This window comes from Lysinibacillus sp. NPDC098008, from assembly GCF_044760715.1.
GTDB lineage: Bacteria > Bacillota > Bacilli > Bacillales_A > Planococcaceae > Lysinibacillus.
The window spans coordinates 287,540-402,882 of the sequence record NZ_JBIWBA010000001.1; the positions used below are offsets into that span (position 1 = coordinate 287,540).

Consider the following 115,343-nt stretch of genomic DNA (forward strand, 5'->3'; position numbering starts at 1 on the left):
GAAAGTGCTCTGTACAAAAGCCAAAGGCAATCGCCAAGTACAATGGAATCCTATTTTTGAAGAAATGAAAGCAAAGGCAAAAGCAGCCCTTGAATGTGAAGAAAAATCACGAATCTATGCGCAACGCAAAATCGACGTAGAAAGTGTTTTTGGTCACATCAAGGGCAATCGGTCGTTCCGCAGATTTTTACTACGAGGCATCGATAAGATTTACACAGAGTTTGGGATAGTGGCATTAGCTCACAATCTCTTGAAAGTAGCAGGCATCCGCCAGCTTCTTTCAAAAGAACTAGATAAAAACACAAAAACAGGTGTAGAAAAGCGACTCGTTTTTCTACACCTGTTTATTTTAGGGACTTATTAGACAGCCCCCTTAGATGGCTAAAGTAATTGATTGTTGTGCCAAGTAAAGGTTGTATGATCGGCGGTTAATAGTGTTTGTGGGAAAACATGCTGGGCTTGTGCTAAAAACTGAGGTAAATCTTGTGGAAGAAAGCGAGCGCTCAAATGATTTAATAGTAAATAGCTTGCTCCTGCTTGCTGTGCAACTTTGGCTGCCTCTGTATTTGTTGCATGCCCATATTTTGTTGCGAGGTCTGTCATTGTGCCATCAAAGGTTGCTTCATGTACAACAATATCAGCATTCATTGCTAATTGCACAGCTTCTTGACAATATTTTGTATCTCCTAAAATTGTTAGCGTAAAGCCCTTTTTAGGGGGAGCAGTTACATCCTTCGCTTGAATAACAGTGCCATTGTCCAGCACAATATGCTGCCCTTTCTTCAACTGCCCAAGCAGTGGACCTTTCGGAATACCGAGAGCCTGCGCTTTTTCTATTAATAATTCACCTGGTAAATCCTTTTGCTCAATACGATAGCCATAGCATGGAACAACATGGCGCAGCTCCTTAGCGTAAATCGTAAAATAATCATCCTCAAAAATAATGCCCTCCTGCACCTCTACAAAATGCACAGCATATGTTAAATGAGTGTTGGATAACGCCAATGTTTGCTCAATCCATTGCTGTAAGCCTGCTGGACCAAAAATTGTTAAAGACTCATCTCCTCCTTGAAAGGAGCGCGAGCTTAAAAAGCCAGGTAAGCCTAAAATATGATCACCATGTAAATGCGTAATAAAAACTTTCGTTACCTTCCGTGGTTTTAACGAGGTATGTAAAATTTGATGCTGTGTTGCCTCGCCACAGTCAAATAGCCACATTTCCCCTATTTCATCTAATAGCTTCACCATTAAAGCACTTGTATTACGATCTTTTGAAGGCATGCCTGCACCTGTTCCTAAAAAATGTAGCTGCACATCTGCCACCTCGTTTCTTATTCTATCCCTTTATTGTACCCTATTCATATCAAGAAGAAAAACCTTTGACAAAATAGCTTTCCCAAAGGTTTATGTATTATTTAGGCTGCCATGATACAAGTGCTGCATGAAAATCATGACGATAATAATAACGCCCATTTCTTTCTTCGATAAAAGGTGCCAGTGATTCCTCCACATGTGCTTGCTGGAAGTTGGCACTTAATATTTTTTTACTTTGTGTTGCTATTAGCTGCTCATAGCTATTATATTCATAGACACGCTCTAACGGAATGATTTGACAGTCTGCGTAAATATCCATTTCATATAATAAGTTTAAAAATTCAATATAATCTCTACGTGGAAATTTAATCGCATAGCCATATTTTTCATATAAATATTCATAATGTGGTTGAATTGGCCCTGTTGTCATGCCAATAATCGCTCGCTTTTTTGCAAGACGATTCATATGATACAAGGCTTTTTTAATTTCATACATACGATAAAAACAATTAATGCCTAACACAATATCATGTGGCTCGATATCATCAGCAGCTAAATGCTCCCACTTTGCATGCACATAGGAAACATGCTGCTCATTAGGCATGCATTGTTGTAAATAATGCAAAATACTTTCAGAGCTATCTACACATGTTAGCTTGTCCACCTGTTGTGCTAATGGGAATGTATAATTCCCCCAGCCAGGACCAATTTCTAATACGGAATGCTGCGGTTCAATGCTTTTTTGCAGCTCTTGAAAAATTTTTGCAGCATAAGGGTCTGTCTGGCCTAATTTTTTTCGTGCGACAGACTGTGTCCAAAATTGCTCCTCTAGCTGATCATTGACCATACGCTCAGGCATATGACCATGCCAATCCTTCATACCCTCCTGCCATAATGCTTCATAATTAATGGCTAACGGCCCTTTTCTTGTCATACAGATACCTCTAACGATAACATTTCATATATTTTTTTCATATCAAGATTAGCACGTACATGGCTAGCAAGCATATTGTAGGCATCCTCTCGTTGTTGCGCATCGCTTTTTACATCACTTGGTAAAGCGACTAAGCCCTTTTTTAATCGTATTTCATTGACAAGCTGGCGAGTAAATGGCCGATTATGGAATAGACCATGGAAATACGTGCCAATTATCTGTTCATCATGACTAATAGCGCCGTCTACACGCCCATCCTCAAGCTGTAGAAATGGTGATACTTCATCACGTAAAATTTTGGTACGCCCTAGATGGATTTCATAGCCTGTCAATATATCCTGCCCTCTTGTGCCTGTCATTTGCACAGTCTTTTTATCCCCAACAAAAATCGTTTCCATTGGCAATAGTCCAAGACCTTCAGCCGATTCACCATTTCCTTCCACTGCATCTGGGTCTAGTAATGTTTCACCAAGCATTTGGAAGCCGCCACAAATGCCGATAATTTTTGTGCCGCGCTGATGTAAATGGGCAATCGCCTTATCAAAGCCCTGTGCCTTTAACCATGCTAAGTCATCCATGGTGCTTTTTGTTCCTGGCAGTATTAGTAAATCCGGTGTCCCAAGCTCCTGCACATTGCCAACTAAACGAACACCTACCTCAGGCTCATCAAAGAATGGATCAATATCTGTAAAGTTTGAAATACGTGGCAAGCGAATCATCGCTACATCTACGACAAATTCGCCAGGCTTTGGCTTTTTAAAGCGCAGGGACGATAAGGCGAGAGAATCTTCTGCTTCGATCTTGACATCCAAATAAGGAATAACACCAAGCACTGGAATGCCTGTTTCACGCTCGACCCATTCCAGACCATCATCCAGTAATTCTCGCATACCTCTAAACTTATTAATAACTAGCCCTTTGACACGTGCTCGCTCCGCCTCATCCAGCAGTGCCAGTGTCCCAATAATCGAGGCAAAAACGCCGCCACGATCAATATCAGCCACAAGCACGACCGCAGCATCTGCTAAATGCGCCATTCGCATATTGGCAATATCGCGATCCTTTAAATTAATTTCTGCTGGGCTTCCTGCACCCTCTAGCACAATCACATCATATGTATGCTGTAATGTACGCACCGATTTTTCAACAATCGGCATCGCTTCCTGCACAAAGTTATTGCGATAGCTTTTAGCATCCATATTTAAAAAATGTTTGCCATGCACAATAACTTCAGACATCATATCTTGCTTCGGCTTGAGCAAAATAGGATTCATATCCGTTGTTGCGACAACGCGGGCTGCCTCTGCCTGTACACCCTGTGCACGGCCAATTTCTCCGCCATCTTTTGTTACAAATGAATTAAGTGCCATATTTTGCGATTTAAACGGCACTACTTGAAAACCATCATCTGAAAAGATACGACATAATGCCGTACAAATCATACTTTTTCCAACATCAGAGGCTGTTCCTTGAATCATAATAGATTTAGCTGGCATCGTTCTTTTTCCTCCGTTGTAATTGATGTAGCGCGGGTATTTATTTTGGTTCCGCGGCTATTTGCTTCTTTTCCGCATGTATTTGCCTTGGCTCCGCGGCTATTCACCCAGCCCTTGGTTAGTTAAAATTCAAGCCCTTTCACCGCTGGGATGCCTTCATCATAATAATGCTTTGTCGCATCAATGGTTGATACTAAATCAGCTAGCTCCAGTAGGGCTGGATGAGCGCTTCTGCCTGTCACAACAAGATGCATCGTTGATGGGCGTTGCTTAATAGCCTCTAGCACCTCTGCCAATGGGAGCACATCAGCAATTGGAAACCTTGTAATGGCAAGTGCATTGTTTAATTCATCTAACACTAATAAATCAATGCTGTCATCCTGCAAGGCTTCCTTTGTTTTTTGCCATGCCTTTGCTAAAGCAGTGCGGTGCTCTTCAGGTGTCTTTGTCCATGTAAAGCCAATGCCCATTTGCTCCATGTCCACGCCAAGCTTACGCAGGGCAATTTGTTCGCCATATGTACGCTCTGGTGATTTAATAAATTGCATATAGCGCACATGTAAGCCACGGCCAACCGCGCGTAATGTTACGCCAAGGGATGCCGTTGTTTTGCCCTTTCCTTCGCCTGTATAAACTAACAACAAGCCTTTTTTAGCCATGTGTTTAGCCTCCTTACAGCCAAGTTGTTTTTTCTTCAAAGGATGTGCGTTTCTTATCGCCAAGCTCTTGCTCTTCAGGATAGCCGATAAAAATTGTTCCGACTACTTTTTGGGTATCGCTTGCACCAATAAATGTATGCATACGGGGATCATGGACAAGTCCAACACCACGTGTACGCCAGACAAAGCCAAGTCCTAGCTCCTCTGCTGCTAGCCACATGGACATAATCGCACTACAGACAGCAAAAATATTATCCTCTGTTGCATCTGTGTCGCCTTCTACCATATCTGCTGTTACTACAATAGCAACAGGTGTTGTTTGTACAACCTTTAAAGAACTCTCCACTAAATGAGGCTTTGTTGGGAAACGCTCCTGTAAATAGCTAGTCGCCATGTCCTCATAACGCTGCATTGCTTCACCTTGAATGACATAAAAATGCCAAGGCTCTCGCATACGGTCGTTTGGCGCATAGGTTGCGGCTTGTAAAATTTGCTCGATCTTTTCTTTTTCAACTGGCGCGGCTGTATAGTTACGAATTGCGCGACGCTTTTTTAACGCTTCTATCACAGTTGTCATTATGCTTCCTCCTTCTGCTTTACGAAAAAGCAAGTCCTTGCTCTTCAAACCATTGTATTTTTTCACGTATATTAACGACATCACCAACAACAATCATGGAAGGATTATGATACCCTTCACGTTCAATAATGCTGGCAATTTCATCTAATCTCCCTGTAATTGTACGCTGTTGTGCAGTCGTTCCCCACTCAATAACAGCGACAGGTGTTGCTGTATTACGTCCATGTTCGATTAATTTTCGAGCGATATAGGCAATATTGCCAACGCTCATATAAAAGGCGACCGTATCAATTCCTGTTGCCAGCGCTGGCCAATTTAAAAAATCTTGTCCTTTTTCCTCACGACCATGTCCTGTGACAATTGCAAAGCTTGTCGCAAAATCCCGATGTGTCACAGGAATGCCCGCATAAGCTGGCGCTGCAATACCTGCTGTAATGCCAGGCACGATTTCATAGGCAATGCCATGATTTTTCAGCACCTCTGCTTCCTCGGCACCGCGTCCAAACACAAATGGATCACCACCTTTCAGACGTGTTACAACCTTGCCCTGCTGTGCCTTTTCAACAAGCAATGCATGAATTTCCTCTTGGATCAGGTGATGTTTGCCAGGTAATTTACCACAATAGACAAGCTCCGCTCCCTTTTTAGCATGTTCGAGCAATGCAGGGTTGACCAGTCGATCATAGGCAATGACATCAGCCTTTTGAATGCATTCTAGGCCGTATACAGTAATAAGCTTTGGGTCCCCAGGGCCTGCCCCGACGATATATACGATTCCATCCTTCATTGCTGTTCTCCCATCAGTAGTTGTTGTAAATAGGCTTCACGCTTTTGCGTTTCCCCATTTCTTGTCCATTCAAGGATGCTTGGCTCTAATAATGCCTTTAATGCGACACGCCTTTGTGAGCCTTTCTCATACTTTGCGGCAATCATTAAGCGTGCCTGCTGTAAAAAGTCCACATAATCATCATATGCTTCGTCAAATTGCTCCTCTAAATCTGCCTTTACTTTGCGCGCTAATCCTGGGCTTGCGCCTGATGTCGAAACCGTTAGCACAAAAGAGCCACGGCGCACAATAGCAGGTGTAATAAAATCGCTCTCACTCTGTGCATCTGTTCGATTCACAAGCTGCCAATGCTGGGCTGCCTCCTGTACTGCTTCATTCACAGCCGTCACATTCGTTGCGGCGATAATAAGGATGGCATCGTCCAAATCACTTGGTCCAAATTCTTTTTGCTGCCATGTAATTTGCCCTGATGTAACAAGTGGCTGTAAAGAGTCGTTCAACGTTGGACTCACAATCACAATATTTGCCTTTGTTGGTAATAGGGATGCTACCTTTTGTGTTGCAACGTGACCACCACCAACAATGACAACTGTTTTATAATCAAGATTGATATGAATTGGAAAATAATTAGTCATGCTTCTTCACCTTCTTACAAGCTGTTAACCAATTGTCAACAAGCTTTGGGTTTGATACAAAATGAAAATGTGTATAGCCTGCCACTAAATTGCCTACCTGATAGCCTTCTTGCTTTTTGCCAAAGCGCCCGATTGTTTCATAGGCTGGCGTATTGTGCGTGCCACTATATTGTGAATAGTGGAATTCATGGCCCTTTGCTTGCTCCGCTGCACCAATTAAAAAATTATCCGCTGTACCGAAAATTTCGCGATAGCCAAGTGCTGCTAGCTTTGTTTGCATCACTACCTCACCAGGGATTACGCCTACCATGCTATAACGCTCACCTTCACTATTGGTAATCGCCTCTGTTAAATACATAAAGCCACCGCATTCCGCTAATGTTGGCACTCCTTTGGCAATCGCTTGACGTAGTGAATCTTTTGCCACTGTATTGTTCGCCAATGTTGCGGCAAACTCCTCTGGGAAGCCACCGCCAATATATAAGCCATCTGCCTCTGCTGGTACAGGTTCATTGGCAAGCGGGGAGAAAAATTGCAATGTTGCACCCTTTGCACGTAATAAAGCCAAATTTTCCTCATAATAAAAATTAAAAGCAGCATCTCTTGCCACAGCAATCACAATATTTTGAGGCGGCTCTGCTGCAAATAGCTGACCTGATTCTTGTAAAATAGGGGCCTTCGTTAAATCAAGCAATTGATCCAAATCAATCGTTTCTGCCATTAGCTCACCAAGCTTGTCAAAAAATGAAGCAAGCTCTCCGCGTTCAATCGCTGGCACTAAGCCTAAATGACGACTTGGGATATCAATGCCCTCCTCACGCTTTAAATAGCCAATAACAGGAATACCGCATTCTTGCTCAATTGCTGCCTTTGCAATTTCATAATGCCCAACACTGCCAACCTGGTTGGCAATCACCCCAACGATATTCGGCTTATCAGATAGTAATTGGAAGCCTTTTACAACTGCGGCAACACTGCGTGCCATGCTTGCACAATTGACAATTAAAATAACAGGGCTCTCTGTGACAACGCTAATCTCTGCAGCAGAGCCAGCATCAGATAACGGACTTTTCCCATCATAAAAGCCCATAACCCCTTCTATAATGGCTACATCCGCATCCTTGCTTGCGCGTGCTACAATATCGCGTACAGCTTCATGTGAAAACATCCAGCTATCAATATTGCGTGATATCCTTCCTGTGACAGCCGTATGATAGGTAGGGTCGATATAATCAGGACCACATTTAAAGCCTTGAACAATTTTACCTTTATTTTGTAGCGCCTTCATCAGCCCAATTGTAAAGGTTGTTTTCCCTACACCACTGCCTGTACCAGCTAGCACAAAACGATTTGTTTGCATAGGCGTCCTCCTTAAAATTGCAATCTAGCAACAGAAATCGTAGCATTGCCTGATTTTTTCTTTTCTAATAGCAGTGAATCAACCTTCGCATAGCGCATAGCTGCGGGTTCACTTACACCATAGGCACCTGTATATTGAAAGACCGTTTCAGAAGGTGATGGGAAGTCGATTTCATTTAATTCAGCGGGTGTATATGTGATAAATTCCCAATCATATTTCTTCGTAATCTCTAAAAAGCATTGCTCATCCTTCTTTAGATCAATGGTACATAATGCCTTTACGCTTTTTTTCGAAAGCTTAAGCTCCGCTAATGTTTCATCAATGACTTGTTCAATTTCTTCGACAGCTGTTCCACGATTACAGCCCATTCCTAAGACAATTGATTTAGGTCGATAAATTACGCCATTTTCTAATAGCACTTCTTCCGCTGGCTCAATAATTCGGTCTGTAATGAGTAACGTGGCATGTGGCTTCGCCTCTATCGCTGCCTGTGTCGATGGATAAATTTTAATTTGCTCAGGCATTGGTGTATCACGCATCCACCAATCACGTTCGCCTGTTTCCTGTACAATGGCTACATGCTCCTCATTTACAACAGATGCACTAACTGGTGTCAATTTATCCGCACTATCCCATACCCAGCCAAAGCGGGCTCCAAATAAATCAACTGGAATCGTCTTTTGTACATCAGAAGCCGTTGTAATAATCGGATTTGCACCAAGTGCAGCTGCTACCTCGTGTGTTAGCTCATTGGCACCACCTAAATGCCCTGATAATACGCTAATAACATTTTCCCCTCGATCATCAATCACCACAACACCAGGGTCTGTCTTTTTATCCTTTAAAATCGGCGCAATCATTCGTACAACTGCCCCTAGTGAAATAATTAAAATTAACCCTTTATATTGCTTAAAAAGTGTTGGCAATAGCAGGCGCACTGTTCCTGTAAATAGTTGAATATGCTTTTCTTCTTCATCGCCTTGTTCAAATTTACTCATATAATATAAATCACTTGCTGCAAAGGTTTGCTGCAGACGACGTCCTATTTGGACACCATGCTTCGTAATGGCTACAACGGCATAAGGATTACGTTGATCAACCTCTGGTAACACACCCTCTTGTAACTCAATCACTTGTCTTCACACCTTTTCTAAAGCCGTGTGTAAAGCTTGCATCATATAACTTCGAACGATATTGATCTTTATCATGAATGTTCGGGTCTAATGCCCAGCCCGCTAAAATCATCGCATGCTTACGAATACCATTCACACGCATCGCTTCATCTAATTCGATTAAAGTTGTTCGTACGATTTTTTGATCGGGCCATGAAGCTCGTTGAATAACTGCTACAGGCGTGTCATCAGCCCAACCAGCACTTTGTAGCTCTTTGACAATTTTTTTCGTCAGCGTTGCACTAAGGAATAAGGCAATTGTACAATGATGGCTCGCTAAATCACGCAGCTTTTCAAATTCTGGTACAGGTGTGCGCCCCTCTGCACGTGTTAGAATAAGGGTTTGTGTTAGATCAGGAATTGTTAGCTCAGCTCCGATTGCAGCGGCTGATGCAAATACAGAGCTAACTCCTGGAATGACTTCATACCCAATGCCTTCCTTTTTTAATAGCGCAACCTGCTCCATAATTGCCCCGTACATAGCAGGGTCACCGGTATGCATACGTGCGACTGTTTTTCCTGCATTCACACGGTCTACCATTACCGCAACCATTTCCTCTAAATGCATACCAGCCGTACGAATTACTTCTGCATCTGGTCTTGCTTTGGCAATTAGCTCTTCACTCACTAATGAATCTGTATACATGACAACGTCTGCTGTTTGTAGCATATGTAAGCCTTTGACTGTAATTAAATCGGGATCACCAGGACCAGCACCGACAATATAGATTTTCTTCATTATTTACGCACCACCATTAATGTTAAATATTCTAAATCGACACCATCTAGCTCACGTACATCCCAAATGACTTCCTCATCAGATGTTACCTTTGTCACCACGGATGCTTTATCCAATAAATCTAAATCACGTAGCACCTCAAGCATTAAGTCAATCACTTTTGCTACTTTAATAAAAACCACTGCATCATGGCTTTCAATCGCTTCACGCATTGCCTCGTAATCGTCATAGGCAGGGATAATCGCTACACGATCATCGCCATCTGCCAATGCAATGCCTAAGCGTGAGGCGGAGCCATTGAATGAAGAAATTCCTGGCACCGTACGAATTTCTACCTCTGGATACTTGTCCTGCATCAGTTTCATCATATGGATAAACGTACTATATAATAGTGGATCGCCCTCTGTTACAAAGGCAACATCCTTGCCCTGTTGTAATTTTTCATAAACAAGCTCCACCGATTTTGTCCATTCACGCTCAAGGATAGCCTCATCCTTTGTCATAGGAAAGACAAGCCCAAGCATATCTTTTTCCTCTGGATTAATATAAACATCGACAATACGATGGGCATAGCTTTTACTACCTCTTAGCTTTTTTGGATAGGCAATAACAGGCGATTCTTGAATCACGCGAAATGCCTTTACTGTAATTAATTCTGGATCGCCGGGACCAACGCCCAAGCCATATAAAACACCTAGATTAGTCATGATTTTCTTCCTTTCGATAAGCGGAAATAATGTATATTGGATTTAATGGAACAAAGCGTGTCATATTTAAAATCGGTTTACTACGTGCAAGCTGTGCCTGTAAAATTTCGACGGCAAAGCCACAAGCCTTAAACGCCTCCACAGCCTTATATAAATTTTCAATGGTCGCTGCATTTAATACAATGCGCCCATTTTGCTTTAAACGCTGACAGCATAATTGCAATAACTCAACCATTTCACCACCAGTGCCACCGATAAAAATAGCATCAGGGTCTGGAAAGTTGTCTAAACCCTCTGGTGCTTTGCTATGAATAGCCGTTATATCGACTCGAAACTTTTGTTGATTTTGGAGACAGTTTTCTAAATCGGGTGCGTTTTTTTCTACTGCAAATACTTGTCCTTCAGGTGCAAGCTTACCTGCCTCAATCGCCATAGAACCCGTACATGTGCCAATATCCCAAATAATGCTATTCTGTTGAAGCTGCATGGCTTGCAAACTTAAAACTCGAATTTCTTTCTTCGTAATAAGTCCTTTATCTGGCTTGCGTTGTGAAAACTCTTCATCATCAATCCCAAGTGTGTAGCGTTTCGGTGCTATTGTTTGTTTTAAAATCACGACATTTAAAGGCGAAAAATGAGTAACTTCCATTTCGTCGAGCGAGTACCAGCCACTTTTTTCGTTTTCACCCTGTAAATTTTCCGCCACAAACGCGCGGTATTCCAACATACCAAAATGCTTTAAATAGCGAGCAAGGGCATTTGGGCTATTATCGGCATCTGTTAACAGTGCAACTTTCTTTTTGCCATCGATGCGCTGTGCCAAGCCCTTCATAGAGCGTCCATGAATGCTTGCTACATAAGCATCCTGCCAGCTTTCACCCATCTTTGCAAAGGCAAGCTGGACAGAGCTTATATACGGATACACCTCTATCTCAAGCTTTTTCGCTAAATAGCCACCAAGCCCATAAAATAACGGATCTCCTGATGCTAAAATAACTGTTTTTTTTGTTTCATTTGCTAAGCGTTCAACAAGTGTTGAAAGACCGCCTTTAATAACAATCTTTTCACCTGTATAAGCTGGGAAAAAATCGAGAACACGTTCACCACCAACAAGCACCTCGCTATCCTCAATCCATTGAAGATATTGTGGTAGTAAGCTTGCTAATCCGTTATCCCCGATCCCAATTAACTTCATCGATCGATGCAATATTATCAGCCCTTCCTAGTAATTGTCCCTGCATCGAATAGATCGATGTGGAAAGCGTTAGACCGCCCTTTATATGATGGAGTGAGGAGTAGCAGCAAGCCTCACATAAATGATGAAAGAATGCATTATAGCCCTTTGCCATCATAATTTCTCCGACTTGTGACGCTGTGTTGGCATCTCGTACTTCGGCAATCGTTGCTTCATCTGCCCCACTATCTGCTGCTAGCTGTGCTAAAAAAGAAAAATCAATCGGTGCACTTTTGGAATGCACCATCATTACCCCTTGCGCAACCTTCGAAAACTTGCCCATCATGCCAACAAGTGATACTTGTTTCATGCCAAGGCGTTTACAATGCTTTAAGGTAAAGCCAACAAAATCGCCCATTTCAATAAAGGCTTCCTCTGGTAAGTGTGGATATTGCTGCATCGCAAATTTTTCACTACGGCCACCAGTGGTAACAACTAAATGGTCACAGCCAGCCTCTTTTGCCACACTAATTGCCTGCACAATACTTGCCATATAGGCAGAACTTGAAAAAGGCACAACAGTTCCCCTAGTGCCTAAAATCGAGATGCCTCCAAGTATACCAAGCCGTCCATTTAATGTTTTTTTCGCAATTTCCTCACCCTTTGGTACAGAAATTACCACATTCACGCCTCTTGTAATGTGAAATTCATCCAACACACCTTGTACAGTGCTAAAAATCATTTTACGTGGTACAGGATTAATAGCAGCCTGTCCAACAGGCACTGGCAAGCCGGGCTTTGTCACTCGCCCGACACCAATCCCCCCGTCTAAATGAATGCCTGGTGTATCTGCCCAGCTCACTGTACTTACAATGAGTGCCTGATGTGTGGCATCAGGATCATCACCTGCATCTTTAATCGTTTCACAGCTAACTCCATGTTGCTCAAATATACATTTTTCAATGGTAAAGGTTGCATCTCGCCCAATTGGTAAATGAATGGTGCTTGTTTCCTGCTCTTCATTGGTAATTAAAGCGAGCAATGCGGCCTTTGTTACCGCAGTTGCACAGGCTCCCGTTGTGTAACCGTGACGCATGTCCTTGGGGTCCTTTTTTGGCTTGCGCTCCATTATTTTTTCGCCTGTTCGTCCGCTAAAAGTGAGATGGCATTTAATGCGGCTACCGTCACTGTACTGCCGCCTTTACGGCCAACATTCGTAATATATGGAATGCCTTCAAGTTTCAGCAGCTCTTCCTTTGATTCAGCCGCTGATACAAAGCCAACAGGCATACCAATAATTAAATCAGGCTTTGCTAGACCCTCTTTTACTAAACGAATCAATTCCAGCAATGCTGTTGGGGCATTACCAATTGCATAAATACCGCCTTCATGGAGCTTTGCTGCCTTTTGCATCGAAATAATGGCACGCGTTGTATTTTGTTTTTTTGCTTCAATCGCAACATCCTCATCTGCAATATAGCAATGTAAATCTCCGCCATGCTTTTGGAAGCGCTTCTTACCAGAGCCACTTTCAATCATTTGCACATCTGCAATCACATGACGTCCCGCAAGAATAGACTTGATGCCTGCTTCAATAGCGCCCGGTGTAATAATAACACTACGACCTAGCTCAAAATCTGCTGATGCATGGATAATACGTCGCACAACCTTCCATTCATCCTCTGAAAAATCATGCTCACCCATTTCCTCCGCAATAATAGAAAAGCTATAATCGTAAATTTTATCTGGGTCTACTGTTAATGGTTTGAAATCTGTTTTAAAATCCATGAAAAATGCCTCCTAAAGTGTTTGTTGTACAGCCTGTAAAACATCTTCAAATGTTGAATATTGCTGGCCGTATTGAATATTTGGTCTGGCAATTAAAATCGTTTCAATATTACAAGCAAGCGCCGCCTCTAGCTTCTCATCCACTGAGCCAACCTTGCCGCTTTCCTTCGTAATCATTAATGTTACGCCATATTGACGAAATAGCGCTTCATTTAACTCCTTTGAAAATGGACCTTGAATGGCCACAATATCTCGCTGTGCCACGCCGAGCGCCTCACATTTTTCCATATTGTCCAGTCGTGGCAGCATACGCGCAATCACTCTTGTATTGTCTAAGCCGTGAAGCACCTTTGTAAAGGTTGCGAGTGTCTTACTTCCTGTTGTTAGCATAATGACACCGCGTTTTTCTGCAGCTAGCTGAGCTGCCTCCTCATAATCCTTTACAACAGTAATTAATGGATGAGCATAATGCTCATGAGCTCGCTCATAGCGAATATATGGAATCTGTGCCTGCTCTGCCGCTGCCATCGCATTTTTAGATGCCTCCTCCGCAAAGGGATGTGAGGCATCTACTACTAATTGATAGTTCTGCTCTGTAATAATCGCTGCCATTTCGTCAGCCGTGAGCCGACCGATTAAATGCGGCAAGCCAGCATCAGCAAGGCTAGTGGCTGCTGATTCGGTAACGACCGTAGCTGTGACAGGATACCCTGCCTGCTGCAATTCAAGGGCTAGGTTTCTTGCATCACTCGTCCCTGCTAACATGAAAATCATTTGACAGGCTCCTCTGCATGATGATGGTCATGGTCGTGATGGTGATCGTGTCCATGCTCGTGGTCATGATGATGGTGATGATGTGCATGTCCATGTACTGCCGCATAGGCACGGTAATTCTCTAAATCTTGCATGCCTGTTGATGTCCCATTAACCGCCTGCTCAATACGCTCTAATAACACATTTTGCAGACGTTCATGGTAGCCAAAATAATCGGCAATTTGAATCTCACACTCAGGATATTGCGCATTAAAGCTTTCACACATTCCCTTCATACGCTCCATTAAAATGCCTGTGAATAAGAAGTATGGCAGCATCGTAATCTTTTTAGCACCTAGTTTGACACAACGCTCCATGCCTTCCTCAACACGCGGGTCTGTTACTCCCATAAAAGCGCTTTCCACATATTTGACAGGAAGCTTTTCCCATAGTAGTCGTGTGATTTTATAAAAATCACCATTTGCCTCTGGATCACTACCGCCTCGTGCAATTAATAAAATGGCTGTATCCTGCTGCTCCTCTTCCGTACTAAAACCAATGTCTGCTAGGCGATCTTGTAAAATCGCAAATATTTCTTCATGAATACCAATTGTTTGACCATATGTGAACGTAACGTTTGGATAATGTTCGCGTGCATGCTCAATTTCTGCTGGGATATGGAGCTTAGAATGACCTGCATGGAGTAAAATAATCGGAATGACATGAACCTCTGTTGCCCCTTTTTTCACACAGTTTGTAATTCCTTCTTCAATATTCGGTGAGGCAAATTCAAGAAAGCACGTTTCCACTAAAAATTGTGGATCAATACGCGGTGTCATTTGCTCGATAAATGTACGTACCTCATCATTTCCTGCTGCTAAACGGCTACCATGGCCGACAAATAAAATTGCTTTCATCTCTATTACTCCTCACTAGTCGCCGCATGGAGCTGGCTCTACTTTTATTTTGGAAGACATATCCTGATACGTAAAATGTAGTATCTTTTTCACACGTTTAAAATATTTAAACAAGCGCTCATTTGGATGAGCATTTGCTTTATATTCTTCAATAATCTCTGTAATAAGCGGTATCAGTTGTTCTGGCTCCAAGCCTTCTACAACAGGCTGTGCCGCATGTGCTGTACGACCCACTGGCTTTGCCCCAATAAAAACATCAAACTTACTTTTGCGGTATACAATGCCAATATCGTCAAACACAGCACGATAGCAAGCCATACCACAGCCATTAAAGCCAATATTTAATGTTTTCGGCAAGGACATGCCACCTAGCTTTTCCTGAATTTCTTCTGCATATGGAATTGAATCTGCCTTTTCACCATAGCAAAAATCACAAGCCTTCAATGTCACAACATCACCAATAGGCGCTAGTAAAAAGCCTACTGCCTGTAGCTTTTCGGTAATGCGATCAGGCTCAGTTGTTGGAATTTTTAAATGGATTTGATGCTCTGGTGTATATTCCATCGTGCCATTTTCACCAACGACCTCTGCCAATGTTGTCATTTGCTGTGGTGTAAAAAATTTATTAGCCACACCCGGGCTTACAGCTAATTCAAAAATGGATTCAATGTTTTGCTGGACAAGCTTTGGCGTTGCCTGTATTGCACTTGTTCCTTTCACCATTGCAAGTGCCGCTGTAGCCATTTCCAATGCTGTTTTTTTCGGTTTTGGCGCAGCGGCTACACTGGGTTTAATAAAGCGTCCTGCATTAGGGTCAGCAGCAAAATCATTTCGTGCAGCTCCTGTTTCTTGGTTCATTGCCCAAGGTTCATTTTCTTCACGCAAACGTTGATGTGGACGCAATGGCTGCTTCTCTGCACCAAGTGTATATTTGCGCTGATAGCCACGCGGTGTAATCATTTTATTATCATAGAAAAATGTCGAAGAATTCCCGATAATGACAGTTGTTAGCATACCAATATCATGCTCTAGCATTTCTGCTAATGTTGTCATCGTAATTTCTTGACGCTCACGATAGGCACTTTTCACAAGCCCAACAGGTGTATCAGGTGAACGGTATTCTAACAGAATGCGCTGTGCCTCCACAATTTGTCTTGTACGACGTCCACTTTTTGGATTGTAGAGTGCAATGACAAAGTCTGCCATCGCTGCCGCCTCTACACGCTTTGCAATTAAATTCCAAGGTGTTAAATGGTCGCTTAAGCTGATTGTGCAAGCATCATGCATAATGGGTGCTCCTAGTAAACTAGCACATGAATTAATCGCTGAAATCCCTGGAACAATTTCGACTTCAATGCCTGTTGCCTCTGTCCAGCCCAGCTCAATTAACACTTCATACACCAAACCAGCCATCCCGTAAACGCCGGCATCTCCACTGGAAATCACCGAAACAATACTACCAGCCTCTGCTTGACGCACAGCCTCCTGTGCACGTGAAACCTCCTCTGTCATACCTGTACTAATAATTGACTTGGCATTGACTAAATCTTGAATAAGCTCTACATAGGTTTTATAGCCGATAATCATATCACTTTGTTGCAATGCCTCTACAGCACGTGTCGTAATATGCTTAAAATCTCCAGGTCCAAAGCCCACTACGAAAATTTTCCCTTTTTGTGCCATCCTGTTACCTCTCTTTCACCTTTTCAATCCCTTTAATGGCCGTTGTCTGTGCTGTGCGCTGTAATGTCCCCTCACGCAATGAAAAGACATGCTCCTTGTATAAAGCTTCATGATGCAAATCTTGTACAAGTGCTCTCGCATGCTCTGTTGATGGCACACGATACCAATTGCCTTGTGGATAGGCAATAACAACACAAGCATCCTTACATCGTCCATTACAGCGTGTTCTTGTCGTATGTATTTCTTTATCAAGTGCTTGTCGCTGTATTTCATCTCGAATGGCTTGTGTAATATCCTCCCCATCCTTTTTCATACAGCTACTACCGTTGCAAATAAAGAGATGTGTTTGCATCCCCTCTAAATTCCATGTTGTCATCTAATTGCTCCCTTCATTTGCTTTTTTGGAAAAGAAAAAACCTTTACTCTTCATGGAGAGTAAAGGTTTTATAGAAGCTTGATAAAAACGAATAAAATACTGGTACCCGCTCTTGCTTCAACTTCTCCCTCCGAAAAGTTTGCATGCACAATCAACTAAGCAGGTCTCCTGACTTAAGCTTCATTTTACTTTCACGCCTTCCCAGTTTGCACGAGTGGCTTTGTGATTTCATCAGCTATTACAGTAGCGGGGGCTGTATTGGATTCTCACCAATTTCCCTATTATCTCGAATATTCGAGCACTTATTGATGTTTATATGAAATTATTAACGTTATCCATTGAATAGAAAACTGTCTTTATCATAGCTTATTATTTTAAAATTTCAATATTTCTTTAATAATTTGTGATAAATTTATCAGTTTCGCTTATCAGAATTTTCAACATTGCGCCTTCATTCAAAATTTTTTATAAAAAGTATAGCATATTTATGGAAATTCATGTTATACTTTGTCGTGAAATCTCACAATTTTATATTTTTTTCGGTGTAAAATACTTGTTATTTTACTTAAAAGGGAAGTCGGTGTAAATCCGACGCGGTCCCGCCACTGTAATAGGGAGTTTTATAGAAAACGCCACTGTCCAACGGATGGGAAGGTCTATAAAGCAGTGAACTAGAGCCAGGAGACCTGCCGAAAAATACGTGACCGTTTCAGCCTACGAGGATAGGTGTGCGACTTAGCAGATAAATAGATTATTTGCCTTTTTTAGCATGCACTTTTCCTGTAGCGGAGAAGTGCTTTTTGTATGGGCTCAGTCAAATGTCCTGTTTAGCGAGCAACAGGATGCTTATGGGATCATGCAAAAGTCTAAATACGCATCAAAGAATTTCTTCGCACGCACTATTCTTGCAATCTATTTCATCGTGAGGAGGAAAAATGTTGAAGTTTTCTTGGTGGAAATGTAGTTATTTTTTATTGGCATACTTAATAGTGCCAAAGCAAGCTTTTGCTATGCATATTATGGAAGGCTTTTTACCCATTGAATGGGCTATTTTTTGGTGGATTATCTCTATCCCTTTTATTGTCTTAGGATTGCGTTCCATTCGAAAAACCATTGATGCCAACCCTGAAACAAAAATGATGTTAGGGCTTTCAGGAGCCTTTGCGTTTGTATTATCCGCCTTAAAAATCCCTTCAGTGACAGGAAGCTGCTCGCATCCTACAGGTGTTGGACTTGGGACCATTTTGTTTGGCCCGCTTGCCATGAGTGTTATTGGCACAATTGTGCTATTATTCCAATCTCTGCTGTTAGCACATGGCGGTCTGACAACATTAGGGGCAAACGCCTTTTCAATGGCGATTGTAGGACCTTTTATCGCTTACTTTACTTTTAAAGGAGCACAAAAAATAGGATTATCCTTTTCTCTAGCAGTTTTCTGCGCTGCGATGCTCGGTGACTTAGGCACATATGTTATCACTTCGGTACAGCTAGCCCTTGCCTTCCCTTCAGAGGTTGGTGGCTTCGCCGCATCCTTTACAAAGTTCGCAAGTATTTTTGCATTAACACAAGTTCCATTAGCCATTAGTGAAGGGATTTTAACCGTCATTGTGATGAATTTCTTGAAAAAATATAATCTTAGCGAATTAAAAGCCTTACGTGTTTTCTCAGTAAAGGAGGCGCACTAGACATGAAACGTAACTTACTGCTAGTAGCTATTGTTGTTCTGTTAGCGATTATTCCCCTCTTTATTCAAAAGGGCGCAGAGTTTGGTGGTGCTGATGGTGAAGCTGAAGCAGCGATTGGTGACATTAACAAAGACTATGAGCCTTGGTTTGAAAGTTTATGGGAGCCACCTAGTGGTGAAATTGAAAGCTTATTATTTGTTCTACAAGCAGCGATTGGTGCAGGCTTTATTGGCTATTTTATCGGCTATATGCGCGGCAAGCATAAAGAGGGCTAACGACTATGCTATTCATTGATAAGTATGCTTATCTGAATAAGCTAGCGCTTGTTCATCCGCTAGAAAAAATGACCTTTTCATTAGGGCTATTGTTATTATCCCTTCTTTTCAAAGATGAACAGCTTTCACTCATTACATTTTTTGTAATGAGTGCTTTTATCATTGTTGGCGCAAAAATCCCATTAAGCTATTATGGAAAGCTGTTACTTTTACCATGCTTGTTCTTATTCACTAGCCTTATAGCCATTTTAATCTCCATGACACCATCCACCCATGTCTTACCTGCTCATATTTGGTCTGTTACCTTCAGCCATTGGACCATTTTTATTGGGCAAGCAAGTATGACATCAGCACAGCAATTATTTTTTAGTGTGCTTGGTAGTATAAGCTGCTTATATTTTTTAGTTTTAACAACATCGGTTAACGGTATTTGTTATGTTTTACGACAATGGCGATTGCCTGTGTTATTGGTCGAATTAGTAGAGCTAACCTACCGTTTTATTTTTCTTTTTTTAGCGAGCATGCAAAATATTTATGTTGCCCAACAAGCACGTCTTGGCTATCATTCCCCAATGCAATGGCTACGTTCTATCTCCATGCTTATTGCAGCATTATTTGTAGAGATGTTTCAACGTAGCCGAGAGCTGAACAATGCCATGCAGTCACGTGGTGGCGAGGCTGTTTATTGGCAGGAAGCGGGCGCTTATCGCAAGAAAAATTGGTTAGGCATGGCAGCTATTTTTCTATTCTTCATCATATATGGAGGTTTTGTTAGATGACAGCAAATTATTTTGAGCTTGAGCATCTGTCCCATGTTTATGCGGATGGCACAAAGGCTCTAATAGATATTTCATTGCACATTCCAAAAGGAAAAAAAATCGCTATACTCGGGCAAAATGGCGCAGGAAAGTCAACATTATTTCAGCATCTTAATGGCATCCTAAAGCCCACTTCAGGAACGATTTCCTTTTGTGGGAGGAAGCTTCAATATAGTAGAAAAGCTTTAAAGGCTCTTCGTCAGCAGGTTGGTATTGTTTTTCAACATGCTGACCATCAGCTTTTTTCAGGCACAGTCAAGCAAGATATAGCGTATGGTCCGCTTAATCTTGGCTGGTCAAGCGAAAAAATTGAAGAAAGGATTGCTTGGGCTGTTGCACAAACAGAGGTAGAGGATTTATTGGAGAAGCCGATTCATTTTTTAAGTGTTGGACAGAAAAAGCGTGTAGCAATGGCTGGTGTTTTAGCAATGGAGCCATCTGTTCTGTTATTAGATGAACCAACAGCAGGGTTAGATCATTATTATGCTACACAAGTTTTACAATACCTCGCTACATTAGAAAATGGCGACAGAACAATTTTACTCGCAACACATGATATCCAGCTCGCCTATGAATGGGCGGAGCATATTATTGTGATGGAGGCAGGGTCAATTATTTATAATGGGGACCCTATTACGCTGTTCTATAACGAAGAGCTACTAAAGCGTGCACATCTCGAACGCCCATGGGTTTTTACGATGGCACTGTTACTACAAGAAAAACATATTATCCAAAGCCATCAGGCAATTCCTCGCTCCAAAGCTGATTTGCACAAATTAATTCAGCAGCTTTAAAGGATGGAGTTTAAATATGGGTGAAAATTTTTCCTCATTTACGAAACTTTTCTATTGTTGAGCCGTATAAATAATAGTCAAAGCTTAATTTACGATCTGAAGGAGAGAAAATTATTGAAAAATTGGTTAAAAAAATCCGTCACGGTTGTCGCATCTGCTGCACTAATGATTCCTGCTGTTTCCGCCTTTGCTGAAACATCACAGCCTACAAATAACAAGCTAGAGCAACTTATGCTTGCAAGTAATCAAGCAGCAGCAGGGAAAAATTCAAAAAATGAGGAAAAATGGATTAGCAAAAATACCATTATTATTAAGCATTCAGGACTTGCTAATAACGTACATAAAAAAATTGGCTCCAAGGTGATCCGCTCCATTCCTTCATTAGGTTATGATGTTATTCAATTAAACAAAGATGTATCGCTTGAAAAAGCCATTTCCTATTATTTGCAGCAAGATGGTATTACAAGCGTAGCTCCTAGCTATATGTACCATACCTTTACACAAGCATCTGATCCTAAAAAAGAAGAAATGTATCATTTAAGTCTGCTACAAATAGACAAGGCATTGGAGCTAGCAGGCAATCATGAGGTCACAGTAGCGGTGATTGATTCAGGTGTAGACTTTAAGCACCCTGACCTAAAAGCACAGGTACTGCCACCTTACAATGCGGCTGCACCAGCTAATACCACATATCCAGGCGACCATGGTACACATGTGGCAGGCATTATTGCGGCTGCACAAAATAATGATGTAGGTGGACATGGCATTAATCCAAAAGCTAAGCTACTGCCAATCGATGTATTCAATGGCAAGGATGGGGCAAATGATTTTATTATCGCACAAGGTATTCTTTATGCGATTGAACAAGGCGCTGATATTATTAATATGAGTCTTGGCGGTTATGGTGAATCTCCGCTTATGCAAGAAGCCGTTCAAAAAGCGATTGATAGCGGCATTACTATTATCGCTGCTGCAGGTAATGAATCGACAGATGATTATTCCTTCCCCGCTTCATTTGAAGGTGTCATTAGTGTTGGTTCAACAAACGAGCATAATAAGCTATCTAGCTATTCCAACTATGGACCATCCGTTGATATTGTTGCGCCTGGCGAAGAAATATATAGCACCGTTTATGATGCGAAAAAGGGCTCATCTTTTATTAAATTTAGCGGTACATCTATGGCATCCCCTGTTGTTGCGGGAATCGCATCGTTGCTTAAATCCAAATATCCACAGTTAAAGCCATATGAAATAGAAGCCATTCTTGAAATGACTGCACAAGATTTAGGGGATAAAGGCTATGATTTAACATATGGACATGGTCTTGTTGACCCTATCAAAGCCTTGCAATTTGATCTTCAGAAGCTACCTAAGCATTATTCTGAAACAGCTGCAGAACGCCTCCAAAATGCCAAGGTGCTTACTAAAAATACATTGAATACAGAGCAAGGGGTATTGAAGCAACCCGATGAAAAGCAATGGTATAAAGTTGATTTAGAGGCTGATGAATATGCACAGCTGACATTAAAAGGGGCAGATAAATATGATTATGCCTTTGATTTATACTTTTACCCAACAAGTCATTATGGTGAAGTTGAGCCCATCCATATCAATGATGTACGCATAGGCAAAAAAGAAGGCTATCTTTTTAAAGCAGCCCAAGAGGGTACGCTATTAATTGGGGTGAAGGATCATAATGGCAGCTATAGCTCAAAAGGCAAATCAACATATGTCTTTACAGCTCAAACAGTTAAAAACTTGCCCGTAGATGCAGTAGATCAAACAAATATGGAAGAAATCAAGAAGTTCCCATATAGTACGGCTGGAAAAGACTATACGCTGCTATCAAAGGATCAGCAAAAGGATGAAGATTATTTTACATTTTCCGTAAAAACACCAACAACACTGCAATTTGATTTATCAGGCATTCCAGGTGTAACAGCATCTATGGAACTATATTTAAAAGAAGACTTAATGTCACTTCCAGAGGAAACAGCACAGGATGAGGAAATGGAAGCTTATCCAATGCAAGCAGCTTATGGTACTGCAAAAGGTGAAGGTGTTAGCCTAATCGTTGATGCTATGCCTGAGCAAGAATATGTTTTACGCGTATCAAATGAAAATAGTAGCGATTTTTCAATGGAAATGTTCTTTAGTGGTGGCATTGAAAAAGAAGAAACAATTAGTGAGTCCATTCTTCCTTACACATTAAAAGGAAAGGCTGTAACACTTCCAAAAGATGAGGATGGTCTACCAGCAGCGGAAGAAGCATTCGAAGAAGCCGCTTTGGAAGAGGCATTACCAACCACACCAAGCAATAGCAAAAAGCAAGATGAGGTAGATAGCTTACTAACGATGCTTATGAATCCTTCAGACTCAGAGAAGCTGGAAAATGTTGAACCAATTATGGACAAGGCGATTCGTTTAACGATTGGTGAAGACCAAAAAGCATATTTCCAATCAGATTATGATGAAGATTACTTTGTATTACAATCACCTGAAGACGCTCTTTATAACTTTAAATTTGTAAAAGGCGCAGGTCAAATACCGACTGGCACAGTATTTGAATATGATGAGGAAGCAAAGGAGCTAATACCTACCTCCTCCCTTACAAATGAACTAAACATCCTTGCATTATTAACAGGTGCAGTAAACCTTGAAAATGATACAAAGATTGTGCCGCTGAAAAAAGATAAAACCTATGTCATTGCTGTAATGAATGCTGGTGAACGCTCTGTTGAACCATATACATTGAAAACAAGTAAAGCTGGCGATATTCCAGCGGACTATAATCCAAATAACAATGAAGCAGCAAAAGCCCAATCATTGCAACTTGGTACAACCTATAAAGATCATCTCATTTATCAGAACGATATTGATTATTACTATTATAAGCAACAGGGTAATGATGAAGTAATGAGCTTACTGCTTTCAACGGTTCCTTTTACAAATGATCAGTTCAAGCAATTACCAAAGGAGCTTCATCAAGACTTGAAATTTGCAGGTTCCATTATTGAAGATACAAATGGCAATATGAAAATTGATGCCAAGGAATTAGCAACGGAAGTTCCATTCGGTCTAGGTGATAATATCCTAGAAATGCAGCTCGGTGTGATGGGAACAGCAGATGTCAATACATCGTTCCAAGCGAAGAAGGATCGAGGCTATTTTATTCTTGTCAGCAGCATGAACTTTGGTCAAGTATCTATTCAGCCCTATACATTAACATTGTTTGACCATCACCGAGTGGATGAAGATGCGGATTCTACGTTGGTCAATGGTGTGCCAACACAGCCACTTGCCCTTACGAAGAAGGATGATAAATGGGTAGCCTCTCACTATTTCAATACAGGCATTCCATTTGGTGATAAGGATTACTTTGCATTTACCATTGACCAAAAACGTGAAGTGTCCTTCTCTCTTCAAACTGAAAAGGCATTGGACGGCGTTATTCGTATTATTCAGGCAAATGGTAAAACAGTTACAACCTTAGATTTATATGGTGCAGAGGATGCGGAGGTCGGCACCGTTGAGCTAGATGCCGGCAACTACTATATCGAGGTTAGCGAAGCTTACGGCAAGGCAAGTACACAACCTTATACACTTGAAATTCAATAAAACCCAAAAAACGCCCCTAGGCTCTCTCTATGCCTAGGGGCATTTTTAGCAATACTAACGCTTATTTAAAATATTTCACATAATTACAAAATTCATCTTGTTGCATATGTAGTTTTTCATATAATCTTCGTGCATTAATATTATCCGTTGCTGTTTGCAATGTTACATAGCGTGCGTATTGCTGCTCGCAATATTGGAATGCCTTCTCCATCAATGCCGTGCCCACCCCTAAGCCTCTCGCATCATCCGTTACATAAATATCATTTAAAATATAAGCACGCTGTAAGGCAAGTGAAGAAAACGTTGGATATAATTGGGTAAAGCCAACAGCCCTGCCTTCCTTCATTGCTAGAAAAATTACTGACTCCTTTAAGGCTAAGCGTAATTGTAAAAATGCTTTCGCACTGCTGATATCTGACTCAATCCCATAAAACTGGCGATATTCATCAAAGAGCACTGTTAACTCCTCTAGTTCATTCATTGTTGCTTGAAATATCTTCATTCTTTTCTCCCCTTATGTCTTCCCATGATTGTTAGTGCTAGTATTGATTATATAGAAAATAAGCGGATAAAGAAAAGAAAACTCTCTAAAACAAGCCATTATTTACACTAAATAACGAGTAATCTTTGTAACAAGATCACGCCAATTTAAGGTTTGACGTGCAAAGGCTTGTAGCTGCACACAGGTAGTAGCTAGCAATGCCTCCTGCTGTGTTACATGCTGTAAGGTCTTGCTGATGCTTTGCCAATCATGTGTTGGATGAATTGTTCCAAAGCGCTGCTGCTGAGTAATATCCATAGCACCATCCACATCCGTTGTCACAATATAACAGCCATTTTTAGCAGCCTCTGCAAATACATGGGCATAGCATTCAACGAAGGACGTTAAGCAAAAAATTTTAGCCTTTCGATATTCTTCCTCTAATTGCACCTTATCCTGAATTGACCCTACGATGATCACCTGGGCAGAAAATGGATGACCATCCAGTAATGCCATGAGCTCCTGATAAAATGGCTCAGACATTGGTCCGACTAAACGCAGCTCCCAATCGCTAAGCTGTGCTGCTAGAAATGCCTTGACCGCCAATAATGTTTGCTTCTCTGGTGCATCTAAGCGCCCTACCATTAAAATGCGATTTTCTTTCTCACTAAACAATACAGGGGCTGTTGGAAAATGCTCATAAAAGCCATTTGGGAGATGCTGAATCGTTAATTGTGAAAATTCTTGAATAGCCGTCTGAATGGCTACACATTCAGAGGATAGAAGATCACAGAGTTGCAACAGCTCTAAAAAATAAGGATAGGTTTTTAAACGATTAAGCCAATAACGATTCACATCTAGCTTCATATAAATTTTCCCGTGAGGATTGTAGTGCTTATAGGCTTTTAAAATGGGTAAATAGGATGGATAGGGTCCTATAGCAAAGACAATATCAATATCCTTTGCATGCCCTGCTAAATAAGCGTTCATATTGGCAATATAGTCATCTTCAAAGGGTATCCGCTCAAACTTTACAGCAGGAAAGGTTTGTTGAAGAAGTGCTTCATTCATTTCCGTTGTGAGAATGCTCACGTCATACCCTAAATGCTCTCCTAATAAAATCGGTACAAGACAAAGGTCTTTAAAAATATGGGCATCAGAAAGCTTATAAGACTCCACGCTACAAATAAAGGCAATCCTTTTTGACATTGTTTCCCTCTTTCTAAAAGGCGTTCTACTAGTATATGGTCACAGCTTCCAAATGTGCCTAACTTAGCATTTTTCATCCCTCTACATCTATTTTCTCTCGTAAATATCTCTTTTAAAAACTTCTGTAAACAAGCAATTGCCTACAAGCGTACATCATGTATGCATATTGTAATAAAGAATCTACTCTGCCAACGTGAGCGAGAAAAATGCTAAGAATCTAGTAAGAATGGAGGGAGCATATGAAGATTAGTTTTTTATCACCTGCGTTTAATAGCGAGCAATGGATTGTCACCATGCTAGACAGTATTCCGAAAGAATATGCCTATGAAATCATAGTGGTGGATGATGGCTCTACAGATAATACATTAGCCCTTTTACAAGACTATCAAAAAAACTGTGCAGCCTTAAAAATCATTGTCCATCCAACAAATTTAGGCGCGAGTGTTGCTTATAATCGCTGCATTGCAGAGGCAACAGGTGATTATATAGCGATTATTGATAGCGATGACCATTATTTACCTGCTATTCGCAATGTATTAGCACAAGTCGATGGTACGTTTGATATTTACTACTATAATATGCTTATTAAAAACGGCTACGCATTTATTAAAGATGAATCCAACCGCTACTCATTGCCTGGACAATTTAAAATTATTCGCAGAAGCTTTATCGGTGATGCTGCATTTACAATACGTAAGGATATTGCTGGGGATTGGGACTTTAATCGTGCTCTGATGGATAAAAATCCAATATGTAAATATACAAATGAACTCGCTTATTGGTACAACTATCCACGGGAAAACTCAGAATGCGATTTACATCAAAGAGGGTTGAAATAGCATGTGGGAGGTGTCATCCAGCATACGATGTTTACAAATAAAATTTTACTGATTACTGGCGGTACTGGCTCTTTCGGTAATGCGGTCTTACAGCGTTTTTTAAATACCAATATAAAGGAAATTCGTATTTTCTCTAGAGATGAAAAAAAGCAGGATGATATGCGAAAGCTTTACCAGCATTCTAAAATAAAGTTTTATATTGGGGATGTGCGCGATATTGAAAGCATTCATCATGCCATGTATCAGGTTGATTTTGTCTTCCATGCGGCAGCCCTAAAGCAAGTTCCCTCCTGTGAATTTTTCCCTTTAGAGGCTGTTAAAACAAATATTTTAGGAACAGAAAATGTCCTAACAGCTGCGATTCAGGCTGGCGTTCAAAAAATTATTTGTCTCTCTACTGATAAGGCTGCCTATCCTGTAAATGCGATGGGCATCTCCAAAGCAATGATGGAGAAAACATTTATTGCAAAATCAAGAATGGTAGACCCTAAGCAAACCTTAATTTGTGGCACAAGGTACGGCAATGTGATGGCTTCTCGCGGCTCTGTTATTCCGTTATTTATCGAACAAATTAAAGCTGGTCAGCCTTTAACCATTACAGAACCTCAAATGACACGCTTTATCATGAGCCTTGATGAGGCAGTCGAATTAGTGTTATATGCCTTCGCTCATGCCCAGCACGGCGATATTATGGTACAAAAATCGCCTGCCGCTACAGTGCAAGATTTAGCACAAGCTTTACTGGAGATATTCCAGGCAAATAATGCGATTCAAATTATTGGCACACGGCACGGTGAAAAAATGTATGAAGTATTATGTACAAAGGAAGAAGCTGCAAAAGCGAGAGATGTAGGTAATTTTTATCGCATTCCCGCAGATAATCGAGATTTACATTATGGCAAATACCTCGATGAAGGCTCCCCTAAAATATCATTAACGGATGAATATAATTCCAATAATACACAACTATTAAGTATCGCTGAGCTCAAAGAAAAATTAATCAAGCTGCCACTTATTCAACAGGAGCTTCTTCACTGGATGGGAGGAAAACCATGAAATTTTTAGTGCTTGGTGCTACAGGCATGGCTGGTCATATGATTGCTATATATTTATGTGAGCAAGGGCATCATGTTACCACCTACTCCAGAACAGCCTTTCCCTATGGCAACAATATTGTCGGCGATATTACAGATCGTCAATTTTTACAAGCGCTCTTAGCAACTACCGATGCTGATATTGTTGTTAATTGTATTGGTATGTTAAACAATGCCTGTGAACAATATCCTGCTAAAAGTATTTTTTTAAATAGCTATTTACCCCATGCCATTGCCGCTCACCTAAAAGATCGCGAAACAAGGCTAATTCAGCTTAGTACCGATTGCGTTTTTTCGGGAAAAGCTGCCCCCTATTATGAACAAAGCACACGGGATGGAGAAACCTTTTATGATCGTACAAAGGGCTTAGGGGAAATTGATAACAACAAGCATTTAACATTCCGCAACTCTATTATTGGCCCTGATCTACAAAAGGATGGCATCGGGCTGTTTAATTGGTTTATGCAGCAGCATGGCTCCATTAACGGCTATACAGGTGCGCTTTGGACGGGCGTTACCACACTGACCTTGGCAAAAGCGATTGAACAGGCTGCCAAAGAAGGTTTAACAGGACTCTATCATTTAGTCCATGCAACGAATATTTCAAAATATGATCTTTTACAATTATTGAATCAATATTTTAGAAACAATACCATCAATATTCTTCCTGACCCACTTATCAATGTCGATAAAACATTAATCAATACAAGACATGACTTCTCCTTTGTTGTTCCTAGCTATCAAGCTATGATTGTAGAGATGAAGGACTGGATGCTACAGCATAAAAATTTATATCCTCATTATCATAAACGCCATGATATATATTAATCGTGGCGTTTTATTGATTCCATCACCGTGCCCTTAGGCAATTGCCCATCCTTTAGCCAATGTTCAACAAAATCATTGAAAAAGGCAGGCTTCGCTAACGACACACCGTGACCAATATTTCCCAATATTACCCCATGACAAGTAGGATGATGCTGAAGCAATGCTTTGGCGGATTTTTTCATTATGCTTTTTTCTTGAGCGCCCACTGTAATTAAAATTCCTCCCTGTGCTTTATGGAAATTGGATGGAATAGAAAACGACATATTCTCTTGCAGGATTTGCAGCAATACCTCCACATGCATAGTGGAGCTCTCATGATAATAGCGTTCAAAATAACGGTCATCAATATATAAGGCTTTCGCTTGTAGCTTAGCAAATGCTTTATTTTTAACAAGTGGAAATGTTAGTTGAATCACTGGCTGCATAAGCCTTGTCATAGTAGGTGAAGGGATCACAAGTGCGCTATTAATCATCGTAAAATCGCTGACATTCGGCTTTATACTAAGCATTTGAATAGCAATTTGCGCACCTAAGGAAAAGCCAATCACAATAACTGTTTTGCCATTTGCCTTTTCTTCAATTAACTGTACAAGCTTGTTGGCACAATGCTCAATGGAAAATGGAGCTACTGATAAAAGCTCTGGTACAATACAGTGATAGTTGGAAAAATGCTGCACTTGTTTATCCCACATCCATCCCCCTACGCCACCTCCATGAATAAACATCATCAATGGCTTGTTGCTATTGCCATATTCCTTATAATTCATGATCTTGCCATCCCCTTTTAGTGATGATCGTCTAAAAAATCTTTACTAAAGCTTGTTTGAGATTGATAGGACGAACGCTTGCCAAGATCGACACCCCGCTGAATCATGCCCTTACCAAAGCGTTCCTCTATTTCATCCACAATTTTTAAAATCGGTTCATCCTTTACATGCTCCTGAAAATTAAAAATGGATAACTGCTGTGAATAATCTTTGCGGTCAACAACATTGGAAATAGTAACACCAAGTAATCTAACAGGTGTTTCATCCCAATGCCTATCAAATAATGCACATGCAACAGGAAAAATATCCTCAAAACGGTAAAGGACATTGGTCATTGTTTTTGAGCGTGTATGATTTTGCCAATGAGCATCCCTGATTTGAATGCTCACAGTGGAGCCTGCTAAACGCTTCGCATCTAGCCGCTCTGCTACTTTTTTACATAGCCCTTCAATCGTTTTATGCAATGCGCGAATATCTGATACATCTTCAGGCAATGTTGTAGAATTGCCTACACTTTTTGTATCAAAAATAGCCTCTGGGTCTACTGCACGGTCATCAATGCCATTCGCCCTTGCACGAAGGCGCACACCATTTTTTCCCAACATTTGCTTGATAGTATACTCATCCGTTTGCGCTAAATCACCAATGGTAAATATGCCATGTGCATTTAATTTTTTCGCTGTGCTTACACCAATACCATGCATTTTTACTACCTCATCTGGCCACAGCAGTTGTTCCAGGTCACGTATTCGCAAAATGGTAATGCCCATTGGCTTTCTACGATCAGAAGCCGTTTTCGCTAAAAATTTATTTGGAGCAATGCCTATGGAGCAAGGTAAATCAAGCTCTGTTAAAATACGCTGCTGTATTTCCTGGGCAATACTAAGGGCATGTCTTTCCTTGCTTAATGCCGTCACATCCATATAGCCCTCATCAATCGAAACAGGCTCCACTAAATCTGTATAGCTACGAAGAATGGTAAATATTTCTTTTGAGGCTGCACGATACTTTGGAAAATCAGGTGGCAGTAGCAATAGCTCAGGACATTTACGTTGTGCCTCATAAACCGTCATAGTCGTATAAATGCCAAGTGCCCTCGCTTCATAGGAGCAGGTCACTAAAATACCACGCCGCTCCTTTGGATTACCAGCTATGGCAAGGGGCTTGCCCTTTAAGTCAGGATGATGTGCCTGCTCCACAGAGGCATAAAAGCTATTCATATCCACATGAAAAATAACGCGCCCTTTATGAGCCATTTGCTTCACCTCTTTTCTGCTATACATTTATTATACGTCAGCCTTCCGTTAATCAACAAACGCATAATCCCCATTGCTCTCAAGTATATCCTTTAAGATGATTAATGCTTGCTCAAGCTGATGCTCAGGTGCTGTAATCGCTAAACGAACAGCATTGACAGGCTTGGCATTACCTACAGCAAAGCGCTCTGCTGCATATACCTGTACCCCTGCCTTGGCAGCCAGCAATTCAAATTGCACACCTGTAAATTGCTCAGGCAATAGCAGCCATCTAAAAATACATTCCTCATCACCTAAAATATGATAATCACCTAAATAATGATTGACCAGTGCATTTTGCTGCTTTGTGTAGGTGCGATGTTTCTCTAAAATTGTTTGTGCTACTCCCTCATGAATTAATCTTACTGCAAGCTCTAGCATAAGTGGTGAAACCGAAATATTAATATTATAAAGGGTTTCCATAATTTTTTTACGATAGGCTGGCGGTGTCACAATAAAGGACAAACGCAAGCCTGGTGAAATCGTTTTTGATAGACTGGCAATATAAATGACCTTTTCTGGTGCATAGGAAGCAATTGGAGCGATCGCCTGCTCCTTTAAAAAGCTATAAATCGCATCCTCAATCACAATTAAATCCTTCTGCCTTGCCACCTCTGCAATCATTTGTCTTGTTGCCACAGACATTGTATGGGTTGTTGGATTATGAAAGTCAGGAATCACATAGATGCCCTTAATATGTTCATTTTTACAGGCATACAATAGCCCCTCCCTTGTCATCTCACCATTTTCTTGCTGAATGGCGACAAGCTGAATACCAAGCATATTGGCAGCCGTTTTAATGCCCGCATAGGTCATAGGGTCTGTGCCAATGCGGTCACCTGCCTGAAATAATGCCGCCAGCGTCCCAACAATCGCATTTTGCCCTCCTGACCCAAGCAAAATAGGCTGATTAGGTTGGAAATGAATCCATTCAAAAAGCTTCATCACTGCCTCCTGCTGCCAAGCATTGCCCTCAGGACGTCCATATTGAAACAGCTTGCTCACACTAGGCTCATTTAACATTTTCTTCATAAAGCGTGTAATATCCTCATTGGCAAAATTATCAGGTAGCACAGAGCCCATTTCAATCATAGGTGTTGTATGATTTGCTGGTAATAATATTTTATTGCTTGCTGCATCCGTTGACACAAATGTACCACTACCAATCGAGGCATAAATAAGCCCTTTTTGTCCACATAGCTTAAAGGCTCGTGTAATTGTGCTTAGATTGACATCTAAAAAATCAGCCAATTCACGTTGTGGAGGCAGCTTTGTCCCAGGTAGTAGCTTGCCATCCTTAATATCTTGCTCAAGCTGTTGTGCGATGGCTATATATAATGGTGCTGAACTATTGCGAATATCAGGCTTCCAGCTCATTGGGTATTCATCAAATGAATTAATTGGCATGCGTTAAGCTCCTTTTTTTAATTTGCATACAATCTTTAATTGTCTTGCATACAATGATAATATTGTATGCACACGATGACAATGATATAATTTTTAAAAAATCAGAAAAAAAGGACCGATAATTATGCAATATTCAGAAAGAATCTTAAAGACACCATCCTCATTTATTCGAAATATTTTAAAAGTAACTGATGCAGAGGATGTTATTTCCTTTGCAGGGGGACTTCCAAACCCTATCTCGTTTCCAGTAGATGCACTAAAAGCATCTGTAGATCATGCGATTACAGCAAATGGTAGCCGTGTATTCCAATATGCTTCTACACAGGGCTATGCGCCATTACGTGAGTATATTGCTACTAAATATCAGCAATTACACGGCTTAGATGTACATGCTGATGATGTATTAATTACAACAGGCTCACAGCAAGCACTAGAATTGATTAGCAAGGTGCTAATTAATAAAGGCGATGGCATTGTCATTGAGGAGCCTGGCTACTTAGGGGCTATCCAAGCTTTTACATTATGTGAGCCAACTTTCCATGGTGTTACACTTGAACATGATGGTCTTAATTTAGAGGAGCTAGAACAAGCACTGCAACAGCCAAATGTGAAAATTTTGTATACTGTGCCAAATTTCCAAAATCCAACAGGGCTTACATACTCAAAGGAAAAACGTCAGCAAATTTGTGAAATCGTCGCAAAATATGATGTTGCTTTAATTGAGGATGATCCATATGGAGAATTGCGCTTCCATGGCGAAACACTGCCATATATCGGTGCTGGAAAATTAGAAAATAGTATTTTACTAGGTTCTTTCTCAAAAACAGTTACGCCTGGTATGCGACTTGGCTTTATTATTACGAAAAATAAAGAGCTATTGCAGCATATTGAAACAGCGAAGCAAGCCTCTGATTTGCATACAAATATTTTCTCACAGTATGTTATCTATGATTATTTAGCGAATAATGAGTATATGGAGCATGTACAAAAAATTATTGCTTTATATAAAAATCAGGCACAGGCGATGCTGGATGCAATGGAAGAATTTTTCCCTGCACATGTAGAATATACACGACCTGATGGGGGCATGTTTATTTGGGCAACAATGAAAGATGGCACACCAGCCCTTGACGTTTTCTATAAAGCAATGGAGCAAAAGGTTGCCTTTGTGCCAGGCGATCCATTCTACACATCTAAAACAAACGTGAATACAATGCGTTTAAACTATACAAATGCTACACCTGAAGTTATCCGTGAAGGCATTCAACGTTTAGCAACTATTTTATAAAAAACAAAGCCGTATAAACGCTTTTTACAGCGCTTATACGGCTTTTGCTTGTAAGCTATCCGTCAGTTCTCAAGTTCTATCCGTCACATTTAACTTTCTATCCGTCACTTTCCGCCCCGCTACTCAATCTCCTAGCAAAACACCTCCTCTTGCTTCTCCGTTAATTCAATTTCAAAGCCCAAGTCCTCTAACATACGATAATCACTATTTTCCTCCTGTCCCGCTGTTGTTAAGTAATCTCCTACAAAAATACTGTTAGCAGCGTAAAGGCCGAGTGGCTGTAGGGAGCCGAGATTAATTTCACGTCCACCAGCGATACGGATTTCCTTTGTAGGATTGATATAACGGAACAGCGCTAATACTTTTAAGCAATAGCGTGGATTTAAGTCCTTTGTTCCCTCTAGCTTTGTGCCATCAATGGCATTTAAAAAATTCACGGGAATCGAATCTGCATCTAATTGATAAAGCGCGCGAGCAATATTAACAACATCCTCCTTTGTTTCCTTCATCCCAATAATCGCACCTGAGCAAGGTGAAATGCCATGCTTTTTCACAATTTCCACCGTGTTGACACGATCCTCATATGTATGGGAGGTTGTAATAAAGGAGTGATGGCGCTCCGATGTATTTAAGTTATGATTGTAGCGATCCACACCCGCTTCCTTTAATTGCTGTGCTTGCTCCTCTTTTAATAAACCAAGGCAGGCACAAACCTTTAAGCCATACTTCGCCTTAATTTCAGCAACAGCCTCGCTTACGACATGAACATCCTTACGTGTTGGCCCACGCCCACTTGCTACAATGCAATAGGTTCCAATTTTATTGTCAAATGCCTGCTTTGCCCCTGCTAAAATTTCCTCCTTTGTAATAAAAGGATATTTTTCAATCGGTGCAGTTGAGCGAGAAGACTGGGAGCAATAGCCGCAATCCTCAGGACAGTAGCCACTCTTCGCATTCATAATCATATTGAGCTTGACCTTTTTGCCAAAATAATGGCGACGAATGGCAAAAGCACCATCCATAAGCTGTAACAGCTTATCATCCTCACTATTTAAAATCGCAAGTGCCTCCTCATTGCTAATCACCTTCCCAGCGATGACCTCTTGTGCTAATTGTAAATAATTCATATCATGTTCTCCCTTTCCATCTGTGAAATTTTCAGCGTTCTTGCTGATTGGAATACTTTATACAATCGTTCAGCTAATAACGCGGATGTAACAGCTAAGCAAAAATCAGCGACAATACTGCCTAAAAAGCCGACAGCGAACACATGTGACCAGCTTGTTTTCATATCTAACCAAAAATTCAAGGCTATATATAAATACGGCACAGCTACCGCATAAATAATGATAAGCCCTACAATGGTTGCCCCAATAAAATGCTTTTTCGTAGGTGTCTGCACTCTTTCAATGAGCCAGCCAATACAATAGGCAGCAAGCGCAAAGCCAATCAAATAGCCGAATGTTGGCTGTAACACATAGGTGATGCCACCCCCTTGCGTAAATACAGGCAGTCCCACTAAGCCAACACCTATATAAACAAGTTGACTAGATAAAGCATTACGGCTTCCTAGCAAGCAGCCCGCTAAAAATACAAACACAATTTGTAATGTAAATGGAACGACAGGTAATGGAATTTTAATAAATGCGCCAATAGCCGTTAAAGCGGCAAACATCGCAATCATCACAAGTGCCAATGTAGATTGTCGTTTAACCAAAATACTCCCCCCGCTCCTGGAAAAATTGTTCGATGGCTTCTTTTGCAGTAGCAATCATCATATGCATGTCCTCTTCTGAAATAATATAAGGTGGCATAAAATACAAAACATTGCCAAGTGGACGTAATAATAACCCCTTTGCTAAGGCATGCTGATAAATTTGATAGCCTATGCGCTCCCTGCTTGCAAATGGCTCCTTTGTAGCGCGATTCGCCACAAGCTCAATCGCCCCGACTAAGCCCAGTTGTCGATATTCACCCACATAAGGCATCTCACTAAATGCCGCCATTGCTAGCTCTCGCATCCATTGCCCTTTTTCTTGAATCATCGCGATTACATGCTCTTCTTCAAATATCGTCAATACTTCAAGGGCAACACGACATGCTAGTGTATTGCCTGAATAACTATGAGAATGTAAAAATGCTTTCATTGTGCCATAGTCATCGTAAAAAGCGTGATAAATTTCATTTGTTGTTACTACCACAGATAATGGTAAATAGCCACCTGTCAAGCCCTTTGATAAACACATAAAATCAGGTGTAATATCCGCCTGCTCACAGGCAAATAATGTACCTGTACGTCCAAAGCCAACCGCAATTTCATCTGCAATCAGATGTACACCATACTGTGTACACAATGCTCGTAAACGCTTTAAGTAAACAGGTGGATACATTTTCATGCCCGCCGCTGCTTGAATCAGTGGCTCAATAATAACAGCCGTAATGTCCTGATGATGCACTTTTAGCTGCTCCTCTACAAACTGACTGCACGGGGCATGACAGCTTGCTGGCTCCTCTTGGAATGGACAACGGAAGCAATCTGGTCCTTTAGCGCGTACCGTATCTAACAGCAATGGCTGGTATATATCATTGTAAAGTCCAACGCCTCCTACAGATAAAGCACCAATCGTTTCGCCATGATAAGCATCTGTTAACGCCAGAAAACGCTTCTTTGCCGATTTCCCTGTTTGCCTATGATATTGGAAGCTCATTTTTAAAGCTACTTCAATTGCGGATGAGCCATTATCTGCAAAAAATACTTTCTGTAGCCCTCTCGGTGTTAAAGCGACTAATTTTTCAGCTAAGCGAATAGCAGGCTCATGTGTAAAATTAGCAAAAATCGTATGCTCCAATGTAAAGGCCTGCTCACTCAATGCCTGACTAATGCGCGGATTGGCATGTCCAAAAAGATTGACCCACCAAGATGATACAGCATCTAAATAACGTTGCCCTTGCTCATCATAAAGCCATACACCTTGCCCTTTTGTAATAACAATCGGTGGAAATGTTTCATAATCCTTCATTTGTGAGCATGGATGCCAAACATACTGCAAATCTCTTGTCTGTAAATCAGTGAATAGTTGATTCATATGCATAAAGCCTTTCAAATAATGATGTTGTTTTAATCGCATATGCTACTAATTGTGCACTGTCCTGTAGTGATGGAATAATAGCATATGGGACAGGGTGATAGGTCAAAATGGTGTTGATATTATCCTGCTCTAGCACGCTACCTGTATAGCCATTAAAGACAATACCAAGCACCTCAATTTGCCGAGCTTGCAATGCCTCCATCGTTAATAATGTATGATTAATTGTGCCAAGAGCTGTTCTTGTCACAAGCACAACGGGTAGCTGACTACGGACAATTACATCGAGAAAAGTTGTTCTCTTCTCACTATCTAAAGGTACAAAAAGTCCACCAGCTCCCTCGCATATGACAACCTCATAGGATTGTTGTAGTTCTTCGATATGCTGTAACAGCTTATCTACTTCAATTTGCTGCCCCTCCAGCTGTGCAGCAAAATGTGGTGATGCTGCCTCCCTCAAGGAATAGCTATTTAGGTGCTCCTCCTTTAATGTTTGTAAAGAATACTTTTGATACATAGCGGTATCCTCATAATAGCCATGTCCATTTACACAAACCTCACCTGTTTGCACTGGCTTGTATGGTATAACCTGTAAATACTCCTGCTGCAGTTGACGCATTAACAATGTCGTAACAACCGTTTTACCGACATCCGTATCGGTTCCTACAACCCAAAAATGCATGGTTAACCTCCCCCTCTTTTCAAGTTAACTTATTACAACAATTAAGTTAACACATATATTTTTATTTTGTAAATGGCTATTCTGCATTTTGTTGGCTAAGCATGAACTGATTTCTATGAAAATAGCCGTGATTTAAAGGATTTTTCATTATTTTTGTAGTATTACAATGACATGGGGGTGGTTTAGATGTTTGGTATTTTTAAAGAAACAGAGAAAACCATAGATAGCTATGAGCAAATGCATACTATTTTAAAATCTTTTCTTACCTATGAATTAAGAGCATTGCCTAATCGCTATGAATTTTGGTATCGTGTAGCTATTCGTCAGGAGGAATTGCGAACATTACAAGCAGCACATCGAGCAAAAATTTCAATGACCTCTGCGGTTGGGCGCTTTCATCAAGCCCAATATGAAAGCATCACACAACAATTAGCCAAATTAGAGCGTTTGGCAGATGTCTATAAAATGTTTTGTATAGAGGAAGAGCGTGGAACACTGAACCATCGGCTACATTTTCACAAAGAAGCTATCGCTGCCTTATATGAGCATACGCAGCAAAAGGAGCTTTATACGTATTGTGATGCCGTCCAGCAGCAATTTTGGGAGGCTGTCCGCGAAGACCTTCTCGATGCTGTTGCCTATCTCGACTGACAGACATAGAATGAAAATGACAAGCTTCTAAACGACTGGACGTCACCCTAAGTATGTGCTGAATATTTTCTATGCTTTTAGCTATCTATGGATTATTTTACTAGAGAATGAGAGGAACCTATTATGATACCTTGGATTATAGCGGCGGAAATTGCCTTTTGGATTGTGATTATTCTAGGGCTAATTAGCCGCTATGTACTGAAAATGCCAAAGTTAAGCATTTTCTTCTTTGCCTTAACACCTGTTATTGATTTAGTCCTAATTATCTTGACAACCATTGATCTAAAAAGAGGGACACCTGCCTCGGCTTCTCATGGCATTGCGGCAATTTATATCGGCGTGTCCATTGCATATGGGAAAACAATGATTGCATGGGCAGATGAAAAATTCCAACAATGGTTTTTCAAAAAGCCAAAAAAGACACCACTCACTGGCAAGGCGAAAGGCCTTCACGAAGTCAAGATGCTTGTGCGCCATATTGGTGCATTTGCCATTGGTGCTGGCTGCTTATACGGAATGACTCAATTTGCTGGTACTGCTACCGATACATCTCCCTTGCTGCAAATAATGAAAACCTGGGGCATTGTTTTAGTGATTGATGCCATTATTAGCTTGTCATATGTGATTTTTCCGAGTCGAAAATAGTATCCTTCTTTTCTATATCATCATTTGTTTAAATCGAATGAAAGGAGCTTTACCGATATGAGGAACGAAAAAATTTTAATCGTTGAAGATGATATCGATATTATGGAAGTGCTCTCTCTTACGATTGCCAAGGCTCATTATACAGTACTGAAGGCAATATCCATTGCACAAGGCTGGCATATGGCGATGACTGAGCAGCCTGATTTAATTTTATTGGATGTTAATTTACCAGATGGCACAGGCTTTGAGCTGGCGAAAAAAATTCGTGCCCAATCAGATGTTATTATTATTTTTGTGACGGTGAATCATTTTATTGATCAAAAGCTTGAAGGCTTTGAGGTTGGTGCAGATGACTATATTACAAAACCATTTATCCCAAAGGAATTACTAGCACGTGTGCAGGCAAATTTAAAGCGAAAAGCAGGACCAAAGAAAAGCAATATTATACATATTGATAATTTAGCCATTCATTATGATGAAAAAAATGTTTATAAAGATGGGGTATTGTTAAATTTATTTACAAAGGAAAAGCTACTGCTGTTCTATTTGATTGAGCATGCCAACCAAGTGATTAGCGTGGATCAATTAATCGACCATGTTTGGGGGCGGGATGGGGTAGCAGATTCAAAAACAGTATCTGTTCATATTAGTACACTACGCCGTAAAATTGAGGATACACCTGCTAAACCTAAATGGATTCAAACGATGCGAGGGTTTGGCTATCAATTTGTCCATAAAAAAAAGAGTGATGGCTCGTAAAGCACCATCACTCTTGCTAAGTAACTCCTGTCACAAGCGGTAATGTAAAGCTAAAAATTGTGCCTTGCTGTTTAGGACTTTCAACTGTTATTTCTCCATTGTGCTGTGTAATAATTTGCTTACAGATGGCTAAGCCAATACCATGTGACTCCAAATGCTGACTAGGAGATGCTCGATAATAGCTATCGAAAACAAAGGGCAAATCACTGTCAGCTATACCAATGCCACTATCGGCTACTAAACAGCGTAGCTGCATCTTCTCTACATGTATCATCAATTGAATATGTCCATCAGTTGTATATTTCATCGCATTATTCATTAAATTTTCCATCACTTGTGCTATGCGTGCCTCATCTATTAAGAGCCGCGCCTCTGGATGCCCTTCAAAGTGTGCGCTATAGTCTAAACCTAATCGTTTGACATCATCCTCATAACGGTACGCAAAGCGCTGGAATAATTCCTGTGCGGTTATTTCTGTAAAGGTGAATTCTGCTCTCCCCGCTTCCAAGTTCGCTAAATCAAATAAATCTTGAATCAGTCGATTTAACGATAATAGCCTTTCCTTACTTCTAATTAAATATTTCTCGATGGCTGCTTTATCCTCGATGACACCCTCAAGCATTAATTCAATATAGCCTAACGTAGAGGTTAATGGTGAGCGTAATTCATGAGAAATACTATGCAAAAGCTTTTTACGCTCTAATTCATTTTTTTCTAAGCGCTCATTCATGGCTGTTAAATGTCTATTTGTTTCATCTAATTCCCTTGTACGCATATGCACGCGCTGCTCTAATTCACCATATATTTTAGCATTTTCAATGGATACGGCAATTTGTGCAGCGATTACTTGCAATAAATGAACATGCGATGGATGAAAGGCATTCGTCATTAATGTATTTTCAAAATACAACACTGCAATAATATGATTTTGATGAACAATCGGCAGACATAATATGGACTTAGCAGATGCATATAAGGATAGTTGATGATGTCCTTGTCCATTTTGAATAATAAGATGCTCTTTGCTTTTTAAGACATAGCGTACGATGGATTGCATCGTTGCGCTTAAATCCTCCACTGTTTGCTGGTCATACATTGTAAAGGTTGTTGCCTGTGCTTCTGCCTTTGCTAGCACCATTAATTGTTGCTGTTGGTTATGGATAAAGTAGCCGACATCTGCCCCTATATGCTTTAATAGGGAAAACAATATTTTATGCAATAAATCCTCCATTCGTATAGCCGTTGCAAAGGATTGTGTTGTTTCAAAAACTGTCATCATATCAAAGGTAAGTGCTTGTTTACGCTGATTTTCTGGTATGCGCTGCACCTGATAAATGAGTTCCCACCTTCTAGCAATTGTGTCAGCTCCCCATGCTTGCACCTTTTGAATAGCATGGACGATATAATGCCTTGCCATTTTATGCTGTTGCTTTGCTCGATAATAATTGGCTGCACGTTCATATGCCAATCCCGCATCCTGTATAAAAGCATGTAAATTTGCCAATCGAATTGCTCGATCATAATAAAGCTCAGCATCCTTATCTTGCTTTTTCAAACGATAATACTCAGCTACTAATAAAGCATAGAGATGCTCATAATTTTCCGTAGCATAGTGTGACCATTTTTTAAATTTTTTTATGCTTTGCTGAATATCGGCAAGATAGCGCCTTTTTTCCTGTCTGCTACATTGCTGAGAATGCAGCCAATCAATTTGCCACAGCGCACGATAAAAATAATAAACAGTTGTAACTGGTAATGTATATGTTTCTTTGTTGAGTTCCTTTAATGCCTGTAAAATCGCCTTCCCTTGCTGTTTATCACCTAATAAAAAAGACATTTGCAGGCGCACAGCATAATGCATAATTTTAATAGCGGGCTGATCCTGTATCGTAAAAGGATAGGCCCAATGGACGGGATGATTGGGATAACGAAGTATATTGATCCATCTGTCCATTTCAGCTAAAAAGTCTATCGATAAAGTGGTCGCCTGATTGAAAAACTCCTCCTGCTGATGTCTAATTTCTTGCTGTAAATCTTGAATTGTTGTGCCTTGAATAAATCTGATCGCAACAATAAAGCAGGAGGCAGAGGACACTAAATGATGTAAGCCAATCTCCTGATTTTTTTGCTGGGAGATACTAATATATTGAATACTAGCTTCATATGGCGCTGTCCAGTGATTAATAAATACACCGTACACATAATACGTATGCCCTTTAATATATAGATTCTCCTGCTTATCAGCAACTGTAAGCGCAAGCTTGCCAAAGCGAGTAGCTTCTTGAATATTGTCGAAACCTGCATTTAATAGTAGAGCATAGTTAATCAAGACCATGCCATTTTTCGAAGTAGTTCCATGCTGCAATTGCAAACGTAATCCCTTCATTAACAAAATACCTGTTAAATTTGGATTTAGTAAAAAAGCGCTTGCTGTCATACTAATAATTAAATGAATCAATACATCAATTTCCTCGCTATCTGTTGGCGGATGCTGCAATAAATCCTCATCAGACATATGACGTAAAGCCCATTTTAACAATAAAAACTCCTTTAAAAGCTGTGATTTTTTAGGATGTTCTGTAATATTGATACGCGCAACCTGTAAGCCTGCTAGCCCCGCCTTCAAGCCAATTGTAGGGCTATCAGATTCAATGTATAGCACCGTTTTCAAACTATTTACCAGCAGCTTTTCCAACACCGTTTCTGCATGCTCTAACGCTTCTGTTAAATGGATTTCTGATTGTGCATAGTGCCCTATTATATATTCACACTCACCTAAGTTGGCATATAGTTTGACAGATTGCTCTCTCAACATGACCCAGTGATTGGCAGGTAATAGCTCTTTACTCGTTGTAAAATAATAAAGTGCATTATCAAAAAGACCCATACACTTCGCCTCTAGCCCTAGCTGATAATTCCATAGCACTAATTGCTGCCTTTCCTCTTGCGTTAATAATACTTGCGCATAATTATAATGCTTCACAATCTCATTTAAACGATAATAATCCCCCATATTAGCTTCGTTCTCTGTTAATAGCTTACCAATTTGATAATGAAGCCTCCTACGCTCTTGCAATGGTAAATCATGATAAGCTACCTGCTGAATACGATCATGGACAAATTGAAACCTCATCGGCATTGTATGCAAAATACCTTCATGTGCAAACTTACTCGCCCATTTAAAATGAGCATCCAATGGTACAATAAAGCCGTCTTCAATTAATCTATTGATAAACGTTAGCAAATCCTGTGCTGATAGATCAACAAGCTTTAATACGGCACTCAGCTCAAACTGGCGGCCAAAACAAGCGATAATGCGCAATACGTCATGTACATCTATTGCTAATGTAGCCATTCTATTTTCAATAAAGGTTAATAGCTCCTTCTTTAAAAATAATTGCTGAAATTTTTGCAGGCTAAACTGCCATTCCTTTTGCTCAGCTTGAAAATAGATTGTGTTATTTTGCTGTAGTGAACGCACAGCCTCTTTCACAAATAATGAATTACCCTTTGTCACATGAAATAATTGCTGGGCAAGCATTTGTATGGTTTCTGGCTGTGCATGGAAGGATGCTTCTAGCCAATGCTGCACGGCTTGCTCTGTCAAAGGAGGTACATGAATCATAGTATCATAAGAAACAATTGGTGCTCCCTGCGACTCGCTTTCTTCATTAGGACGAAATGCGCTAATAATCATAAAATAGCCCGCTCGATGTTGCTCATAAATTTGTGCCATAATATCCATGGTACTGCTTGTAGCCCAATGGACATCGTCGACAAACCATACAACGGGCTTTTTTTGTAGCGCGAATGTCATTAATATTTTTTGAATCGACAGCAATATATGAGATTGGAGCTGTTTTGTATTTTCACGAACTTCCTTTGGAATCTCTGTTTCCTTCTGAATAAACCATTTCAGCTCAGGCAATAAACGAACAAGCTCCTCTGTAATGACAAGCTTGACATCCTGAAATAATTTTTGCCATAGCTGAACAGATTTTTCTCCTTCCATATAAACTAATTTCAATAAAGTTCGTAATGGGTGAGCATCGATTGTATAATCGTTATCTAGCTGTAGCTGCTCATACTTTGTTGTAATAAAATACCCTTTGGCAGCCGCAATTTCTCCCTTTAGCTCCTCAACAAGCCTTGATTTACCACATCCAGCCTCTCCTACAATCGTTACAAGCTTTTTATCACCTCTTGCTACTTGCTGAAAGATGGAGGAAAGCTCCGCAAATTGCTGTTCTCTGCCATAAAGCTTCGTCGATAACCCTGTGCTTATACGCATATCCTGTTCGCCTAATGGAAAATCGTCAAGCGACTCATTTGCTAGCAGCTTGTGCTGAATGGAAAGCAAATCCCCCCTTAATCCAATGGCACTTTGATAGCGTGCATCTGGATTTTTTGCCAATAGCTTGTCAATAATGTGCCAAAGAATCGGAGGCAAACTATTTTGAGCGCTTATTAAGGCTGCTGGCTTTTTCGTCACAATTTCATAAATAAGATCAACAGCGTCCTCCGCCTGAAAAGGTAATTGACCGCCCACTATCTCATAAAAAATCACACCGAGCGCATATAAATCAGAGCGGTAATCCACGGCTGCATTAAGCCTTCCTGTTTGCTCTGGCGCATAGTAAGGCAATTGCTCTATTTGCTCATATGGATTGTCAATAACAACGGGTGACTCCGCATCATACTTAGCGCTATACGTTGAGCTTAATAGCTTTATTTTTAATGAGTTCGGATTAATTAAAATTTGCTGTGGATTAAGGTGCAAATAAAGCAGTTCACTTTGCTGCATTTTTATACAAATATTTGTTAGCTCAATAGCTATTTGTAAAAATTGATGTAAAGAAATATGATGATAGGTCAAGCGCTTTAAGGCCACTCCGTTAAAATTTTCATAAATAATTGCATATTGGCCATCAATATAATCAATAGCAATTGGCTGTAATAGCCAAGGATTTTGCTCGTGGGCAAACAATGAAAATTCATATTGCAGCTTTGCTCTTTTTTCAGCAGAGTTATGATGAATGCTTTTCACAAGGACCAAGCGATTATATTTTTGCATATACATTCTTTGCAGATGCCAATGCTGTGTTGATTGTAAAAGAATACAATCATTCATAGGCAGTTCCTCCTTTCGTTATAGGGCTTAGTTGAATGGTTTGGTTATGCTTGTTTTTATCAGCTAAATCATCCATTGCACCATTCTTAAACTAGACACCTCTCCATCTTTATGTATTTACTACTATAAAAAGCGAAGGTTAAAAATTGGTTAAATTATTGAAGCTTTTTTCTCCTACTGTAAAAATTTTTTGCGATAGATATGCGGTGAGTAGCCTGTATATTTTTTGAATTTTTCAATATAGTAGCTAACTGTACTAAAGCCTGTTAGCACTGCAATCGTTGTAATGGATTGCTCATGATTTTGCAATAGCTTCAGACTTTTACGAAGCTGATAATATAGCAAATATGTAAAAGGCGTCATTCCAACAACTTTTTTAAAAAAGCGACTGCATTCTGCTGGGCTGATATAAATATGTGCTGCTAAATCTGCCAATGTAATTTTCTGATGATAATGGCTATGTAAAAAATCAAGCATAGCCTTTACTCGTTCATGTTGGACAATTGTGAGGGTATCCATAATTTCCGTTGTTAGCATGGATTGTGTAAGCATTGTTTCCTATATGGTTAACAGCTCCCTTCAAACCTGTAGCTCAAAAAATGGCACTTACGTCTGCAATAAATGAGCAATGTCGTTCACCCTGCCAGCTAACGCTACTGTAAGCTTGACATAGGATAATCAATTATTCGTTATATAAGGCTCAATATAGTTCGTCATAATAACACTGTCTGCATATCCTCCTATTAAAAAAGGGTCTATATTAATACAGTATGTTCCATTTGGTAAGGCTTTGCTTCATGTAGCCTTGCTGTATTAATAAACAATCCTTCCCCTGCTTCAAGAACTACTGTTTCCGTTTCTATTCGATACTGTACATACCCACTTTTAATATAAAAAAATTGAATTTCCTTATGCCAATACAAAGGTAAAACATCCATGCTTGCTAGGCGCAATATTGTTTCATACAAAGCAAGTGGAAATGCCTTTGAGCCGTGCAATGTAAGCTCCTGTAAATCCTTCGCTATTTTAATATGGGGTTTGACCACCTCAATATTTTTAGCTGTATAATTCGATATTTATTCAGTTGGAAATCTTTTATAATCATCCTATATTGATAGTTTAGGAGATGTGATGATGTGAATCAAATTATCAAGAAAAAACGTACACTCGGCTTGCTACTTGTTATTTTAGGAGCAAGCTTTTGGGGAATTGGTGGAACGGTAGCACAACGGCTGTTTCAGCAGGACAATATCCCTGTAGAATGGCTTGTATCTAGCCGTTTGCTATTAGCGGGTGTCTTGCTGCTCGCCCTCTATAAAATAACCCACCGCCAAGCATCCATATTTGTTATATGGCGCACAAAGCAAACAGCCTTGCGACAAATTTTATTTAGTTTACTTGGCATGCTAGCTGTTCAATATACATATATGATGTCGATTGCGATTGGGAATTCAGCAGTAGCAACATTGCTACAATATTTAGCACCGCTATTTATTATCGCATACTACTTGCTTACAAGGCAGAGCACCTTAACAAAACAAGATGGTATAGCCGTTACACTTACACTTGTCGGGACTTTTTTATTACTAACAAACGGCTCTTTTTCTACCTTGTCAGTTCCATTTACGGCTGTGTTCTGGGGTATACTCTCTGGACTTTCGCTCGCCTTTTATACAATCTATGCTGGACCACTATTACAGCAATTTCATTCATTGCTTGTTGTTGGCTGGTCCATGCTTATTGGGGGAGCCGTGATGAGCCTTTTCCATCAGCCATGGGTCATTGAATTATCCACTTGGACATTTTCCACAGTGGCTTATTACTTTTTTATTATTATTTTTGGAACCATGCTTGCCTTTTGGTTTTTTATTGCAAGCCTACGTTATTTATCGCCAAAGGAGGCAAGCTTATTAGGCAGCCTTGAGCCACTAACAGCCGTCATCACCAGCGTATTGTGGCTAAAAATTTCCTTTGGCAGCTTTCAATTTATTGGCACATTGCTAATTTTGCTAATGATTTTATATCTCACCGTCTTTCAGAAAAAGCAATAAAGCCTATTACAACAGTGAATACCTCCTAAAAATATGTAGAAAAATATAAATTTATACATAAAATTTACATATTTTATATATCTTTTTTCCTTATTTCGCTATTATACTAAATATAATAATGGATAAAGGGAGGTATTTTTATGGGTAAAAAGGTTATTTTCTTTGAGGTTGAAGGTGGCACAGATAAAGGACCTGATGGCTATCGTCCTGATACGATGCCAATGGTGGATGCACTACAGCAGCGCGGACAAGAAGCAGAGGTTATTTTCTTTAATGTAACGAAAACACAGCAAATATTTGACTATGTGAAGGAACATGGTATTGCCTATGTATCACGTATTAATCCTGGTAACTTACAGCATGAAGAGGCGTATTTTGCTATGCTACGCGAGCTATGCCAAGCTGGTGTGATGGGAATGCCACATCCAGATGCGATGATTAGCTATGGCTCAAAGGATGCTTTATCAAAACTTACAACTACTAATTTAGTGCCTGATGATACATTTGCCTACTACACAGTTGACGCCTTTAAGGCACAGTTCCCTATCTCCTTAGCTTTAACAGAGCGTGTGCTCAAGCAAAATCGCGGCTCAACAGGTGAGGGCATTTGGCGCGTTCATGTAGTCGAACCATTAGCTGAAGGCATGACAACCGTCCCGCTTGACGCAAAAATTAAATGCACAGAAGCAAAAGATAATCATGTAGAATACTGGCAGCTTGGCGATTTTATGACGTTTTGTGAGCAATATATCACAGGACCAAACGGTATGCTAATTGATATGCGCTTCCTTCCGCGCATTACAGAAGGCGAAATTCGTTTATTAATGTTACGTCACCACCCTGTCCACGTTGTCCATAAAAAGCCTGCAGACACGGCAGATGCCTTTAGTGCCACACTATTTTCTGGAGCTCATTACCGTTATGATGCTCCCGAAGATTGGGCAGCACTTGTCCAAAATTTTTTAGCGCAGCTTCCTCAAATAACAAGCCTATTAGGTAATTATGACTTACCACTTATTTGGACAGCTGATTTTATGCTAGACACGAATGAAGCTGGCGAAGATTGCTATATTTTAGGCGAAATAAATTGCTCCTGTGTCGGCTTTACTTCAGAGCTATCCTTCGCTCATCGTGTAGCAGAAGAAATTTTAGCCTCTATCCATGAAAATACCCCCATCGCTGCTTTAAACAAATAAAAATCCACTAGTACGTGGATTTTTATTTGCGCTTATTTATATATATACCTTAACAGCTTGTATAAATTCGTAAATAAAGTAGCCTGCAAAGCCTATTAATAAAAGGCCTGCTATAACCGTTAATATTTGAATCATTTTACGATTCATTGCCTTCCGTGTAACCGATACAATTGCTAGCAAGCCAATATCATGGAGTAAAATTCCACTGAGAACACCCGCAGCAATGATTAAAAAGCTTGTTGGCTGCCCCTGTCCATACGATTTCGCTAACACAACACCGAATACATTCACTCAAAACACCAGATTCCCCGGCGAAACAGCGACCAATAAGCCATTAAAATACGAGGCAAAAAATGATTTCGTTACCTTTTCTCCTGCCAATGTAATATCATGATCGGCATTTTTAATCGAATCATAGCCTAAAAACAGTAAAAACCCCGCTCCAATAAGCCACATAGGAATTTGAATAATTGGCATTGCTAAAATAGAGGCTAGCCCCATATAAAGAGCAAACACCAATACAACATCAATGGTCATACCACCAAGCCCTACAGCCCAGCCATGCATAAAACCATTTTTCAGTCCTTGCTTTGTCATTTCCACTGTAATTGCACCTACAGGCATGGCAATCGCAAGCCCTACCAATACATATGCTACATATAAACTCAAACAAACAACTTCTTTCATCTTATCGATAAGCTTCATACGTCCGTTTATTCGCTTAATATAGCATAAATATACTTAAAACGAAATAATTATTAGTATATTCATAAAAAAAGCATCCCTTATACAAAAGGGACGCCTCTAGTCATATTCTTTATTATAGCATCTGCTTTTTCCATTGCGCTAACAGATCCTCAGATTTTGCAATATCGATTTTTAATACGACCTGCTTTGTGGTGCAGCGTTTTTTTGCTTTGCTCCATGCTTCCTCTAAAGCTGGTAAATAGCTTAAATTTTTGCTAGCTGCTACTAGCTGAAAAAAAATATTACCTTGAATATAGTGCCAGCGAGGGTTCATGCCATCTAATTGAATGGCTTCTTCAATTAGACGTAGTGCTAAATATGGACTGCCCTCAGTACGGTTTAAAAATTGAGCGAATGCTCCCCAATAGAGTGCTTTATTTGGTTGCAGCTTAATCGCCTCTGCAAATTGCACCATCGCCTTATCATGCTCTGTTGCAAGGACATAATATTCTGCCATTGTATAATAGGCATTTGCCTGTGCGCCAACCTCACCTGCTAATAATTCATCCACTACTTTTCCAAATAGTTCATGGTCTTGGCTCCCTAAATAGGCAGCAAGTACATCTCGTTCAGGATATGAGCCATCTGCTCGCTCCACGCTTTGCTTAACTCTATCGTTCGTCGGAATTGGCATATTGGCATAGCCATTTGCCTCTAGCAATGCAATATGCTGTTGCAATGTTTGATATTGTTCCTTCTCCATTGCTGTATCGTTGCTGACAATAATCTTTGCTAATTGATAGCTTTCCTTTACTTGTCCACTCACAAATAAGTCATTGACTTGCTGAACTTGCTCATCCAATTGTTTTACCACGCTTACAATCCTCACCTTCGCCAAACGAAAAATCTCATTGCTAGTGTACCATCTTTCAAGGAGCAGCAAAAGGGAGCCTTCCTACAATTCTTTTAATCGAAAGGCTTTAACATGCTGCTCTAATGTATGTGCCATCTGCGTTGTTTCATTAGAGCCTTGTGCTACTTCATCAATGCTTGCTGTTGTTTGCTGTGCAGCTACTGTAATCATATGCATTGTTTCTTCAATATCTCGTATTGACTCGGTTAATTGTTGAATCATCTGTACAATTCGATCTGATTTTTCATTTTCAGCCGTTAACGCATTGGAAATGGCAATCATTTCTTCCACTGTTGTCGCCACAGCAGTAGAAATATTGCTTAAAGATTGTGCTGTTAAAAGAACAGTTTCTGTGCCTTTTTCAATATATTGCGTATTATCATTTGTTGATGTCATTACTTGCTGCACATGCTTCATAATATCTTGAATAAGCTGTTCAACCTGTAGCACCTCTTCATTTGACTGCTCCGCAAGCTTACGTACCTCTTCGGCAACAACCGCAAAGCCCTTGCCATGCTCTCCTGCTCTAGCTGCCTCAATGGAAGCATTCAAAGCTAGTAAATTCGTTTGTGAAGCAATGTTCGCAATAGATGTTGTAATTGCTTGAATTTTAGTTGCAGATGTTACTAAGTTTTCTACTGTGTGTTTAACTTCATCCGAGCCTTTATGAATTAATGCCATATCATGACTAATATCCTTTGCCAGTCGCTCACCCTCTGTTGCAAGCTTCATTGTTTCTCGCGCATTATCGGCACTATTATTAGCATTGCTTTGAATTTCTTGTAAATCCTCTGCCAATGAAGTAAGCACATCTGTCGCATTTTCAGCATGGTGCATCCCTGCTGTTACGGCACTGGATGCTTCCTCAATATTATTAGCCACGCCTTGTATGGTATTTGTCATATCGTTTAAAGTTGAAGCGGTTTCATCTGCATTCGTTACTAATGTTACAGAAGTTGAACGCATCGTCATAAGCATATTTTGTAAATTAGCGGTCATACGATTCAGCGTATTTGCTAAATCCTCCACCTCATCTTTGCTACGAATCTTTGTTTCTTCGACTGCTAAATTGCCATTTGCAATCTCTTTTGCCTGCTGAATTAAAATACTAATCGGTCTTACTTTACGACGGATTAAGAAGCCAGTAATAATAGACGCAATGAGCATTGGGAAAATACTAATTAAAATACCGCTTCTTACAACATCCCATGTGCGTTCCTTGACAATATTCGCATCAAAATCAATAACACTGATGGCAATAATCTCTTTGTTTGAGTCATGGTCTTGATAAATTGGTGCATAGCCTGATAAACGCTCCATCCCAGCAAAATCGTAAGGCTCTGAATAAGTTGGGTGTTTATGTGTCAGCATCATATCAATGGCCTCTTGATCTAAGTAAAATGCGTCACCAGGTGCATAGCCCTTCTCTATTAAATGGTCATTAAGCGCCAGCAATGTACCATCGAGCGCTAAAATATACTGCGTTTGAAAAATATCTTTATGATCAGTTGTCCAATTTAAATCCTGTCCAATCTGTGCCTGTGCAGCTTTATCGCCAGCTATCGCCTTCGTAAGTTCTTCAGGATTAATCAAGCCTGTTGTAATATTGGCACAGCCATAAGCCTCCACACCAGCAGCGTCATACAATTTATTGTATGCAGTTATGTATGTTGCGAACGATGTAATCCCTAGCATCACCACTAAAATACCAGCAATAATCGTTCCAAGCTGAAAAGTTAATGAATTGCGTAAATTCACGATTCACCCTCTCCCCTTTCTTGTCATACTTGTATAAGCATTCCTCGTTATTTCTCATCATACTATAAAAAGATGTATTAAAAAAGCATCTTTAATGATTCTAGCAAACTAAAAACATTGGATAAATGTTCTGAATTATGCGATAATTGAAATGGTATATTTTTTCTTTGAGCACTGATGACCATTACATCTTAGGAGGGCTTGCTATGAATAGACGTTTTCACTTGATATCACTTATTATAGGGAATTTATTAATAATAGGCGCTATTTTTATTTACGCTGTGCAAAGTCAAGTACAAGTGGCCATCAGTACATATGCTCTTGTAATAAGTTTTTTAAGCACATTGCTTATTATCTTTTTCTATGTATGGGGAGATGACAAGCAACAAATATCCAGTTAAATTCCCTTTACAAATGGCATTCTCCTCCAAATACATCAAGGGATTGTAGAAAAATAAATTTTTTTGGAGAAAATTTTAAAACAATGATTGAGTAGTATAACAATTTTCTGTATAATCGGCTTGTTTGACAATACTTTTTATGAACTTGGGGGTAGACAATTGGGTAAAGCATTGATTATCGGAGCTGGCGGAGTTGCCAGTGTTGTGGTACACAAGTGTGTTCAAAATTCGGACGTATTTGAGGAAATTTGTATCGCAAGTAGAACTGTTTCAAAATGTGACGCTCTAAAAGAAAAACTTGATGGCGGAAAAACAAAGATTCAAACTGCACAGGTAGACGCAGATAATACTGAAGAGGTTATTGAGCTTATTAAAGCTTTCGGACCAGATGTAGTCATTAACGTTGCATTACCTTATCAGGACTTAACGATTATGGATGCTTGCTTAGCGACAGGTGTACACTATGTGGATACTGCAAACTATGAGCCACCTGAAACGGCAAAATTTGAATATAAATGGCAATGGGCCTATAAAGAAAAGTTTGAAAAAGCTGGCTTAACTGCACTGCTTGGTAGCGGTTTTGACCCAGGTGTAACAGGCGTCTTTACAGCTTATGCACAAAAACATGAGTTTGATGAAATCCACTATATTGATATTGTGGATGCAAATGCTGGTGATCATGGTTATCCTTTCGCAACAAACTTCAACCCAGAAATCAATATTCGTGAAATCACAGCGAATGGTCGTTACTGGAAAGAAGGCGAGTGGATTGAAACAGCACCACTTGAGAAAAAAGAAGTGTATAACCTACCAGAAATCGGACCAAAAGATATTTACCTTCTATACCATGAAGAGCTTGAATCCCTTGCAAAAAATATCAAAGGTTTAAAACAAATCCGCTTCTGGATGACGTTCTCTGAAAAATACTTAACACACTTAAAAGTGTTAGAAAACGTAGGTATGACATCAATTGAGCCAATCGAATTCGAAGGGCAAATGATTCAACCAATCCACTTCCTTAAAGCGGTATTACCAGATCCAGCTTCACTTGGACCACGTACAAAAGGTAAAACAAATATCGGCTGTATCATTCGCGGTCTAAAAGATGGTAAAGAAAAAACATACTATGTATACAATGTATGTGATCATGAGGAATGCTATAACGAGGTTGGCTCACAAGCGATCTCTTACACAACTGGCGTACCAGCTATGATTGGTGCAATGCTTGTAATGAATGGCGAATGGCGTAAACCAGGCGTTTGGAATGTAGAAGAATTCGATCCAGATCCATTTATGGATGCACTAAATAAATGGGGTCTACCATGGCAAGAAAGCCATAATCCAGAATTGCTTGACCTTGATTTAGATGCAAAGGAAGTAAACCGATGAAACCAATTGATTTTTCAAAAGTTCCATCCCCTTCCTATGTAGTGGATGAGCGATTATTAACAAAAAATCTTGAGCTTTTAAAATCAATCCAAGAGCGTACAGGCTGTCGCATTTTACTAGCCCTTAAAGGCTTTTCCATGCATTCAACCTTCCCTTTAGTTGGGAAATATTTAGCAGGTATTACAGCTAGCTCATTGCATGAAGCGCGACTTGGCTATGAAAAAATGGGCAAGGAAGTGCATGTTTATGCGCCTGCTTATATTGAGCATGAAATGGACGAGCTACTAGGCTATGTAGATCACATTGTTTTTAACTCATTTAATCAATGGGCACAATACAAAGATAAAGTAAAATCGGCTGGTAAAACAATCGAATGTGGTATTCGCGTAAACCCTGAATACTCTGAGATTGAAACAGCTCTTTACGATCCTTGCTATACAAATTCTCGTCTTGGCACAACGTTAGCTAATTTTGATAAATCACAGCTTGATGGTATTGATGGCTTACACTTCCATGCAATGTGTGAGCAAAATTCAGATACTTTAGAGCGTATTATTGAAGTTGTTGAAGAAAAATTTGGGGATGTTTTGCACCAAATGAAATGGTTAAATTTCGGCGGTGGTCACCATATTACGCGTGAAGATTACGATGTAGAAAAGCTTGTAAATATCATTAACTACATCCAAGAAAAGTATAACTTACTTGTTTATCTTGAGCCAGGTGAAGCCGTAGCGCTCAATACAGGCTATCTAGTCGCAACAGTGCTGGATATTCAGCAAAATGGTATGGACCTTGCTATTTTAGATACATCTGCAACATGTCATATGCCTGATGTACTTGAGATGCCATACCGTCCAATGATTATCGGCTCTGGACAAGCCAATGAATTCGCACACACATATCGCTTAGGCGGGCTAACATGTCTTGCTGGCGATGTCATTGGTGACTATTCCTTTGAAGAACCATTAAAACCCGGTGATCGTCTTGTCTTTACAGATATGGCTCACTATTCAATGGTGAAAAATCATATGTTTAATGGTGTCAACTTACCTGCTATCGTTTCTTATAATGATGAAGAAGGTATCAAGGTCATTCGCGAATTTACATTTGAAGACTATAGCGGCAGGCTATCCTAAGCCACTTCTAAAAGCCCCTCCAGCACTGGAGGGGCTTTTAGCTTTTGCTGCGCATCGCTATCCTACATTTCGTGCGCTCTATCCGTCATTTCGAGCATTCTATCCGCTTTATGCTTCTTCCCTTTCATTTTCCAGCATTTTATGTAAATAAGCGATAATCTCGCGAATGCCATCTAATGAATTGACGAGTATTTTTGGGTCAACATACGTAATCATGCGGTTTTCAAGATTGGCTACGGCTGTAAAATAACGCGTTTTTGCATAATTAACAAGACCTAATTGCTGCAATACCGTATCATCGAAATCAAGAATCTCGCGCGCTTCTGTTACAAGTAAGCCATAATTAACAACATCGGTATTTAACACGATCACGCGAGCTGTTTCTGTATTGGATGAACGATTGTACAAAATTCGTTCAAAATCAAGCACAGGCACAAGCTCACCTCGAATTCTTGTAAAGCCTAGAAGATAGTTTGGTAAATGAGGAATAGGTGTTACCTGCTCTAATTTTTCAATAGAAATCGTTTGCTCCACAGGTACTGCATATTCCTCTGTACCACAAGCAAAAACAACTGCTTTTACACTCTCCATGCGTTCACATCCTTCTATTCAACGATTATTTCTTCGCAGACTCTTTCACAATTTCAACAAGTAAATCTGCTAATTTTTCTAATTCTTCTACAGGTATTTTTTCATTTGTTGTATGAATATCCTCATAGCCAACAGATAAATTTACCGTTGGAATACCAAAGCCTGCAATGACATTCGCATCAGACCCTCCACCTGAAACACCTAAGACAGGTGTACGGTCAATATTGCGTGCCGCTGCCATTGCCACTTGGACAACTTTATCTGATTCTGTTACACGGAAACCTGGATACATTAGCTTTACTTCTACTTCAGCACGTGCCCCTAAAGAAGCAGATACTTGTTCAAAGGTTTCTTGCATATGCTTTGTTTGTGCATTTAGCTTTGCTTGGTCGATTGAGCGTGCTTCCGCTAAAATTGTCACTTCATCGCAAACAATATTTGTCGCTTGCCCACCCTCAAAGCGCCCAATATTCGCTGTTGTTTCTTCATCTAAGCGGCCTAGCTTCATTTGAGCAATACACTTAGAAGCCACTGTAATGGCTGAAATGCCTTTTTCAGGTGCAACTCCTGCATGTGCAGTTTTTCCAATAATTTTGGCAAAAATTTTCGCTTGGAATGGAGCTGCTGTGACAATACCGCCTACTTTGCCATCGCTATCCACAGCAAAGCCATATTTTGCTGTAATGCTAGAAGGGTCTAACTCCTTCGCTCCAGCAAGACCACTTTCCTCACCTGCTGTAATAATAAGCTCGATATCCCCGTGTTCAACTTGCTGTTCTTTTAAGCGCTTCACCAGCTCCAGCAATGCCGCAATTCCTGCTTTATCATCCGCGCCTAAAATCGTTGTACCGTCTGATACAATATAACCGTCTTCACGTAAAGATGGTTGAATACCTTTACCTGGCACAACTGTATCCATATGAGCAGTAAAGTAGATTGGCTCTACATCCAATGTACCTTTTAATGTTGCAATAATATTGCCAGCTCCATGCCCATTGCGCGTATGTGCATCATCTTGAATAACTGTCAATCCCAGTGCCGTTAATTTCTCTACTAAAATTGGTGCAATTACTTGTTCATGCTTTGTTTCTGAATCAATTTGAACAAGCTCAAAAAACTCTTCTACTAAACGACTTGTCATGTTGTAAAACTCCTTAGTTTACGTGTTTTTCCACGTAATAGTATACTCATTATTTTAGCACAACGTTCATGGAGTTGACATCATTCAACATAGCCTTAAAAAAAGCCTAGGAAAAGATTTCCCAGACTTGCTTTAACCATTTAAAATAGCTTCCTTTTCCTGCTGTAATGTTTGTAAGTAGTGAACAGCCTTTGTACGTTTATCTTGTAAGCGTAAAATTGTATTATGTACATCATCCTGTATACGAGAAACCTGCTCTCTTGCCGTTGAAATTTTCGAGTGCACAGACCAAGCAGAAAAAATATCATCGAAAAAGTAGTCAGCAAATTTTACAAAACCATCTGTTTCTACATGCAGTGATTTGGTAGACATTTCATGAATATCTAATAATTCATTGTGAAAGCGTTGCAAGGCAATTTGTGCATTATGTAAATAGCTTTCTGATTGATCAAGTGCATCATGCTTCAAATGTGTAGCGATAAGCCCACCGCCAAAGAATGTATCCCATGTAGAGTAGCCACTTGCCGAATGTAATGAAGCTGCTGCTTGCCCTAGCTTTGTCAGTGCTACTTCACCCGCCTCCTCAGCCTCTTGAATTTCAAGCATTAATTGCTTTGTTAGCATCTCTTCCTCTGCTAACTGTTCAAGCCTTTGTGCCTGTGCTGGATCATGAATTTGTAAGTAGCCTTGCTTTTTCGCATGAATATGTCGCAGTGTTTGCTGTAATGCTTGCTCATCTATTTGTGCTAATTTTTGTGTTACTTGGGCTTGATCTGCTGTTAAGTCTGCTTGCATTTTTTTAGCTTCGTTGATTTTTAATTCTAGCACTGCTGCTTTATCAATTTTTTCTGCTCGCAGCTCATCTTGCTGTCCTGTCCATGTACGAATCATATTCATAAATGAGAAACCATCTAATTTATCAAGTTTTGTGCGAAGTTGCTGAAGTGCTGTAGAATATTTTGTTATTTCCTCTTGTGCATGTTCAATCTGCTTATCAATTAATAGACTTTGCTCATTTAACCTTGTCTTAGTTCTTAACTGTGTATAAATCCGTTCCTGCTCTTCTTGTAATTGCTTCCATTCCATTCGACTCAACTCCTCTTACTATAAAGTACGAATGAAAATGAAAAATGTTTCAAATATTTGTTAATAATTTTCATTGATTTTTAGTAAAAATAAGGCCTAGCAACTATATAGCTGCTAGGCTTATCTTATGTTAAAGTGGAATATTTCCGTGTTTTTTCTCTGGACGTGTTTCGTGTTTGTTTGCTAGCATATCAAGCCCTTGAATTAGCTTAATACGAGTATCGCGTGGGTCAATAACATCGTCTACCATACCGCGTGAAGCTGCCACATATGGATTTGCAAATTTTTCTTTATATTCTTCAATTTTTGCTGCACGTGTTGCTTCTGGATCACTGGATTGAGCAATTTCACGCGCAAAAATAATATTGGCAGCACCCGCAGCTCCCATTACGGCAATTTCAGCATTTGGCCATGCAAAGACAAGGTCAGCACCGATTGATTTAGAGTTTAAGGCAACGTAAGCGCCTCCATAAGCTTTACGAAGAATCACTGTAATTTTTGGTACAGTCGCTTCTGAGTAAGCATAAAGAATTTTTGCACCATGACGAATAATACCACCATGCTCTTGCTTAACGCCTGGGAAGAAGCCAGAAACGTCTTCAAATGTGATGATTGGGATATTGTAAGCATCACAAGTACGGATAAAGCGAGCTGCTTTATCGGAAGAATCAATATCTAATCCACCTGCTAATACTTTTGGTTGGTTACAAACAAGCCCAACGGACTCACCAGCAATACGCGCAAAACCAACGACTACATTTTTGGCAAACTCTGCATGCACTTCCATAAAGGAACCTTCATCCACTACTTGCTCAACAACTTTACGCACATCATATGGACGTGTTGTTTCAATTGGCACTGTATCCACGATTTCTGGGCGATAGTCATCTCCCTCAGGTCGTGCTTGTCGAGGTGCCTTTTCCTTATTATTTTGTGGTAAATAGCTTAATAGTTTTTTAATTTGATTGATTGCCTCTTCTTCAGATGGTGCACGGAAATGGGCATTACCACTTACAGCATTGTTTACTTTAGAGCCACCTAGATTTTCAGCAGAGATTTTTTCACCTGTTACTGTTTCAATTACTTTTGGACCTGTAATAAACATTTGAGATGTTTTATCAACCATTAAAATAAAGTCTGTAATAGCAGGCGAATATACTGCACCACCAGCACATGGCCCCATAATAACAGAGATTTGTGGAATAACACCTGAATAAATAGCATTACGGTAGAAAATATGACCATACCCATCTAGCGATAGTACACCCTCTTGGATACGCGCACCACCTGAATCATTAATGCCGATAAATGGTGTACCATTTTTCGCAGCTAAATCCATCACTGTCGCCATTTTTTTAGCATGCATTTCACCAAGAGCTCCACCAAATACTGTGAAATCTTGTGAGAATAAGTAGACTGGACGACCATTGATTTTACCAAAACCAGTTACAACCCCATCTCCTGGTCCCTCTAGCTTGTCCATACCAAAGTCTACTGTACGGTGCGTAATAAATGGATTAATTTCAAAAAATGTACCTTCATCTAGCAACAATTCAATACGTTCACGAGCTGTTAATTTCCCCTTTTCGTGCTGCTTGTCGATACGCTCATAGCCACCCCCAAGCTCAATTACTGTCTTACGGTCATACAAGTCATTGATTTTGTCGAACATATCCATAATAATCACTTATCCCCTTTTCCACTTTTATCACATAATTCATATAACACCCCGAAGGAAGATTTAGGATGCATAAAGGCAACCTCTGCACCTCCAGCACCTGGTCCTGGCTCTTCAGATAGCAAACGTACACCTTTTTCACGAAGCTCTGCCATACGTTCACGAATACCTGTTACACCGAAAGCAACATGGTGAATCCCCTCGCCACGCTTTTCAATAAACCCATAAATTGCACTTTTCTCACTCATTGGCTCCAATAATTCAATTTTCACATTACCTGCGTCAATGAATGCAACACGAACTTGCTGTGATTCTACTTCTTCCACTTTCATCAACTTTAAGCCTAAAGTTTCAGTATAATATGTAATGCGTTCATCTAGATCGCGCACCGCAATCCCGATATGGTCTACTTTCTCCATGGGCACATCTCCTTCTGTTATGGTACATAACCTATTTTACAGAGTTTTTCGTCAAAACTCTACCACTTGAGAAATTTTTCAGATTTGCTAAACTATTTATAAGAAAAGAAGGAGCGAACGAGCATATGAGTAATAAAAAATTTCAAAAAATCGTTGTCTATACAATGGTAGTAATTATGCTAATTTCATCTTTGGCATTTGGCTTGTCTATGTTTCTTTAAGACAAAGCAGAGGCGTCCATCTAGTTATGGGCGCTCTTTTTTGACCTTTAAGCCTTTAAATGACTGCTTTATTTCTAAATACCTGTCCATTTCCTCAATAAGCTGATAGAGAGCTGCCTGCGCAATAAATTGCTGATGATTTTGTGGCAGCGGTAGCTGAGAAAAATCCTGCTTCACCCGCTCCAACTTCTCTCGGTAATGCCCTGCTGTATTTCCTGAATGCACATGTTCGCCAAGGTCTTGTAAAAAATCTGCCACAAGTTCTGCCTCTTGTACTATAACAGGTAATGTGGTCACTTTTGGCAGCACTCGTTCAATAATTTCTAACTGCTGCTCACGCATATCAAAATAAATATAGTAATCATTTTTACGCCGCATAAAATGGTTTTCAACATCTTTAAATGCCAATGATTTAGCATTTTCTAATGTGCTAACCGCTTCAATAATTTCTCGTCCATCCCACAGTGTATCTCCTTGACGTAAATAGTTTGCAACTTCAAAAAAAATCTTGCTATATAGCTCCTCAATTTTAACTCGATAGTAATTTAATTCCTTTTGAATATCTGGCATATACATATTAACGGCTAATCCTGTTCCATAGCCAATAGCCATTAATGCTAGTTCATTATAAACAAGTGGTAATGAAAAACTACCTGCTGCATAAATATGCATCATAATAACGGCACTAGAAATAAATCCATCCGTAATCTTTAATGATACAATTGTTGGAATAAACACAAGCAGCATACCTGCTAATGTTAATGGATGATAAGAAAAAAGCTCAAAGCTACCAAATGCGAAAACCATCCCAATCATACTGGCTGCCAAGCGTGTATAGGCTGCATGGATAGACCTCTTTTTCGTTGGCTGTATACATAATATGGTTAAAATACCAGCAGACGCGTATGAGGCTAAATCAAAATACTGGGCAATGGCGATCGCAATTGCCGCTCCAATTGCTGTTTTTAATGTACGATAGCCGATTGAAAACTTTTTCAAGCCGACTGCCTCCTGTCCTTTCATGCTCTCTTCTTATTATTTAGCCAATATTACGAAAATTCTACATGTGTATCATGAAAATTGGCAAGCTATCTATTACATGATGATAAGTAGCAAGCCTCTATAGATAGCATCTATCTATGAGGCTGTTACTTATGCAATTTTTTATGCAAGCATTATCTTACAGTTCATCACAATATTCTTCAAAGTTTGCTTGTAGATTTGTGACAACAGACATTGGGTCATGTCCTTCAATTTCATAGCGACCAACCTCTGCTACTACTTGTCCATCTTTTAAAAGGACAAAGGATGGCGAGGAAGGTAAATGATCTTCACCAAAATGGTAACGTGCAGCCGCAGTAGCTTCTTTATCTTGTCCTGCAAACACTGTGACAAGATGGTCTGGGCGTTTATCATAATGTACGCATTGTGCTGCTGCTGGACGCGCGATACCACCTGCACAACCACAGACAGAGTTCACCATGACCAATGTTGTTCCGGGACGTGCAAACGCCTCTTCAACAGCTTCTGGCGTTGTTAGCTGTTCATAACCAGCTGCCTCAATCTCAGCACGTGCCGTTTTTAAAATTTCCTGCATAAATAAATCGTAATCCATATTCATCTAACGATAGCTCCTTTCAAGTTCGCGCCAGTTTCGCATATTTTATAGTAGAGATATGACGCTTATACATCTCTTATCATAGCAGTTTGCGACAAATTTGTGCACCTACTTGCTCATATCATCGCTATCGATGGTTACTTTTTTAGTTGTTCATCGTTAAATAAACGATCAACACCTTGTGTAACAGTTAACTGTCCATTTAAAATTTGGCGTTCTAACAGCTGCACTTGCGCCTTACGCTGTGGATTGCCATAAAACATATCAATTAAATGATCTGTAATCATTGATTGGAACCATTCTTTTGTTTGGTTTTGGCGTCGAGTCGCCCAATAATTATTGCTTTCCACAGTTTGCTTAAATTCCTCAATTGTATGCCAAACCTTATCAAGCCCTTGCTTTTGTAATGAGCTCACAGGCATCGCAGTGGACATCCAGCCAGGTGTAGCAGGCTGTAGGAAATGCAAAATTTGCTTATATTCCGACACCGTTTTTTTCGCCAATCGTACATTATCACCATCTGCTTTATGCACAACGATAGCATCAGCTAATTCCATAATGCCCTTTTTCATACCTTGTAGCTCATCACCAGCACCTGTTAACACAAGCAGTAGGAAGAAATCAACCATGCCACGGACATATGTTTCACTTTGACCAACCCCAACGGTTTCAATTAAAAGCACATCATAGCCCGCTGCTTCACAAACAAGCATTGTTTCACGTGTTTTTTTATGAACCCCTCCTAGAGTACCTGCGGATGGAGAGGGTCGCACAAATGCAGTTGGCTTTTTCACTAACTCCTCCATGCGGGTTTTATCCCCTAAAATACTGCCGCCTGATAATGATGAGCTTGGATCGATCGCCAGCACAGCTACTCGCTTCCCCATCTCACAAAGCATTGTGCCAAAAGCTTCAATAAATGAGCTTTTTCCTGCGCCAGGCACACCTGTAATGCCAATGCGAATGCTATTTCCTGTGTATGGCAGTAGCTCCTGCAAAAGCTCCTGTGCTTGCACCTTGTGTGTGGCATTGGAGCTTTCAATTAAGGTAATCGCCTTTGACAAATGTGTGCGAGAGCCTGCTCGCACCTTTTGTGCCAGCTCTGGAATATTGAGTTGCTCTACCTTTTTCTTACGGAATTTTTTCGGTGTACCATAGTGCATCCCATCATGTGTTGCCTCAATGCCGTCCATGACAAATAGTGCGCTGTCCTCTACCTCTTTATTTTTGTCCATTATTCAGACACTTCCTCATAGCCTAAACGTCTGTAAATTTCTTCAATAATCTTTTGTGCCGATACTGGAATCACTGTACCTGGTCCAAAAATAGCTACTGCACCTGCCTTATAAAGGAAGTCATAATCTTGTGCAGGTATAACACCGCCAACAATAATAATAATATCCTCGCGCCCTAATTTTTCTAGCTCCTTCACTAATTCAGGCACTAATGTTTTATGACCCGCAGCTAGGGAGGACACACCAATAACATGTACATCGTTTTCTACAGCCATTTGCGCTGCCTCAGCAGGCGTCATAAATAATGGTGAAATATCGACATCAAAGCCTAAATCTGCATAGCCTGTTGCCACAACCTTAGCACCGCGATCATGTCCATCTTGACCCATTTTAGCGACTAAAATACGTGGACGACGCCCTTCATTTTCTAGGAATTCCTCCGTCATTTGTTTCACTTCAGCAATTTGCTCCTCATCCGAGAAGTTGGCAGAGTAAACACCAGAGATGGAACGGATGACAGCCTTATGACGACCAGATACCGCCTCAATCGCATCTGAAATTTCACCTAAAGATGCACGAGCACGCGCTGCATCCACTGCTACAGCAAGTAAATTTTCTGTGCCATCTTGTGCTGCTTTTGTTAAACGAGCTAAATGCTTTTGCACCTCTGCCTCATCACGCGCAGCCTTCATTGCCTCTAAGCGCTCAATTTGCTTTTGTCGAACAATGGTATTATCAATATCTAAAATATCAATTGGCTCTTCTTTCTCTAGGCGATATTTATTGACGCCAACAATCGTTTCTGTTTTCGAGTCAATTTTTGCCTGACGCTTGGCTGCCGCTTCCTCAACCTTCATTTTTGGTAATCCTGTTTCAATTGCTTTCGCCATTCCTCCAAGTGACTCAATCTCTTCAATCAACGCCCAAGCGGATTTTGTAATTTCTTCTGTTAATTTCTCCACGTAGTATGAACCGCCCCATGGATCAATGACTTTTGTCATTGCTGTTTCTTCCTGTAAAAATAGCTGGGTATTTCGTGCAATACGTGCAGAGAAATCTGTTGGTAAAGCAATCGCTTCATCCAGCGCATTTGTATGAAGTGATTGTGTATGCCCCATTGCAGATGCATTCGCTTCAATTAATGTACGTGCCACATTGTTAAATGGATCTTGCTCTGTTAAAGACCAGCCAGATGTTTGTGAATGCGTACGTAATGCTAATGTTTTTGGATTTTTCGGATTAAATGTTGACATCATTTGTGCCCAAATACGACGTGCTGCACGCATTTTAGCAACTTCCATATAATAGTTCATACCAATTGCCCAGAAGAATGACAGACGTGGTGCAAATGCATCAATATCGATACCCGCTTTTAGCCCTGTGCGTACATACTCCAAGCCATCCGCTAATGTGTAGGCAAGCTCGATATCATTTGTTGCACCAGCTTCTTGAATATGGTAACCAGAAATCGAAATCGAGTTAAATTTTGGCATATATTTTGCTGTATATTCGAAAATATCCGCAATAATTTTCATGGACATTGCAGGTGGGTAAATATATGTATTACGCACCATATATTCTTTTAAAATATCATTTTGAATCGTGCCTGCTAATTTTTCTGGTGTTACCCCTTGCTCCTCTGCTGCCACAATATAAAAAGCAAGCACTGGCAAAACAGCTCCATTCATTGTCATGGAAACAGACATTTGATCCAATGGAATTTGATCAAACAGAATTTTCATATCCTCCACAGAGTCAATAGCAACCCCTGCTTTCCCTACATCCCCTGTTACACGTGGGTGGTCTGAGTCATAGCCACGGTGAGTAGCTAAATCAAATGCCACAGAAAGCCCTTTTTGCCCCATTGCTAGATTGCGTTTATAAAAGGCATTGGATTCTTCTGCTGTGGAGAAACCTGCATATTGACGAACTGTCCAAGGACGAGCTACATACATGGTAGGGTATGGACCACGCGTATTAGGTGCAATACCTGCCACATCGTTTAAATGCTTGACATCTTGAATATCATCTTTTGTATAAATATCTTTAATTTCAATGCCTTCATTCGTTAGAAACTTATCGTCTGACGCTTGAGGTGCTTTGGTTGTTAACACTTTGTCGATTTCGACTGCACTAAAATTTGGCTTGCTCATCGTTGGACCTCCTTCATGCTTGTGAACACGGACTGTAATTTTTCAATAATGTTCTGTCCTGCAAAAATAAAGCCGTTTAAGCCATTTGCTAACCAAGCTTGCTCTTCATCTTTAAATTTACCTGCCACATCCACAATAATATGCGCTGGTTTTTCGGCTAAAATAGCTGTCACAAATGCCTTTGTATCATCATCATTACCCGCAATGACCACATACTTAGCCTCCGTTGCCTTTAGCCAAGCAACTGCCTCTTCCACAGTTCCGACTGGTTCACTTTTTTCCGGAACAAGACCAACTGTATTTAAGAAACCAGTGACAAAATCTGCGCGTGGCTTAGAGCTTTTCAATGTACCTAATGCTACAATGCCTGTTTTCACATCAGCCGCTGACATTTCTGCACGAAGCTGTTCAAATGGAGCTGCAACACGTTTAATATGTGCAAACAATGGGTTTGTTGCCTCTTCAAGCACGTCCGCTGGGTTTGCATAAATATTCGTACCAATTAATGATTGCTTACGTGTTTGTACTGCTTTAATGCGAGATTGATAGGATGTTTCGATTTCCTCTGCAAGCTTACCAGAAGCTGTATATTCATCAATACCGCCTGCTGCCTCAATAGCTAAAAATAAAGCCCATGCCTCTTTCACAAAATCTGCTGTTAGCGACTCAATAAAGTAAGAGCCACCTGCTGGGTCTATCACCTTTAGTACATTTGTTTCTTCTTTTAAAATTAATGATACATTACGAGCAATACGAATAGACTGCTCTGTAGGCTTTGTTAATACATCATGTGGATGCACCGTAAAGACATCTGCACCGCCAATTAATCCTGAAAGCGCTTCATTTGAAGAGCGTAATAAATTCACGTAAACATCTAATTTAGAAAAGCTTCTTAACGATGTTTCAGCAACAGTAGGTACTTTTAAATTTTCTGTGACGCCATATGCCGCTAAAAATGCCTTCCACAGCACCTTAAATGCACGAAGCTTTGCAATCTCTGTAAAAAATTGCGTATCAATCGCAAAGGTTACAAAAAATTGCTTTGAAAATGCTTCAAAGCTTTCCTCTTGCCCTGCCAGCTTTGCAGCTAATGCCAATGCATAAGCTAGCTCTTGTACAGCATTTGCACCTTGATAATGATAAATCGTTGTATCTGCATTGACTGAGCGCACGTTCGGAAATGCAGGTAAAGAAATAGTATCTTGTGAAACAATAAAACCTCGCACTGCTTGTTGTTGATCGGCAGCGATGTGATGAAACACAGCTAACAATGGGTCCTGTGCATTTTCAACAGTGATTTTAAACGAATATTCAGAGAAATATGGTGCCAGCTTTGCTAATACCTCTTCTGTCCACTCAAAATGTACACGGCTATCAATGGTGATCACTTCATTGCCTCGCGCTAAGCTATCATCTAGCTGTGTAAAAAAGGCTTCACTTGTATCAGCATGAACTTGCTGCGCTACTTGAAATACTGGACTACTTTGTAGGGAACGAATAGTCGCAACTTGTCGATCAAGCTCATCGCCAAGCTTTGTTATTAAACTTTCTTGCGTGTAAAGTGGCTGTAATGTGATACCTTCACTTGTTGTTGTGAAAAGAGATTCAAATGGTTTCCCCTTTAAAGCTTTGATTGCTGCATCTTGCCAGTCAGTATAAGCTGGCTTCTCAAATTCAATATTTTTCATGTTATTTGACATGCGGACGCTTAATCAGCTTCCCCCCTTAGTGTTTTCTAATTGTTATTCTACATGACAAATTGTCGCTCGAAAAGTATAAAAAAATTCGGAAGCCCTTATATAACGGGCTTCCGACAAGTCATCAGTAGACTGACGTTGAAGATTTACTTGTATTTTCGAGTATTTCTTTTACTCTATTTAGGAATTTACCACATACAAGTCCATCCAGCACACGATGATCTAAAGATAAACATAAATTCACAATATCGCGTGCAGCAAATACACCGCCAGGTAAAACAACAGGCTTTTTGACAATGCTTTCCACTTGAAGGATCGCTGCTTGTGGATAATTAATAATGCCCATTGATTGCACAGAGCCGAACGCTCCTGTGTTATTGACAGTGAATGTACCACCTTTAATATCATCCATTGTTAATTTTCCTGCTCGAACCTTAACGGCAAGCTCATGAATTTCTTTTGCAATGCCTTTAATAGACTTTTCATCCGCATGCTTGATAACAGGCACAAAGAGAGCATCATCTGTTGCTACAGCAATCGAGATATTAATATCATGCTTTTGAATAATTTTATCTTCAGCCCATGTAGCATTCATCATTGGGAACTCTTTTAAGGCCTGTGCTACCGCTTTGACAAAGAATGCGAAATAAGTAAGATTAAAGCCCTCTTTTTGTTTAAATTCATGTTTCAAGCTATCACGATAAGCAACTAAATCCGTTACATCCACTTCCATCATCATCCAAGCATGTGGCACTTCATGTACACTTCTTACCATATTATTGGCAATTGCGCGACGTACCTTCGTCACAGGAATTTCAATATCACCTGCTTGTACAGGCTGTGCTGGTGCAGCTGGTTGTTGCTCCTTTGCTTCAGGTGATGATACTGGCTCAGCGGCTGGCGACGGGGCTACCGGTGCTGATGCAACCTCTTTAGTAGTAGGCACATTACCACTGTCAATTAGCTTTAATAAGTCTTTTCTTGTAATACGTCCACCTTCACCCGTTCCTGTAACATGCTCTAATGCAATATCATGCTCCTGTGCAAGTCGTAAAACGGCTGGTGAATAGCGCACTTTATTCTTACGTGCTTCTTTTGCTCCAGCAGGTGGTGTTGACGCAGATGGCTGCACCTCCTGTTTTCGTTGGATGCCTGCATTTAAAATAGCTGAGCTAACGGCAGATTTTTTTTCTGGAGGTGGCGATGGTAAATCATTATTTCCTGCGATTTCAATGGAGCAGACAACAGCACCTACCGGTAATGTTTGTCCTTCCTGTGCAATAAGCTCCGTAATCACCCCTTCAAATGACGATGGAATTTCTGCATTTACTTTATCTGTCACAACCTCTGCAAGCGGATCATATTTTTTGACTGTATCGCCAGGTTTGACAAGCCATTTTTCAATTGTACCTTCTGTGACACTTTCACCAAGCTGTGGCATTGTAATATTTTGAACTGCCATCCTTTATTCCTCCCATCAATTAAACCTAAGCGTCATCGCATCTGATGCAATAGGCACTTCAGCAGATATTGGCTTTCTTGCACGTAAGCCAATATCTGCTTGCTATTTGATTATGTTAAAATGCTGCTAGTTCTCGCATTGCACGTTCAACTTTTTCAGGATTGATCATAAAATATTTTTCCATTGTTGGCGCATATGGCATCGCTGGCACATCAGGCCCTGCTAGGCGTTGAATTGGCGCATCAAGCTCAAATAAACAATGTTCTGCAATAATCGCTGCAACTTCACTCATAATACTGCCTTCTTTATTATCCTCTGTGACAAGCAAGACTTTTCCTGTTTTGCTTGCTGCCTCAATAATGGCTTCTTTATCGAGCGGGTAGACTGTACGCAAATCAAGGATATGAGCGGAAATACCATCTGCTGCAAGACGCTCTGCCGCTTGGAGGGCAAAATGCACAGCTAAACCATACGTAATAACCGTGACATCATCCCCTTCACGCTTCACATCTGCTTTACCAATTGGCAATGTATAGTCATCTAGTGGCACTTCACCTTTAATTAAGCGATAGGCACGTTTATGTTCAAAGAATAGAACAGGGTCCTCATCACGAATAGCTGCTTTTAATAAGCCTTTTGCATCATATGGTGTTGAAGGGATAACAATTTTCAAACCCGGTGTCCCTGCGAAAAGTGCTTCAACGGATTGCGAATGATAGAGTGCTCCATGAATACCTCCACCGAATGGCGCACGAATGACCATTGGGCAAGACCAGTCATTATTAGAACGATAACGGATTTTAGCTGCCTCGGAAACAATTTGATTCACTGCAGGCATAATAAAATCAGCGAATTGCATTTCAGCAATTGGACGCATACCATACATCGCAGCACCAATACCTACCCCTGCTATCGCACTTTCTGCCAGCGGTGTATCAAGCACGCGATATTCGCCAAATTGATCGTATAGACCTGTAGTAGCTTTAAATACGCCACCCTTACGACCAACGTCCTCTCCTAAAATAAAAACGCGCTCATCGCGTTCCATCTCTTCTTTCATCGCTAATGTAATCGCATCAATATAAGACATTACTGCCATTACGCGTCACCTCCGTCCACTGGTGCATAGACATATTTCAGTGCATGCTCTGGCTGTGCATATGGAGCAGCCTCCGCATAATCTGTTGCTTCGTTCACTTCTGCCATCACACGCTCTTCAATTTCAGCACGTACTTCTTCTGATAGTACACCTGCATCCATTAAATATTTTTCAAATAATAAAATCGGGTCCTTTGCCTTACCTTCTGCAATATCTTCAGCTGTACGATATTGGCGGTCATCATCATCTGAGGAATGGGCAGTTAAACGGTATGTCACTGTTTCAATCAAGCTTGGACCTTCTCCACGTCTTGCACGGTCCGCTGCCTCTTTGACAACCTTATAAACTTCAAGTGGATTTTTACCATCAACCGTTACGCCCGGCATGCCATAGCCAATACCACGATCAGATACTTTCGCACAGCCTAACTGGCGTTCCACTGGTACTGAAATCGCATATTGATTGTTTTCTACCATAATAATTACTGGTAGCTTATGGACACCTGCAAAGTTTGCGCCCTCGTGGAAGTCACCTTGGTTAGATGAGCCTTCGCCAAGTGTCACAAATGTAATAAAATCCTGCTGTTGGATTTTCCCTGCTAATGCTACACCAACTGCATGGGGAACTTGCGTTGTTACAGGAGAGGAACCTGTTAAAATACGATTTTTCTTTTGACCAAAGTGCCCCGGCATTTGACGTCCACCAGAGTTTGGGTCTTCCGCTTTGGCAAAGGCTGATAGCATCAACTCTCTTGGTGTCATACCAAAATGTAAAACAACGCCCATATCACGATAATAAGGTGCGATATAGTCCTTATTTTTATCAAGCGCAAAGGCTGCTCCAACCTGTGCTGCCTCTTGCCCCTGACAAGAGATGACAAATGGAATTTTACCAGAACGGTTTAATAACCACATACGCTCATCTAATCTTCTTGCCATTAACATTGTTTCAAACATTGCCAGTACATCCTCATTTGATAACCCTAAATCTTCATGTTTAATTTGAACATCTTGCATATGAGCACCCCTTTCATTCTATAGACCTCTACAATCGACTAAAAATGGATAGCACGATCATCCACGGCTAAGGCTGATTCTGCCAAAACTTCATTTAATGATGGGTGTGGATGAATGGCCTGACTCACTTCCCATGGTGTTGCATCTAGCACTTTTGCCAATGATGCCTCGCCAATTAAATCTGTTACATGTGGTCCTACCATATGAACACCTAAAATATCGTCTGTTTCTTGATCAGCAATAATTTTCACAAAGCCCTCTGTTTCACCATTTACTAATGCTTTACCAATTGCCTTAAATGGGAACTTACCAACCTTCAATGACAAGCCTTGCTCTTTGGCAGCACTTTCTGTTAAGCCTATACTAGCAACCTCCGGATAAGAATAAACACATTTTGGCACTTTTAAAGCATCTAATGCTACTGTTTTCCCCGTAGCAATATGCTCAATAGCTGCCAGCCCTTCATGAGAAGCAACATGTGCTAATTGCAAGCCACCAATCACATCCCCTATGGCATACATATGTGCTTCTTTCGTTTGATAACAATCATTCACTTGAATAAAGCCATTTTCCACATGAATTTCTGTATTTTCCAAGCCAATCCCTTGTGTATTTGCTTCACGCCCTACACATAATAATAGTTTTTCTGCTTTAAAAACTTCTTCCTGCTCATTCACCTTCGCAGAAATGAAAACGTTATCATTTTCAATTTTGAACGTAGTTGTATCGAGTCGCGCATTTGTTACAATACGAACACCTCGTTTTTCCAATTGCTTTGTTACTTCTTTGACAATATCCGCATCCTCTGCTGGCAAAATAGTTGGTCCATATTCTACAACTGTGACATCCACCCCAAAATCACATAACATCGATGCCCATTCAATGCCGATCACGCCACCACCAACAATTAATAATGATGTTGGTAACTGCTCTAGCTCCAAGGCATGATCTGAGTTCAATACATATTGACCATCAACTGTTAAGCCTGCCATTCCTCTTGGCTTCGAGCCTGTTGCAATAACAACATTTGTGGGCACAAGCATTTCATTTTCTGTACCATTTGCCATTTCAACAGAAATTGTTCCTGGCATCGGTGAAAAAATAGATGGTCCTAAAATTCGGCCTGTGCCATGGTAAACATCTATTTTGCCTTTTTTCATTAGTGCATTTACACCTTGACTTAGTTGCTCAACAATGGCCTGCTTACGAGCCTGTACTTTGTCAAATTGCAATGTCACACCTTCAATCGTAACACCATATTCACTAGCTGTTTTATTTGCCATTCGATATACTTCTGCACTTCGAAGTAGGGCTTTACTTGGAATACAGCCTTTATGCAAGCACGTACCACCTAGACGCTCACGTTCCACAATCGCTGTTTTCAAGCCTAGCTGTGCAGCACGAATCGCTGCCACATAACCGCCTGTACCTCCACCTAAAATGACAACATCATAATTTTGAGCCATATGGATTCCCCCTTTTGAGAAAAGTGCTAAAGTATCAATCTATTTATCTATGCTTTAGCTTCACTGTGCGGTGCTGTTAAAAATGAAGAGCTTCTATCAAAAGCTCTTCATAAAAATTTCATTATACATATTAAAAATTCGCTTTAGCGACCGTGTAAAATATTTTTTTCATTTTTTAAAAATTGGCTACGAGATTTGGCTACACGAGCAATACGCTCCTCTGCTAAACGATTCGCTGCCACATATGTTGGAATACCATCGCGCTTTGAAATTGCAAAGATTTTTTCAATGCTATCATAAATTCCATCAACGCGTTTCATTGCACGCTCACGATTATAGCCATATAATTCATCCGCAACATTAATCACCCCACCAGCGTTAATAACATAGTCTGGCGCATAGACAATCCCTAACTCATGCAGTACATCTCCATGACGTGAATCTTTTAGCTGGTTATTTGCGGAGCCAGCAATTACCTTTGCCTTTAGTTGCGGAATTGTTTCATCATTTAAAATTGCTCCTAATGCACAAGGGGAAAAAATATCAACTTCTTGCGCATAGATTTCATCAGGCGCCACAGCAATTGCGCCAAAGTCAGTAACAACTCGATCAATTGCAGCCTGATTAATATCCGTAACGACAAGTTTTGCCCCTTCATTATGTAAATACTCGCAAAGTTTGTAGGCTACATTGCCTAAACCTTGCACAGAAACTTTTAACCCTTCTAATGAATCCGAGCCAAACGCTTCTTTTGCAGCCGCTTTCATACCACGATAAACGCCATAAGCTGTTACTGGAGATGGGTTACCTGATGAACCAAATGCAGGAGAAATACCTGTTACATAGTTTGTTTCCTCATGAATTAAATCCATATCCGTTACTGTTGTCCCTACATCCTCTGCCGTAATATAGCGGCCATTTAATCCCTGAATAAAGCGGCCTAATGCTCGAAACATCTCTTCATTTTTATCTTTAAATGGATCACCAATAATAACCGTTTTTCCGCCGCCAAGGTTTAAACCAGCTGCAGCATTTTTGTAAGTCATTCCTCGTGCTAAACGTAATGCATCTTCAATAGCATTTTCCTCTGATGCATATGTCCACATACGTGCTCCACCAAGTGCTGGTCCAAGTGTTGTATCATGGATAGCGATAACCGCCTTTAACCCTGATGCTTCATCTTGGCAAAATACCAATTGTTCATAATCATACTTTTCCATATACTTGAAGATTTCCATGAAACTCGCCCCTTTGCTTTGGAAGGTACATCCCCAAAATGCCCATCCTAATCAAGTTTAATTGTACAATTTACTTCTTCTTGTCATTATGCTCACAGCCTCTAAAATCAGCAGGCTGATCTCCCCTTTTTTAGCAGGTATTTAGACCCCAATAGTGGAAGAAAAAATTGTTTAGTAATGGATAATATTGCTCCACTTATTTTTACAATACTGACAAATTCACAATTTCGCAACTATTATTACATATTCTTGTTTAAGTAATAATTTTCTAAATATTCACTCAATATAAAATGATTTTAAAATAATGATATTTCAACATGGATTGTGCACTCTCATCCATTCTTTTTGAGGACAGTAAATCATGTCGATTTTTGCTACACTTCAATCAACCTCTCTACTAACTTTAGTTTGAAAATTTCAGCTATATTTATAAGTGTGCTTCAACCTTCCTTGACATTCCATCACCCACAAGTACAATTAAGGTAGAAATAAGGAGGAGTATCTATGGCCCGTTTAGCTGCATTTATTGTCATGCTGATTCCAGGTCTTATGGCTGCAGGTGGCATTAAATTTATGCGTGATACATTGTTTGGTAAGCTTATCTCACCTTTCCCATTTTTATGGCTGCAATTTGTAGTAGGAGTTATTCTCTTTGTTATAGGCTTTGGCTTTTTCGCAGGATTTTTACTTCATCGTGATAGAAAAAAGGGAAAAGTAGCGCCTCGCTTCCAAAAAAAATAAAAATAGCTATCCAGTAAGTCTTCGATGACTTATTTGGATAGCTATTTTTATAGACGTTGCTGCGCTGCTAAAACTTTATCAGGATAATCTGTAATCCAACCAATTACAGCAGGATGTGGATTCGTTAAAAATGATTCTGTACCATCAATCGCATAAAATCGACAGGCTTTGTTACTACCTACGCAAGCCTCTAAATATCGAGGCTTATAGTACCTTTTATGCATATGCACAGTATCTGCGGCTCGATAATCCGACAATAAATCCCATTTTATTTTTTTCGTGGCAATCAATGCTGTTTCATATTCAGGACGCTGTTTTTTGACAATTTCCAGCAATTCATAGTGAAATGATGAAAAATGGCTGCCTGCTGGCACTTTTAAGCCATCCAACATATGAATAAGCGCATTTTTTTGGTCAAGAATCGTGGACTTTAGCTCAATATTCAAAGGTATCTGATGCAGCATTGCCCATGCTAAAACGGCATCAAAAGACGGCATTTTATAAGATGAAAAAAACCGTTTCCATGGCTTGCCTAATTTAAAGCCTAGCAACTCCTCAAGCGTACAATCGCTCACTAGCTTATTGCTACCGACCAGCCTCGATAACTGTGGATCATGGTATACAACGGGCAATCCTTCTTTTGAAAATTGAATATCTAATTCAATCCCATCAGCTCCTAGCTCCATCGCCTTATCAAAAGCTTGCAACGTATTTTCCAGCGCATAAGCAGAGGCTCCGCGATGCGCAAACACAGGAATGGTTGATGGATTAGACATTGAGCTCACCAAATTCTAATAGGAATTTACCATTGGTCATTTTATTTAATAAGGACGATTTTCTGCCAATTTGAATATACGTACCTGGATAGGCTTCTTTCGTCACAATAATCTCCTCTTTTCCCACACGACGCATTTCTTCCATCAATAATTTAATTTCACGATCTAATGTTGCTGCCTCAGCCTTTAATGCGTTTAAAGCCTGCTTTGTTACTTCAAAGCTTGCCGTCTGCTCTTTAGATAGCTGATTCAAAAATGGTAATAAGCTTTTTATTTTTTCCTCATGTGCTAAAATTTCTGCTTGTACCTGCTTAAGCTGTATCGCCTTTTCCTGCATCATTAACTGACTTTCCTGCTTATTGACGCTTTCAATAATCAAATCTGTTCGACGCTCTAATCGATTACCTGATACCGCTGTAACAATCGTATTTTTTGCTATCGTACGTCCACCTATAATTTTTCCTTTGCGTTCGTCAACAAAAATAGAATTTGCAGAAAGCTGTGATCCTAACGCATAAAAGCCAATATGAATACTATCAGCCGCAAGTAAATTTGCCTCATTGACATGTTTAACAAAAATATTGCCGCCCGCCTCTACAACTGTTGTGCCAAGCCCAAAGATGCCCCCACGAATATAAACATCACCTTCAATGGATTTAATTAATTTGGCACCGCTTACACCTTCAGCTCCATCAATTGAAATATCGCCAGTGGCAATTACAGTATAACCATTTGTAACGGTTCCTTTAATACTCAGGGAACCATTAAACTCTAGATTTCCTGTTTCCACGCCAACATCACCATGGATAGGAAGGTGTCTATTTACACCAATCAATCCCTTAACATCATCTAAAGCGCCTGCAATTTTAGAACGAATGACGATTTTTCCGTCCTCTTCCACTTCATAGGCTGATTTTGTATCATAACGGATAGGAAAATCCCTTCCCGGAGCAGCAGCTACTACTTCACCGAGCACATTTTTTCCGGGTATACCCAATGTTGCAGGAATCTTTTCACCTAGCCACGAACCTTCTGAAATTTCTGAGATAAAATTCATATCATAATAATCGGCTTTTCCATCCTCACGTATTACTGGTTTTCTCTCGGGTTTAGGTAAGTATGTAATTTGCGCATCTGTTCCTGCTATAGGTGGTGTCCCTTGAGCAATTAAAAATGCCTTGCCTGGTTCAGCTTTCAAAATATCAAAATCTAAAACCCCGTAAACAATCCCTTTTTCTTCGAGTGTTTCTAGAATTTGCTGTGTCAATTTCTCTTGATGCTGCTGAATATATTCATGCGTTTCATATATAAAAATAGAGGCTGACATTTTATCACGTGCAATCTCAGCTTCAATATTTGGAAGCCAGCGTCCGATTTCAACAGGATTTGTGCTTACTGTTGTCAGTACATTTTTTAATATTGCAAAATTAGATAATTTCAGTCGTGGATAGCTACGTAAAATACTATCAAATTCTTTCAATGGGAAACCAGCACTAAACGTAAGCATAAATACCTTGCCATTTTCTTCAGAAATTTCGAAGTTTTCATTTCGAACTAGAATCAAGCTACCTCCTCCTTCCCTCTATATGTAAGTATATACAATCTACTTACATTTGTTTAGCGACCATTGTCACTATCAAAAAAGAAAATAGAACTACTTAATTATTAAAAGTTCTAGCAATATCTTATTTTTTCTAATTTATTTAGATATATTTCACTACCCAGGCAATTATTTTTAATAAAAAAATCCTTTTAATCTAATATTAGCTCGTTAGGCTAATTTGAATAAGTAATAACCAATCCATACGGAATAAAGTTTCACTTATGCTATGCAATTTTATAAGTTAGTCCCTTCTTACTATTCATCCAATAATATTAGGAAAGTGCTTTCTGCACAATATGTAGCACCAAGTCGCCTCACTTGCACTCGTGTCATATAATACAGAGCAATTTGACCATCTATTGCTAAACGCACTTCAAATAAATCATTGTCCAAATGTGTTATTTCTAATGAATTCATACCATCTAATTGAAAATTGACTGTTTTCATTATTATCACCTATTTATCATTTCGCTTCCTTTATTCTTCTCTATTATATGATAATTGCATACCATTTGTTTTCATTGCTTTATGCACATAAAGTAACAACTTGTTTTATTTTATAAGTTGTTACTTTTTTTATTCTGTGTTACGCTTTATTTACAGTTGATTGTAAAGCTTTATTAAAGAGCTTTTATGATAAAACTTATTTTAGGAGGATATGATGAATTTAAAAAAGATTAGTATTTTATCAGCCTTATCACTTTCCTTATTTCTAACAGGATGTGGCAAGCAAGAAGAAAAAGATGTTAATGCTAGTGTGGGGGAAGCTGTTAATTATACGATAACTGGGATTGAACCTGGTGCAGGAATATCTGATGCTACACATAGAGTATTGGATGGGTACGAAAATTTAGCAGACTGGGATATTGAGGAAAGCTCGACAGCTGGGATGTTGATTCTTTTAGATGAGGCAATTCAAAACGAGGAGCCTATTGTCGTAACAGGCTGGACACCTCACTGGATGTTTGAAGAATTTGATTTAAAATTTTTAGAGGATCCTAAAAATATTTATGGCGGGACGGAAAGCATTCATACCCTTGCAAGACTTGGCTTTGACGAGGATATGCCGAATGCCTATAAAATTTTAGATGCCTTTCATTGGGAAGTAGAAGATATGCAAGCTGTTATGGCAGAGGCGGAAAAGTCCTCGTTTGAAGAAGCCGCAGAAAATTGGGTCACAAATAATGAGGAAAAGGTGAATGAATGGCTAGCAGGCACAGAGAAAGTCGATGGCGAAACCATTCGAGTCGTTTCTGTACCTTGGGAATCCGAGCAAGCCTCATCCAATGTCATCAAATATGTCTTAACAGAACAAGGCTATAATGTCGAGCTAACAGAAGTCGATCCAGCCGTCATGTTCCAAGCTGTCGCTATGGATTCTGCTGATGTAACTGTTGCCCCATGGCTACCGATGACACACAAAACCTTCTATGAGCAGCACAAAGACAATGTGATCGACCTAGGTCCAAATATGGAAGGCGCACGCTCTGGCTTAGCCGTACCAACATATGTAGATATTGATTCTATTGAGGACCTTGAAGCAAAATAAATAGACAAAAACCATGCATTTTGAGTGATGTTCAAAATGCATGGTTTTTATTGTTAGAACGATTACATGAAACTTCAAGACTACCCTGAGATATATTTAATAATGTAGCCATTTAAGCTAAAAACTATTTCTCTCATTAATTATTTAAATAGTTTTTTAGTAATTCAACTTCAAACAATGCTTTTTTGGCTAATTTAGTCGTTTCCGTAAGCTGTTGTTGCATTTCTGTGTTTTCTGCTGTTTGCTGCATAATGACATCTACCTTTGCCTCAAGCTTATCTAATTTTGCGCCTTGATCATCTACCTTCGACTCAAGCTTATCTAATTTTGTGCCCTGATCATCTACCTTCGACTCAAGCTTATCTAATTTTGCGCCCTGGTCATCTACCTTCGACTCAAGCTTATCTAATTTTGCACCCTGGTCATCTACCTTCGACTCAAGCTTATCTAATTTTGCGCCCTGGTCATCTACCTTTGCCTCAAGCTTATCTAATTTTGCGCCCTGGTCATCTACCTTCGACTCAAGCTTATCTACCTTTGTTTCAAGCTGATCTACTTTCGTTTCAAGTTTATCTACTGAACTCTTTAATTCCTGCATTCCTTCTTGTATCTCGCCGAACATTTTAACTAAGGTATGAAATTCATTATGTTCCATCTTATATTCCCCCACCACGATAAAATATGTTAGTAAATTATATCATAGAAAGCTGTAGCTAACTATATATGTATCATTCTCTGCCATTCTTAAACTAGACAATAAATAGCTCAGACATACTCTATGACAAGAAAGAATAATTTTATAGCTGTATCCGAGATTACTTTTTAAGGTTGCTTAGGAAATGCTTATGATCGACATGCAGCATGATATTTTCTAACTGTAAATCAAATTCAGTAATCTTATTGTCCATTTTTCTACGCAAAAAAACACACTCCTATTTCATCAGTTTGTATGTAAACCAATAAACTAGAGTGTGCCTGAAATTCGTACATATACAATTAGTTATTTATAGCCCTTAAAGGAAGTTTATTGCCAAATAAATTTCCTCTCTTTAATTCCCATGATACTCATAATCCCCTACATATCAACGTTCCTCAACACCTAGCTCGCCATCATATCAATGCGAATTTTATCGGCAATCATGGCGATAAACTCGGAATTGGTTGGCTTCGATTTGAGATGGTGGACCGTGTAGCCAAACATGGACGAAATAGATTCGTAGTTTCCACGATTCCATGCAACCTCGATGGCATGACGAATGGCACGCTCCACGCGTGATGGTGTTGTGTTGAACTTTTTGGCGATCTCTGGATATAAAATTTTTGTCACAGAGCCTAGTAGATCAATATCCTCAAAGACCATTTGAATAGCTTCACGCAAATAAGAGTACCCTTTAATATGTGCAGGTACACCGATTTCCTTAATAATTGCTGTGATGGTGCTATCTAATTGATGTTGGTTTAATTTTTGAGGCGCTGCTGGCTGTAAGACACTTGCTTTTTTCGGAATTGCTGCCTTTTGTCCTGCGCAGTGTAAAATCTTTTGCACCAATTGATCGAATTCAAATGGCTTGAGCATAAAATAGGAGGCTCCTAATTCGACTGCTTGCTTCATCACATCCTCCTGCCCAAAGGCGGTTAGCATAATGACTTGAATGGATGCCATTTTTTCATTTTGATACATGGACTCTAATACAGCTAATCCATCAAGATGCGGCATTATTATATCAAGAAGTAAAATATCTGGTGTAAATTCCTCAAGCATTTGAAGACAAACTTTTCCGTTTGGAGCAGTGGCAATAATTTCTATTTCAGAATGTCCTTGAAAATACTGCTCCATTGTTTTTAATAACTCACGGTTATCATCCGCGATCGCTACTTTTATTTTTGTCATTTCAATTCCTCCTTCTGGACTTGCTTTGAACAGCTCAAAGCGATAACCTAACCCCTAATGCCTTTTTTGGCACACTTTGAAAATTTCGACATTTTCACTTTAAAAACCTTTTCTATTTCCAAAAATGAGTATGTAGTCTGATACTTTCTTTTTATATCGACAAGTTACGCTAAAGAACGGCAAGTCACCGAACATCTCTATTCCCTATTTTAGATAAAAAAATAAAATAAAACTATAGTTTTTTAAATATCCTGTCATCCCGGAATATATTTGGTAAAAGAAAGGATAAGGGCAAAAATCCGCGTTGATTTCTGCGGAAAAAGCAAGATAGAACAACAAAAGCCACCATGCTTTAGCTGACTTCTTGCTATCTTATCCACAGACCATAAGGCGGATTTTTGCCATTTATTCTTTTTATGAGGACTTACGTAACATTTCTGCTACTGTTAATGCGGCTCCTTTTTTCGGCTCCTCCACAAACATATGTGTCACAGCACCGACAAAACGACCATCTTGAATAATAGGGCTGCCACTCATCCCCTGTAAAATACCACCTGTTTTTTCAATCAGCTTGTCGTCAGATACGACAAATTCAAGACGTTCATTTTCAGCTTTTGTAATTTCAATGGAAAAGGTTTCTACTTTACTGCCCTCAATGGCTGTATAAATTTCTGCTTTTCCCAGTTTTATATCTTTTTCATGCATAATTTCAATGGCTTTGGGTAATCTTTGTTGATAGCTATCTTCCCAGCGACCAAAAATACCATATATCGTATTTTTATCGATAGTACCTAGTCGCTCTTGATGTTTTTCAATGGAGGATATTTTATAACCCGGTTGACCTGGTGTGCTTTTGCGAATTTGTTGAATCGAAGCTAAAAAAATGGAGCCAGCTCTAAAAACGGGAGCTTCTTGTAGGGTTGAATCGATAATTTGATGACCAAGTGCACCATAATTTTTTGTCTCTGGATCAATATATGTCAGTGTTCCTACTCCATCTGTTTCATCTTTTAAAAAGGAAATGACATGCTCTGCTTCTTGGTTTTGTAATTCAAGTGTAATTTGTTTACCCTCACTGTTAATCGTCCATTGCTGCTGTCCCTTTTTGGCAACAGCCTGTTTGGCATCAGCCAATGTTTTTACAGGTGTATCATTAATTTTTTCAATAACAGCGCCCCCTTTCATCCACTGATTGGAAGCCAATAGTATATCATGTGCAACAAATACATGTGACAACTGAAGCTGAATGCCAATTGCTTCACCCATTGGAATAAGCTTTTTTGCAGCAAAAGCTTGAATGGGCATCATAAATAAAAAGATGAGCATAGGCAAAATGACTAATTGACGCCAACGACGATTCATACGACACCTCCTTTTCATTTTTGTCTTTTTACTATGTGTTGTTGTGGCATTCTTATAAGCGGTAAATATTTGTGCAAAATGAAAAAACCCAAAAACAGCTTTCACTGCTTTTGGGATCAATCAGGCATGTTATCAATAGGAACACTGGCTATTTTTCGTTGTAAACGTGTGCAAGTATGGATTTCTCCGATGGATGGAAGCTATAGCTGCGGAAACCTAATTTACTATGGGAAATAATACATTTAGAGATCACTATTCGCGCATTTGCTGTTTGCGTTCCTCTGCCATTTTTAAAAGCTCTGTTGCATGCTGCAATGTTAAATTTGTAATTTCTGCACCAGACATCATACGGCTTACTTCTTCAATTCGTGCATGTTGATCGATTTCTGCTAAAGATGTAAATGTGCGATCATGCTCGACTTCTTTTTTAATAAAGTAATGATGATCTGCCATCGCCGCAACCTGCGGTAAATGCGAAATACATAAAACTTGCGAATTAATGGAAATCGCTGCAATTTTTTCAGCAATTGCCTGTGCTACACGACCACTTACACCTGTATCCACCTCATCAAAAATAATGGATGTAATACCATTAGAGGATGAAAAAATTGTTTTTAATGCAAGCATCATGCGTGATAATTCTCCTCCCGATGCAATTTTTGGTAAGGACTTTGGTGGTTCCCCAACATTTGTAGAGATATAGAAAACAATTTGATCTTTACCATTGGCATCGAAATATGGTAATTCATCGAAATTCACAATAAATTTTGCTTTTTCCATATGTAATTCACGTAGCTCTGCCATAATTGCCTCACTTAACTGTTGAGCAGCAGCTTTACGCACTGTTGAAAGCTGTCCAGCTAGCTCATTTAATGTAGCTTCCATCGCAATCACCTTACGTTCTTTCACCTGCAAAATTTCATCACGATTCAGCAGCTCACTTAACTCAGTTTTAATTTTTTCATAATAGGCTAAAATATCTTCCACTGTTGAACCATACTTGCGCTTTAAATTTTGCAGTAAGGCTAAACGTTGCTCTACCTCATTTAAACGAGCTGGGTCGAATTCCAATTCATCTAAAGCATTTTTCACCTGATAAGCAGCATCCTGTAACGCATAAAAGGCAGTTGTTACCGCTTCAGATGCTTCTTTAAATTGCTCATCCACCGTTGCAGCATCTTCTAATGCATCCATCGCATTCCCAACCCAATCAAGTCCCTTTGACTCCCCTTGAATGGCTTCATAGGCTGCGCTAGAGCGTTCAAAAATTTTATTAAAATTCATCAGACGACGGCGTTCATCTAATAGCTCATCTTCTTCACCAAGCTTTAAATTGGCTTCCTCTAGCTCTTTGATTTGGAATTGGTACAAATCAATGCGTTGTGCCATTAATTGCTCATCAATGGAAATAGAGGCTAGCTCCTTTTTGAGTAAACGGTATTCCTCATACTGTGTACTATAGGACGCCTGAATAGGCATAAGCTGCTCCTCTGCAAAATGGTCAAGTAAATGAATATGTTGCTTCTCATCCATTAGCTCTTGATTTTCATGCTGACCATGAATATCAATTAAGCTAGCTCCAATATCTCTTAGTACCGACAATGGCACAAGTTTACCATTCACACGGCAAACACTTTTGCCAGAATCATGAAGGTCACGACGTAAAATAATGGTATCTTCTTCTATTTCAATGCCAGCTTCCTCTAATTTTTTCAGCACAGGATGATCGGTACTTGAAATTTGAAATAAGCCACCTAATTCTGCTTTTCTTGCGCCATGACGAATAAATTCAGAATTGCCACGTCCACCTGCAAGTAAATGGACAGCATCAATAATAATGGATTTCCCTGCGCCTGTTTCCCCTGTTAATACAGTTAAGCCTTCGGAAAAACTAACAGTTAAATCCTCAATGATGGCAAAGTTTCGAATACTAAGCTCTCTTAACACAAAATGTCACCTCTGAAGTAAATTCCCCGCTATTTTATAGCATATCTAATAAACGTTTTTTTGTATTTTCACGTTCATTTTCATCTCGACAAATAATTAAAATCGTATCGTCCCCTGAAATTGTCCCTAAAATTTCTGGCCAATCTAAATGGTCGAGCAATGAGGCAATCGCATTCGCATTCCCCGGAAGAGCTTTCATCACTAAAAAATGCGATGCACCGTCAATACTAACAAAGGCATCTGCCAATGCACGATGTAATTTTTGAACAGGATTGAAACGTTGGTCAGCGGGCAAGCTATATTTATAACGTCCATCCTGTAATGGTACCTTTACTAAATGTAGCTCTTTAATATCTCTTGATACTGTAGCCTGTGTCACATTATAGCCTGCTTCTTTTAAAAAATCGACTAAATCATCCTGTGTTTCAATCTCATGATTAGCAATAATGTCCCGAATTCGTATATGTCTTTGACTTTTATTCATGATCGTCACCTCTTATAAATAATTAAATATATGTATATTCACACTACCATTTTCAACAAAAAAGCACAAGAAAAAACACGGCTCTTTATATGAGCACGTGTTATTTCAAGGCATTATGCGCTTCTTCTACGAGTGCATTAAATGCTGTATATGCAGGAATTTCTTCCTCCCCGATAGGATTCACTAAATGGAATAAAAATTCAATATTCCCTTCCCCACCTGTAATGGGTGAGAAGGAGGCATCCTTTACCACAAAGCCAAGCTCTGTTGCCATAGTAGCTGTTTTTTCAAGCACTTCAAGATGCACCTTTTTATCGCGAACAATACCTTTTTTACCAACCTTCTCTTTGCCCGCTTCAAACTGAGGCTTCACCAATGCCATGACATCGCCACCTGGCAGTAGCAATGTTTTTAACACTGGTAAAATTAACGATAATGAAATAAAGCTAACATCAATTGTCGCAAAATCAGGCAAACCCTCTGTTAAGTCTGCCGCAGTTGTATAGCGGAAATTCGTTTTCTCCATCACGGTAACACGTTCATCGGAGCGAATTTTCCATGCTAATTGGTTAGAGCCTACATCGAGTGCATAGCAATGTCTTGCACCATGCTGTAAGGCACAATCCGTAAAACCGCCCGTAGAGGAGCCAATATCAAGCATTAGCTTCCCCTCTACAGACATATCAAAAATTTGCAGTGCCTTTTCTAGCTTTAAGCCACCGCGGCTTACATATTTTAAATCAGAGCCCTTTACTTGCAGTGGAGCGTCAATCGCAATTTTTTCGCCTGCCTTATCAATGCGAATTTCATTTGAAAAAACAAGCCCTGCCATAATGGAGCGTTTGGCTTTCTCTCTTGTTTCACACAATCCACGCTCAACAAGTAAAAGGTCTACTCGTTCTTTTGGTTGTTTTGTCATTATTTATTCAAACCTACTTGCTGTTTTTGTTGAAGTAATACATGCATACGTGCCACTGTATCCTCTGCTGTCATATGAATTTCCGCAAGTAGCTGGTCAACATTGCCATGCTCAATATATTGATCTGGAATACCGATACGATCAATTAACGCATGTAAGTAACCATGGTCGTGTGCAAATTCCAATACCCCACTACCAAATCCACCTTGTAAAACAGCTTCCTCAATCGTTAAAATTGGTTTATGGCTAGATAAAATACGATGTAGTATCTCCTCATCCATCGGCTTGATAAAACGCGCATTCACCACTTCAATTTCAATACCTTGCTGTGCCAGCATATCCGCTGCTGCCATTGCCATTGGTATCGTTGTACCAAATGTTAAAATAGCTGCATCTTTCCCCTCACGCAACACTTCCCAGCTACCAATTGGTAAAGCGACAAGCTCCTCATCCAATGGTACACCGATGCCATTACCGCGCGGGTATCTTAAAGCGATTGGACCACCATCATAATCAATCGCTGTTTTCACCATATGCTGACCTTCGTTTTCATCCTTTGGCATCATAATGGTCATATTTGGAATATGGCGTAGGAACGCAATATCAAAGACACCCTGATGTGTTTCCCCATCTGCCCCAACTAAGCCTGCACGATCAATACCGATAAAAACATTTAAGTTTGGACGAGCAATATCATGTAACACTTGGTCATATGCACGCTGCAGAAATGTCGAATAAATCGCTAAAAATGGCTTCATTTTTTGTGTTGCTAAACCTGCTGCCATTGTCGATGCATGCTGCTCAGCAATCCCAACATCAAAGAAACGATTTGGAAAATCCTTTTGAATACCTTGCAGCTTTGAGCCAACAGGCATCGCAGGCGTAATTGTCACAACGCGTTCATCCTCACGGGCAATCTTACGAACCGTTTCCGCAATTAAGCTACTCCATGCAGGGCCTTTTGTTTCCGATTTAACAAAGGCACCATTTTCAATTTTATAGGGTCCTGTGCCATGCCAGTTACCAATTGTATCATCCTCAGCTGGCTTATAGCCTTTGCCTTTTTTTGTAATGACATGAACAAGCACAGGCCCTTTTACTTTTTTGGCATGAGATAATGTTGTTTCAAGCGCCTCAAAATCATGCCCATCAATAGGCCCTAAATATTTAAAGCCTAGCTCCTCAAAAAATACACCCGATACGACTAAATATTTCAGGCTGTCCTTTACACGTTCTGCTGTTGATGCAAGCTTGCCACCAAGCACAGGAATTTTATTCATTAAAGATTCTAGCTCTTCCTTCGCCTTTGAATATTCCTTTGCAGTCCGTAAACGTCCTAATACATTGTGTAAAGCCCCAACATTGGGCGCAATGGACATTTCATTATCATTTAAGATAACAATCATATTTGTTTTGGCATGACCAATATGATTTAAAGCTTCTAGTGCCATGCCACCTGTTAATGCACCATCCCCAATAATCGGAATAACAAAGTTTTTGTCTTTCTTAATATCACGTGCTGCTGCCATACCCATGGCTGCTGATAAGGACGTCGAGCTATGACCTGTTTCCCACTCATCATGTTCACTCTCCACGCGCTTTGGAAATCCACAAAGCCCTTTGAACTGACGTAGTGTGTCAAATTGACTCGCACGACCTGTTAAAATTTTATGCACGTAAGCTTGGTGGCCCACATCCCATAAAAACTTATCCTTTGGACTGTCAAACATTTTATGCAGCATAATCGTTAGCTCTACAACCCCTAAATTGGGTCCAATATGCCCACCTGTGACAGAACATTTTTCAATTAAGAAGGTACGAATATCTTGTGCAAGCTGCTCAAGCTCCCTCTTATTTAAGTTTTTTAAAAAGGATGGACTAGTTATTTTATTTAAATCCACCTTTCTCACACACCTTTTCAATAAAATATTCACCGTAATTGTGTTTCCACCATTATAACAGTGTTATCAATATGCTAAAAGCATGAACCCTTCATTGTTTGGCATTTTGCAAATGTTCTCACCTATTCTAGCATATTCTTTTCCTTTAACGCCTTGATTTTTCTCTTAGTTTTTACGATGAACAATATAAGATGCAAAATCACGCAATAAGCTGGCATCTATTGATAATTGATCCAGCGCATGAATGGCATGTTGATAATGCTCCTCCAGCTTTGCTTTGGCTCCCTCTAATGTTAAAAGAGCTGGATATGTGCTTTTATCACTAGCCACATCCTTTCCAGCTGTTTTGCCAAGCTCTTCTGTTGTGCCTTCAATATCTAAAATATCATCTTGAATCTGGAAGGCTAGACCAATATGATGTGCATACTCTTTTAAGATTGTACGATCTTGCGCCGAAACATCCGCTAATACTGCTCCCGCTTCAATACTAAATCGCAACAGCGCACCTGTTTTATTAACATGCACCTGCTCAAGCTCTTCCAAATTAAGCTGACGTTGCTCACCTTCCATATCAAGCACCTGTCCGCCAACCATGCCCTCTGCTCCTGCTGCAACACTTAATAGTTCGACAAGCTCCATGCGTTTTTCAGCAGCAATATCCATACGTGCTAAAATACCGAATGCAAGTGTATTTAAGGCATCACCTGCAAGCGTGGCAAGTGCCTCTCCATATACTTTATGGTTCGTTGGCTTGCCCCTTCTAAAATCATCATTATCCATGCTTGGTAAATCATCATGGATTAAAGAATACGTATGAATAATTTCAATCACAGCGCCTACCGTGAAGCCATCCTGTAAATGTTGACGATAGAGCTCAAGTACCGCTACTACAAAAAGTGGTCGAATACGCTTACCACCAGCCTTTAAAGAATAGAGCATCGAGTCCTTTAAATTAGCGGGCGCCTCAATTTTTTCAACAAGCGCAAACATTGTTTCTTCAATTTGTGGTGTATTGCTTTCGATAAAATATTTTAATGATTCATTCATTGGCTAGCTCTCTCCCTTTAATGGATCAAATGCTGTTGTTTCACCATTTTCTTGTACAATGGATACTAACTGTTCCTCTGCATGTTGCAGCTTATAATGGCAAAACTTTGATAGCTCCATTCCTTGCTTATATAAATCAATGGCATTTTCCAACGGCACATCGCCTTGTTCTAGCTGTCGAACAATTTCTTCTAGTGCTGCCATCGCCTCTGCAAACGTTTGTTGTTTTTCTGTCACAACGATTCCCCCTCATTCTTTGGCAAGATATTCGTCACTTCAGCCATTACCTGCCCATCATGGAAGGTCAGTGTTAGCTGATCCTGCTTTTGCACCTCATTAGCTGATTGAATCACCTGCTGATCTTTAGAGGCTACTGTAAAGCCTCGTGTTAAAATCGCCAGTGGATTTAAAGCTTCCAGTGTTCTAACCGTTGCCTCAAATTGCTGCTGCTGCCTTGTCACATAATACGTTACAGCGCGTGTTAATTGTTGCACTTGCGCTTCAAGCTCCCGTTGATGGAAGGCCAGTGCTTTTTTAGGTGAATGCTGCTCCACCGCACTATGTAACTGCTGAAGTTGCGCCGTTTTTCTCATTAAATCTACCTGCATCGCTTTTTGCAAGTCCGTATCAAGCTGTGCCAACTTTTCCGTAAATGGTCGGTAGAGTCTTTCGGGCATTGCCAAAGGGTACGACTGTTGGAGCTTATTTAGACGCTGTCGCTCAGCCAGAAGTTGCGACCGAACCATTTGATAAAGCTGTGATTGCTGTGTAAGCACCCGCTGATAAAGCTCCATTTGGTCTGGCACAGCTATTTCAGCTGCTGCTGTTGGTGTAGGTGCACGTAAATCAGCGACATAATCTGCAATAGTTGTATCTGTTTCATGACCAACTGCACTAATAATAGGAATGCGACTGTCAAAAATGGCGCGTGCTACAATCTCCTCATTAAAAGCCCATAAATCTTCAATGGAGCCTCCACCTCGTCCAACAATTAGCACATCACATTGTGCATCCATATTGGCACGTTCAATATTTTCCACAATATTAGGTGCTGCCTGTGCTCCTTGAACAAGCGTTGGGTAGATCAGCACTTTCGCAAGCGGGTAACGTCTGTTTAACGTTGTACAAATATCCCGAATCGCCGCTCCTGTTGTGGATGTTAAGACACCAATTGTTTCAGGAAATGTTGGAATTGACTGTTTCCACTCAGGCTTGAATAGCCCTTCTTTTTGTAGCTGTTCTTTTAATTGATGAAAGGCAACAAATAAGCTACCAATGCCATCAGGCTGCATTTCCTGCACATAGAGCTGGTAGGCTCCATAGTTTTCGTAAACGTTTACATCACCGCGAATAAATACTTGCATGCCTTCCTTTGGTTCAAATGCTAATTTTGTAGCTGCGGTTTTAAACATTGTAGCCGCAATTCGTGCTCCATCATCCTTTAATGTAAAGTAAATATGACCTGATTGATGAAGCTTCACATTTGATAGCTCACCCTTTACATACACCTCACGTAAATGTGGATCAGCATCAAATTTTCGTTTAATATATTTTGTTAATGCTTTTACTGTTAAATAAGAAGCAGAGGACATATTTTCGGCTCCTTTACTAAAATCAAGTTTTTCGCAAAACTACACCTATCATACCATTTTTTATGGTGATTGACGTGTCAAAATGCAGTTTCGCTAGAAAAAATAGTTGTCTTGTACGCTACTGACAACCAACTATAGCATATTCACATGCTTTCTCACTATTAGAAACCGTTGAGGATAATACATCACAGAAAAAGTTCCACATTTACGCTCTAAAAGTCATCTTAAAATGAAACATAAGCTCTTCTATTTCGTTACTATGGAACAATGCTAAAAGGCATCGAGAAATTTAAGCTCGATGCCTTTAGCAACAGTCTAAAGGCCTCTCAAAACAACCGTTGAAATGACCTTTCCTATCATATTTATTTTGCAAGCGTATTTTCAGCTGCTTGCACTGTGTTGAATAGTAACATTGTGATGGTCATTGGACCAACACCGCCTGGTACAGGAGTAATAGCAGATGCAACACCTTCTACCTCTGTAAAGTTTACATCGCCACAAAGCTTGTTATTGTCGTCACGGTTAATACCAACATCAATCACAACCGCCCCCTCTTTTACATGCTCTTTTGTAATAAAGTTTGCACGTCCCACAGCAGCTATCAAAATATCTGCTTGCTTTGTAAATGAAGGTAAATCTGGCGTTTTAGAATGTGTATACGTCACCGTTGCATCCTTTTGCAATAATAGTTGTCCCATTGGCTTACCAACGATATGACTGCGCCCTACGATAACAGCATGCTTGCCTGCGATGTCAATTCCTGAATACTCAAGAAGCTTCATCACGCCAAATGGTGTACAAGGTAAAAATGTTTCTTGGCCAAGCATCATTTTCCCAACGCTAACAGGTGAGAAGCCATCCACATCTTTCTCAACAGCGATTGTCGCAATCACTGTATCCTCATCAATATGCTTTGGCAGTGGCAATTGTACTAAAATACCATGAATATCCTCACGTTGATTGAGTAATTGAATTTGTGTTAATAATTCCTCTTGTGTCGTTTCCTCTGGCAGTTTTACAAGCTCTGAAAACATCCCAATCGCTTCACAAGATTTTTGTTTATTTCTCACATATGTAGCTGAGGCTTGGTTATCTCCAACTAAAACAACCGCTAAGCCAGGTGTTACCCCGCGCTCCTTTAGACGGTTAACGCGCTCCGCTACCGCATTACGAATTTCTTGACCAATTTCTTTACCATTAATAATTGTACTCGACATAAACCTTCGTTACTCCTTCCAATTCAACACATTATTCTTGTTCTGTAAATTTAGAAAGTACACCATTGACGAATTTAGATGACCCATCATCGCCAAATGTTTTACATAACTCAATTGCTTCATTCAGCACTACTCTTTTTGGTGTTTCAGGCATGTACAATAGCTCGTATACAGCTAGGCGTAAAACCGTTCTTTCAATTTTCGGCAGACGAGCAAGTGACCACTTTTCAAGATGCTGCTCTAAAGTAGCATCAATTTCCTCCAAATGTTCAGCTGTTCCAGTAACAATCTTTTCGTAGAAGACATTTGTCGGTTGACCTTTAATATGGGCCATTGCTTCTTCAACTGTTAAATCTGTATTGTCTAGCTGAAACAATACTTGCAACGCTTTTTCGCGTGCCTCATGTCGTTTCATGTAAAGCTCTCCTTCTTAAGTGGCATTAACGTTTATAATAGCATAAAATCGCCAGAGAAACACGATTTCAAGCAAGTTTTCAATAATCTGAAACCTTTTTTTACCTAAATTAACTATTTATTTTTCACCAATCAAGTAGCAGCATTGCACACAGACAATTGGCGATTCCTCATGAAGAAGCTTTTCCTAAAACCTCAAGCAATGAAAAAATATAAACAAATCCTTTGACCCTATAGTTACTATAGGGGTTATTGTATTACATGGACATATTCTAGATATCGTTTTAAAGGAGAAAGTTATGAGCAAGAAACAACATGTAACACTAGCAATTTTATTATCCAATCTCTTTATTGCCTTTTTAGGTATTGGCTTAGTAATTCCTGTACTGCCAACTCTTATGAATGAGCTTCATATTTCAGGCTCTGTCGTTGGCTTTATGGTAGCAGCCTTTGCCATTACACAGCTAATTGTATCGCCAATTGCAGGGAAATTGGTCGATCGTATCGGTCGTAAAGTCATGATTGTCGCAGGTCTTTTTATTTTTGGTCTTTCAGAGCTACTATTTGGGCTTGGCCGCTCAGTTGAAGTTTTATTTATCTCTCGTATGCTAGGTGGCATTAGCGCAGCCTTTATTATGCCAGCGGTAACTGCCTATATTGCGGATATTACAACAATGGCACAGCGTCCAAAGGCTCTTGGCTATATGAGTGCAGCAATTAGTACAGGGTTTATTATTGGGCCTGGGCTTGGTGGATTTTTAGCTGAATATGGGACACGTATTCCCTTTTATGCTGCTGGGGTACTAGGCTTTATCGCCGCCCTTCTATCACTATCATTCTTAAAGGAACCAACGCGTGTTGAAGACAAGGAGGAGGCTACACCTTCTATGCTTGGCAGCGTCAAGCGAGTGTTTACCCCGCTTTATTTTATTCCATTTATTCTTATTTTTGTGCTATCGTTTGGTCTTGCAGCCTTCGAATCGCTTTTTAGCTTATTTGTTGACCATAAATTTGCCTTCACACCAACAGATATCGCCATTATTATTACAGGAAGCGGTATTATTGGTGCATTGGCACAATTAATGCTATTTGATTGGCTAACAAAGAAAATGGGAGAAATCAATGTTATTCGCTACTCGCTTATTTTATCAGCTGTTTTAACATTTGCGATGACGATTGTTAGTCATTATTTCGCTATATTATTTGTGACATTCTTTATTTTTGTAGGCTTCGACTTAATACGCCCTGCCATTACATCCTATTTATCTAAAATCGCAGGCAATGAGCAAGGCTTTGTTGGGGGCATGAACTCCATGTTTACAAGCCTTGGCAATATATTCGGACCTATTTTAGGTGGTAAATTATTCGATATCGATTTAAACTATCCATATTATTTTGCAACCATCGTTTTAGCGCTTGGCGTAATATTAGCGATGTTTTGGCGAAAGCCCAAACATATTGAATTATAAGACAAAGGATTGCCCCTTATCATAGGAAGTGGGTTCATCTATATCACATAAAATACCTCTAAGGTGAGTGTGTACACACAACGTCATTTTAGAGGTTTTTCTATGCTCACAGACAGAAGAGAAATAGATTTATTTCACTTCTGTCTGAAATTTAGGTAAAATAAACCAGAAGATGTATTTTCACAACTTGGGAGGTGCTACGTTATGCGAAGAAGTAAGCGATTTAACCTGGTAGTTGCAGCCACTATTCTTGCCCTTTGTATAACTGGTATTCTATTTTATGCAGAATATGGAACAAAGAGTCTTGTAGATGAACTCGTTACAAACCCTGATAAATTTGAAGAAGTTGTTGACAGTATTACTGTTTGGGAAATGAATGGTGGTGTCGATAACAAAAGTATATTAATCGCAACTAAAGAGGATGCGTTATATAAGGAAGTACGCAGCATGTTAAATAATTGGGAGGTAAAGCGGACATTATTTAAAAGCTCGGATGCTTCGAACTCCTATTATAAAATAGTTTTCACTGATAACGATCATCCTACTAATCCCATTAATCTATTAATTTCTAAAGATGAAATGCTGAACATTCACGCAAAAGAATATGAACTTGTTAAAGGCGATTTAGATGACTTACTTAAAATTACTAACTAACTTCCTAAAAGCAAAGGATGATTCAAAAGACATCATTCATCAGCAATTTAGGCTACTTAACTCCGTAGAATACGGTTACTAAGTAGCCTAATTAAATGTGTTATGTTATTTTATCAAATTGCTTATTTATGATTCCTGTGCTGTTGCTTCTTCTTTTTCAAAATGAATGCCTGTAATATGTACATTCACTTCCGCTGTTTCGAGTGCCGTCATATGAAAAATTGCTTGACGTATTTGCGTTTGTACTTCCTTTGCGACCTTAGGAATGGTATATCCATATTTCACAGAGCAAAATACATCGATTGCAATATCACCAGTTTCTGTTACACCTGATTTAATGCCTTTATTGTGTACTTTTTTGCCAAAACGTTCAGCAACACCTGTAGCAATATTGCCACGCGTTGCAGCAATACCTTCAACCTCATTTACTGCGATTCCCGCTACAATCTCGATTACTTCAGCCGCAACCTCTATTTTCCCCAGCTCTTCTTTTCCAGAAGGTGTTGGTTGTACGAAAGATTGTCCTACTTTCTCTGCCATACAAATATCATCCTTTCCCTTGCACATCACAAACAAATGCTGTACTTACATTTATTATACTATAAAAAAGAACGTTTGGCTGTCGAAAGCCATTTTATCCGATAAATTTAAAAAATTGGGCGATAAAGCCTATTTTTTATTCGATAACTTTCACAATCTAATCAATACATTTAACACCAGTAATTCAAATAAACAAAAACCTCCTAACTACTAAAAGTTAGAAGGTTTTAAAATCGCAAACGCTTACTTAACTGATTCAGCTACACCTAACACATCATTCTCTTCCAAGAACTTTGTATTGAATTGTGCGGATTTGAAGACATCATTGTTCATCAGTGCTTGGTGGAATGGAATCGTTGTATGAATACCAGGGCCCGCTACTTCGAATTCGCTAAGGGCACGGTTCATTTTCGCAATCGCCTCTTCACGTGTATCTGCATGCACAATCAGCTTTGCGACCATTGAATCGTAGTATGGTGGAATCGTATAGCCTGCATACACAGCCGAATCAATACGAACGCCATAGCCACCTGGTGTCACATAGGTTTCCACCGTGCCTGCTGATGGCATAAAGTTTTTATAGGCATTCTCTGCATTAATACGGCATTCAATCGCCCAACCCTTTATTTGAATATCCTCTTGTTGAAATGGTAATGCCTCACCAGAGGCAATCTTTAATTGTTGCTGGACAAGGTCAACGCCTGTAATCATTTCTGTGACAGGATGCTCTACTTGGATACGTGTATTCATTTCCATAAAGTAGAACTTGTCCTCCTGATAATCGTAAATAAACTCAATTGTCCCTGCACCTTCATAGTTACATGCTTTTGCTGCTTTGACCGCTGCCTCGCCCATTTCTGCGCGACGCTCCTCCGATAATGCTGGGGATGGCGCTTCCTCCACTAGCTTTTGCATACGACGCTGTACCGTGCAGTCACGCTCGCCTAAATGCACCACATTGCCATGGCTATCTGCAAGCACTTGGATTTCACAGTGACGGAAATACTCGATAAATTTCTCTAAATACACGCCCGGGTTGCCGAATGCTGCAGCCGCCTCTTTTTGCGTAATATCAATGCCTTTGACAAGGTCTTCCTCTGTACGCGCGACACGAATCCCTTTTCCGCCGCCGCCAGCCGTTGCTTTAATAATGACAGGGTAGCCGATGTTCGCTGCCCACTCTTTTCCTGTTTCAATATCGGGTACAATGCCTGTCCCCGGCACAAGCGGCACGCCTGCTGCTTCCATTGTTGTGCGAGCAACATCCTTAATCCCCATAATTTTAATGGAGTCAGAGGATGGTCCGATAAATTTAATGCCTGCGTTTTCACACGCCTCTGCAAAATCAGCATTTTCAGCGACAAATCCGTAACCTGGATGGATCCCATTTGCCCCTGTTTTTTCAGCCACACTTAGCAGGGCTGGAAAACTAAGGTATGAATCTTTTGATAATTTTGGTCCGATACAATATGCTTCATCGGCTAATTTCACATGTAATGCGTCTGCATCTGCCTCCGAGTAGACAGCCACCGATTGAATGCCTAGCTCTTTACAAGCACGAATAATACGCACAGCGATTTCGCCGCGGTTGGCAATTAACACTTTTTTCATGGGTTTTGCACTCCTTACTCAGCTTTTACAAGGAATAATGGTTGACCGTATTCTACTAATTCTCCGTCTTTTACAAGCACTTCAACGATTTCCCCTTGTACCTCTGCTTCGATTTCGTTGAATAATTTCATCGCCTCTACGATACATACAATTGTTTCGTTGCCTACTTTGTCCCCTACTTTTACATAAGCTGGTGAATCTGGGTTTGGTGCTTGATAGAACGTCCCAACCATTGGAGATACAATTTTATGTAACGATGGGTCATTGGTTGCAGGTGCTGCAGCTGGCGCTTCCTCTACCTTAGCTGGCGCTGGTGCTGCTGGTGCTTCTACTGGTGCAGTTTGTTGTACAACAGGAGCCGCTACTTCCTTTTTAGGTGCTACAGTTTCTGTCACTACAGCATTATTTTTCTTTAATTTTACTTTTGCGCCATCTACTTCATAAACAAACTCATCAATGGAAGACGCATCGACTAATTTAATAATTTCACGAATTTCTTGAATTTTGAACATTTCTAACTCTCCTTCTGAAATAAAATCTACTACCACTAACTATTCTATATTTTTTCGAATCAATTTGAAATAGTTAAATGAAAATTAAGTAAATATGAACAAAATAAAAGGCTTTCTTTTACTAAACGAAAGCCTTTTCATAGCGCTGCTATATAACAATGTTTTAAAAGCAAACTAAATATTTGTACTTTTCTGCACTTTTTAATAATTATTAGCACTGAACTTTACTTGTACATCACTCGCGCCTTCCATCTCTGTTCTAACAAGATAAATAATTTCATTTGCTTGCGCCTTTGATAGTTCCTCCGCCATCACTGTAACAGAAATTTTTTCGCCGTCAGCACGAACAAATGCATCAGAATAACCTAATGATTTAATGAGCATTTCAAGCATCGCTTCTGCTGATTCGCGCTTAATCAGACCATCCATTTCATTAAATGCCTCGTTTTTCTCCTCAGCAGAATATTCCTCTGATGCAATTTTTTGAGTTAATTGCTCACGAAGCTGACTTCTTTCATCACTAACTTGCATACGCATTTCTTCAAATAGATGACTTGGTGAGGATACTTCTTGTGTGACATCGTTTGTTGCTTCCTGATCTGTTACACCTGTTACGGCTGTTTGCTGTAATGTATCATCCGTAAAAATAGTAAGCCCATTAAACTGCTTTGCTGGATCAACCAAATAATAGACTGAAATAACTGCTACTAAACTTAATAATGTCATAAACCAAACTGTTCTTCTACGTACGCGCATTTACTTTTCCTCCTTATTTTCCATTGGAACAATAATAATTCGATGAATTGGCAGCTGCATCACCTGACTCACAACTGCACGAATTTCATTTTTCACAAAAATATCGGACGCACCTTCTGACACAACTAACATACCTGTTACGTTTTTTGTGCCCTGCTCAGTCCCTCGAAAATATTGGCTAAATAGTTTATTGTCACCCTGCTCATCTGTCATCTCTCCATAATAAAAATAGACTTTGACCTCCCCAACACCTTCCATAGCCTTTAATGTTTGTTCCAATTTTTCTTCATTTGTGAGCGGCGATTGCTTGTCGTTTGTTGAATTCGTTTGATACATTGGTAAAATGATGAAAATTCCCACGGAGGCAGTTATAAGTATGAAAACCATCAATGACGTTGTTTTTTTGCGTGTCTTTTCCACATCACTTGTACATGGCCTCCTTTCATCTTCTCTTTTTCAAGTGTATGTACGCTTGTTTCTTCCTATGAATTGATAAATGGAATCTTTAATAGCAATTGTAAAAATACTAATGTAATGACCAATTTGGTGAGTGAAATGATATCTTTATCATCCGTTAAAAAGACAAATAGCTGGCATATAAAAAGCAATGCTACTAACAGAATCACTCTATCTCCCCCCTGCCATTACTTGTACAAACACAATCAGGAAAAAACAAGAAAACATAAATGAAAAAGCAATCAAAAATGATACAGCACATAGCGTAAAGAGTGATTTACTTACTTGATCAAGCAATCGACAAATATCATCAAAAGCAATCGGCTCTAAAATAGCAGCCAGCATTTTTAATGAATAGGCACTAACAATTAGTTGAATGGTTGGAATAAAGGACACTGTAATAACAGCGATAAAGGCACTAATACTTGTAATGGAGGATGTAAATTGTGTCATATGCTGAAACATGGAAAAGCTATCAACAATAAAAGACCCGACAACAGGAATATTTTCTTCAATTAATTTTTTAACAGGCTCTGCTACAGCGGCATTGACACTAAATGCTGCTACACCGCTTGCCGTCATTAATAGCACATAGCATATAACAGAGGCAGAAACGATGCTCATAATCGTAAAGCGAATCAATTCTGCGATACGTGTAAAAGATATTTCTTTCACAATGACACTGCATACATCAAAAACAATGGCAAAAAGCACGCCAGGAATAAGCCATTTACTGCTAACAATTGTAAGAACTTGTACAAAAAACAGTAAAAAGGGCTGCCAAGAGGCAATGGCTGTAATACTGCTGGATAGCAGAAAGCTTGACGTTAGAATCGGGTAGAATGCTGTAAATAAATGGGCTAGTCCTTGTGCAATTTCATCAATTAATGTAAAGGAATTAACAATAACAGGACCAATCGTTGCTAAAACAATTAGAAAAAAGAGTATCCTTGTCCCTTTTTCAAATGCTGGTATGACCATATTGACAATTAATATAATGACGACATAGCTGCATAACATGAGTGTCATCTTGAGCAAGAGAAAGAATGGGTCGATTAAAAACGATAGTATTTGCTCCTGCAATGGCCTCGCTCCTTAGTTTAGCCTTTGTAAAATAGACGACACCTCCTGTAGAACAGCCAAAAATTCTTTGAACCAATACATCAAAATCACAATCTTCGCTGCGGCAAAAACGATGTTCCCGAGCACTTTATAGTGATGCTCTACAAGCAGCAATGACACCCATTGTCCTACATAGAACAAGCTAGCACTTATTAAAATCGCTTTTGCATAAGGCAGAAACGCCAAGGTTTCTAAAAGCTGCTTCATAAATGGCAATAAAAGTGTCGAGAACAACATGCTAAAAAGCAAAAATGAAAACATAACACTAATTAGCGCATGGAGTGGCTGTATAACTTCTTTTATCAGCAGTAATAAAAGCAGCATGACAACAGCAACAAGTACAATTTCCATCTACACTACCCAGATGATGTTAGCCATTGGAAAAATGTGAGAATTTCATTGAAAAATAGACGTAAAAAACGGAGCAGTTCTGCTGTCATATATAAGTAGGCAATAAAAAATAAGAAAAATGAGAACTCCTTCTTCCCTGTTTGATCAAAGAAAACATGAAGAAGCGCAACAACTAGTCCCACTCCAGCAACTCTTAATACGTCTTGTAATTCCATTCCTACGCCCCCTCGTGTACAGCAATATATGTTGCTCTACAAAAAAAAAGACCTCTATACATATGTATAGAAGTCTTCTTGACAAAAATTTTTAGAGTAGCTTGTCCACAATGCTTTTAACAGTGCCTGTTTGCTGAATGAGATAGCTTTTTTCTCCCATCCACATCGATAAATATTCAGCATTGCCTTGCTCCGCACTTTCCTTCCGAATCGTTGTTGTTAAATAGTGCTGTAATGGATAGGGCGCTACTGTTGCATCCTGCATCTGCTGTGTAAACGTGTTTGCTAAGCCTCTCGCTGGTTTGCCTGTAAATGCACGCGTAACCGTTGTTTGCTGTTCTTTCGACGCCAATACTGCATTTTTATACAATGGCGAAATTTCACATTCCTCTGCTACGAGTAAGGCTGTGCCAATTTGAACCGCTTGTGCTCCGTTTGCCAATGCTCTCTGAATGGCTTCTTTTGTCACAAGTCCACCTGCTGCAATAATTGGAATGGTAATTTGCCCAGCTACCTGCTGTAGTAAATCATCTAAAGGAATTAGTTCCACTGGTGCTGTCGTAAAGGAGCCTCGATGACCGCCAGCCTCTCCGCCCTGTAAAACAACCGCATCTACCCCTGCCTGCTCGACAAGCTTTGCCTCTTCTAATGTAGTAGCTGTACCAATTGTATAAATACCATTGTCCTTAAACTGTTGCAGAACCTCGGCTGATGGAATGCCAAATGTAAAGGAGCAAATGGCTACCTTTTCCTCAATAATCGCTTGCACCTGCCCTGCAAAAACTTCTTTGGACACAACACTTTGTACAGGTGATAGTCCTAGTTCATCATAAAAGGGTTGTAGTGCCATACGCGCTTGTTGTAAAACCTCAATATCAATTTGTGGCTCCTCTTGCACAAATAAATTGACTGCAAAAGGCTTTGTCGTTAACTTCTTTACTTCCTGAATAAATTGCTTTGTTTGCTCGCCATCTAAGTAACCCGCACCAACTGAGCCTAATAGCCCCGCCTCAGCACAAGCCGCCACAAATGTTGGTGTTGTTACGCCTGCCATTGGTGCTTGAATAATTGGATATTGAATATCAAATATTTTTTGTAACATGTCCCTCACTCCTTACTACTATTGTAAACACTTTTTCCAACGTTGACCATCTATCTAATGATAGAAAGCTAAAGGTTGTCGAGAAAAAAGTGACCGTTCCTCTATCCAATGGCACAATCCCCAATAGTTTTTACGTGATATGTATAAGAAAAAATCAATTATGCTCCATCTAAGCTTCTATTTGCCGCTATAGAGTAAATCTTTAATCCGTGTGGGTTTTACAGCTTGTCGCCTTCGCACAAAAATATTTGCTAATACGAGATAAAATAAAAGCCCACCCTTTTAGCAAAAAGAGCAGGCTACATATTTATATTGATTATGCACGAGAAACGTAAGAACCTTCTTCTGTGTTAATGATTAATACATCGCCTTGGTTCACGAAGAATGGTACTTGTACGATAAGACCTGTTTCAAGTGTTGCAGGTTTTGTACCGCCTGAAGCTGTATCACCTTTAATACCTGGTTCTGTTTCTGTTACTTCTAGCTCAACAGTGTTCGGTAATTCAACACCCAGCATTTCACCTTGGTAAGATTGGATATGCACTTCCATGTTTTCTTTTAGGAATTTTAATTCATATTCAATCGCATTTGAAGATAGCTCAGTTTGCTCATATGATTCTAAGTCCATAAATACATGCTCGTCACCTTGTGCATATAAATATTGCATTTTACGGTTATCAATTTGTGCTTTCTCTACTTTTTCACCAGCACGGAATGTTTTTTCATTCACAGAGCCATTACGTAGATTACGTAATTTAGAGCGCACGAATGCAGCACCCTTCCCTGGTTTTACGTGTTGGAAATCTAATACGCGATATAATTGGCCATCCACAATAATTGTTAGACCTGTACGGAAATCGTTTACTGAAATCATTTGTGTTCCTCCAAAGTTTATAAAATAATAAGTTCTTTTGACGAATGTGTCAGTCGTTCATTACCTGTTTCTGTAATTAAAATATCATCCTCGATACGGACGCCACCGATTCCTGGTAAATAAACGCCTGGTTCAATCGTCACGGCCATACCTGGCTCTAATACTGTATCAGAACGCATTGACAAGCCAGGGCCTTCATGTACTTCAAGACCAATACCGTGTCCTAAAGAATGACCAAATGCTTCGCCATATCCTTGTTCCTTTAAGTAGTCACGTGCAATCGCATCCGCTTGAATACCTGTTAAGCCAGGGCCAACTTTTTCAAGTGCCAATAGCTGTGAAGCAAGGACTGCATTGTACATATCTACTAACTTTTCAGATGGTTCTCCAACTGCCACCGTACGTGTAATATCCGAAATATAGCCATTGTAGAGTGCGCCAAAGTCTAATGTTACAAAGTCGCCCTTTTCAATTACTTTATCCGTTGCAACGCCATGCGGTAATGCTGAACGAAGACCAGACGCAACAATTGTATCAAACGAAGACTGAGTTGCTCCTTGTTTACGCATGAAAAATTCCAATTCATTCGAAACCTCAAGCTCTGTTTTACCGGGCTTGATGAAGCCTAAAATATGTGTAAATGCGTGATCAGCAATTTCACACGCAGCCTTAATAATATTAATCTCTTGTTCCGTCTTAATCAAGCGAATTTTTTCAATTAGTCCAGAAACCGGCACTAAATCAGCTTGAATAGTTGCTTTATACAGTTCATATGTGCCATAGCTGACAGTATCTTTCTCAAAGCCCAATAATTTGATACCCATTTCATTGACCTGTTTAGCAATTTCTTCAATAATTGTTGCTTCATGCTGAACAATTCGGAAGTCCTGTACTTGTGCAGTAGCCTGCTCTGTATAACGAAAATCTGTAATAAACACCGCATCATTTTGGGATACAATTGCTACGCCTGCTGTCCCTGTAAAACCAGTCATATAACGACGGTTATAGCCATTTGTAATTAAAATGCCATCGATGTTTTGTTCTTGAAGTGCCTTACGTAGCTTTTGTAATTTCAACATAATCAATTCTCCCTCTCAATAAATGTACGTAGTGCCAGCTCATAGCCTTTCGTACCTAGCCCGCAAATTTGCCCAAGGCAGGCTGGAGCAAGATAGGAATGATGACGGAAAGCTTCACGTTTATGGATATTCGAAATATGTACTTCAATTACTGGCACAGCAATCCCTGCAATCGCATCATGTAGTGCGATACTTGTATGGGTATATGCACCAGGATTAAAAATAATACCATCGTATTTTTCGTCCTCCGCTTCATGCACCCAATCAACGAGTACCCCTTCATGATTGGATTGACGGAATTCCACTGTAGCTCCTAAAGAAGCCGCAAGATTTTGAAGATTCTCCCGAACATCATCTAATGTTTCATAGCCATAAATATGTGGTTCTCTTTTGCCCAGTCGATTTAAGTTAGGTCCATTCAAACATAATAACTTCACGCTTCGATTCCCTCTTTCTATGTACTTGTCATTTATTTTATCATACACGGCGCATACAGCAACTAATTTCCTTTTTGTGCTGTATGCTCCTGCTGATGAAAATTGGCGGTTTCTAATAAAAAACGCAATAGACAAATTACAATCACGATAAATGGAATCGACAGCTTTTTAAAGGAAGAAAGCTGTAATGGTAAATCTAATGCTATCCACTCGATGGAAATCGTCACCAAAACTCCTAGTAAAAACGAGGAAAACACGGCTGGAATCACATACACATAGCGCATTGTTAAATATAAGCATAAGCCAATAATAAAGAGCAGAAAAATAAAAAGAGTCCACTGAAATAATTTTGAGCTTTCTTCAAACCAGTTCCACTTTTTATAAAAGCCAATTGGATGCCATTTAATAAGATGAAAATAATGTAGCCCCTTTAAGCACAACGCCAAAACAAAAGCGCTAACTAGGGCTGTAATCACGGCTACTCTCACAGTATATCCTCCTTTTCACATACAAATCATTGCCTAAAATGTATGATTAGTGTAGCCATATAGAAAATTTACTATGCGTAACTCTAGAGGTTTTTCACTAAATTTAGTACAATGATACAGTTGAAATATATAAAGAGAGTGGTGTTGGTCTTGAGCAATTCACCTGTATACGGGGGACAGGCACAATTAGAGGGTGTGATGTTTGGAGGAAAGGAACATACGGTTACGGCTATTCGTCGTAACGATGATTCTATTGATTATTATCATTTTAAAAAAGTACAAAAACCGATGTTACAAAAGCTTAAAAAAATACCATTTGTACGAGGCGTTGTTGCCCTTATTGAATCAGCGGGCCTAGGCTCACGTCATATGCAATTTGCAGGAGATCGTTATGATGTAACACCTGGTGAGGAAGAAGACCATAAAGAAGAAGGCTCAAAGCTTCAAATGATCTTAGGAGTTGCTGTAGTTGGTGTGCTATCCTTTTTATTTGGAAAATTTGCCTTTACACTGATTCCTGTGTTTCTCGCTGATTTTTTCTCCAAATGGATTGACAGCAAAACAGGACAAATTTTACTAGAAAGTGGTTTTAAACTACTATTACTATTAATCTATTTATACTTTATCTCTTTAACGCCATTAATCAAACGCGTATTCCAATACCATGGCGCTGAACACAAAGTAATTAACTGCTATGAGGCAGGCTTAGATATTACAGTAGAAAATGTCCAAGCACAATCACGTCTACACTATCGTTGTGGTAGTAGCTTTATCCTTTTCACAGTCTTTGTCGGCATGTTTTTATACTTCTTCGTGCCAACTGACCCACTATGGCTACGCATTGTAGACCGTATTTTATTAATCCCTGTTGTCCTAGGCGTTTCATTTGAAGTATTACAAGCAACAAATGCTTGCCGTAACCTTCCTGTGCTACGCTTCCTTGGCTACCCTGGTTTATGGCTGCAATTACTAACAACACGCGAGCCAAAGGACGATCAAGTAGAAGTAGCCATTGCATCCTTTAATATGCTACGTCAAGTAGAACAAAAACCTGAAATCGCAGCAACATTGCATCATGATTAAAAAACCCCGAATAGTGAACACGTTCATAAAACGTGTCCTATTCGAGGTTTTTCTTTCTTATTTTAATAATTGTCTAGCAATAATAACACGCTGGATTTGATTCGTTCCATCATAGATTTGCGTTACTTTTGCATCACGCATCATTCTTTCAAGCGGATACATTGTTGTAAATCCGTTTCCTCCCAGAAGCTGTACAGCATCTGTCGTCACTTGCATCGCCACATCTGTAGCATAGTATTTTGCCATTGATGCATATTTTTCCATCTCATCTGTCTGCCCGTCAATATGCTCAGTAGCCGCCTTTACTAACAGCTCTGCCGTCACAATTTTCGTGCCTAGCTCTGCTAGCATACCTTGAATCATCGGCTGTTCACTCAATGGTTTGCCAAATTGGTTGCGTGCTTTTAAATAATCGAGTGCAATTTGAAAAGCCCCCTTCGCAATACCAACTCCTTGTGCACCTACTAATGTTCTACTTCTATTGAATGTCTTCATTAATAGCTTAAAGCCAGACCCTTCACTCCCTAGCAGATTATCTTTTGGCACACGTACCTGATCGAAAATAACAGTACCTACACTTGATCCTCTTACCCCAAGTGTCCTTACACATTCACCAAACTCCAAGCCTGAAGCAGCAGCATCTACAATAAAGAAGCTCAACCCCCTAGTAGGATGCTCTCCTGTTCGTGCTAATACTAAATAAGCGCCCGCTTCTCCAGCATTTGTAATAAAACACTTTTCTCCAGTGAGAATATAGCTACCCTCGTCATACACTGCTTGCGTTTGAATATTCGCAACATCTGAGCCAGCTTGTTCCTCCGTTACACAAAACGCTCCCGGATACTTGCCCTCCGCTAATGCACGTAAATAATTAGCTTTTTGCTCCTCATTGCCTCCTAAATCTAGTAAACAAGTTGTTAACGCCTGTGTGCATAATAAAACAGAAGTTGAGGCACATACTTTCGCTACTTCTTCCACCGCCTGAGCACTTGCATAAAAGGATTGCTCGGAACCATCATATTTTTTGGCAATATGTAAACCAAACAGCCCTTCATCTGCTAATAAACGAAAGTTTTCATGAGGAAAGCTTTGCATTTCATCAACTTGTTGTGCATTAGCTTGTATTTTTTCAATAACATGTCCTATTGCTAGCATACAGAATAACCCTCTCCTTCTTATCCATTAATAATCATAAAAGCCTTTACCTGATTTACGCCCTAAATGCCCTGCCTCTACCATTCTCTTTAACAGTGGGCATGGTCGATATTTAGAATCGCTAAATCCATCGTACAAGCTTTCTAATGCATATAAAGTCGTATCCAAACCACACTGATCCGCTAAACGTAGCGGTCCAATTGGATGATTCGCACCAAGCATCAAGCCTCGATCTACCTCCTCTGGGGCTGTCCCTTCCATCACAAGATATGCAGCTTCATTCATCATCGGTAATAAAATACGATTCACAATAAAGCCTGGATAATCCTGTGCAATAACGGTTTCTTTATGAATTTCCTTGCCATACTGCTGCGCACGCTTTAATGTTTCTTCAGACGTTTCAATAGATGTGACAATTTCCAACAATCTCATAATTGGCACTGGGCTAAAAAAATGTAGACCAATTACTTTCTCAGGTCTTTTTGTCACAGAACCAATAGCTGCAATAGACAGGGAGGAAGTATTACTTGCTAAGATAGCGTTCGGCTGAACTATCTCATCTAGCATTTTAAATACCTCTTGTTTAATAGCTAATTTTTCTGGAACGGCTTCAATGACTAAATCAACATTTTTCCCAAGCTTTATATCTGATGTATAATGAATATTTGCATAAATTTTCTGCTCATCTTCTAGTGTATATTTTTCTTTTTTTAGCATTGATTGAATACTCTTTGTAATATAATTTCTTCCTCTAGCCAAATCAGCCTCTGTTCGATCTGTTAAAATCACCTGAAAACCAGCTAAAGCAAATACTTGCGCAATTCCACTTCCCATTAAACCTGCACCAACGACCATTACTTGTTGCTCCATATGTTCATCTCCTATTCTGCTAAGTTATCCTGTACATTTTTTATAATAACAGCGGCTCCCTGTCCGCCTCCAATACATAACGTTGCCAATCCATATGATAAGTTTCGTTTTTGTAACTCATGAACTAAGGACACGATAATACGAGAGCCTGAACTACCAACAGGATGCCCTAATGCCACAGCGCCACCATTGACATTCACAATATTAGGATTCATATCTAATTCTTTCATCACAGCTAGAGCCTGTGCGGCAAAAGCTTCATTTAGTTCAATTAAATCTATGCTCTCTAGTGTTAAATTTGCCTTTTCTAAAGCTTTCCGTGTAGCAGGTACAGGACCAATGCCCATCACACTTGGCTCGACACCTGCCGAAGCTACTGAAATAATTTCTGCAAGCGGCTGCAAATTATATTTCCTTAGTGCATGTTCCGAAACGATTAACATAATAGAAGCTCCATCGTTCAAGCCAGAAGAATTTCCAGCCGTGACAGTGCCACCCTCTTTTAAAAAGACAGGTTTTAAATTTTTCAAAGCCTCGACTGTCGTTTCACGAGGATGTTCATCCTTTGTAAACCATTTAGAGGGACTCACTTCAATTGGGACAATTTCCTTTTCAAATAACCCTTGCTGAATAGCATTTAATGCTTTATTTTGGCTATTGACTGAAAACTGGTCTTGTTCTTCCCTTGAAATATTGTATTGTTGTGCTAAATTTTCTGCCGTAATGCCCATATGATAGTTTTCCATTGCACAAATCAAGCCATCATATAATAAGCTATCTTCTAGATGCATAGACCCCATTTTTTTACCATCGCGACCGTCTAATAAAATATGCGGAACATTGCTCATGCTTTCTGTGCCACCCGCGAGTATAATTTCCGCTTCACCAGCTTTGATTTGTTGATAGGCTAACGACACCGAACGCATACCTGATGCGCATTGTTTATTAACCGTCATAGCAGGGATGGATTTTGGAAGACCTGCCTTTATCGCAGCTTGCCGAGCAGGATTTCCCTTCCCCCCTGCTTGATAGACATTGCCAATAATAACCTCGTCAATTTGTTCCAAGGGTATTTCTACATTTTCTATGAGCGCTTTTATCGTAGCAGCTGATAAATCAGAGGAATTGAAATATTTTAAGCTTCCACCAAATCTACCGACTGCTGTTCTTAAAGCTGATACAATATATACCTTATTCAATTTCATCCACCTACTCCCTCATTATTCTTTTTATGCTTTTCTAATTGCTGACGTAGCTCCTCTGGAATAGGCTCTGCTTTTCTAGTTGTCTTGTTAAAATTGACATAGGTAGCTGTTCCTCTACTACATAATTGGTTGTTTTGATACATTTCTTCCTCAATAAGATAGCTAGAGTTCCGAATTTCTTTGATATACGTATGGATCGTGACATCTTGTCCATAGTGAATTTCATTGATGTAATCAACGTTTAAATTAACGACAACACACTTCCAATTATCAAAGGATAGCGTAGGTGTAAAAATTTCAAAAATACCCTTTCGACCAGCTTCAAACCAAATAGGTACAACGGTATTATTAATATGACCCATTCCATCCGTTTCGGATACTCGTGGTGTAATAACTGTTGTAAACATAAGCACCTTCCTTATCTATAAAATTGAAAAAATATTATGTGAATAGTGTAAATAAAATAATTGCTAGGGCTGTGGCACACATCGTTAGAACGACGGCCATCATCGCAACAGGCAAATAGGCTCGTTTAAAGGTGTCATGACAAATATTTTTAATCGTTGTCACAATATAACCATTGTGAGGAAGTGATGCCAAGCCATCTGATGCCATAACAGAAACACGATGTAATGCGCCTGGATCAACGCCCATATTTAAGTAAATTGGCGATAAAATCGGAAGAGCAATTCCTAAACCACCTGATGCTGAACCTGTTAAACCTGCTATTAAATTTATACAGATTGCTAGGCTTAATAATGGCGGTCCTGGAATTTGTAACACTGCGTCTACAATTTGTGTAAAGCCAGATGTAACAGCCGCTACTTTCCCAAAGGCAATGACCGCACTCGTATTACATGCTGCCAAAATAGCATCATTTGCTCCACGCTCTAAAACTCGCCAAAAGTCTGTAATATATCTAAACATCGTTACACAGGCAACAACGATTGCCCCTAGTAAAGCAAAAATAGCTGCTGAGGTTGCGGAAAACATTTGTGAATACGTAACCATTCCAGCCACTACGACAACAATTGGAAGTATTGCTAAGAAGATACTTGGTAATTTCTCTTTTTCTCTTTCATTTAATTCTGCATCACTAGCATGTGCTTCGAACTTTTCGCCTCTTTTAACGGAGCGACTGATCGCAAAGTGTAACCATAAAGACCCTACTGCAAAATTAAAGATAGAAACAATCATTCCAATCCAAAAGCCTGAATACGGGGTTGTTCCAAAAAATTCTGTTGGCATAATGTTTTGAATTTCAGGTGAACCTGGTAAAAACATCGTAAACGTTACCGAACCAAACACCAAAGCTGCTGGTATAAACCGTCTTGGCAAATCGGCTGTTCTAAACAATGAAACTGCTAGAGGATACACAGCAAAACCAACAACAAACAATGATACGCCACCATAGGTCATAATAGCACAGGCTAATACAACAGCCATAACAGCGCCTTTCGGTCCAATCACTTTCATAACCCATGTTGCAATGGATTCTGCGGCCCCTGTTTCTCCCATCACTTTACCAAAAACAGCCCCTAGTAAGAAGAGCAAGAAATAGGATGCAAAATAGCCTGTAAAACCATTCATATATGTTCCCGTCATGGCTTCCACAACATCCTGACCAGACGTTATGGCTACAAATACACTCGCTATAATAGCACTAATAATGATGTTGATTCCTCGAACGGTCATATAAATCAAAATGGCTAAGCCAATCATTAACATAATTACGCTCATAGGTTACCTCCTTTTGTTTTTCCTATAGTATTTTTATTCTTCTACCTTCGTATGTTGATTAAACATTGGCTTTCTTTTTTCGATAAATGCGCCAACTCCTTCAAAGGCATCTGGATGTTGAAAGACATCATAGAATAGTTCTGCCTCATGCTGAATTCCTTCCGCTATAGAATGATCAGCGCCATACATCATAGCCTCCTTTATCTTGCTAAGCGTATAGCTTGACTTCATCGCCAACTGCTTCGCCCACTCCTTAGCACCAGTAAGCCCTTCATTGGAAGCGGTTACCTTATTGACTAAGCCAAGTGTAAAGGCGTCCTGCGCGTCAATACTTCCTCCGAAAAATATAAGCTCCTTTGCTTTCGACATGCCAATCAATCTTGGTAATCGCTGTGTACCTCCCCCACCTGGGAAAATACCTAAATTAATTTCAGGCAGTCCTATTTTTGCATGCTGTTCAGCAATTCGAAAATCACAGCATAATGCTAATTCACACCCTCCACCAAGCGTCAGACCATTTAATACAGCAATTGTAGGCTTAGGGAAACGATCAATATAATTATAGAGCTGATGATTTGCATAAACATGTCTATCCATCTGCTTATCCCCTAGCCATGTTGGAAATTCTTTTATATCAGCACCAGCCATAAACGCCTTTTGTCCAGCGCTTGTTAAAATCACAACTCTGATCGTATCATTTTTTTCAATTTGTTGGAAAGCATGCAATAAACCTTCTACAACCTTTTTTCCTAAAACATTTAATGGTGGATGATTGATTTGAACAGTTGCTATATGATTCTCTATCGTGACAGCTACTACGTTTGGATAATTAGCCATTTGCTTCATTCTCTCCTCTTTGTTGTAATTCCTCATCTACTAGCACTCGACGAAGTAGCTTTCCAGTAGCCGTTTGAGGAAGGCTCTCTCTAAATTCGATACTCCGTGGATATTTATAACTCGCCATCTTCTCTTTACTCCACGCAATAATGTCCTGTTCTGTGACAGTGCCAGCATATTCATCTTTCAATACAATAAAGGCCTTTACACTTTCACCTCGTTTTGCATCTGGAATACCGATGACAGCGGCAGCACTTACAGCTGGATGTCTTACGAGCATTACCTCTACATCTTCTGGAAATACACTATAGCCTGAGCATTTAATCAGCTCTTTTCTACGCCCTTGGAAAAATAGATGGCCTCGTTCATCGATAAAGCCAATATCACCTGTATGCAGCCAACCATTTTGAATTGCTGTTCGTGTCGCCTCTGGCTTATTCAAATAGCCTTTGAATACAGCAGGACTTTTAATCAGAATTTCTCCCAGCTGCCCGACTGCCATATCTTCATCCGTATTTTCAGGATTGACAATACGAATCTCTGAACCCGGTAATGGTTTACCATGTCCACCAGCTACAATATCATCAAGCGGCATAACTGTATCAGCCGTATGTGTTTCACTTGAACCATAGGAGATTTCAAAAATCGTAGCATCTGTTAATGCTGTCCAAGCACGCATAATATCTTCTGTTAACGGAATACCAAAGCTTGTACATTGGCAAATTTTTAATGTTGAAAAATCAATAGCTTGAGCATTTGGTAGGTTCATGATATCGACATTCATTGGCGTTACAGTATATGTAACAGAAATTTTATACGTTTCAATTGCCTCTATTAAAGCCTCCGCAGAGTACCTTGTTAAAATAACAATCGTTCCCCCTGTAAAAATAGGTACATTCACGCTAAAGAGCTTACCAGCAATATGACACATCGGCATTACACTTAAATGAATATCATCATGTTGAAATCCATAACATGCTGCCACACCCTTTGTTTTATAGAAAGCGTTACCATAAGAGAGCATGGCACCTTTTGGCAAACCCGTTGAACCCGAAGTGTAAACAATTAAACAAATATCATTTTCCATATCAATAGCTATAGCAGGCACTTCGTCAATTTCTTTCTGTAAAATGCTCATTAAATCACATGTGCCCTCTATTTTTTCCTTTGAAATAATTGGTTCTGGAAATAAAGGAACTGGCTTTTCTGGTAAAAAATCTGTGTAATTGGTAACAATAATATGCTCTAAATCTGTTTGATCCTTTATATTTCTAACAACGCCATATAAATGGTCGAGTGTAACAATAGCCCTTGCCCCTAAATCCTTTATCTCATATTCCAACTCCCACTCTTTAAACATAGGGCTGCACGGACCTTCAATGGCTCCAATTTTTTGTATACCAAGACTGCAAATAATATATTGTGGACAGTTCTGCATATAGAGAGCTACTTTATCACCCTTTTTAATCCCTTGTTTTTGTAGAAATACAGCGAATCGATCCGATAGTTCGTCTAATTCTTGATATGAAATACGCTTCCCATAATAAATAATGGCATCTTGATGCGGGCGAATTTTTGCATGCTGACGTAAATTTTCATGTAAAGGTTGTTCTTTATATTGATTTATCAAATAAAACTCCTCCTTATGACTACGTATTCATTTTAATTTCTGCTCTGTACAAGTATTAATATATGTTTCCGTTTAGAAAAAAGTCAACAGTTTTTTGAAAATTAAATATTTTACAATTTCTTCTTTCTATATGTTTTCTAGCTAAAATGCAGCTTTCTACATTGACTATTTTTTTTCATTCTCCCCTCTATTTCTAGTGCTTATCATCAGGCGGCTGTTGTATATTTACGCTAATTCAACTATATTAAAATTATGAGAAGGAGGAATTTACCATGGTGTCATCTAAAGATGTAGCAAAGAAAGCAGGGGTATCACAAACAACTGTTTCACGTGTACTCAACACACCAGAACTAGTTAAAAAACCTACAATAGATAAAGTGATGCGTGCTATTGAGGAATTGAATTATATTCCAAATGCCAATGCTCGCTCTCTTGTACAAAATAAAACGAAAACGATAGCCCTTTTGTCTGGCCCTATCCATAACCCATTTTTTGTTGACACAACAACAGCTATTATTAACTATGCAAACGAGCAGGGCTATCGGGTACATGTCCAATATGTAGATGACGATCGCTTGCAAGAGGCATATACGTCTATTCTTGAAAATAAAGTAGATGGTGTTATTCTCTCATGCATTTTTTGGGAGGACCCAATGTTTTTTAAATTAAAGCAACTCGATATCCCATTTATTACGTACAATCGAAGACATAAAAACAATGAATTTTTTGTAGAGATTGATAATTTTTATGCTGGTTACTTAGCTGCTCAGCATTTGCTGGAGCTTGGACATACGGCTATTTCTTGGGTTGGTGGTCCACAAAATCGCAGCACATTCAAGGAGCGATATGCAGGGTTTTTAAAGGCGCTTGAGGATTATAATATCGCTAAAAATGATGATTATATTTTTACAATAGATACGTCGAAACAATCCATTCAAGGTCTCTTTCAACATATAACTTCACTAGGTCAGCAGCCAACAGGCATCTGTGCAGCAACGGACTCCATCGCTCTTCATTTACTCGATTGCTTCATCACAAAAAATTTAAAAGTACCAGATGATATCAGTATCATAGGCATTGATAATGTGGATTTAAGTAAGCATGGAATGATTCAATTAACAACAGTCGGTAGCATTTTAGAAGAGAATTTAGGATTTTTAGCTATTAAAGAATTGTTTGAAATGATTGAAAATAAAAAAAATAGTTGCGTTCGTATTACAAAGCCTGTTAAAGTATTTAATAGGCGCACAACAGGTGCCCCAAAACAAACTATTAAATAGTTTGTTTCTTTTTATCATCAAATGAATACGTAACCATTTTTATTTTCTCTCTTGTACAGTTGTTTTTTATTGTTGTCAAAAATGAATACGTAACCATCAATAAATAATCCTAGGAGGTTTATAAGGATGAAAAAAAATTTATATATAGACGGGCAATGGGAATCTACCGCTAACTATGCTTCTTTATATGCTCCCTATTCCCGACAGAAGATTGCTGAAATCCCTCAGGCTAGCGAAGAGGATGTTAAAAAGGCCATTCAGGCTGCTTATAAAGCAAAAGCAGCAGTTGCCAATACGACAGCCTATGAACGAGCACAGGTCTTGGAGCAGTTGGTGCAACTTTTTATACAACACAAAGAAAAAGCAGCCCAAATCATTGCCTTAGAAGCAGGAAAGCCACTCAAATATGCTCTACTCGAAATAGAGCGTACAATCGAAACCTATAAATTTGCGGCAGAGGAAGCCAAACGTTTAGTGGGTGAAATAGTCCCAATGGATGCTGCTAAAAATGGCAATAATCGGTTTGGTTACACACTTGAACAGCCTGTTGGTGTTGTAGCTGCCATTACACCATTCAACTTTCCTCAAAACTTGGTTGCTCATAAGGTAGGACCTGCAATTGCTGCTGGAAACACGATTATTCTTAAGCCAGCATCGCAAACTCCCCTATCTGCTTTATTTTTAGCAGAGCTAATTGAGCAAACCTCTTTACCAAAGGGAGCTTTCAATGTCATTACAGGCAGTGGCAAACTTGTAGGTGACGTACTAATTGAAAGTGACCATATCAATATGATTACCTTTACTGGGAGCCCAGCTGTAGGTATGGATATTCGCAAGCGAGCAGGCTTGAAAAAAGTTACCTTGGAGCTTGGTTCCAATGCAGGCTTACTTATTGATGAGCAAGTAAATCTTGATGAAATTGTTTCAAAATGTGTTGTGGGCTCTTTCTCTAACCAAGGGCAAGTATGTATTTCACTTCAACGCATTTATGTAATGGATACACTGTATGATGAATTTCTTGCTAAATTCGTTGTCCAGACTGAGAAGCTTGTGCTAGGCGATCCTTTAGAAATGACTACAGATATTTCTTCATTAATTCATGCAAATGAAGAGATTCGTGCGCTTGATTGGATTAATGAGGCATTGGCAAATGGAGCCGAATTAGCTACAGGTGGAAAACTGCAAAATCGTATATTGTTACCTACTATTTTAACGAATGTTGCAGATCACCTAAAGGTATCCTGTCAGGAAGTATTTGCACCTATTGTGATTGTTAATCGAATAACGAGCATACAAGAAGGAATTGAAGCCATCAATAAATCACATTATGGATTGCAGGCTGGCATTTTTACGAATAATATTCAAACTGCTTTTATGACCTCAAAGGCATTGGAGGTGGGCGGTGTCATTATTAATGACATTCCAACTTATCGTGTTGATCAAATGCCCTATGGCGGGGTAAAAGAAAGCGGTACAGGAAAAGAAGGGATTAAATACGCTATCCATGAAATGACCGAAACAAAGCTGATTGTTTGGAATCAATCGTAAGGAGAATTAGTATATGGTATATAAAATTACTTTCACACCTCTTAACTATACAGGCTGGCATTCATTATCTCACTTATTGGCAGAGGTAAAACGACTACAGGCAAAGAAAATACTTGTTGTCACTGATCCAACGTTAATAAAAATTGGCTTAACTACTCAAGCCATTCAACCGTTAATCAATGCAAATTATAGCATTGAACTATACACTGAGGTGGCAGCAGAGCCTTCACTAGCACTCGCAGAAAAATTAGTAGCCTACACTCGACAGCATCAATTTGACATGATTATTGGGATTGGCGGGGGTAGTGCATTAGATTTATCTAAGCTAGCAGGTGTACTTGCTGTGCATGAAGGATTTGTGGCAGATTATTTAAATTTAACTGGTACAAAAAAAATCTTAAGCAAAGGGATTCCCACTATTCTAATACCAACAACGTCTGGTACAGGCTCTGAAGTAACCAATATCGCTGTCTTGACATTAGAAAATACAAAAGATGTTGTAGCACATGACTATTTATTACCAGATGTTGCTATTATAGACCCTGCACTAACGGTTTCTCTTCCACCTAATATTACTGCTGCAACAGGAATTGATGCACTTACACATGCCATTGAAGCCTATATTTCAAAAAATGCAAGCCCTATTTCGGACGCATTGGCTATACAGGCTATTCGTTTAATTACGCAATCCATTCGTACTGCAGTTGCAGATGGTAGCAATCAAGAAGCTCGTACAAATATGAGTTATGGCAGTTATCTTGCTGGGCTTGCCTTCTTTAATGCTGGGGTTGCAGGTGTTCATGCCCTCGCCTATCCACTTGGAGGGCAATTCCATGTCCCACATGGAGAATCAAATGCAGTGCTCCTTCCTTATGTGATGGGCTATATTCGCCAAAGCTGTGAAAAACGCATGAAGGATATTTATGAAATAATGGGCTTTCATACAGCATATTTATCGCAGGAGGAGGCCTCTTATCGTTGCGTGGAGGAATTACAAAAAATCGTTAAAGACGTTAATATTCCGTCTACCTTAAGGGAATTTAATATTCCTGAGGAGGCATTAAAGCATTTAACAGCGGCGGCATTGGAGCAAAAGCGAATTTTAGCACGTAGCCCTATGACCTTATTAGCAAAGGATATCTTTACAATCTATCAATCTGCATTCAATGGCATCATTACAGAAAATAAATAGTTATTTTGTGATGTGTTACTTCTTTCTGGACAGATTGGAACTGTCCTATTAAAATCTCTTTTTTAAAAAGACCTTTGTCCATATGTCAAAGGTACAAGAATAATAAAGGTTTGCTAAAAAATAAGCGCCCCCTATAGACAAAGATAATCTAAAGGGGGCAACATACAATCATTTATAGATGTTTGATGACATCTCCTTAAGCCACTATAGCTAGAAGTACACTATTTCATAAAGCTTCTACTTTTTCCTATTGTGAATATCGAAAATAAAAGGAATCTCCAACTTCTGAAGAGCACCCACTTAAATAGTATTCAATGCCTTCATCATCACTTCTTGATGCTATAGTAGAACAGGTCGTGCTTTGGGCTCCTTTTCCAGAACCCGCATATTTATCTTGAGAATTATCATACGTATATTGTATTTTGTCACCATCATAATCTAAATGATAATAAATGGGATCCCCTTCAATCGTATAGGTTGTGATACGAATGGCATCTTTAGCGCCTTTTTGAATATTTTCTATAAAACTGGTAAATTTCTCTAAGTTACTAATTTTTCCGTGAAGATTGACGACATCTCCATTTGCCAATGCCTCTTCCAAAGAATCAGCTTGTTTCTGATCGCTCATTTCAGCTTCCTCTTGGCAACCAAGTAAAACTATTGATAAAAAGGTTACGCACAGCATTAAGCTAAACTTTTTCACACATATCCCCCTCTATAAAATTAGTCGTATTTCTATTGTCTTCGTTTCGCTTAATTGTTCCACCGGTAATGCAATATAGAAATTTCCAAACAAAAAATCATCTCACCTCTATAAAATTTTAGAGCTGAGATGATTTTCATCAAATTTCATTATAAGTAAAAGCACTTAGTGAATCTTCCATCAGTGGGCTTTTGCAGGCTGTAGCTTCCTAATCTATTATTTTTTATACAAAAATTTTAACATATTTTTTGTAAACTCTTCATATGAAGAATTCCTTCCCCGCTGGTTATACCACTTTCGAATCGTTTCTACTAACCAAAACGGCACAGGAATTCCATCTATTAAATGATAGTATTGCTCATAGCCTTTTTTTAAATGCTCCCATCGACAATCATTACCTTGTAATATATATTCAGAAACATCAATTATTTTCGTTTTCCCGTTTTGTAGTAAAATATTTTTTAAATGAATATCACGGGGATTTAGGCCCTTATTCCGTATATATTCTCTTGCATCCTCCACTTCTTTTACAACCTGTTCAGGAATGTGAACACCTTGTAAAATGCAGTCAAAGAGTGTTTTTCCTTCTTCATAACTTAAAACGAGATATTCGTCAGATGAAGCAAAGCATGTTGGGAAAAAAGGTGAGCCCTCTAATAGTTGATAAACATCTGCTTCAACTTGTACTTTGTGTACTTTGTCCTTAGCATATATTTTAAATGCATAAGCTGGGGCAGAAAGAGCTTGAAAAACAGCCGCATCTGTCCCGACACCAATACACTTTAAATCATCAGCTTCACCACTTATGGTTACTGGCTCGTTATTTGGATTTGAAAAAACTTTAATTTTAGAAAGAGAACCTATAGCTTTGTCCCAGTCATTTTCCATATTATCTCTCCCGTCATTAGCATTGAAGA

At 39.7% G+C, this 115,343-nt stretch carries 112 protein-coding genes, 1 pseudogene and 2 riboswitches (1 of these 115 cut by a window edge); of the genes and pseudogenes, 27 read left to right on the forward strand and 86 right to left on the reverse strand.

The genetic code is table 11. From position 1 onward, the window contains the following. Positions 1–364, forward strand: the 3' portion of a protein-coding gene (locus ACIQVU_RS01415) for an IS1182 family transposase (protein WP_402893385.1). The gene continues 1,415 nt to the left of window position 1, outside the view; the window shows 364 of its 1,779 coding nt (coding positions 1,416–1,779); its start codon lies beyond the left edge, outside the window; the stop codon is at positions 362–364. Between the two features lie 17 nt (positions 365–381). Here the strand turns inward: ACIQVU_RS01415 and rnz are convergent, their stop codons facing one another. From rnz to ACIQVU_RS01505, 18 genes are all read right to left on the reverse strand, one after another. Then, positions 382–1,314, reverse strand: coding sequence for a ribonuclease Z (gene rnz / locus ACIQVU_RS01420; RefSeq protein ID WP_340806236.1), 933 nt, complete (start codon positions 1,312–1,314; stop codon positions 382–384). Between the two features lie 97 nt (positions 1,315–1,411). Then, entirely contained in the window at positions 1,412–2,248 is an 837-nt protein-coding gene (locus tag ACIQVU_RS01425) for a class I SAM-dependent methyltransferase (protein WP_340806237.1), read from the reverse strand. After that, a complete protein-coding gene (locus tag ACIQVU_RS01430; protein WP_340806239.1) occupies positions 2,245–3,744 on the reverse strand; it encodes a cobyric acid synthase in 1,500 nt (499 codons plus the stop codon). Before ACIQVU_RS01430 ends, ACIQVU_RS01425 begins: the two co-directional genes overlap by 4 nt. A 122-nt stretch (positions 3,745–3,866) precedes the next feature. Continuing rightward, positions 3,867–4,403 (reverse strand): cob(I)yrinic acid a,c-diamide adenosyltransferase, encoded by a 537-nt coding sequence (locus ACIQVU_RS01435; protein ID WP_340806241.1) that lies wholly within the window; start codon positions 4,401–4,403, stop codon positions 3,867–3,869. Between the two features lie 13 nt (positions 4,404–4,416). Next, positions 4,417–4,980, reverse strand: coding sequence for a nitroreductase family protein (locus ACIQVU_RS01440; protein ID WP_340806242.1), 564 nt, complete (start codon positions 4,978–4,980; stop codon positions 4,417–4,419). 19 nt (positions 4,981–4,999) lie between these two features. Then, entirely contained in the window at positions 5,000–5,767 is a 768-nt protein-coding gene (gene cobA, locus ACIQVU_RS01445; protein WP_340806244.1) for a uroporphyrinogen-III C-methyltransferase, read from the reverse strand. Then, on the reverse strand, positions 5,764–6,402 hold the full coding sequence (locus ACIQVU_RS01450) for a precorrin-2 dehydrogenase/sirohydrochlorin ferrochelatase family protein (RefSeq protein ID WP_340806245.1): 639 nt from the start codon (positions 6,400–6,402) through the stop codon (positions 5,764–5,766). The genes cobA and ACIQVU_RS01450 overlap by 4 nt, the downstream gene beginning before the upstream one ends. Further along, positions 6,395–7,762 carry a cobyrinic acid a,c-diamide synthase CobB gene (locus tag ACIQVU_RS01455; protein ID WP_402893393.1) on the reverse strand — a complete coding sequence of 456 codons (1,368 nt, stop codon included), beginning with the start codon at positions 7,760–7,762 and terminating at the stop codon, positions 6,395–6,397. Before ACIQVU_RS01455 ends, ACIQVU_RS01450 begins: the two co-directional genes overlap by 8 nt. 11 nt (positions 7,763–7,773) lie before the next feature. Then, positions 7,774–8,895 (reverse strand): cobalt-precorrin 5A hydrolase, encoded by a 1,122-nt coding sequence (locus tag ACIQVU_RS01460; RefSeq protein WP_402893396.1) that lies wholly within the window; start codon positions 8,893–8,895, stop codon positions 7,774–7,776. Continuing rightward, positions 8,888–9,673: a precorrin-4 C(11)-methyltransferase gene (gene cobM / locus ACIQVU_RS01465; RefSeq protein WP_402893398.1), complete on the reverse strand. Its 786-nt coding sequence runs from the start codon at positions 9,671–9,673 to the stop codon at positions 8,888–8,890. Before cobM ends, ACIQVU_RS01460 begins: the two co-directional genes overlap by 8 nt. Then, positions 9,673–10,380, reverse strand: a complete 708-nt coding sequence (gene cobI, locus ACIQVU_RS01470) for a precorrin-2 C(20)-methyltransferase (protein WP_340806250.1) — start codon at positions 10,378–10,380, stop codon at positions 9,673–9,675. Before cobI ends, cobM begins: the two co-directional genes overlap by 1 nt. Further along, the gene (gene cbiE, locus ACIQVU_RS01475; protein ID WP_340806252.1) at positions 10,373–11,575 is read right to left on the reverse strand and encodes a precorrin-6y C5,15-methyltransferase (decarboxylating) subunit CbiE; all 1,203 of its coding nucleotides are present in this window, start codon (positions 11,573–11,575) and stop codon (positions 10,373–10,375) included. Before cbiE ends, cobI begins: the two co-directional genes overlap by 8 nt. Further along, complete coding sequence (locus tag ACIQVU_RS01480) at positions 11,550–12,683, reverse strand: cobalt-precorrin-5B (C(1))-methyltransferase (RefSeq protein WP_340806254.1); 1,134 nt, start codon at positions 12,681–12,683, stop codon at positions 11,550–11,552. The genes cbiE and ACIQVU_RS01480 overlap by 26 nt, the downstream gene beginning before the upstream one ends. Next, positions 12,683–13,342 carry a precorrin-8X methylmutase gene (locus tag ACIQVU_RS01485; RefSeq protein ID WP_340806255.1) on the reverse strand — a complete coding sequence of 220 codons (660 nt, stop codon included), beginning with the start codon at positions 13,340–13,342 and terminating at the stop codon, positions 12,683–12,685. The genes ACIQVU_RS01480 and ACIQVU_RS01485 overlap by 1 nt, the downstream gene beginning before the upstream one ends. 12 nt (positions 13,343–13,354) lie before the next feature. Next, positions 13,355–14,116, reverse strand: a complete 762-nt coding sequence (gene cobK, locus ACIQVU_RS01490) for a precorrin-6A reductase (protein WP_340806257.1) — start codon at positions 14,114–14,116, stop codon at positions 13,355–13,357. Next, a complete protein-coding gene (locus ACIQVU_RS01495; RefSeq protein WP_402893403.1) occupies positions 14,113–15,012 on the reverse strand; it encodes a sirohydrochlorin chelatase in 900 nt (299 codons plus the stop codon). The genes cobK and ACIQVU_RS01495 overlap by 4 nt, the downstream gene beginning before the upstream one ends. Positions 15,013–15,027: 15 nt before the next feature. After that, positions 15,028–16,695 (reverse strand): precorrin-3B C(17)-methyltransferase, encoded by a 1,668-nt coding sequence (gene cobJ, locus ACIQVU_RS01500; protein WP_340806260.1) that lies wholly within the window; start codon positions 16,693–16,695, stop codon positions 15,028–15,030. A gap of 4 nt (positions 16,696–16,699) precedes the next feature. After that, complete coding sequence (locus ACIQVU_RS01505; protein WP_340806261.1) at positions 16,700–17,071, reverse strand: (2Fe-2S) ferredoxin domain-containing protein; 372 nt, start codon at positions 17,069–17,071, stop codon at positions 16,700–16,702. A gap of 140 nt (positions 17,072–17,211) precedes the next feature. Then, a riboswitch (cobalamin riboswitch) is annotated at positions 17,212–17,392 on the reverse strand. Positions 17,393–17,594: 202 nt separating this feature from the next. Next, a riboswitch (cobalamin riboswitch) is annotated at positions 17,595–17,779 on the forward strand. A gap of 227 nt (positions 17,780–18,006) precedes the next feature. On the opposite strand from ACIQVU_RS01505, the gene ACIQVU_RS01510 reads away from it, so the two are divergent. The 5 genes from ACIQVU_RS01510 (at position 18,007) to ACIQVU_RS01530 (ending at position 24,261) form a co-directional block, all read left to right on the forward strand. After that, complete coding sequence (locus ACIQVU_RS01510) at positions 18,007–18,756, forward strand: energy-coupling factor ABC transporter permease (protein ID WP_402893406.1); 750 nt, start codon at positions 18,007–18,009, stop codon at positions 18,754–18,756. 2 nt (positions 18,757–18,758) lie between these two features. Next, positions 18,759–19,031 carry an energy-coupling factor ABC transporter substrate-binding protein gene (locus tag ACIQVU_RS01515; protein WP_340806264.1) on the forward strand — a complete coding sequence of 91 codons (273 nt, stop codon included), beginning with the start codon at positions 18,759–18,761 and terminating at the stop codon, positions 19,029–19,031. Between the two features lie 5 nt (positions 19,032–19,036). Then, positions 19,037–19,810 (forward strand): cobalt ECF transporter T component CbiQ, encoded by a 774-nt coding sequence (gene cbiQ / locus ACIQVU_RS01520; protein WP_340806265.1) that lies wholly within the window; start codon positions 19,037–19,039, stop codon positions 19,808–19,810. Further along, positions 19,807–20,643, forward strand: coding sequence for an energy-coupling factor ABC transporter ATP-binding protein (locus ACIQVU_RS01525; protein ID WP_340806267.1), 837 nt, complete (start codon positions 19,807–19,809; stop codon positions 20,641–20,643). The genes cbiQ and ACIQVU_RS01525 overlap by 4 nt, the downstream gene beginning before the upstream one ends. 114 nt (positions 20,644–20,757) lie before the next feature. Next, entirely contained in the window at positions 20,758–24,261 is a 3,504-nt protein-coding gene (locus tag ACIQVU_RS01530; RefSeq protein ID WP_402893410.1) for a S8 family peptidase, read from the forward strand. Positions 24,262–24,322: 61 nt separating this feature from the next. Here the strand turns inward: ACIQVU_RS01530 and ACIQVU_RS01535 are convergent, their stop codons facing one another. Then, positions 24,323–24,763 carry a GNAT family N-acetyltransferase gene (locus ACIQVU_RS01535; protein WP_402893412.1) on the reverse strand — a complete coding sequence of 147 codons (441 nt, stop codon included), beginning with the start codon at positions 24,761–24,763 and terminating at the stop codon, positions 24,323–24,325. Between the two features lie 102 nt (positions 24,764–24,865). Continuing rightward, entirely contained in the window at positions 24,866–25,951 is a 1,086-nt protein-coding gene (locus ACIQVU_RS01540; RefSeq protein ID WP_340806272.1) for a glycosyltransferase family 4 protein, read from the reverse strand. A gap of 239 nt (positions 25,952–26,190) precedes the next feature. Between ACIQVU_RS01540 and ACIQVU_RS01545 the strand changes: the two genes are divergently transcribed. Genes ACIQVU_RS01545 through ACIQVU_RS01555 form a run of 3 tightly spaced genes read left to right on the forward strand, consistent with a single transcriptional unit; the run spans position 26,191 to position 28,712 of the window. Next, the gene (locus ACIQVU_RS01545) at positions 26,191–26,790 is read left to right on the forward strand and encodes a glycosyltransferase family 2 protein (RefSeq protein WP_340806273.1); all 600 of its coding nucleotides are present in this window, start codon (positions 26,191–26,193) and stop codon (positions 26,788–26,790) included. 27 nt (positions 26,791–26,817) lie between these two features. Further along, complete coding sequence (locus tag ACIQVU_RS01550) at positions 26,818–27,846, forward strand: polysaccharide biosynthesis protein (protein WP_340806274.1); 1,029 nt, start codon at positions 26,818–26,820, stop codon at positions 27,844–27,846. Then, the gene (locus ACIQVU_RS01555; protein ID WP_402893416.1) at positions 27,843–28,712 is read left to right on the forward strand and encodes an SDR family oxidoreductase; all 870 of its coding nucleotides are present in this window, start codon (positions 27,843–27,845) and stop codon (positions 28,710–28,712) included. Before ACIQVU_RS01550 ends, ACIQVU_RS01555 begins: the two co-directional genes overlap by 4 nt. On the opposite strand, the gene ACIQVU_RS01560 is transcribed toward ACIQVU_RS01555, so the two are convergent. The 3 genes from ACIQVU_RS01560 to ACIQVU_RS01570 are packed head-to-tail and all read right to left on the reverse strand — an operon-like array spanning position 28,709 to position 32,181. Continuing rightward, complete coding sequence (locus ACIQVU_RS01560) at positions 28,709–29,479, reverse strand: alpha/beta fold hydrolase (protein WP_402893418.1); 771 nt, start codon at positions 29,477–29,479, stop codon at positions 28,709–28,711. The genes ACIQVU_RS01555 and ACIQVU_RS01560 overlap by 4 nt on opposite strands. 17 nt (positions 29,480–29,496) lie before the next feature. Then, on the reverse strand, positions 29,497–30,735 hold the full coding sequence (locus ACIQVU_RS01565) for a DNA polymerase IV (protein ID WP_340806278.1): 1,239 nt from the start codon (positions 30,733–30,735) through the stop codon (positions 29,497–29,499). 48 nt (positions 30,736–30,783) lie between these two features. Further along, on the reverse strand, positions 30,784–32,181 hold the full coding sequence (locus ACIQVU_RS01570) for an aminotransferase-like domain-containing protein (RefSeq protein ID WP_402893422.1): 1,398 nt from the start codon (positions 32,179–32,181) through the stop codon (positions 30,784–30,786). Positions 32,182–32,305: 124 nt separating this feature from the next. Here ACIQVU_RS01570 and ACIQVU_RS01575 point away from each other — a divergent pair, with 124 nt between their 5' ends. Then, a complete protein-coding gene (locus ACIQVU_RS01575; RefSeq protein WP_340806282.1) occupies positions 32,306–33,469 on the forward strand; it encodes an aminotransferase-like domain-containing protein in 1,164 nt (387 codons plus the stop codon). Between the two features lie 131 nt (positions 33,470–33,600). On the opposite strand, the gene bioB is transcribed toward ACIQVU_RS01575, so the two are convergent. The 4 genes from bioB to bioD are packed head-to-tail and all read right to left on the reverse strand — an operon-like array spanning position 33,601 to position 37,237. Beyond that, positions 33,601–34,596, reverse strand: coding sequence for a biotin synthase BioB (bioB, locus tag ACIQVU_RS01580; RefSeq protein ID WP_340806283.1), 996 nt, complete (start codon positions 34,594–34,596; stop codon positions 33,601–33,603). After that, a complete protein-coding gene (locus tag ACIQVU_RS01585) occupies positions 34,593–35,186 on the reverse strand; it encodes a biotin transporter BioY (protein ID WP_340806285.1) in 594 nt (197 codons plus the stop codon). The genes bioB and ACIQVU_RS01585 overlap by 4 nt, the downstream gene beginning before the upstream one ends. Beyond that, positions 35,179–36,555: an adenosylmethionine--8-amino-7-oxononanoate transaminase gene (gene bioA / locus ACIQVU_RS01590; protein WP_402893427.1), complete on the reverse strand. Its 1,377-nt coding sequence runs from the start codon at positions 36,553–36,555 to the stop codon at positions 35,179–35,181. The genes ACIQVU_RS01585 and bioA overlap by 8 nt, the downstream gene beginning before the upstream one ends. After that, entirely contained in the window at positions 36,536–37,237 is a 702-nt protein-coding gene (bioD, locus tag ACIQVU_RS01595; RefSeq protein WP_340806287.1) for a dethiobiotin synthase, read from the reverse strand. Before bioD ends, bioA begins: the two co-directional genes overlap by 20 nt. 186 nt (positions 37,238–37,423) lie before the next feature. Between bioD and ACIQVU_RS01600 the strand changes: the two genes are divergently transcribed. From ACIQVU_RS01600 to ACIQVU_RS01610, 3 genes are all read left to right on the forward strand, one after another. Further along, on the forward strand, positions 37,424–37,888 hold the full coding sequence (locus ACIQVU_RS01600) for a hypothetical protein (protein WP_340806288.1): 465 nt from the start codon (positions 37,424–37,426) through the stop codon (positions 37,886–37,888). Positions 37,889–38,011: 123 nt separating this feature from the next. After that, entirely contained in the window at positions 38,012–38,533 is a 522-nt protein-coding gene (locus ACIQVU_RS01605; RefSeq protein WP_402893429.1) for a hypothetical protein, read from the forward strand. Between the two features lie 57 nt (positions 38,534–38,590). Further along, positions 38,591–39,292 (forward strand): response regulator transcription factor, encoded by a 702-nt coding sequence (locus tag ACIQVU_RS01610; protein ID WP_402893431.1) that lies wholly within the window; start codon positions 38,591–38,593, stop codon positions 39,290–39,292. A 16-nt stretch (positions 39,293–39,308) separates the two neighbouring features. On the opposite strand, the gene ACIQVU_RS01615 is transcribed toward ACIQVU_RS01610, so the two are convergent. The 3 genes from ACIQVU_RS01615 to ACIQVU_RS01625 form a co-directional block, all read right to left on the reverse strand. Then, on the reverse strand, positions 39,309–44,423 hold the full coding sequence (locus tag ACIQVU_RS01615; protein ID WP_402893434.1) for an ATP-binding protein: 5,115 nt from the start codon (positions 44,421–44,423) through the stop codon (positions 39,309–39,311). A 174-nt stretch (positions 44,424–44,597) separates the two neighbouring features. Further along, positions 44,598–44,975 carry a helix-turn-helix transcriptional regulator gene (locus ACIQVU_RS01620; RefSeq protein ID WP_402893437.1) on the reverse strand — a complete coding sequence of 126 codons (378 nt, stop codon included), beginning with the start codon at positions 44,973–44,975 and terminating at the stop codon, positions 44,598–44,600. Between the two features lie 203 nt (positions 44,976–45,178). Next, positions 45,179–45,421 (reverse strand): cupin domain-containing protein, encoded by a 243-nt coding sequence (locus tag ACIQVU_RS01625; RefSeq protein WP_402893439.1) that lies wholly within the window; start codon positions 45,419–45,421, stop codon positions 45,179–45,181. A gap of 138 nt (positions 45,422–45,559) precedes the next feature. Between ACIQVU_RS01625 and ACIQVU_RS01630 the strand changes: the two genes are divergently transcribed. Continuing rightward, a complete protein-coding gene (locus ACIQVU_RS01630; protein WP_340806294.1) occupies positions 45,560–46,474 on the forward strand; it encodes an EamA family transporter in 915 nt (304 codons plus the stop codon). A 140-nt stretch (positions 46,475–46,614) separates the two neighbouring features. After that, positions 46,615–47,670, forward strand: coding sequence for a Cj0069 family protein (locus ACIQVU_RS01635; protein WP_402893442.1), 1,056 nt, complete (start codon positions 46,615–46,617; stop codon positions 47,668–47,670). Between the two features lie 36 nt (positions 47,671–47,706). Here the strand turns inward: ACIQVU_RS01635 and ACIQVU_RS01640 are convergent. The 3 genes and pseudogenes from ACIQVU_RS01640 to ACIQVU_RS01650 form a co-directional block, all read right to left on the reverse strand. Then, positions 47,707–48,339: pseudogene (locus ACIQVU_RS01640) on the reverse strand (LysE family transporter). Between the two features lie 151 nt (positions 48,340–48,490). Then, positions 48,491–49,231, reverse strand: coding sequence for a tetratricopeptide repeat protein (locus tag ACIQVU_RS01645; protein ID WP_340806298.1), 741 nt, complete (start codon positions 49,229–49,231; stop codon positions 48,491–48,493). 81 nt (positions 49,232–49,312) lie between these two features. Beyond that, positions 49,313–51,028, reverse strand: a complete 1,716-nt coding sequence (locus ACIQVU_RS01650) for a methyl-accepting chemotaxis protein (protein ID WP_402893445.1) — start codon at positions 51,026–51,028, stop codon at positions 49,313–49,315. 206 nt (positions 51,029–51,234) lie between these two features. On the opposite strand from ACIQVU_RS01650, the gene ACIQVU_RS01655 reads away from it, so the two are divergent. From ACIQVU_RS01655 to nspC, 3 genes are all read left to right on the forward strand, one after another. After that, a complete protein-coding gene (locus ACIQVU_RS01655; protein WP_340806301.1) occupies positions 51,235–51,429 on the forward strand; it encodes a hypothetical protein in 195 nt (64 codons plus the stop codon). 159 nt (positions 51,430–51,588) lie between these two features. Further along, positions 51,589–52,818: a saccharopine dehydrogenase family protein gene (locus tag ACIQVU_RS01660; protein ID WP_340806302.1), complete on the forward strand. Its 1,230-nt coding sequence runs from the start codon at positions 51,589–51,591 to the stop codon at positions 52,816–52,818. Continuing rightward, positions 52,815–53,954, forward strand: coding sequence for a carboxynorspermidine decarboxylase (gene nspC / locus ACIQVU_RS01665; RefSeq protein WP_340806304.1), 1,140 nt, complete (start codon positions 52,815–52,817; stop codon positions 53,952–53,954). The genes ACIQVU_RS01660 and nspC overlap by 4 nt, the downstream gene beginning before the upstream one ends. Before the next feature lie 108 nt (positions 53,955–54,062). Here nspC and ACIQVU_RS01670 read toward each other — a convergent pair whose 3' ends face one another. From ACIQVU_RS01670 to mce, 5 genes are all read right to left on the reverse strand, one after another. Continuing rightward, positions 54,063–54,545 (reverse strand): chemotaxis protein CheW, encoded by a 483-nt coding sequence (locus ACIQVU_RS01670; protein ID WP_340806305.1) that lies wholly within the window; start codon positions 54,543–54,545, stop codon positions 54,063–54,065. A gap of 25 nt (positions 54,546–54,570) precedes the next feature. Then, the gene (locus ACIQVU_RS01675; protein ID WP_402893449.1) at positions 54,571–55,686 is read right to left on the reverse strand and encodes a M20/M25/M40 family metallo-hydrolase; all 1,116 of its coding nucleotides are present in this window, start codon (positions 55,684–55,686) and stop codon (positions 54,571–54,573) included. A 132-nt stretch (positions 55,687–55,818) separates the two neighbouring features. Then, positions 55,819–56,772: a hypothetical protein gene (locus tag ACIQVU_RS01680; RefSeq protein ID WP_340806308.1), complete on the reverse strand. Its 954-nt coding sequence runs from the start codon at positions 56,770–56,772 to the stop codon at positions 55,819–55,821. 130 nt (positions 56,773–56,902) lie between these two features. Then, positions 56,903–58,450 carry an acyl-CoA carboxylase subunit beta gene (locus ACIQVU_RS01685; RefSeq protein ID WP_340806309.1) on the reverse strand — a complete coding sequence of 516 codons (1,548 nt, stop codon included), beginning with the start codon at positions 58,448–58,450 and terminating at the stop codon, positions 56,903–56,905. Positions 58,451–58,455: 5 nt separating this feature from the next. Next, a complete protein-coding gene (gene mce, locus ACIQVU_RS01690) occupies positions 58,456–58,869 on the reverse strand; it encodes a methylmalonyl-CoA epimerase (protein ID WP_340806310.1) in 414 nt (137 codons plus the stop codon). A gap of 125 nt (positions 58,870–58,994) precedes the next feature. Between mce and prli42 the strand changes: the two genes are divergently transcribed. Then, a complete protein-coding gene (prli42, locus tag ACIQVU_RS01695; RefSeq protein ID WP_340806312.1) occupies positions 58,995–59,090 on the forward strand; it encodes a stressosome-associated protein Prli42 in 96 nt (31 codons plus the stop codon). Between the two features lie 24 nt (positions 59,091–59,114). Here the strand turns inward: prli42 and ACIQVU_RS01700 are convergent, their stop codons facing one another. From ACIQVU_RS01700 to ACIQVU_RS01745, 10 genes are all read right to left on the reverse strand, one after another. Next, complete coding sequence (locus tag ACIQVU_RS01700; RefSeq protein ID WP_340806313.1) at positions 59,115–60,113, reverse strand: aromatic acid exporter family protein; 999 nt, start codon at positions 60,111–60,113, stop codon at positions 59,115–59,117. Between the two features lie 157 nt (positions 60,114–60,270). Continuing rightward, positions 60,271–60,711, reverse strand: coding sequence for a BrxA/BrxB family bacilliredoxin (locus ACIQVU_RS01705; protein ID WP_004231203.1), 441 nt, complete (start codon positions 60,709–60,711; stop codon positions 60,271–60,273). Between the two features lie 134 nt (positions 60,712–60,845). Continuing rightward, positions 60,846–61,943 (reverse strand): methylmalonyl Co-A mutase-associated GTPase MeaB, encoded by a 1,098-nt coding sequence (gene meaB / locus ACIQVU_RS01710; protein ID WP_402893455.1) that lies wholly within the window; start codon positions 61,941–61,943, stop codon positions 60,846–60,848. After that, positions 61,943–64,096 carry a methylmalonyl-CoA mutase gene (gene scpA / locus ACIQVU_RS01715; RefSeq protein WP_340806317.1) on the reverse strand — a complete coding sequence of 718 codons (2,154 nt, stop codon included), beginning with the start codon at positions 64,094–64,096 and terminating at the stop codon, positions 61,943–61,945. Before scpA ends, meaB begins: the two co-directional genes overlap by 1 nt. Continuing rightward, a complete protein-coding gene (locus ACIQVU_RS01720) occupies positions 64,093–65,796 on the reverse strand; it encodes a methylmalonyl-CoA mutase family protein (protein WP_402893460.1) in 1,704 nt (567 codons plus the stop codon). The genes scpA and ACIQVU_RS01720 overlap by 4 nt, the downstream gene beginning before the upstream one ends. 121 nt (positions 65,797–65,917) lie before the next feature. Then, positions 65,918–67,255, reverse strand: a complete 1,338-nt coding sequence (locus ACIQVU_RS01725; protein ID WP_340806319.1) for a dihydrolipoamide acetyltransferase family protein — start codon at positions 67,253–67,255, stop codon at positions 65,918–65,920. Positions 67,256–67,370: 115 nt separating this feature from the next. Further along, on the reverse strand, positions 67,371–68,354 hold the full coding sequence (locus ACIQVU_RS01730; protein WP_274793609.1) for an alpha-ketoacid dehydrogenase subunit beta: 984 nt from the start codon (positions 68,352–68,354) through the stop codon (positions 67,371–67,373). Next, positions 68,354–69,370, reverse strand: coding sequence for a thiamine pyrophosphate-dependent dehydrogenase E1 component subunit alpha (locus ACIQVU_RS01735; protein WP_340806320.1), 1,017 nt, complete (start codon positions 69,368–69,370; stop codon positions 68,354–68,356). Before ACIQVU_RS01735 ends, ACIQVU_RS01730 begins: the two co-directional genes overlap by 1 nt. Positions 69,371–69,408: 38 nt before the next feature. Then, positions 69,409–70,836: a dihydrolipoyl dehydrogenase gene (lpdA, locus tag ACIQVU_RS01740; protein WP_340806321.1), complete on the reverse strand. Its 1,428-nt coding sequence runs from the start codon at positions 70,834–70,836 to the stop codon at positions 69,409–69,411. A 143-nt stretch (positions 70,837–70,979) separates the two neighbouring features. Continuing rightward, positions 70,980–72,074 carry a Leu/Phe/Val dehydrogenase gene (locus ACIQVU_RS01745; RefSeq protein WP_340806322.1) on the reverse strand — a complete coding sequence of 365 codons (1,095 nt, stop codon included), beginning with the start codon at positions 72,072–72,074 and terminating at the stop codon, positions 70,980–70,982. Between the two features lie 504 nt (positions 72,075–72,578). On the opposite strand from ACIQVU_RS01745, the gene ACIQVU_RS01750 reads away from it, so the two are divergent. Next, positions 72,579–72,815, forward strand: coding sequence for a DUF2627 domain-containing protein (locus ACIQVU_RS01750; protein WP_340806323.1), 237 nt, complete (start codon positions 72,579–72,581; stop codon positions 72,813–72,815). Positions 72,816–72,862: 47 nt separating this feature from the next. Here ACIQVU_RS01750 and ACIQVU_RS01755 read toward each other — a convergent pair whose 3' ends face one another. From ACIQVU_RS01755 to ACIQVU_RS01765, 3 genes are all read right to left on the reverse strand, one after another. Then, positions 72,863–73,591 (reverse strand): glycerophosphodiester phosphodiesterase, encoded by a 729-nt coding sequence (locus ACIQVU_RS01755; RefSeq protein WP_402893466.1) that lies wholly within the window; start codon positions 73,589–73,591, stop codon positions 72,863–72,865. Beyond that, complete coding sequence (locus ACIQVU_RS01760) at positions 73,584–75,155, reverse strand: flagellar assembly protein A (RefSeq protein ID WP_340806324.1); 1,572 nt, start codon at positions 75,153–75,155, stop codon at positions 73,584–73,586. Before ACIQVU_RS01760 ends, ACIQVU_RS01755 begins: the two co-directional genes overlap by 8 nt. A 294-nt stretch (positions 75,156–75,449) precedes the next feature. Beyond that, the gene (locus tag ACIQVU_RS01765) at positions 75,450–75,641 is read right to left on the reverse strand and encodes a hypothetical protein (RefSeq protein WP_340806325.1); all 192 of its coding nucleotides are present in this window, start codon (positions 75,639–75,641) and stop codon (positions 75,450–75,452) included. A gap of 214 nt (positions 75,642–75,855) precedes the next feature. On the opposite strand from ACIQVU_RS01765, the gene ACIQVU_RS01770 reads away from it, so the two are divergent. After that, a complete protein-coding gene (locus tag ACIQVU_RS01770) occupies positions 75,856–76,743 on the forward strand; it encodes a glycine betaine ABC transporter substrate-binding protein (RefSeq protein ID WP_402893471.1) in 888 nt (295 codons plus the stop codon). Between the two features lie 136 nt (positions 76,744–76,879). Here ACIQVU_RS01770 and ACIQVU_RS01775 read toward each other — a convergent pair whose 3' ends face one another. The 12 genes from ACIQVU_RS01775 to nusB form a co-directional block, all read right to left on the reverse strand. Then, complete coding sequence (locus ACIQVU_RS01775; RefSeq protein WP_402893473.1) at positions 76,880–77,398, reverse strand: coiled-coil domain-containing protein; 519 nt, start codon at positions 77,396–77,398, stop codon at positions 76,880–76,882. A gap of 444 nt (positions 77,399–77,842) precedes the next feature. Then, positions 77,843–78,634 (reverse strand): sporulation transcription factor Spo0A, encoded by a 792-nt coding sequence (spo0A, locus tag ACIQVU_RS01780; protein ID WP_340806328.1) that lies wholly within the window; start codon positions 78,632–78,634, stop codon positions 77,843–77,845. A 414-nt stretch (positions 78,635–79,048) separates the two neighbouring features. Continuing rightward, positions 79,049–79,996, reverse strand: a complete 948-nt coding sequence (locus ACIQVU_RS01785; protein WP_340806329.1) for a SpoIVB peptidase S55 domain-containing protein — start codon at positions 79,994–79,996, stop codon at positions 79,049–79,051. A gap of 252 nt (positions 79,997–80,248) precedes the next feature. Further along, entirely contained in the window at positions 80,249–81,943 is a 1,695-nt protein-coding gene (gene recN, locus ACIQVU_RS01790) for a DNA repair protein RecN (protein WP_340806330.1), read from the reverse strand. Between the two features lie 34 nt (positions 81,944–81,977). Further along, positions 81,978–82,427: a transcriptional regulator AhrC/ArgR gene (gene ahrC, locus ACIQVU_RS01795; RefSeq protein ID WP_340806331.1), complete on the reverse strand. Its 450-nt coding sequence runs from the start codon at positions 82,425–82,427 to the stop codon at positions 81,978–81,980. A gap of 100 nt (positions 82,428–82,527) precedes the next feature. Beyond that, positions 82,528–83,346 carry a TlyA family RNA methyltransferase gene (locus ACIQVU_RS01800; protein ID WP_340806332.1) on the reverse strand — a complete coding sequence of 273 codons (819 nt, stop codon included), beginning with the start codon at positions 83,344–83,346 and terminating at the stop codon, positions 82,528–82,530. Next, positions 83,346–85,247 carry a 1-deoxy-D-xylulose-5-phosphate synthase gene (gene dxs / locus ACIQVU_RS01805; protein WP_340806333.1) on the reverse strand — a complete coding sequence of 634 codons (1,902 nt, stop codon included), beginning with the start codon at positions 85,245–85,247 and terminating at the stop codon, positions 83,346–83,348. The genes ACIQVU_RS01800 and dxs overlap by 1 nt, the downstream gene beginning before the upstream one ends. Positions 85,248–85,412: 165 nt before the next feature. Continuing rightward, complete coding sequence (locus ACIQVU_RS01810) at positions 85,413–86,294, reverse strand: polyprenyl synthetase family protein (protein ID WP_340806334.1); 882 nt, start codon at positions 86,292–86,294, stop codon at positions 85,413–85,415. 3 nt (positions 86,295–86,297) lie between these two features. Continuing rightward, positions 86,298–86,531, reverse strand: a complete 234-nt coding sequence (locus tag ACIQVU_RS01815; RefSeq protein ID WP_340806335.1) for an exodeoxyribonuclease VII small subunit — start codon at positions 86,529–86,531, stop codon at positions 86,298–86,300. Next, entirely contained in the window at positions 86,528–87,886 is a 1,359-nt protein-coding gene (xseA, locus tag ACIQVU_RS01820; protein ID WP_402893481.1) for an exodeoxyribonuclease VII large subunit, read from the reverse strand. The genes ACIQVU_RS01815 and xseA overlap by 4 nt, the downstream gene beginning before the upstream one ends. A gap of 362 nt (positions 87,887–88,248) precedes the next feature. Continuing rightward, positions 88,249–89,103 (reverse strand): bifunctional methylenetetrahydrofolate dehydrogenase/methenyltetrahydrofolate cyclohydrolase FolD, encoded by an 855-nt coding sequence (gene folD / locus ACIQVU_RS01825; RefSeq protein ID WP_340806337.1) that lies wholly within the window; start codon positions 89,101–89,103, stop codon positions 88,249–88,251. A gap of 31 nt (positions 89,104–89,134) precedes the next feature. Beyond that, complete coding sequence (gene nusB / locus ACIQVU_RS01830) at positions 89,135–89,518, reverse strand: transcription antitermination factor NusB (protein WP_340806339.1); 384 nt, start codon at positions 89,516–89,518, stop codon at positions 89,135–89,137. A gap of 298 nt (positions 89,519–89,816) precedes the next feature. Here nusB and ACIQVU_RS01835 point away from each other — a divergent pair, with 298 nt between their 5' ends. Further along, entirely contained in the window at positions 89,817–90,986 is a 1,170-nt protein-coding gene (locus ACIQVU_RS01835) for an MFS transporter (RefSeq protein ID WP_402893484.1), read from the forward strand. Positions 90,987–91,190: 204 nt separating this feature from the next. Further along, positions 91,191–91,640 carry a hypothetical protein gene (locus ACIQVU_RS01840; RefSeq protein WP_402893487.1) on the forward strand — a complete coding sequence of 150 codons (450 nt, stop codon included), beginning with the start codon at positions 91,191–91,193 and terminating at the stop codon, positions 91,638–91,640. Positions 91,641–91,766: 126 nt separating this feature from the next. Here ACIQVU_RS01840 and ACIQVU_RS01845 read toward each other — a convergent pair whose 3' ends face one another. The 14 genes from ACIQVU_RS01845 to ACIQVU_RS01910 form a co-directional block, all read right to left on the reverse strand. Further along, positions 91,767–92,180 (reverse strand): Asp23/Gls24 family envelope stress response protein, encoded by a 414-nt coding sequence (locus tag ACIQVU_RS01845; RefSeq protein ID WP_340806344.1) that lies wholly within the window; start codon positions 92,178–92,180, stop codon positions 91,767–91,769. A 243-nt stretch (positions 92,181–92,423) separates the two neighbouring features. Beyond that, positions 92,424–93,791, reverse strand: a complete 1,368-nt coding sequence (accC, locus tag ACIQVU_RS01850) for an acetyl-CoA carboxylase biotin carboxylase subunit (protein WP_340806346.1) — start codon at positions 93,789–93,791, stop codon at positions 92,424–92,426. Between the two features lie 14 nt (positions 93,792–93,805). Then, on the reverse strand, positions 93,806–94,303 hold the full coding sequence (gene accB, locus ACIQVU_RS01855) for an acetyl-CoA carboxylase biotin carboxyl carrier protein (protein ID WP_340806347.1): 498 nt from the start codon (positions 94,301–94,303) through the stop codon (positions 93,806–93,808). 201 nt (positions 94,304–94,504) lie between these two features. After that, positions 94,505–95,059, reverse strand: a complete 555-nt coding sequence (locus tag ACIQVU_RS01860) for a SpoIIIAH-like family protein (protein ID WP_340806348.1) — start codon at positions 95,057–95,059, stop codon at positions 94,505–94,507. Beyond that, positions 95,060–95,479 (reverse strand): hypothetical protein, encoded by a 420-nt coding sequence (locus ACIQVU_RS01865; RefSeq protein ID WP_402893492.1) that lies wholly within the window; start codon positions 95,477–95,479, stop codon positions 95,060–95,062. It lies immediately after the preceding gene. Positions 95,480–95,541: 62 nt separating this feature from the next. Then, positions 95,542–95,685, reverse strand: a complete 144-nt coding sequence (locus tag ACIQVU_RS01870) for a hypothetical protein (RefSeq protein WP_402893494.1) — start codon at positions 95,683–95,685, stop codon at positions 95,542–95,544. A 1-nt stretch (position 95,686) separates the two neighbouring features. Beyond that, positions 95,687–96,598 carry a stage III sporulation protein AE gene (locus ACIQVU_RS01875; RefSeq protein ID WP_402893496.1) on the reverse strand — a complete coding sequence of 304 codons (912 nt, stop codon included), beginning with the start codon at positions 96,596–96,598 and terminating at the stop codon, positions 95,687–95,689. Positions 96,599–96,610: 12 nt separating this feature from the next. Continuing rightward, positions 96,611–96,988, reverse strand: coding sequence for a hypothetical protein (locus ACIQVU_RS01880; protein ID WP_340806352.1), 378 nt, complete (start codon positions 96,986–96,988; stop codon positions 96,611–96,613). A gap of 5 nt (positions 96,989–96,993) precedes the next feature. After that, positions 96,994–97,203 carry a hypothetical protein gene (locus ACIQVU_RS01885; RefSeq protein ID WP_012295089.1) on the reverse strand — a complete coding sequence of 70 codons (210 nt, stop codon included), beginning with the start codon at positions 97,201–97,203 and terminating at the stop codon, positions 96,994–96,996. Between the two features lie 91 nt (positions 97,204–97,294). Next, complete coding sequence (locus ACIQVU_RS01890) at positions 97,295–98,305, reverse strand: NAD(P)H-dependent flavin oxidoreductase (RefSeq protein WP_340806364.1); 1,011 nt, start codon at positions 98,303–98,305, stop codon at positions 97,295–97,297. A 316-nt stretch (positions 98,306–98,621) separates the two neighbouring features. Continuing rightward, positions 98,622–99,179, reverse strand: a complete 558-nt coding sequence (efp, locus tag ACIQVU_RS01895) for an elongation factor P (protein ID WP_340806366.1) — start codon at positions 99,177–99,179, stop codon at positions 98,622–98,624. Between the two features lie 17 nt (positions 99,180–99,196). Continuing rightward, positions 99,197–100,258 (reverse strand): M24 family metallopeptidase, encoded by a 1,062-nt coding sequence (locus tag ACIQVU_RS01900; protein WP_402893501.1) that lies wholly within the window; start codon positions 100,256–100,258, stop codon positions 99,197–99,199. Positions 100,259–100,260: 2 nt separating this feature from the next. Further along, positions 100,261–100,695 (reverse strand): type II 3-dehydroquinate dehydratase, encoded by a 435-nt coding sequence (aroQ, locus tag ACIQVU_RS01905; protein WP_340806368.1) that lies wholly within the window; start codon positions 100,693–100,695, stop codon positions 100,261–100,263. Between the two features lie 62 nt (positions 100,696–100,757). After that, positions 100,758–101,183 (reverse strand): hypothetical protein, encoded by a 426-nt coding sequence (locus ACIQVU_RS01910; RefSeq protein ID WP_340806370.1) that lies wholly within the window; start codon positions 101,181–101,183, stop codon positions 100,758–100,760. A 111-nt stretch (positions 101,184–101,294) separates the two neighbouring features. Here ACIQVU_RS01910 and ACIQVU_RS01915 point away from each other — a divergent pair, with 111 nt between their 5' ends. Further along, positions 101,295–102,266: a DUF1385 domain-containing protein gene (locus tag ACIQVU_RS01915; RefSeq protein ID WP_340806372.1), complete on the forward strand. Its 972-nt coding sequence runs from the start codon at positions 101,295–101,297 to the stop codon at positions 102,264–102,266. A gap of 57 nt (positions 102,267–102,323) precedes the next feature. On the opposite strand, the gene ACIQVU_RS01920 is transcribed toward ACIQVU_RS01915, so the two are convergent. From ACIQVU_RS01920 to ACIQVU_RS01950, 7 genes are read right to left on the reverse strand one after another with little or no spacing between them, the layout of a single operon-like run. After that, positions 102,324–103,421 carry an acyl-CoA dehydrogenase family protein gene (locus ACIQVU_RS01920; protein ID WP_402893505.1) on the reverse strand — a complete coding sequence of 366 codons (1,098 nt, stop codon included), beginning with the start codon at positions 103,419–103,421 and terminating at the stop codon, positions 102,324–102,326. A 27-nt stretch (positions 103,422–103,448) separates the two neighbouring features. Further along, positions 103,449–104,291 (reverse strand): 3-hydroxyacyl-CoA dehydrogenase family protein, encoded by an 843-nt coding sequence (locus ACIQVU_RS01925; RefSeq protein WP_340806376.1) that lies wholly within the window; start codon positions 104,289–104,291, stop codon positions 103,449–103,451. A gap of 11 nt (positions 104,292–104,302) precedes the next feature. Then, positions 104,303–105,496, reverse strand: coding sequence for a thiolase family protein (locus tag ACIQVU_RS01930; RefSeq protein ID WP_340806378.1), 1,194 nt, complete (start codon positions 105,494–105,496; stop codon positions 104,303–104,305). Continuing rightward, complete coding sequence (locus tag ACIQVU_RS01935; protein ID WP_340806379.1) at positions 105,493–105,903, reverse strand: acyl-CoA thioesterase; 411 nt, start codon at positions 105,901–105,903, stop codon at positions 105,493–105,495. Before ACIQVU_RS01935 ends, ACIQVU_RS01930 begins: the two co-directional genes overlap by 4 nt. A 34-nt stretch (positions 105,904–105,937) precedes the next feature. Then, on the reverse strand, positions 105,938–107,236 hold the full coding sequence (locus ACIQVU_RS01940; protein ID WP_340806380.1) for a GntP family permease: 1,299 nt from the start codon (positions 107,234–107,236) through the stop codon (positions 105,938–105,940). 33 nt (positions 107,237–107,269) lie between these two features. Next, positions 107,270–108,073, reverse strand: a complete 804-nt coding sequence (locus ACIQVU_RS01945) for an enoyl-CoA hydratase/isomerase family protein (RefSeq protein ID WP_340806382.1) — start codon at positions 108,071–108,073, stop codon at positions 107,270–107,272. After that, on the reverse strand, positions 108,066–109,703 hold the full coding sequence (locus tag ACIQVU_RS01950; RefSeq protein ID WP_402893512.1) for an AMP-binding protein: 1,638 nt from the start codon (positions 109,701–109,703) through the stop codon (positions 108,066–108,068). Before ACIQVU_RS01950 ends, ACIQVU_RS01945 begins: the two co-directional genes overlap by 8 nt. A gap of 272 nt (positions 109,704–109,975) precedes the next feature. Here ACIQVU_RS01950 and ACIQVU_RS01955 point away from each other — a divergent pair, with 272 nt between their 5' ends. The 3 genes from ACIQVU_RS01955 to ACIQVU_RS01965 all read left to right on the forward strand — a co-directional run bounded on the left by ACIQVU_RS01955 (position 109,976) and on the right by ACIQVU_RS01965 (position 113,723). Beyond that, positions 109,976–110,983: a LacI family DNA-binding transcriptional regulator gene (locus tag ACIQVU_RS01955; RefSeq protein ID WP_340806384.1), complete on the forward strand. Its 1,008-nt coding sequence runs from the start codon at positions 109,976–109,978 to the stop codon at positions 110,981–110,983. Positions 110,984–111,109: 126 nt separating this feature from the next. Beyond that, the gene (locus tag ACIQVU_RS01960; RefSeq protein WP_402893515.1) at positions 111,110–112,531 is read left to right on the forward strand and encodes an aldehyde dehydrogenase family protein; all 1,422 of its coding nucleotides are present in this window, start codon (positions 111,110–111,112) and stop codon (positions 112,529–112,531) included. 13 nt (positions 112,532–112,544) lie between these two features. Next, positions 112,545–113,723 carry an iron-containing alcohol dehydrogenase gene (locus tag ACIQVU_RS01965; protein ID WP_340806387.1) on the forward strand — a complete coding sequence of 393 codons (1,179 nt, stop codon included), beginning with the start codon at positions 112,545–112,547 and terminating at the stop codon, positions 113,721–113,723. 247 nt (positions 113,724–113,970) lie between these two features. Here the strand turns inward: ACIQVU_RS01965 and ACIQVU_RS01970 are convergent, their stop codons facing one another. Next, complete coding sequence (locus ACIQVU_RS01970; RefSeq protein WP_340806388.1) at positions 113,971–114,426, reverse strand: DUF4362 domain-containing protein; 456 nt, start codon at positions 114,424–114,426, stop codon at positions 113,971–113,973. 216 nt (positions 114,427–114,642) lie between these two features. Then, positions 114,643–115,314: a serine/threonine protein kinase gene (locus ACIQVU_RS01975; protein ID WP_402893519.1), complete on the reverse strand. Its 672-nt coding sequence runs from the start codon at positions 115,312–115,314 to the stop codon at positions 114,643–114,645. Between the last annotated feature and the right edge of the window lie 29 nt (positions 115,315–115,343).

Excerpts from the sequence above, each read along its gene's own strand:
- ACIQVU_RS01425 (WP_340806237.1), bottom strand. The coding sequence starts at position 2,248 with ATGACAAGAAAAGGGCCGTTAGCCATTAATTATGAAGCATTATGGCAG.
- ACIQVU_RS01430 (WP_340806239.1), bottom strand. The coding sequence starts at position 3,744 with ATGCCAGCTAAATCTATTATGATTCAAGGAACAGCCTCTGATGTTGGA.
- ACIQVU_RS01435 (WP_340806241.1), bottom strand. The coding sequence starts at position 4,403 with ATGGCTAAAAAAGGCTTGTTGTTAGTTTATACAGGCGAAGGAAAGGGC.
- ACIQVU_RS01440 (WP_340806242.1), bottom strand. The coding sequence starts at position 4,980 with ATGACAACTGTGATAGAAGCGTTAAAAAAGCGTCGCGCAATTCGTAAC.
- cobA (WP_340806244.1), bottom strand. The coding sequence starts at position 5,767 with ATGAAGGATGGAATCGTATATATCGTCGGGGCAGGCCCTGGGGACCCA.
- ACIQVU_RS01450 (WP_340806245.1), bottom strand. The coding sequence starts at position 6,402 with ATGACTAATTATTTTCCAATTCATATCAATCTTGATTATAAAACAGTT.
- ACIQVU_RS01455 (WP_402893393.1), bottom strand. The coding sequence starts at position 7,762 with ATGCAAACAAATCGTTTTGTGCTAGCTGGTACAGGCAGTGGTGTAGGG.
- cobM (WP_402893398.1), bottom strand. The coding sequence starts at position 9,673 with ATGAAGAAAATCTATATTGTCGGTGCTGGTCCTGGTGATCCCGATTTA.
- cobI (WP_340806250.1), bottom strand. The coding sequence starts at position 10,380 with ATGACTAATCTAGGTGTTTTATATGGCTTGGGCGTTGGTCCCGGCGAT.
- cbiE (WP_340806252.1), bottom strand. The coding sequence starts at position 11,575 with ATGAAGTTAATTGGGATCGGGGATAACGGATTAGCAAGCTTACTACCA.
- ACIQVU_RS01480 (WP_340806254.1), bottom strand. The coding sequence starts at position 12,683 with ATGGAGCGCAAGCCAAAAAAGGACCCCAAGGACATGCGTCACGGTTAC.
- ACIQVU_RS01485 (WP_340806255.1), bottom strand. The coding sequence starts at position 13,342 with ATGGATTTTAAAACAGATTTCAAACCATTAACAGTAGACCCAGATAAA.
- cobK (WP_340806257.1), bottom strand. The coding sequence starts at position 14,116 with ATGATTTTCATGTTAGCAGGGACGAGTGATGCAAGAAACCTAGCCCTT.
- ACIQVU_RS01495 (WP_402893403.1), bottom strand. The coding sequence starts at position 15,012 with ATGAAAGCAATTTTATTTGTCGGCCATGGTAGCCGTTTAGCAGCAGGA.
- cobJ (WP_340806260.1), bottom strand. The coding sequence starts at position 16,695 with ATGGCACAAAAAGGGAAAATTTTCGTAGTGGGCTTTGGACCTGGAGAT.
- ACIQVU_RS01505 (WP_340806261.1), bottom strand. The coding sequence starts at position 17,071 with ATGACAACATGGAATTTAGAGGGGATGCAAACACATCTCTTTATTTGC.
- ACIQVU_RS01510 (WP_402893406.1), top strand. The coding sequence starts at position 18,007 with ATGTTGAAGTTTTCTTGGTGGAAATGTAGTTATTTTTTATTGGCATAC.
- ACIQVU_RS01515 (WP_340806264.1), top strand. The coding sequence starts at position 18,759 with ATGAAACGTAACTTACTGCTAGTAGCTATTGTTGTTCTGTTAGCGATT.
- cbiQ (WP_340806265.1), top strand. The coding sequence starts at position 19,037 with ATGCTATTCATTGATAAGTATGCTTATCTGAATAAGCTAGCGCTTGTT.
- ACIQVU_RS01525 (WP_340806267.1), top strand. The coding sequence starts at position 19,807 with ATGACAGCAAATTATTTTGAGCTTGAGCATCTGTCCCATGTTTATGCG.
- ACIQVU_RS01535 (WP_402893412.1), bottom strand. The coding sequence starts at position 24,763 with ATGAAGATATTTCAAGCAACAATGAATGAACTAGAGGAGTTAACAGTG.
- ACIQVU_RS01540 (WP_340806272.1), bottom strand. The coding sequence starts at position 25,951 with ATGTCAAAAAGGATTGCCTTTATTTGTAGCGTGGAGTCTTATAAGCTT.
- ACIQVU_RS01545 (WP_340806273.1), top strand. The coding sequence starts at position 26,191 with ATGAAGATTAGTTTTTTATCACCTGCGTTTAATAGCGAGCAATGGATT.
- ACIQVU_RS01550 (WP_340806274.1), top strand. The coding sequence starts at position 26,818 with ATGTTTACAAATAAAATTTTACTGATTACTGGCGGTACTGGCTCTTTC.
- ACIQVU_RS01555 (WP_402893416.1), top strand. The coding sequence starts at position 27,843 with ATGAAATTTTTAGTGCTTGGTGCTACAGGCATGGCTGGTCATATGATT.
- ACIQVU_RS01560 (WP_402893418.1), bottom strand. The coding sequence starts at position 29,479 with ATGAATTATAAGGAATATGGCAATAGCAACAAGCCATTGATGATGTTT.
- ACIQVU_RS01565 (WP_340806278.1), bottom strand. The coding sequence starts at position 30,735 with ATGGCTCATAAAGGGCGCGTTATTTTTCATGTGGATATGAATAGCTTT.
- ACIQVU_RS01570 (WP_402893422.1), bottom strand. The coding sequence starts at position 32,181 with ATGCCAATTAATTCATTTGATGAATACCCAATGAGCTGGAAGCCTGAT.
- ACIQVU_RS01575 (WP_340806282.1), top strand. The coding sequence starts at position 32,306 with ATGCAATATTCAGAAAGAATCTTAAAGACACCATCCTCATTTATTCGA.
- bioB (WP_340806283.1), bottom strand. The coding sequence starts at position 34,596 with ATGAATTATTTACAATTAGCACAAGAGGTCATCGCTGGGAAGGTGATT.
- bioA (WP_402893427.1), bottom strand. The coding sequence starts at position 36,555 with ATGAATCAACTATTCACTGATTTACAGACAAGAGATTTGCAGTATGTT.
- bioD (WP_340806287.1), bottom strand. The coding sequence starts at position 37,237 with ATGCATTTTTGGGTTGTAGGAACCGATACGGATGTCGGTAAAACGGTT.
- ACIQVU_RS01600 (WP_340806288.1), top strand. The coding sequence starts at position 37,424 with ATGTTTGGTATTTTTAAAGAAACAGAGAAAACCATAGATAGCTATGAG.
- ACIQVU_RS01605 (WP_402893429.1), top strand. The coding sequence starts at position 38,012 with ATGATACCTTGGATTATAGCGGCGGAAATTGCCTTTTGGATTGTGATT.
- ACIQVU_RS01610 (WP_402893431.1), top strand. The coding sequence starts at position 38,591 with ATGAGGAACGAAAAAATTTTAATCGTTGAAGATGATATCGATATTATG.
- ACIQVU_RS01615 (WP_402893434.1), bottom strand. The coding sequence starts at position 44,423 with ATGAATGATTGTATTCTTTTACAATCAACACAGCATTGGCATCTGCAA.
- ACIQVU_RS01620 (WP_402893437.1), bottom strand. The coding sequence starts at position 44,975 with ATGCTTACACAATCCATGCTAACAACGGAAATTATGGATACCCTCACA.
- ACIQVU_RS01635 (WP_402893442.1), top strand. The coding sequence starts at position 46,615 with ATGGGTAAAAAGGTTATTTTCTTTGAGGTTGAAGGTGGCACAGATAAA.
- ACIQVU_RS01655 (WP_340806301.1), top strand. The coding sequence starts at position 51,235 with ATGAATAGACGTTTTCACTTGATATCACTTATTATAGGGAATTTATTA.
- nspC (WP_340806304.1), top strand. The coding sequence starts at position 52,815 with ATGAAACCAATTGATTTTTCAAAAGTTCCATCCCCTTCCTATGTAGTG.
- ACIQVU_RS01670 (WP_340806305.1), bottom strand. The coding sequence starts at position 54,545 with ATGGAGAGTGTAAAAGCAGTTGTTTTTGCTTGTGGTACAGAGGAATAT.
- ACIQVU_RS01675 (WP_402893449.1), bottom strand. The coding sequence starts at position 55,686 with ATGACAAGTCGTTTAGTAGAAGAGTTTTTTGAGCTTGTTCAAATTGAT.
- ACIQVU_RS01680 (WP_340806308.1), bottom strand. The coding sequence starts at position 56,772 with ATGGAATGGAAGCAATTACAAGAAGAGCAGGAACGGATTTATACACAG.
- ACIQVU_RS01685 (WP_340806309.1), bottom strand. The coding sequence starts at position 58,450 with ATGGATATGTTCGACAAAATCAATGACTTGTATGACCGTAAGACAGTA.
- mce (WP_340806310.1), bottom strand. The coding sequence starts at position 58,869 with ATGGAGAAAGTAGACCATATCGGGATTGCGGTGCGCGATCTAGATGAA.
- prli42 (WP_340806312.1), top strand. The coding sequence starts at position 58,995 with ATGAGTAATAAAAAATTTCAAAAAATCGTTGTCTATACAATGGTAGTA.
- ACIQVU_RS01700 (WP_340806313.1), bottom strand. The coding sequence starts at position 60,113 with ATGAAAGGACAGGAGGCAGTCGGCTTGAAAAAGTTTTCAATCGGCTAT.
- ACIQVU_RS01705 (WP_004231203.1), bottom strand. The coding sequence starts at position 60,711 with ATGAATATGGATTACGATTTATTTATGCAGGAAATTTTAAAAACGGCA.
- meaB (WP_402893455.1), bottom strand. The coding sequence starts at position 61,943 with ATGGACAAAAATAAAGAGGTAGAGGACAGCGCACTATTTGTCATGGAC.
- scpA (WP_340806317.1), bottom strand. The coding sequence starts at position 64,096 with ATGAGCAAGCCAAATTTTAGTGCAGTCGAAATCGACAAAGTGTTAACA.
- ACIQVU_RS01720 (WP_402893460.1), bottom strand. The coding sequence starts at position 65,796 with ATGTCAAATAACATGAAAAATATTGAATTTGAGAAGCCAGCTTATACT.
- ACIQVU_RS01725 (WP_340806319.1), bottom strand. The coding sequence starts at position 67,255 with ATGGCAGTTCAAAATATTACAATGCCACAGCTTGGTGAAAGTGTCACA.
- ACIQVU_RS01730 (WP_274793609.1), bottom strand. The coding sequence starts at position 68,354 with ATGGCAGTAATGTCTTATATTGATGCGATTACATTAGCGATGAAAGAA.
- ACIQVU_RS01735 (WP_340806320.1), bottom strand. The coding sequence starts at position 69,370 with ATGCAAGATGTTCAAATTAAACATGAAGATTTAGGGTTATCAAATGAG.
- lpdA (WP_340806321.1), bottom strand. The coding sequence starts at position 70,836 with ATGGCTCAAAATTATGATGTTGTCATTTTAGGTGGAGGTACAGGCGGT.
- ACIQVU_RS01745 (WP_340806322.1), bottom strand. The coding sequence starts at position 72,074 with ATGGAAATCTTCAAGTATATGGAAAAGTATGATTATGAACAATTGGTA.
- ACIQVU_RS01750 (WP_340806323.1), top strand. The coding sequence starts at position 72,579 with ATGGCCCGTTTAGCTGCATTTATTGTCATGCTGATTCCAGGTCTTATG.
- ACIQVU_RS01755 (WP_402893466.1), bottom strand. The coding sequence starts at position 73,591 with ATGTCTAATCCATCAACCATTCCTGTGTTTGCGCATCGCGGAGCCTCT.
- ACIQVU_RS01765 (WP_340806325.1), bottom strand. The coding sequence starts at position 75,641 with ATGAAAACAGTCAATTTTCAATTAGATGGTATGAATTCATTAGAAATA.
- ACIQVU_RS01770 (WP_402893471.1), top strand. The coding sequence starts at position 75,856 with ATGAATTTAAAAAAGATTAGTATTTTATCAGCCTTATCACTTTCCTTA.
- ACIQVU_RS01775 (WP_402893473.1), bottom strand. The coding sequence starts at position 77,398 with ATGGAACATAATGAATTTCATACCTTAGTTAAAATGTTCGGCGAGATA.
- spo0A (WP_340806328.1), bottom strand. The coding sequence starts at position 78,634 with ATGACAAAAATAAAAGTAGCGATCGCGGATGATAACCGTGAGTTATTA.
- ACIQVU_RS01785 (WP_340806329.1), bottom strand. The coding sequence starts at position 79,996 with ATGAATCGTCGTTGGCGTCAATTAGTCATTTTGCCTATGCTCATCTTT.
- ahrC (WP_340806331.1), bottom strand. The coding sequence starts at position 82,427 with ATGAATAAAAGTCAAAGACATATACGAATTCGGGACATTATTGCTAAT.
- ACIQVU_RS01800 (WP_340806332.1), bottom strand. The coding sequence starts at position 83,346 with ATGACAAAACAACCAAAAGAACGAGTAGACCTTTTACTTGTTGAGCGT.
- ACIQVU_RS01810 (WP_340806334.1), bottom strand. The coding sequence starts at position 86,294 with ATGAATGAATCATTAAAATATTTTATCGAAAGCAATACACCACAAATT.
- xseA (WP_402893481.1), bottom strand. The coding sequence starts at position 87,886 with ATGTCCTCTGCTTCTTATTTAACAGTAAAAGCATTAACAAAATATATT.
- folD (WP_340806337.1), bottom strand. The coding sequence starts at position 89,103 with ATGTCGAGTACAATTATTAATGGTAAAGAAATTGGTCAAGAAATTCGT.
- nusB (WP_340806339.1), bottom strand. The coding sequence starts at position 89,518 with ATGAAACGACATGAGGCACGCGAAAAAGCGTTGCAAGTATTGTTTCAG.
- ACIQVU_RS01835 (WP_402893484.1), top strand. The coding sequence starts at position 89,817 with ATGAGCAAGAAACAACATGTAACACTAGCAATTTTATTATCCAATCTC.
- ACIQVU_RS01840 (WP_402893487.1), top strand. The coding sequence starts at position 91,191 with ATGCGAAGAAGTAAGCGATTTAACCTGGTAGTTGCAGCCACTATTCTT.
- ACIQVU_RS01845 (WP_340806344.1), bottom strand. The coding sequence starts at position 92,180 with ATGGCAGAGAAAGTAGGACAATCTTTCGTACAACCAACACCTTCTGGA.
- accC (WP_340806346.1), bottom strand. The coding sequence starts at position 93,791 with ATGAAAAAAGTGTTAATTGCCAACCGCGGCGAAATCGCTGTGCGTATT.
- accB (WP_340806347.1), bottom strand. The coding sequence starts at position 94,303 with ATGTTCAAAATTCAAGAAATTCGTGAAATTATTAAATTAGTCGATGCG.
- ACIQVU_RS01860 (WP_340806348.1), bottom strand. The coding sequence starts at position 95,059 with ATGCGCGTACGTAGAAGAACAGTTTGGTTTATGACATTATTAAGTTTA.
- ACIQVU_RS01880 (WP_340806352.1), bottom strand. The coding sequence starts at position 96,988 with ATGGAAATTGTACTTGTTGCTGTTGTCATGCTGCTTTTATTACTGCTG.
- ACIQVU_RS01885 (WP_012295089.1), bottom strand. The coding sequence starts at position 97,203 with ATGGAATTACAAGACGTATTAAGAGTTGCTGGAGTGGGACTAGTTGTT.
- ACIQVU_RS01890 (WP_340806364.1), bottom strand. The coding sequence starts at position 98,305 with ATGTTACAAAAAATATTTGATATTCAATATCCAATTATTCAAGCACCA.
- efp (WP_340806366.1), bottom strand. The coding sequence starts at position 99,179 with ATGATTTCAGTAAACGATTTCCGTACAGGTCTAACAATTATTGTGGAT.
- ACIQVU_RS01900 (WP_402893501.1), bottom strand. The coding sequence starts at position 100,258 with ATGTTGAAATTACAAAAGCTACGTAAGGCACTTCAAGAACAAAACATC.
- ACIQVU_RS01915 (WP_340806372.1), top strand. The coding sequence starts at position 101,295 with ATGATACAGTTGAAATATATAAAGAGAGTGGTGTTGGTCTTGAGCAAT.
- ACIQVU_RS01920 (WP_402893505.1), bottom strand. The coding sequence starts at position 103,421 with ATGCTAGCAATAGGACATGTTATTGAAAAAATACAAGCTAATGCACAA.
- ACIQVU_RS01925 (WP_340806376.1), bottom strand. The coding sequence starts at position 104,291 with ATGGAGCAACAAGTAATGGTCGTTGGTGCAGGTTTAATGGGAAGTGGA.
- ACIQVU_RS01930 (WP_340806378.1), bottom strand. The coding sequence starts at position 105,496 with ATGAAATTGAATAAGGTATATATTGTATCAGCTTTAAGAACAGCAGTC.
- ACIQVU_RS01935 (WP_340806379.1), bottom strand. The coding sequence starts at position 105,903 with ATGTTTACAACAGTTATTACACCACGAGTATCCGAAACGGATGGAATG.
- ACIQVU_RS01940 (WP_340806380.1), bottom strand. The coding sequence starts at position 107,236 with ATGAGCGTAATTATGTTAATGATTGGCTTAGCCATTTTGATTTATATG.
- ACIQVU_RS01945 (WP_340806382.1), bottom strand. The coding sequence starts at position 108,073 with ATGGCTAATTATCCAAACGTAGTAGCTGTCACGATAGAGAATCATATA.
- ACIQVU_RS01955 (WP_340806384.1), top strand. The coding sequence starts at position 109,976 with ATGGTGTCATCTAAAGATGTAGCAAAGAAAGCAGGGGTATCACAAACA.
- ACIQVU_RS01960 (WP_402893515.1), top strand. The coding sequence starts at position 111,110 with ATGAAAAAAAATTTATATATAGACGGGCAATGGGAATCTACCGCTAAC.
- ACIQVU_RS01965 (WP_340806387.1), top strand. The coding sequence starts at position 112,545 with ATGGTATATAAAATTACTTTCACACCTCTTAACTATACAGGCTGGCAT.
- ACIQVU_RS01975 (WP_402893519.1), bottom strand. The coding sequence starts at position 115,314 with ATGGAAAATGACTGGGACAAAGCTATAGGTTCTCTTTCTAAAATTAAA.